General features: G+C 63.8%; 82 protein-coding genes and 1 pseudogene (2 of these 83 cut by a window edge). 39 read left to right on the top strand and 44 right to left on the bottom strand.

All coding sequences use genetic code 11. From position 1 onward, the window contains the following. Together OGV19_RS13230 and OGV19_RS13225 are read right to left on the bottom strand one after the other, a co-directional pair. Positions 1–200 carry the 5' portion of an AraC family transcriptional regulator gene (locus OGV19_RS13230; protein WP_264313793.1) on the bottom strand. It extends 532 nt beyond the left edge of the window, so only the first 200 of its 732 coding nucleotides appear in the window; its start codon is at positions 198–200; the stop codon falls past the left edge of the window. Positions 201–323: 123 nt separating this feature from the next. Then, positions 324–1,253, bottom strand: coding sequence for a LysR family transcriptional regulator (locus OGV19_RS13225; protein WP_264313792.1), 930 nt, complete (start codon positions 1,251–1,253; stop codon positions 324–326). Between the two features lie 94 nt (positions 1,254–1,347). Here OGV19_RS13225 and OGV19_RS13220 point away from each other — a divergent pair, with 94 nt between their 5' ends. After that, positions 1,348–2,529, top strand: a complete 1,182-nt coding sequence (locus OGV19_RS13220; RefSeq protein WP_264313791.1) for an MFS transporter — start codon at positions 1,348–1,350, stop codon at positions 2,527–2,529. 171 nt (positions 2,530–2,700) lie between these two features. Further along, entirely contained in the window at positions 2,701–3,465 is a 765-nt protein-coding gene (locus OGV19_RS13215) for a hypothetical protein (protein ID WP_264313790.1), read from the top strand. Positions 3,466–3,611: 146 nt separating this feature from the next. Here the strand turns inward: OGV19_RS13215 and OGV19_RS13210 are convergent, their stop codons facing one another. Next, positions 3,612–4,235, bottom strand: a complete 624-nt coding sequence (locus OGV19_RS13210; protein WP_264313789.1) for a glutathione S-transferase family protein — start codon at positions 4,233–4,235, stop codon at positions 3,612–3,614. 349 nt (positions 4,236–4,584) lie between these two features. On the opposite strand from OGV19_RS13210, the gene OGV19_RS13205 reads away from it, so the two are divergent. Beyond that, positions 4,585–5,319, top strand: coding sequence for a hypothetical protein (locus OGV19_RS13205; RefSeq protein WP_264313938.1), 735 nt, complete (start codon positions 4,585–4,587; stop codon positions 5,317–5,319). Positions 5,320–5,332: 13 nt separating this feature from the next. Here OGV19_RS13205 and OGV19_RS13200 read toward each other — a convergent pair whose 3' ends face one another. Further along, entirely contained in the window at positions 5,333–5,875 is a 543-nt protein-coding gene (locus OGV19_RS13200) for a WYL domain-containing transcriptional regulator (RefSeq protein ID WP_264313788.1), read from the bottom strand. A gap of 169 nt (positions 5,876–6,044) precedes the next feature. On the opposite strand from OGV19_RS13200, the gene OGV19_RS13195 reads away from it, so the two are divergent. Both OGV19_RS13195 and OGV19_RS13190 read left to right on the top strand, forming a co-directional pair. Continuing rightward, entirely contained in the window at positions 6,045–6,290 is a 246-nt protein-coding gene (locus tag OGV19_RS13195; RefSeq protein WP_264313787.1) for a type II toxin-antitoxin system Phd/YefM family antitoxin, read from the top strand. Further along, the gene (locus OGV19_RS13190) at positions 6,280–6,561 is read left to right on the top strand and encodes a type II toxin-antitoxin system RelE family toxin (protein WP_264313786.1); all 282 of its coding nucleotides are present in this window, start codon (positions 6,280–6,282) and stop codon (positions 6,559–6,561) included. Before OGV19_RS13195 ends, OGV19_RS13190 begins: the two co-directional genes overlap by 11 nt. A gap of 56 nt (positions 6,562–6,617) precedes the next feature. On the opposite strand, the gene OGV19_RS13185 is transcribed toward OGV19_RS13190, so the two are convergent. Continuing rightward, positions 6,618–7,538 carry a LysR family transcriptional regulator gene (locus OGV19_RS13185; RefSeq protein WP_264313785.1) on the bottom strand — a complete coding sequence of 307 codons (921 nt, stop codon included), beginning with the start codon at positions 7,536–7,538 and terminating at the stop codon, positions 6,618–6,620. A 180-nt stretch (positions 7,539–7,718) separates the two neighbouring features. Beyond that, positions 7,719–9,143, bottom strand: a complete 1,425-nt coding sequence (locus OGV19_RS13180; RefSeq protein WP_264313784.1) for an aminotransferase-like domain-containing protein — start codon at positions 9,141–9,143, stop codon at positions 7,719–7,721. Positions 9,144–9,469: 326 nt separating this feature from the next. Here OGV19_RS13180 and OGV19_RS13175 point away from each other — a divergent pair, with 326 nt between their 5' ends. Then, entirely contained in the window at positions 9,470–10,879 is a 1,410-nt protein-coding gene (locus OGV19_RS13175) for an amino acid permease (RefSeq protein ID WP_264313783.1), read from the top strand. Positions 10,880–10,882: 3 nt separating this feature from the next. Here the strand turns inward: OGV19_RS13175 and OGV19_RS13170 are convergent, their stop codons facing one another. Further along, positions 10,883–11,062: a hypothetical protein gene (locus OGV19_RS13170; RefSeq protein ID WP_264313782.1), complete on the bottom strand. Its 180-nt coding sequence runs from the start codon at positions 11,060–11,062 to the stop codon at positions 10,883–10,885. 107 nt (positions 11,063–11,169) lie between these two features. Between OGV19_RS13170 and tam the strand changes: the two genes are divergently transcribed. Continuing rightward, complete coding sequence (tam, locus tag OGV19_RS13165) at positions 11,170–11,946, top strand: trans-aconitate 2-methyltransferase (protein ID WP_264313781.1); 777 nt, start codon at positions 11,170–11,172, stop codon at positions 11,944–11,946. On the opposite strand, the gene OGV19_RS13160 is transcribed toward tam, so the two are convergent. Both OGV19_RS13160 and OGV19_RS13155 read right to left on the bottom strand, forming a co-directional pair. Further along, entirely contained in the window at positions 11,936–12,307 is a 372-nt protein-coding gene (locus OGV19_RS13160; RefSeq protein ID WP_264313780.1) for a DUF2784 domain-containing protein, read from the bottom strand. The two genes, tam and OGV19_RS13160, sit on opposite strands and share 11 nt — an antisense overlap. A gap of 29 nt (positions 12,308–12,336) precedes the next feature. Further along, entirely contained in the window at positions 12,337–13,206 is an 870-nt protein-coding gene (locus tag OGV19_RS13155; protein WP_264313779.1) for a LysR substrate-binding domain-containing protein, read from the bottom strand. A 245-nt stretch (positions 13,207–13,451) separates the two neighbouring features. Here OGV19_RS13155 and OGV19_RS13150 point away from each other — a divergent pair, with 245 nt between their 5' ends. The 5 genes from OGV19_RS13150 (at position 13,452) to OGV19_RS13130 (ending at position 19,673) form a co-directional block, all read left to right on the top strand. Continuing rightward, complete coding sequence (locus OGV19_RS13150; protein ID WP_264313778.1) at positions 13,452–14,768, top strand: MFS transporter; 1,317 nt, start codon at positions 13,452–13,454, stop codon at positions 14,766–14,768. A 14-nt stretch (positions 14,769–14,782) separates the two neighbouring features. Continuing rightward, the gene (locus OGV19_RS13145; RefSeq protein WP_264313777.1) at positions 14,783–16,174 is read left to right on the top strand and encodes an FAD-dependent oxidoreductase; all 1,392 of its coding nucleotides are present in this window, start codon (positions 14,783–14,785) and stop codon (positions 16,172–16,174) included. A 94-nt stretch (positions 16,175–16,268) separates the two neighbouring features. Continuing rightward, positions 16,269–16,979 carry a YebC/PmpR family DNA-binding transcriptional regulator gene (locus OGV19_RS13140; RefSeq protein WP_264313776.1) on the top strand — a complete coding sequence of 237 codons (711 nt, stop codon included), beginning with the start codon at positions 16,269–16,271 and terminating at the stop codon, positions 16,977–16,979. 138 nt (positions 16,980–17,117) lie between these two features. After that, positions 17,118–18,062, top strand: coding sequence for a LysR family transcriptional regulator (locus tag OGV19_RS13135; RefSeq protein WP_264313775.1), 945 nt, complete (start codon positions 17,118–17,120; stop codon positions 18,060–18,062). Between the two features lie 198 nt (positions 18,063–18,260). After that, positions 18,261–19,673: a DOPA decarboxylase gene (locus OGV19_RS13130; protein WP_264313774.1), complete on the top strand. Its 1,413-nt coding sequence runs from the start codon at positions 18,261–18,263 to the stop codon at positions 19,671–19,673. Between the two features lie 35 nt (positions 19,674–19,708). Here the strand turns inward: OGV19_RS13130 and OGV19_RS13125 are convergent, their stop codons facing one another. Then, a complete protein-coding gene (locus OGV19_RS13125) occupies positions 19,709–21,082 on the bottom strand; it encodes an MFS transporter (RefSeq protein ID WP_264313773.1) in 1,374 nt (457 codons plus the stop codon). Between the two features lie 470 nt (positions 21,083–21,552). Between OGV19_RS13125 and quiC the strand changes: the two genes are divergently transcribed. Next, positions 21,553–23,460 carry a 3-dehydroshikimate dehydratase QuiC gene (quiC, locus tag OGV19_RS13120; RefSeq protein WP_264313772.1) on the top strand — a complete coding sequence of 636 codons (1,908 nt, stop codon included), beginning with the start codon at positions 21,553–21,555 and terminating at the stop codon, positions 23,458–23,460. A gap of 145 nt (positions 23,461–23,605) precedes the next feature. Here the strand turns inward: quiC and OGV19_RS13115 are convergent, their stop codons facing one another. The 3 genes from OGV19_RS13115 to OGV19_RS13105 form a co-directional block, all read right to left on the bottom strand. Next, positions 23,606–24,541 (bottom strand): IS110 family transposase, encoded by a 936-nt coding sequence (locus OGV19_RS13115; RefSeq protein WP_264309880.1) that lies wholly within the window; start codon positions 24,539–24,541, stop codon positions 23,606–23,608. Positions 24,542–24,860: 319 nt separating this feature from the next. After that, positions 24,861–25,529 (bottom strand): class I SAM-dependent methyltransferase, encoded by a 669-nt coding sequence (locus OGV19_RS13110; RefSeq protein WP_264313771.1) that lies wholly within the window; start codon positions 25,527–25,529, stop codon positions 24,861–24,863. A 10-nt stretch (positions 25,530–25,539) separates the two neighbouring features. Continuing rightward, positions 25,540–26,364, bottom strand: a complete 825-nt coding sequence (locus OGV19_RS13105; RefSeq protein ID WP_264313770.1) for a helix-turn-helix domain-containing protein — start codon at positions 26,362–26,364, stop codon at positions 25,540–25,542. A gap of 109 nt (positions 26,365–26,473) precedes the next feature. On the opposite strand from OGV19_RS13105, the gene OGV19_RS13100 reads away from it, so the two are divergent. After that, complete coding sequence (locus OGV19_RS13100) at positions 26,474–26,806, top strand: DUF2834 domain-containing protein (protein ID WP_264313769.1); 333 nt, start codon at positions 26,474–26,476, stop codon at positions 26,804–26,806. Then, on the top strand, positions 26,806–27,300 hold the full coding sequence (locus OGV19_RS13095; RefSeq protein ID WP_264313768.1) for an MAPEG family protein: 495 nt from the start codon (positions 26,806–26,808) through the stop codon (positions 27,298–27,300). The genes OGV19_RS13100 and OGV19_RS13095 overlap by 1 nt, the downstream gene beginning before the upstream one ends. Here the strand turns inward: OGV19_RS13095 and OGV19_RS13090 are convergent. From OGV19_RS13090 to OGV19_RS13080, 3 genes are read right to left on the bottom strand one after another with little or no spacing between them, the layout of a single operon-like run. Then, the gene (locus OGV19_RS13090; RefSeq protein WP_264313767.1) at positions 27,220–28,548 is read right to left on the bottom strand and encodes a TolC family outer membrane protein; all 1,329 of its coding nucleotides are present in this window, start codon (positions 28,546–28,548) and stop codon (positions 27,220–27,222) included. The genes OGV19_RS13095 and OGV19_RS13090 overlap by 81 nt on opposite strands. A 1-nt stretch (position 28,549) precedes the next feature. Continuing rightward, positions 28,550–29,890, bottom strand: a complete 1,341-nt coding sequence (locus OGV19_RS13085) for an HlyD family type I secretion periplasmic adaptor subunit (protein ID WP_264313766.1) — start codon at positions 29,888–29,890, stop codon at positions 28,550–28,552. A gap of 6 nt (positions 29,891–29,896) precedes the next feature. Next, positions 29,897–31,633, bottom strand: coding sequence for a type I secretion system permease/ATPase (locus tag OGV19_RS13080; RefSeq protein WP_264313765.1), 1,737 nt, complete (start codon positions 31,631–31,633; stop codon positions 29,897–29,899). Between the two features lie 466 nt (positions 31,634–32,099). Here OGV19_RS13080 and OGV19_RS13075 point away from each other — a divergent pair, with 466 nt between their 5' ends. Beyond that, on the top strand, positions 32,100–44,264 hold the full coding sequence (locus tag OGV19_RS13075; protein ID WP_264313764.1) for a peroxidase family protein: 12,165 nt from the start codon (positions 32,100–32,102) through the stop codon (positions 44,262–44,264). Between the two features lie 81 nt (positions 44,265–44,345). Here OGV19_RS13075 and OGV19_RS13070 read toward each other — a convergent pair whose 3' ends face one another. From OGV19_RS13070 to OGV19_RS12995, 16 genes are all read right to left on the bottom strand, one after another. After that, complete coding sequence (locus tag OGV19_RS13070) at positions 44,346–44,642, bottom strand: chorismate mutase (RefSeq protein WP_264313763.1); 297 nt, start codon at positions 44,640–44,642, stop codon at positions 44,346–44,348. 58 nt (positions 44,643–44,700) lie between these two features. Next, positions 44,701–45,486: an ABC transporter ATP-binding protein gene (locus tag OGV19_RS13065; protein ID WP_264313762.1), complete on the bottom strand. Its 786-nt coding sequence runs from the start codon at positions 45,484–45,486 to the stop codon at positions 44,701–44,703. Positions 45,487–45,497: 11 nt separating this feature from the next. Continuing rightward, positions 45,498–46,253 (bottom strand): ABC transporter permease, encoded by a 756-nt coding sequence (locus tag OGV19_RS13060; RefSeq protein WP_264313761.1) that lies wholly within the window; start codon positions 46,251–46,253, stop codon positions 45,498–45,500. Positions 46,254–46,263: 10 nt separating this feature from the next. Further along, complete coding sequence (locus tag OGV19_RS13055; protein WP_264313760.1) at positions 46,264–47,016, bottom strand: ABC transporter permease; 753 nt, start codon at positions 47,014–47,016, stop codon at positions 46,264–46,266. 242 nt (positions 47,017–47,258) lie between these two features. Then, complete coding sequence (locus OGV19_RS13050) at positions 47,259–49,706, bottom strand: TonB-dependent receptor plug domain-containing protein (RefSeq protein WP_264313759.1); 2,448 nt, start codon at positions 49,704–49,706, stop codon at positions 47,259–47,261. A gap of 140 nt (positions 49,707–49,846) precedes the next feature. Then, the gene (locus tag OGV19_RS13045) at positions 49,847–52,090 is read right to left on the bottom strand and encodes a TonB-dependent receptor (protein ID WP_264313758.1); all 2,244 of its coding nucleotides are present in this window, start codon (positions 52,088–52,090) and stop codon (positions 49,847–49,849) included. 329 nt (positions 52,091–52,419) lie between these two features. Further along, positions 52,420–53,478: an ABC transporter substrate-binding protein gene (locus tag OGV19_RS13040; RefSeq protein WP_264313757.1), complete on the bottom strand. Its 1,059-nt coding sequence runs from the start codon at positions 53,476–53,478 to the stop codon at positions 52,420–52,422. Continuing rightward, positions 53,475–54,539: an ABC transporter substrate-binding protein gene (locus OGV19_RS13035; RefSeq protein WP_264313756.1), complete on the bottom strand. Its 1,065-nt coding sequence runs from the start codon at positions 54,537–54,539 to the stop codon at positions 53,475–53,477. Before OGV19_RS13035 ends, OGV19_RS13040 begins: the two co-directional genes overlap by 4 nt. A gap of 19 nt (positions 54,540–54,558) precedes the next feature. Further along, positions 54,559–55,710 carry an LLM class flavin-dependent oxidoreductase gene (locus OGV19_RS13030; protein WP_264313755.1) on the bottom strand — a complete coding sequence of 384 codons (1,152 nt, stop codon included), beginning with the start codon at positions 55,708–55,710 and terminating at the stop codon, positions 54,559–54,561. Between the two features lie 250 nt (positions 55,711–55,960). Continuing rightward, positions 55,961–57,202, bottom strand: coding sequence for a glycolate oxidase subunit GlcF (glcF, locus tag OGV19_RS13025; protein WP_264313754.1), 1,242 nt, complete (start codon positions 57,200–57,202; stop codon positions 55,961–55,963). A gap of 9 nt (positions 57,203–57,211) precedes the next feature. After that, complete coding sequence (gene glcE, locus OGV19_RS13020) at positions 57,212–58,264, bottom strand: glycolate oxidase subunit GlcE (RefSeq protein WP_264313753.1); 1,053 nt, start codon at positions 58,262–58,264, stop codon at positions 57,212–57,214. Beyond that, complete coding sequence (gene glcD, locus OGV19_RS13015) at positions 58,264–59,763, bottom strand: glycolate oxidase subunit GlcD (RefSeq protein WP_264313752.1); 1,500 nt, start codon at positions 59,761–59,763, stop codon at positions 58,264–58,266. The genes glcE and glcD overlap by 1 nt, the downstream gene beginning before the upstream one ends. A 150-nt stretch (positions 59,764–59,913) precedes the next feature. Beyond that, positions 59,914–60,231, bottom strand: coding sequence for a DUF2388 domain-containing protein (locus OGV19_RS13010; protein ID WP_264313751.1), 318 nt, complete (start codon positions 60,229–60,231; stop codon positions 59,914–59,916). A 117-nt stretch (positions 60,232–60,348) separates the two neighbouring features. Next, complete coding sequence (locus OGV19_RS13005; RefSeq protein ID WP_264313750.1) at positions 60,349–61,797, bottom strand: aldehyde dehydrogenase family protein; 1,449 nt, start codon at positions 61,795–61,797, stop codon at positions 60,349–60,351. After that, positions 61,794–62,762, bottom strand: a complete 969-nt coding sequence (locus tag OGV19_RS13000) for an NAD(P)-dependent oxidoreductase (protein ID WP_264313749.1) — start codon at positions 62,760–62,762, stop codon at positions 61,794–61,796. Before OGV19_RS13000 ends, OGV19_RS13005 begins: the two co-directional genes overlap by 4 nt. 10 nt (positions 62,763–62,772) lie before the next feature. Next, entirely contained in the window at positions 62,773–64,164 is a 1,392-nt protein-coding gene (locus tag OGV19_RS12995; RefSeq protein ID WP_264313748.1) for an NAD(P)/FAD-dependent oxidoreductase, read from the bottom strand. Positions 64,165–64,472: 308 nt separating this feature from the next. On the opposite strand from OGV19_RS12995, the gene OGV19_RS12990 reads away from it, so the two are divergent. The 4 genes from OGV19_RS12990 (at position 64,473) to OGV19_RS12975 (ending at position 80,513) form a co-directional block, all read left to right on the top strand. Next, positions 64,473–71,978, top strand: coding sequence for a Tc toxin subunit A-related protein (locus tag OGV19_RS12990; protein ID WP_319026073.1), 7,506 nt, complete (start codon positions 64,473–64,475; stop codon positions 71,976–71,978). Positions 71,979–72,075: 97 nt separating this feature from the next. Continuing rightward, the gene (locus OGV19_RS12985; RefSeq protein WP_264313747.1) at positions 72,076–76,416 is read left to right on the top strand and encodes a SpvB/TcaC N-terminal domain-containing protein; all 4,341 of its coding nucleotides are present in this window, start codon (positions 72,076–72,078) and stop codon (positions 76,414–76,416) included. Positions 76,417–76,497: 81 nt separating this feature from the next. Continuing rightward, on the top strand, positions 76,498–79,338 hold the full coding sequence (locus OGV19_RS12980; RefSeq protein ID WP_264313746.1) for an RHS repeat-associated core domain-containing protein: 2,841 nt from the start codon (positions 76,498–76,500) through the stop codon (positions 79,336–79,338). A gap of 116 nt (positions 79,339–79,454) precedes the next feature. Next, positions 79,455–80,513 (top strand): GlxA family transcriptional regulator, encoded by a 1,059-nt coding sequence (locus OGV19_RS12975; protein WP_264313745.1) that lies wholly within the window; start codon positions 79,455–79,457, stop codon positions 80,511–80,513. A 126-nt stretch (positions 80,514–80,639) separates the two neighbouring features. Here the strand turns inward: OGV19_RS12975 and OGV19_RS12970 are convergent, their stop codons facing one another. The 5 genes and pseudogenes from OGV19_RS12970 to OGV19_RS12950 form a co-directional block, all read right to left on the bottom strand. Next, positions 80,640–80,978, bottom strand: coding sequence for a RidA family protein (locus OGV19_RS12970; protein ID WP_264313744.1), 339 nt, complete (start codon positions 80,976–80,978; stop codon positions 80,640–80,642). Between the two features lie 11 nt (positions 80,979–80,989). Continuing rightward, a complete protein-coding gene (locus OGV19_RS12965; protein ID WP_264313743.1) occupies positions 80,990–81,340 on the bottom strand; it encodes a cupin domain-containing protein in 351 nt (116 codons plus the stop codon). Positions 81,341–81,387: 47 nt separating this feature from the next. After that, positions 81,388–81,684: pseudogene (locus tag OGV19_RS12960) on the bottom strand (MFS transporter); the annotation flags it as partial. A 259-nt stretch (positions 81,685–81,943) separates the two neighbouring features. Beyond that, entirely contained in the window at positions 81,944–82,714 is a 771-nt protein-coding gene (locus tag OGV19_RS12955; protein ID WP_264313742.1) for an NAD(P)-binding domain-containing protein, read from the bottom strand. Positions 82,715–82,726: 12 nt separating this feature from the next. Then, complete coding sequence (locus tag OGV19_RS12950) at positions 82,727–84,046, bottom strand: NAD(P)/FAD-dependent oxidoreductase (protein ID WP_264313741.1); 1,320 nt, start codon at positions 84,044–84,046, stop codon at positions 82,727–82,729. Positions 84,047–84,237: 191 nt separating this feature from the next. On the opposite strand from OGV19_RS12950, the gene OGV19_RS12945 reads away from it, so the two are divergent. After that, positions 84,238–84,867: a glutathione S-transferase family protein gene (locus tag OGV19_RS12945; protein ID WP_264313740.1), complete on the top strand. Its 630-nt coding sequence runs from the start codon at positions 84,238–84,240 to the stop codon at positions 84,865–84,867. A gap of 294 nt (positions 84,868–85,161) precedes the next feature. On the opposite strand, the gene OGV19_RS27805 is transcribed toward OGV19_RS12945, so the two are convergent. The 5 genes from OGV19_RS27805 to mrdA form a co-directional block, all read right to left on the bottom strand. Beyond that, complete coding sequence (locus OGV19_RS27805) at positions 85,162–85,710, bottom strand: hypothetical protein (protein WP_413470122.1); 549 nt, start codon at positions 85,708–85,710, stop codon at positions 85,162–85,164. A gap of 96 nt (positions 85,711–85,806) precedes the next feature. Beyond that, positions 85,807–86,907: a sigma54-dependent transcriptional activator SfnR gene (gene sfnR, locus OGV19_RS12935; protein WP_264313739.1), complete on the bottom strand. Its 1,101-nt coding sequence runs from the start codon at positions 86,905–86,907 to the stop codon at positions 85,807–85,809. A 9-nt stretch (positions 86,908–86,916) separates the two neighbouring features. Continuing rightward, positions 86,917–88,104, bottom strand: coding sequence for an acyl-CoA dehydrogenase family protein (locus tag OGV19_RS12930; protein ID WP_264313738.1), 1,188 nt, complete (start codon positions 88,102–88,104; stop codon positions 86,917–86,919). A gap of 9 nt (positions 88,105–88,113) precedes the next feature. Beyond that, positions 88,114–88,674, bottom strand: coding sequence for an FMN reductase (msuE, locus tag OGV19_RS12925; protein WP_264313737.1), 561 nt, complete (start codon positions 88,672–88,674; stop codon positions 88,114–88,116). Between the two features lie 352 nt (positions 88,675–89,026). Next, complete coding sequence (gene mrdA, locus OGV19_RS12920) at positions 89,027–90,919, bottom strand: penicillin-binding protein 2 (protein ID WP_264313736.1); 1,893 nt, start codon at positions 90,917–90,919, stop codon at positions 89,027–89,029. A gap of 312 nt (positions 90,920–91,231) precedes the next feature. On the opposite strand from mrdA, the gene OGV19_RS12915 reads away from it, so the two are divergent. From OGV19_RS12915 to OGV19_RS12905, 3 genes are read left to right on the top strand one after another with little or no spacing between them, the layout of a single operon-like run. Next, positions 91,232–91,900, top strand: a complete 669-nt coding sequence (locus tag OGV19_RS12915) for an ABC transporter ATP-binding protein (RefSeq protein WP_264313735.1) — start codon at positions 91,232–91,234, stop codon at positions 91,898–91,900. Then, complete coding sequence (locus OGV19_RS12910) at positions 91,897–94,359, top strand: ABC transporter permease (RefSeq protein WP_264313734.1); 2,463 nt, start codon at positions 91,897–91,899, stop codon at positions 94,357–94,359. The genes OGV19_RS12915 and OGV19_RS12910 overlap by 4 nt, the downstream gene beginning before the upstream one ends. Continuing rightward, positions 94,349–95,410 carry a lipocalin-like domain-containing protein gene (locus tag OGV19_RS12905; RefSeq protein ID WP_264313733.1) on the top strand — a complete coding sequence of 354 codons (1,062 nt, stop codon included), beginning with the start codon at positions 94,349–94,351 and terminating at the stop codon, positions 95,408–95,410. Before OGV19_RS12910 ends, OGV19_RS12905 begins: the two co-directional genes overlap by 11 nt. A gap of 183 nt (positions 95,411–95,593) precedes the next feature. Here OGV19_RS12905 and OGV19_RS12900 read toward each other — a convergent pair whose 3' ends face one another. Further along, entirely contained in the window at positions 95,594–96,340 is a 747-nt protein-coding gene (locus OGV19_RS12900; RefSeq protein ID WP_264313732.1) for an enoyl-CoA hydratase, read from the bottom strand. A 130-nt stretch (positions 96,341–96,470) separates the two neighbouring features. Here OGV19_RS12900 and OGV19_RS12895 point away from each other — a divergent pair, with 130 nt between their 5' ends. The 15 genes from OGV19_RS12895 (at position 96,471) to OGV19_RS12825 (ending at position 115,224) form a co-directional block, all read left to right on the top strand. Then, complete coding sequence (locus tag OGV19_RS12895; protein ID WP_027593676.1) at positions 96,471–97,115, top strand: TetR family transcriptional regulator C-terminal domain-containing protein; 645 nt, start codon at positions 96,471–96,473, stop codon at positions 97,113–97,115. A gap of 74 nt (positions 97,116–97,189) precedes the next feature. Continuing rightward, positions 97,190–97,906, top strand: a complete 717-nt coding sequence (locus OGV19_RS12890; RefSeq protein WP_264313731.1) for a response regulator — start codon at positions 97,190–97,192, stop codon at positions 97,904–97,906. Between the two features lie 35 nt (positions 97,907–97,941). Beyond that, positions 97,942–98,685, top strand: a complete 744-nt coding sequence (locus OGV19_RS12885) for a substrate-binding periplasmic protein (protein ID WP_264313936.1) — start codon at positions 97,942–97,944, stop codon at positions 98,683–98,685. After that, positions 98,682–100,934, top strand: coding sequence for an ATP-binding protein (locus OGV19_RS12880; RefSeq protein WP_264313730.1), 2,253 nt, complete (start codon positions 98,682–98,684; stop codon positions 100,932–100,934). The genes OGV19_RS12885 and OGV19_RS12880 overlap by 4 nt, the downstream gene beginning before the upstream one ends. A gap of 196 nt (positions 100,935–101,130) precedes the next feature. Then, positions 101,131–102,540 carry an amino acid permease gene (locus OGV19_RS12875; protein WP_264313729.1) on the top strand — a complete coding sequence of 470 codons (1,410 nt, stop codon included), beginning with the start codon at positions 101,131–101,133 and terminating at the stop codon, positions 102,538–102,540. A 166-nt stretch (positions 102,541–102,706) separates the two neighbouring features. After that, entirely contained in the window at positions 102,707–103,501 is a 795-nt protein-coding gene (locus tag OGV19_RS12870; protein WP_264313728.1) for an enoyl-CoA hydratase/isomerase family protein, read from the top strand. Between the two features lie 27 nt (positions 103,502–103,528). After that, positions 103,529–104,689, top strand: a complete 1,161-nt coding sequence (locus OGV19_RS12865; protein ID WP_264313727.1) for an acyl-CoA dehydrogenase family protein — start codon at positions 103,529–103,531, stop codon at positions 104,687–104,689. Positions 104,690–104,707: 18 nt separating this feature from the next. Beyond that, complete coding sequence (locus OGV19_RS12860; RefSeq protein WP_264313726.1) at positions 104,708–106,825, top strand: acetate--CoA ligase family protein; 2,118 nt, start codon at positions 104,708–104,710, stop codon at positions 106,823–106,825. Next, positions 106,818–108,425, top strand: a complete 1,608-nt coding sequence (locus OGV19_RS12855; RefSeq protein ID WP_264313725.1) for a 5-guanidino-2-oxopentanoate decarboxylase — start codon at positions 106,818–106,820, stop codon at positions 108,423–108,425. Before OGV19_RS12860 ends, OGV19_RS12855 begins: the two co-directional genes overlap by 8 nt. 34 nt (positions 108,426–108,459) lie before the next feature. Then, positions 108,460–109,689 (top strand): alanine racemase, encoded by a 1,230-nt coding sequence (gene alr, locus OGV19_RS12850; RefSeq protein WP_264313724.1) that lies wholly within the window; start codon positions 108,460–108,462, stop codon positions 109,687–109,689. Between the two features lie 23 nt (positions 109,690–109,712). Beyond that, complete coding sequence (locus tag OGV19_RS12845) at positions 109,713–110,900, top strand: pyridoxal phosphate-dependent aminotransferase (protein ID WP_264313723.1); 1,188 nt, start codon at positions 109,713–109,715, stop codon at positions 110,898–110,900. After that, a complete protein-coding gene (locus OGV19_RS12840) occupies positions 110,897–111,598 on the top strand; it encodes an NAD(P)H-dependent oxidoreductase (RefSeq protein ID WP_264313722.1) in 702 nt (233 codons plus the stop codon). The genes OGV19_RS12845 and OGV19_RS12840 overlap by 4 nt, the downstream gene beginning before the upstream one ends. Positions 111,599–111,789: 191 nt before the next feature. Then, positions 111,790–112,893 (top strand): polyamine ABC transporter substrate-binding protein, encoded by a 1,104-nt coding sequence (locus OGV19_RS12835; protein ID WP_264313721.1) that lies wholly within the window; start codon positions 111,790–111,792, stop codon positions 112,891–112,893. Positions 112,894–112,927: 34 nt separating this feature from the next. Further along, the gene (locus OGV19_RS12830) at positions 112,928–114,340 is read left to right on the top strand and encodes an aminotransferase (RefSeq protein ID WP_264313720.1); all 1,413 of its coding nucleotides are present in this window, start codon (positions 112,928–112,930) and stop codon (positions 114,338–114,340) included. Then, a complete protein-coding gene (locus tag OGV19_RS12825; protein ID WP_264313719.1) occupies positions 114,337–115,224 on the top strand; it encodes a helix-turn-helix domain-containing protein in 888 nt (295 codons plus the stop codon). Before OGV19_RS12830 ends, OGV19_RS12825 begins: the two co-directional genes overlap by 4 nt. A 41-nt stretch (positions 115,225–115,265) precedes the next feature. Here OGV19_RS12825 and OGV19_RS12820 read toward each other — a convergent pair whose 3' ends face one another. Next, positions 115,266–115,343 carry the final stretch of a PAS domain S-box protein gene (locus OGV19_RS12820; protein ID WP_264313718.1) on the bottom strand. It continues 1,002 nt past the right edge of the window, so 78 of the gene's 1,080 nt are visible here — the last part of the coding sequence; its start codon lies off the right edge, out of view; the stop codon is at positions 115,266–115,268.

Here is a 115,343-nt window from a genome sequence, read left to right as displayed (position 1 = left end):
ATGGCCACCTCGCCCTGCATGCGAACTTCGTGGCTGACCCCGGCGGGTATCCACAGCGCCTGCCCACGGGGGATCACCCAGTTACCGCCGTCGCTGCACACGCGCATTACACCGTTGGCGGCATAGATCAGCTGATCCTCGGCATGGCAGTGGCTGGCAACCACCTCGCCGTGCCGATAGTCCATTCCCAAAGCGTGCATGCCAATCTCCTCAGGGCGTTTGCGGCGAGCAGGGTAAAGATTGGATCCAATGCTATCGCAAGGCGTTGAGGTGTGGTTGCTAAGTCACCCAGAACACAGCCGAAAATAGCGAATGAATTGCGCTCAGGGTGTCAATCTTGGTGGTAGGTGGCTCGAAGGCCAGCCCTGGTGATGCTGGACCAGGAAGTCCACCAACACCCGAACCCGCGCCGGCATTGCCGGGCCGCCGACGAACACGGCATGAATCGGCTCCCGGTCGCCGGGATTGTAGGCTTCCAGCAGGGGCACCAGTTGCCCGTTGTTGAGGTCATCGCCAACCGTGAATGTACCAATGCGCGCGATGCCGGCGCCCAGCCTGGCCAATTGGGCCAGTGCCTCGCCACTGCTGCACTCCAGGTTGCCGGTGACTTTAAGGGAAAATTCCTGACCGTCTCGGCGAAACGGCCAGTCGGGCTCCGCGCGGCGGAAGTTGAAGCGCAAACAGTTGTGGCGGGCCAGGTCTTCTGGTTCTACGGGGGTACCGCAGCGTTGCAGATAATCGGGGGAAGCGACGATCACCTGGCCGGTATCGCCAATGTAACGGGCGCTCAGGGAACTGTCCGGCAAGTGGCCGAAGCGCAGCGCGACATCGGCCTGGCCGCCAGCAATGTCGACCAGTTCGTCGCCCAGCGTAAGGTCGACCAGCACTTGCGGGTACAGGGCGCTGAACTGCGCCAGCAAGGGCACCACCGTGAGCCGTGCATGCCCCAGTGCGGCACTCACCCGCAGCCGGCCCCTGGGTACACCCTGGTCGGTGATCGCCTCTTCGACCTCATCCATGTCGGCCAGGATCCGCCGCGCGCCGCGCAGGTAGGCTTCGCCCTCAGGGGTCAGCGAAATGGCCCGCGTGGTGCGCAGCAGCAGGCGGGTACCTAGACGCTGTTCGGTACGCGCGATGATCCGGCTGACGGCCGATGGCGTCAGCCCCAGCGCCCGCGCCGCCGCAGACAAGCTGCCCGCTTGCGCGACCTTGGCAAAAATCTCCATCTCTCCGGACCTGCCGTTGAAGTCCATTTGTGCCTCGTGCGCAAAGGTGATTGGCAAAGATGCGGTCTAGTGCATTCGTTTGGCGGATCGTAGCATTCTGGGCATAGATAAGGAGCCCTCCATGCGCATCAATCCACCTCTCGTCGCACTCGCCATCGGTGCCTTTGGCATCGGTGTCACCGAGTTCGCCCCCATGGGCATGTTGCCCAGCATTGCCACAGACCTTGGGGTATCGATACCCGCCGCCGGGCTGCTGGTCAGCGCCTACGCCCTCGGCGTGCTGATCGGCGCCCCGCTGATGACCCTGGCCACCGGCAGGGTGCCACGGCGTTACCTGCTGATCGGGCTGATGGCCATTTTTACCCTGGGTAACCTGATGTCGGCCCTGGCGGACGACTACGCGAGCCTGCTGGTTGCCCGCGTGGTGACCTCGCTCAACCATGGTGCGTTCTTTGGCATCGGCTCGATTGTTGCGGCCAGCGTGGTGCCGCCTGAAAAGCGGGCAGGGGCCGTGGCGGCCATGTTCATGGGGCTGACGCTGGCGACCATCGGCGGTGTGCCGCTGGCCACCTGGTTCGGCGAATTGCTGGGGTGGCGTACGGCATTCTGGGGGATTGCGGGCCTTGGGCTGATTGCGATGACAGCGTTGTGGTATGCACTGCCCAACGTGCCGCTGCCCAAAAGTGACGGGGCCTTGGCCGAGATCCGCGTGCTCTGCCGTGGGCCGGTGCTGGCGGCGTTGGCACTGACCATGGTGGGCTCCAGCGCGATGTTCACCGTCTTCACCTACATTGCGCCGATCCTGCACAGCGAAGCCCAGGCCTCCACCACGTTCATCACGGTCATGCTGGTGTTGTTCGGTATCGGCCTGACCTTGGGCAACATGTGGGGCGGCAAGGCTGCGGACCGCTCGGTCGACCGTACGTTGATCGTCTCGTTGGCGGTACTGATCGCCGTGCTGCTGGTGTTCCCGTTGCTGATGCCCTGGTCAGTGCCCACCGCATTGGCTGTGCTGGTGTGGGGCGCGGCCAGTTTTGCCCTGGTGCCGCCACTGCAGATGCGCGTGATGGAAGCGGCCAAGGAAGCGCCCAACCTTGCATCGGCGGTGAACATCGGGGCGTTCAACCTGGGCAACGCGATAGGCGCCGCGCTGGGGGGAGCGGTGATCAATGCGGGGTTGGGCTACCCGGCGATTTCCCTGGCGGGGGCGCTGATGGCGGGGTTGGGGCTAGTGATGGTGTTGCTGTTTGCCTGGCGCTCGCGGGGCGTGGTGGCGTCGAAGGCAGCCCAGGTGCCGGCTTGATCAATCAGTCATGTGTTGTTCCGTGAGAGAGGGGTTGTTACACGGCATAAGCGCCTGGGACGGCCATCGTCACTGTGCTGCGAGGCGCTCTTCAGCTAGCATGCGCTGTTGCCAAGCAAGCCGTGCCCAAGCGCTCAAGGCTTATCCCTCCCTCCAGATCCGAACTTCTGCATGACTGTCTTCTACCTCAAACTCTTCATGACCCCCATCCTCATGCTGGCCATTTCGCTTGCGGGTAAACGCTGGGGTGCGCAAATTGGCGGGCTGCTTTCCGGGCTGCCGGTCACCTCGGCGCTGGTCATGCTGTTTCTCAGCCTTGAGCAGGGCGAGGGCTTCGCGTCGTTGGCCGTACCTGGGGCATTGGCCGGGGTGGCTGCCGTGCAGGCGACCTGCTTGTTCTACTACTGGGTTACCCGACACATTGGTGCCTTTGCCGGCTGCATCGCGGCATTGGTCTTCTTCGTCGTGGCAGCGTTGGCAACCAGCCACCTGGGTTGGGTGGCATTGTCCGTGATTGCCACGCTGTTACTGGTCATCGCCATTGTCGTTGCCACCTCGAAACCTGCAGACGCGAGCGCTGCGCGTTATGTGCCGATGCCCCGTTGGGTCATCCCGATGCGCATGATGACGGCCACGTTGCTGCTGCTGGTGATCACGGCAAGCGCGACCTTGCTCGGCCCGGTGGTCAGTGGGATGCTGGCGCCGGTCCCGGTCATCGCCTGGCCTCTTGCGGTATTCGCCCACGTCCAGGGCGGGCGCCAGGAACTGGCTGCGATCGTACGTGGCAACGGTATTGGCGCCGTGGGCGTGGTGGGCTTTTACCTGGTCCTGCAAAGTACACTGTTGCAGTGGGGGGCGGTAACGTCGGTTGCCGTTGGCGTGTTGCTGGCAGTGATGGTGACCTTCGTGTTGGCGAAGTTGCTGGAGGCACGCTGAGCCTAAGTTGCACGCTCAGTCAGCAACCCAGTCAACTTTGTCATCCCGATGGATGTGCTTGTGCTTTAGGTCGTGGGGGCGCAATGCGCCCCCGGCCATAGTGCCTACTACCCAGCGGTGCAACCAGTGCCCTAGATGTGAAGGGCCTACGGCGTGCCGTTTCTGCCGTGAAGGCAAAACGCACGGCGCTGGCTTAGCCGTTCGTAGTAAGCCCTGACTGCCGGCAGGTGAGGGTGCTCGAAGGGTGTCTCGAACCAACGGTTGACCGAAAGGCCGATAGGAATGTCGGCCAACGAGAACCGGCTACCTGCGACATAGGCGCCGGTAGCGGCGAGCTGACGATCCAGAATCTGCATGTAGCGGCCCCAGTCCGCACAGCCGGTGGCCAGTGCTTGCGGGTCCTGGTGGGCGGGGGAGTGCCTGACCAGCGACATGAACGCGTAGCTCCACGACTTGTTGAGGTCCGATGCCTGCCAGTCGATCCACTGATCGATACGTGCTCGCGCTTGTGCCTCGGCCGGGTAGATGGCGCCCTGGTCATGGCGCGTGGCCAGGTAGCGGATGATGGTGTTGGATTCCCACAGGGTGAAGTCGCCATCCTGGATCACCGGGATCATGGCGTTGGGGTTCAGCGCCAGGAATTCGGGTGTGTCGGTAGCGTTGAAACCCGAGCCCCAGTCTTCCCGCTCGTAGGGGATATCGAATTCGGCACAGGCCCAGAGGACTTTTCGCACATTGATGGAAGACGCTCTGCCCAAGATCCGTAACATGGTTTTCGTCCTTGTCTGTGGAAGCCTGATCGTCGTTCACGGCATGCCCACGGTCAAGAACAACCGCGCAAACAGCCCCGTGGCAGACATCTTCGCCGGGCTCTGGCAGGGTACAGCGCTCAACACCCCGGCTGTCGATGTTGAGGGTGACTATGCTCACTTATCTGGGGCCGGCGTGGTCACCTACAACATGCCGGCTGGGGCTGAGTTTGCTGACGCTGCCCGGGGTGGCCATGCTGATGGCGTCGCTGCCGTCACTACTAGGGTGCTGAACGCTTGCCTGGGCGCCACTAAATGGGCACCCTTGGGCCGCTTGAATCGTCAGTATCACGACAGAAGGAAGTGTGTGTTGAGCTGGGACAAAGTCGGCAAAGTCCTCGTAGCCCTGCTGATTGGCCTGATGGTCATGGTGGTGGCTTATGTGGTGATCAAAGGCAGCCCTCGTCTGGAAGCCTCCCTGACCTATGCCTACCTGACCTACCCGAGCCAGTTCAGCGAGCGCATCAGCAAGGCCAGCGAGCAGCTCAAGTACGAGCAGTTGCAGGGGCGTATCAACGTCATCAGCGAAGGGCAGTTGAACCATGACCAGGTCGAGCGGTTGATCGAACTGGCCCAGGCGCCTTACGCCCAGCTGTTCGCCAAACCCTTCGAGGCGGGGCTGGTGGACCACCGTACCGGTCTGCTCATCGACCTGCGCAACACCGGTGATGCGCCTGTGCGCCTGGTGAAGATCCGCCTGCCGGCCAAGGGCCTGGTGCAGGTGCGCGATGCCGCGGGCAACGACACCATTGTCGAAGCCGCCACGCCCCTGGTCGAAATACCCGCCATCGAACCCGGTGGGGCCTGCAAGGTGTGGGTATATTTCGACGCTGATTACTCGCAAATCCGCCAGGGTGGTGTCAGCATTCGTCACGCCGACGGCGCGGCCGACGTGCAGGTGTACCGCGAGTTCAGCGGTTTCCCTGCACTGATGGCGCGCTACAGCCGTGAAGTGTTGGTGCTGTTGGGCGTGCTGGGGTTCAGTGTGCTGGCGTTGGCTTACGCTTGCCTGTCACGCCGACGCGTGCCGGTGTTGCCGTCCTGACGTACCCATCGAATCAGTGACATTCATCGTGTAGCGCCAGGCTTTGGCGCAATTGTTCCAGCAAGGCAGCGCGCAGCGACTCGGGGGCCTGGACGCGAATCGCCCCGGCCTGTGACAGCAACCAACCCATCAACGCCCGGCTGTCGTCGACGGTGGCTGCCAGCGTGGCGCCGCCGTCTTGCTGCGGGGTCAGTTGCATGTCCGTGGAAAGCGGTTGCTGTTCGAGGCGACGGGCGAGCGTGTCATCGACCCACGCACGCAGCGCGATCTGGCGTACCGCAGAGAGCGCATCCGGTTGCAGTTGCTGCGCTTCGGCGAGGCTTAGCCCGGGCTGCCAGTACCACCCATAGGGCATGCCTTTACTGTTGCAGTGCAGCGGGAACAACGCGGACAGCTCGACCAGGTCGCGCTCGACGGTGCGCTTGCTGGTGGTGTGGCCCACCAAACTCAGGGCAGCCTGCAACTGCATCGAACTCATGCCAGGGTGGCGGCCAGGCAGTAGCTTGAGCAGCTCCCATTGGCGGGCGATGGTGTGGCGGGTAGGGTGGCTGGGCAAAGGAGGCTCGTCCGTGAGTGCCAGGCGCTTAGCGTTCCTGGGTGGTGGCATTTAGCTATCGCTCAAAGCATACCTTGCCCGCGGATGGGATCCAAATTTTTAGGCGCTCATGGCTTGTTATTGGTAGGTACTTTGACCAAAATATTGGTCTTAATTGAGGTCGATCACCATGCAGAACATTTTCGCTGGCGTAGCGGTAAGCGTGTCGGAACTGAAAAAGAACCCAACGGCGGTAATGTCCGGAGCCGCAGGCATGCCCATCGCCGTGCTCAATCACAATCGGGTGATGGGGTACATGGTACCGGCCGAACTCTACGAAGCCATGATGGAGCGGCTCGAAGATATCGAGCTGAGCGAGCTGGCCAAGTCCCGACTAGGTGAAAAAGGCGTGCCGGTATCACTGGATGACCTATAAGCTTGAGTTCCTTCCTTCGGCGTTGAAGGAATGGGGCAAACTCGGCCATACAGTGCGTGAACAGGTCAAGAAAAAGCTCCGAGAACGCTTGCAAGCACCCAGGGTGCAGGCCGATGCCCTACGAGAGTTGCCCAATCACTTTAAAATCAAGCTCAAGGCTTCTGGGTATCGCCTCATCTACCGGGTCGAAGATGAGCGGATCGTTGTAGTTGTAGTTTCTATTGGCAAACGCGAGCGTAGCGAAGTCTATGACTCAGCTAAAAGGCGGTAGAAAAGCGTTAAATCAAAGCAGTGCTTCACAGTGTGCGGATCATTTTCAACCCAATCCTACTCCTGCCCGTTATCCAGGCACTGCTGCATTGCCTGGATAAACATCTCCTCCGCGCGACTCAGGCGCTGCTCCCGGTTCCACAGCAGGTGAATATCGACATCTGCGATCCCTTCCTGCGGCGGTAGCTTCCATAGCAGTCCCGCTGCTACATCCGGGGCTACCACATGTTCCGGCAGGCAACCGATGCCAAACCCCGCAATCACCAGTCGGCGCACCTCTTCAAGGCTGGGCGAAGAGGCCACGATCCGCCCAGAGAAACCTTGTTGGTCACGGAAAATGGTGAGCGGCGAGAGCATCCCGCCAATCTGGTCACTGGTGAAACTGACGAAGTTCTCACGCTGCAGGTCGCCTTCAAGCTGGCCGAACATCGCATGGTGCTTGCCGCAGAAAAACGCATAGCGCTGGCGCAGAAACAGCCGCTGCTCCAGTCGCGGTTGAGGCCGCCGGTTGAGGCTCAGGCCTGCCGTGGCGGTTTTCTCCTGCAAGGCGGCGACAATGTCGGAGCTGCGCATCACGTCGATTTCCAGCTCCACCCGCGGGTGCTGGCGGTGGAAGTCGGCGAGAAAGTCGTCAAAGCGCTCGCTGACGATGCGGCTGATCATCAGCAGGCGCACCTTGCCCACCAGTTCGTCCGCCGGTTGTTCCAGCAGCCCGCCGATCTGCGACATCTGCCCGTACACCTCGCCGGCCAGCAAGAACAACTGCTCACCCATTTCGGTCAACACGAAGCGCGGCCCGCGCCGGGCGATGAGTTGCCGGCCGAGCTGTTCTTCAAGACGTTTGAGCGCCTGGCTGACCGCCGGCTGGGTAAGGTGCAGCCGGGCGGCTGCGCGGCTGATGGACAGCTCCTGGCCGATGACCCGGAAGGTGCGCAGCAGGTTCCAGTCGAGGCGGTCGTTGAGCAGGCGGTCAGACATTGTCGGGCTCGATGATAAGCGTGGCTAATAGTTCGAATAATAAATAGAAAGCTGGCTAATCATAGCCCCGGGACGATAAATCGCAGCCATACACCGACCAAGCGCCCCCTGAGCGCCCGCGCGGCGCTCGATCTCAAAAACGCTGGAGATGTCAAGGCGACCCCCGCCACAGCACGGCCCCTACAGCCCACCCCGCCGCACATGCTTCACCAACACCTTCTCCAACAACTCCCACATCGCCGGGTCCGTACTGAACGCCACATTGAAGCGCATCCACCCGGTCGCCTTGGCATCCACCATGAACAACTGCCCAGGCCCGAGCATGATGCCTTGCTCCAATGCATCGTCCAGCAGCGCCGCGCTGTCTGGGATCGCCGGGTGGCGGGTCCAGATGTACATCCCTTCGTCCGATTCGGTGAACAGCTCAAAGCCCAGCCGGTGCAAGTGCCGGCCCACTTCCTGGTGCGCCTCGGCCAAACGCTGGCGCAGGCGTTTGAGGTGTTTGCGCCAGCGCCCATCGATGATCGCGGCGTACACCACACGCTCCATCACCTGCGAGGTGGTGAGGCCTGAGCGCATTTTCAGGTGCACCAGTTTCTGCATCAACTCCGGGTTGGCCATCATGTAGCCGACCCGCACGTTAGGCGAAATACTCTTCGAGTAGCTGCCGACATACACCACCTGTTGCAGGTGATCGAGGCTGGCCAGGCACGGTTGCGGCTCGGCGACCATGTCGGCGTACAGGTTGTTTTCCACCAGGCGGAAGCCATGCTGGCTGGCCAGTTGCAACAGGCGGTGCAACTGCGGCAGCGGGGTGCGCGAGCAGGTCGGGCTGTGCAGGTGTGGCTGGGTGAAGAACGCGGTGGGGCGGTGGTGCACCAGCAACTGCTCCAGCTGGTTCAGGTCGTATCCGGCAGGGGTGCGCGGCACGCCGACCAACGTCGCACCCTGGGTGCGCAGGATGCTCATCAGGTTGGGGTAGCCTGGGTCGTCCACCAGCACCACGTCGCCTGGGCGTACCAAGGTGCGCGCGGCCAGGTCCAGGGCCTGGCTGGCGCCGTGGGTAAGCATCAACTGCGCCGGGTTGGCGACGATCGACAGTTCTTGCTGCAGGTTCTGCGCGGTCAGCGTGCGCAGCTCGGCCAGGCCCATGGGGTCGCCGTAGCCAGAGAGTTCCAGCGGGCTCCCGGCAACCTGGCGCAGGCCACGGCGCAGGCCGTCTTCGTACATCCAGTCATTGGGCAACCAGCCGCAGCCGGGCTTGAACGGCAGTTGGCGGATCTCGAAGATCTGTTGCAGGTACCACTCGGAGTTGAACGTTGGTCGACTGGTGTCGGCCTCGGCGTTGTGTTTGTCCAGCAGCTCGCCGGCCGCGCGATTGATGAAAAACCCCGCGTTGCCCCGGCTTACCAGCAGCCCCTGGGCGACCAGGCGATCATACGCCTCGACCACGGTGAAGGTACTCACCGAGTAGGTCGCGGCAAAGGCGCGGATAGACGGGACCTTGGCCCCAGGCTTGAGCGTCTGGTTGTCGATCAGCTCGCGCAAGCCGTCGATGATCTGGTTGACCAGCGGGGTTGGGGAGTCTGGATGTAATTCGAACATTCGGGGGCCTTTCAGGGTGCGTAGCGCTAGCGCTCGCAGGGTGTATTGCAATGGCGACCTGTACAGTGCAGTGCGAGATTCATGCCACTGTGCATGGCTCTCTGCGTCGGACATTTTTACATTAGGTGTCGGATATCGCCACATAAAGCATGTTCAGTTCGCTCGAAGGGCAAACCTTGGGGCGCGTCAGCAGGCCGCCATGGATGGCCTGCGTGTGTTTGTTCACACCATCCTGCCCGCATTAGCACTGATGTACAGGTGAGGCCGCTAGCCATCGGGGTCTCACAGTTTTCCTTGGATAAAAAGAAGCACGGGGTACACAACTGATGGACGCAACATCCACAACCACCACCGCGAAAGGCGAGCACGAGAGCAAGCTCAGTGCCTCCCTCAAGTCGCGCCACCTGACGATGATGTCGATCGCCGGGGTTATCGGCGGCGCCTTGTTCGTCGGTTCCGGCAGCGTGATCCACAGCGCCGGCCCGGCCGCTGTCCTGGCCTACCTGGCAGGCGGCATCCTGGTGGTGCTGATCATGCGCATGCTCGGCGAAATGGCGACGTCCTCGCCTGACACCGGCTCGTTCTCCACCTACGCCGACCGCGCCATTGGCCGTTGGGCGGGCTTCACCATCGGCTGGCTGTACTGGTGGTACTGGGTCATCCTCATGGCGTGGGAAGCCTACGTGGCCGGCAAGATCCTGCACGGCTTCTTCCCTGACGTCAGCGTCAACGTGTTCGTGCTGGCTACGACCCTGCTGCTGATCACCGTCAACTTCTTCAACGTCAAGCACTACGGCGAGTTCGAGTTCTGGTTTGCCTTGATCAAGGTGATCGCCATCGTCTGCTTCCTGGTGGTGTGCACCGCGGCCGTGATGAACGTCTGGCAGTTCGGTGAGGTGCGCGGCATCAGCCATCTGACCGCAGAAGGCTTCATGCCCAACGGCATCACCACGGTGATTGGTGCCTTGCTCGGGGTGATGTTCGCCTTCCTCGGCGCCGAAATCGTGACCATCGCGGCATCCGAAGCCAAGGACCCGGCTGCACAGATCGTCAAGGCCACCAACTCGGTGGTGTGGCGTGTGTGCCTGTTCTACGTCGGTTCGATCTTCCTGATCGTCTGCCTGGTACCGTGGAACGACCCGCACCTGGGCGAATCGGGCTATGGCGCTTACCGCCGTACCCTGGAGCTGCTGGGCGTGCCGTATGCCGAGCTGCTGATGAACTTCGTGGTCCTGACCTCGGTAAGCAGCTGCCTGATCTCCGGTCACTACACCGCGTCGCGCATGCTGTTCTCGCTGTCCCAGCGTGGCGACGCGCCGTCGTTCTTCAAGATCACCCGCGCCGGCACCGGTGTACCGGTGTACGCGATCATGGGTTCGTGCGCCGTGGCGGTGGTGTGTGCGCTGATCAACTTCAGCGAAACCCTGCGCCCGAAAGACGTGCTGGACACCCTGATGAACACCACTGGCATGATCGCACTGCTGGTGTACCTGGTGATCGCCTTCTCGCAGCTGCGCATGCGCCGCAAGCTGATTGCCGAAGGCAAGGAAGTGCGTCTGCAGATGTGGCTGTTCCCTTGGCTGACCTACCTGGTGATCGCCTTCATCGTGGCGGCCCTGGTGACCATGGCCTTCATGCCTGACTACCAGATCCTGGTGATCTCCACCGGTATCGCGGCGGCGGTCGTGGTAGCCATGGGTGTGGTGCATCAGATCCGCAGCGCCAAGCGTCACTAAGCGTCAGTTGTGGTTCGAGACGGCCGGCTCCCTTGGGGACCCGGCCGTTTCGCGTTGATGGGCCGGGTTTTTGTCCGGCGGCATGTGGAAGCGCTGGTTCATCCAGGGTGAGCCGAGGAGGGCGGCGGCGCCGATCAGGGCGAGGATGGCGAGGGCGAGGAAGGTTTTCATGGGCATGTGCATATAGGGGCTGACTTCAAGGATAGACGCTCGGTTCCGGCCCGCGAATAGACCCTAAGTGCCAGTACTTGGCTTATGCTGGGCACATTGCCCGCCCAAAGGAGCCGCACATGGCCTGGTCCGCCACCCAGTATTCCCTGTTCGAAAACGAGCGCACCCGCGCCGTCCGCGATCTGCTGACCGCCGTGCCGCCACACCCGGTACGCCATGCTGTCGACCTGGGTTGCGGCCCTGGCAACTCGACCGAGGTGCTGCTGCAGCGTTACCCCGATGCCCAGGTAATAGCGCTGGACAGCGACCCGGACATGATCGAAAAAGCCCGCGAGCGCAAGCGGTTGTGCGTGCCCCGCGTGCGCTGCGTCATTGCCGATATTGCCGAGTGGGCCACCCCCGAAAAGCAAGACCTGATCCTGGCCAATGCCTCGTTGCAATGGGTGCCTAACCACGCGTCGCTGTATCCGCGCCTGGTCAGCCAGTTGAGCGAGGGCGGCAGCCTGGCGGTGCAGACCCCGGACAACCTCGACGAACCGGCGCACCGGCAGCTGCGCGAGATCGCCAGCCAAGGCCCTTGGGCCGCCAAGTTCGCCGACTTTCAGCTACCGCCCAGGCACAACGCGGCGTTCTATTACGACCTGCTCAGCCCGTTGTGCGCGCGGGTGGATGTGTGGCGTACCACGTACCATCACCCGTTGGCCGGTGGCGCCGAAGCGGTGGTGGAGTGGTTTAAAGGCTCGGCCTTGCGCCCCTACCTGGCCAGGCTGGACGCGCAAGAGCAGGAAGGCTTTGTGCAGATGTACCTGCAGGCGATGCAGCGCGACTACCCGCCTGCCACCGACGGCAAGGTGTTGTTGCCGTTCCCGCGGTTGTTCGTGATCGCTACGCGGTAGGGCGGCGCCAGCGCCAGAGCACGTAGCCGTAGATGCCGAGGTTGAGCAGCAGCACGATGGCGCCCAGCAGCCATTGTATCTGCGGCGTCAGCCCGGCCGGGTAGATCAGCGGCCAGACGTAGTGCTCGACGAAGCCGCCGTGGTAGCCGGCGTCGCCGGCGGCGAAGCGCATGCGGTTTTCCCAGTCGGTCAGCGGGCACTCCAGGTGCAGCCCTTCCACCGCCAGGCCCCAGGCCAGGGCGGGCAGGTGGACGAGCAGGGCGGTGCGCCACTTGAGTACCAGCAGGCCGCCGAACAGCACCAGCAGGATGAAGGCCAGGTGCAACAGCACCAGAGCGTCGGCGGCTAATCGCAAGAGCATGGGCGTGATCCTCAATCATTGGTACAGCTTTACAGCCCTTCTTCAACCATCTGCAAGAACGTCGCCACCACTCGCCGCGTACGTTGTTCGCTCAAGCACACCAGTGTCTCGGTCAAGTGCCGCTGGCAATCGACAATCGGCAACGCACACACCCGCGCATCCGCGCCAAACTCCGCCGCCGACACCACCCCCACGCCAATCCCCACCACCACCGCCTCGCGCGCCGCTTCCCGGCCCTCCACCTGGATCGCCGGCCGAATCCGCAGCCCGGCCCGTTGCATCTCCTCCTCCAGCGTCTGGCGCGTTACCGAACCGGGTTCGCGCAGCACCAGCGGGGTGTCATCCAGATCCGCCAGGCTGATCGAACCCCGACTTGCCCAAGGGTGGTGGTGGGAAACGAACGCGACCATCGGGTCGCGGCGCAGTGGCAGGCAATGCAGGCGCTCATCGTCGACGTCCCGCCCCAGCAGTGCCAGGTCCGCCTGGTAGCTGAACAGCCGGGCCAGCGATTCATCGGTGTTGCCGGTTTCGATCTTCACCTGGATACCCGGGTAGCGCTGGCAGAACCGGGCAATCTGCGGCAGCACGTGCACCGGTGCGTCCACCGCCAGCACCAGGCTGCCGGTGTGCAGGGCGCGGGAGTCCTGCAGCAGCTCGTGGGCTTCGGCTTCGCAGGCGAACAGGCGCTGGCTGATGCCCAGCAGGCGCTCGCCCAGGTCGGTCAGTTGCACCGAGCGTTTGTTGCGGTGGAACAGCAGCACGCCGAAGCGCTCCTCAAGTTTGCGCACCTGGTCGGAGATCGCCGGCTGGGTCAGAAACAGCTTCTGCGCCGCACGGGTGAAGCTGCCGTGCACCGCCACCGCGTGGAAGGCCTTGAGTTGAGCGTGTGACACCGACATGACGCCTCCAGTAACAAGCTGAGCTTATGTGTGAAATACGATAAATCGATTTTATTTATCAGTCACCAACTGTTTCCATACCCCTCAGCCCAACGCCGGTGCCACAAGTGCCGGCCGGGCCATGGTGCTCATACAGCGCCATCTGACCCGATGACGGGCCGCCGTCATCGCTGTGCGCAACACAAGAACAAGACAGGCGTTTCTTCACATTCTGCCGGCACACTTGAGCAAGAGGTCAGACTCACATGAACCAGTCCCTAGCCACGTTCAAACGTTGGCGTATGCAGATTTTCGCAATCACCTGGCTGGCCTACGCCGCCTTCTACTTCACCCGCAAGGCCTTCTCGGTGGCCAAGCTGGGGATCGCCGAAGACCCCGCTTTCATGCTCGACAAGGCTGCCATGGCCAACCTCGACGCGATCTACCTGGCCGCCTATGCCGTGGGCCAGTTCACCTGGGGCATGCTCGCCGACCGCTTCGGCCCCCGCGTGGTGGTGCTCGGCGGCTTGCTGATTTCGGCTGCGGCGGCGGTGGTGATGGGCAGCTACGCCACCTTCCCGATCTTTGCCACCTGCATGCTGATCCAGGGCCTGGCGCAGTCCACCGGTTGGGCAGGGTTGTGCAAGAACATCGGCAGTTTCTTCCCCGCAGCGCAGCGCGGGCGGGTACTGGGGTTGTGGAGCTCGTGCTATGCCTTTGGCGGCCTGGTGGCCTCGCCGTTTGCCGGTTGGTGGGCCTACACCCTGGTCGGTAGCTGGCACGCAGCGTTCTTCTCCAGTGCCGCGGTGGTCGCGCTGGTGGCCGTGCTGTTCTTTTTCCTGCAGCGCAACAAGCCTGAAGATGTTGGCTTGCCCGCCGTCGAGCCCGAGCCGCAAAGCATGGCGCCGGGCTCGAACCTGTGCAGTGTCTGGGCGCCCCTGCGCGAGATCCTGCGCAACCGCACGGTGTTGACCCTGGGCCTGGCCTACTTTCTGCTCAAACCTGCGCGCTACGCCATCCTGCTGTGGGGGCCGGTGATCGTCTTCGAGCAGATGCCGTCGGTGGGCAAGGTCGGTGCGGCGATCATCCCCACGGCCTTCGAGCTGGCCGGGTTGCTGGGGCCGATCATGATCGGCCTGGCCTCCGACAAACTGTTCGGCGCGCGGCGGATGCCGGCTTGCGTGATCAGCCTGGTGCTGTTGACGGTGACCCTGGCGGCGTTCATGGCGGCCATGCACACCGGAAGCGTGATGCTGGTGGTGGGCCTGCTGTTCGTCATGGGCCTGACCCTGTACGGGCCGGACTCGATGATCAGCGGCGCTGCGGCCATCGATTTCGGCACCGCCAAGGCCGGGGCTACCGCTGCGGGTTTCGTCAACGGCTGCGGCTCGGTCGGGGCTGTACTCGGCGGGCTGCTGCCCGGTTACTTCGATGGCGTCACGGTGTTCATCGTGTTCGCCGGCTGTGCGCTGTTCTCGGCGCTGGTGCTGCTGCCGCACTGGAACAGCCGCCCGGCCACAGCGGTACAAAGCCATGACGTGGCGCCCAACACCAGCATGGCCATCAAGCCACTGCGTACCTAAAGGAAAGCGAGCGAATGAGACCCTTCTGGCTGCAACAAGCCCTGGATGCTGCGCAGGAGGCGGCATGCCCGCCGCTGCAAGGCGATAGCCGTTGCGATGTGTGCATCGTCGGCGGCGGCTACACCGGCCTGTGGACCGCATTGATGCTCAAGGAGGCCGTGCCTGCGCTGGATGTCGTGCTGATCGAGGCCGACATCTGCGGTGCCGGTGCCAGTGGTCGCAATGGCGGTTGCGCGCTGTCCTGGTCGGCCAAGTACTTCACCCTCGAACGCCTTTTCGGCGCGGCCGAGGCCGTGCGCCTGGTACGTGAGTCAGAGCGCAGCATCGGTGCCATCGGGGCGTTTTGCGACGCCAATGGCATCGACTGCGACTACCGCCTGGACGGCACGCTGTACACCGCCACCAATCAGGCCCAGGTCGGTGCCACCGATGCGGTGATCGCCGCGCTGGAGCACAAGGGGATCAATTCGTTCCAGCGGCTGCCGCTGGAGCAGGTGCAGCGCCTGGCGGGGTCGGCGCGGCATCGGGAGGGCTGGTTCTCGCCGGCCGCCGCCACCGTGCAGCCAGGGCAGTTGGTGCGGGGCCTGCGGCGGGTGGCCTTGCAGCGTGGCGTGCGCATTCACGAAGGCACGGCCATGACCGGCCTGGCGCACGGTACCCCGGTACAGGTGCGCACGGCCCAGGGCACGTTGCACGCCGACCGTGTGGTACTGGGCCTCAATGCCTGGATGGCGCGGGCGTTCCCGCAGTTCGAGCGCAGTGTGGCGATTGTTTCAAGCGACATGGTAATTACCGAGCCGTGCCCCGAGCTGTTGCGTGAAATCGGCCTGGACACCGGCGTCAGCGTGCTCGACTCGCGCATTTTCGTGCATTACTACCACAACACCTCCGATGGCCGGCTGATGCTCGGCAAGGGTGGCAATACCTTTGCCTATGGTGGGCGCATGCTGCCGGTATTCGACCAGCCATCGCCGTACCGGCCGCTGCTGCGTGAAAGCCTGGCCGGGTTCTTTCCGGCCCTGGCGCAGGTGCCGTTGGCGGCCAGCTGGAACGGGCCGTCGGACCGCTCTGTAACCGGCCTGCCGTTCTTTGGCCGCCTGGACGGGCAGGGCAACGTGTTCTACGGCTTTGGTTATTCCGGCAGCGGCGTCGGGCCGTGCCACATGGGCGGGCAGATCCTCTCGTCGCTGGCGCTGGGGCTGGACAACCCCTGGACCCGCTCGCCGTTGGTCAAGGGGCCGCTGGGGCTGTTCCCACCGGAGCCGATCCGCTACCTGGGGTCGCTGATGGTGCGCAATGCCATTCGCCGCAAGGAGCACGCCGAAGACCGCGGCCTGCGGCCCCGCCACCTTGACGTGCGCCTGGCGCGTTTTGCGGCGGCGGCGGGGAAGGCCGACAAAGCGTGAGATTTCTTGTCGATCACATGCCCGAGGGCGTATAAACTGCACCCACTTTTGGCCGGTCGCTTCCTGAACTGGCCGTTGAAACAAGAGAGTCGACATGGGCGCACAGTGGAAAGCCAAACATAGAGAAACAGCGGCCAATGCCAAAGGCAAGGTCATGGGCAAGCTGTCCAAAGAGATCCAGATCGCTGCCAAATCGGGCGCCGACCCCGACATGAACCCGCGCCTGCGCCTGGCCATCGTGCAGGCCAAGAAAGCCTCGATGACCCGTGAGACTCTGGACCGGGCAATCCGCAAAGGTGCTGGCCTGGACGGTGATGCCGTGCAGTACCACGCGGTGAGCTACGAAGGTTTCGCACCGCACCAGGTGCCGCTGATCGTCGAGTGCCTGACGGACAACATCAACCGTACCGTCGCGCAGATCCGTGTGCTGTTCCGCAAGGGCCAGCTCGGTGCAAGCGGCTCGGTGGCCTGGGACTTCAACCATGTCGGCCTGATCGAAGCCACCCCGAGCGGCGATGCCGACCCGGAAATGGCCGCCATCGAAGCCGGCGCCCAGGACTTTGAAGACGGGGAAGAAGAGGGTTCGACCCTGTTCATCACCGACACCACCGACCTGGACGCGGTGCAGAAGGCCCTGCCGGAGCATGGCTTTACCGTGACCTCGGCAAAGATCGGCTACACCCCGAAGAACCCGGTGAGTGCTGCCAGCCTGAGCGCTGAGGCATTGGCCGAGGTCGAGGCGTTCCTCGAGGCGATCGACGAGAACGATGACGTGCAGAACGTCTATGTCGGCCTGACCGACTAAAAGCCGGGGCCGCTTTGCGGCCCATTCGCGGAGCAAGCCCGCTCCCACAGGACCCCGCTAACCTCAAACACTGCCGGGCCCTGTGGGAGCGGGCTTGCCCCGCGAATGGGCCGGTGAATTTGATAAAGGGGAGCCTGCATGAACCCAACTTTCGCCTCCCTGAGCCTCGCCCATCTACGCACCCTTGACTGCCTCCTGCAGCTTAAGAACCTCAGCCACGCCGCCGAACGCCTGGGCGTCAGCCAATCGGCCCTGAGCCGTCAATTGGCCCACCTGCGCGAAGCATTCGACGACCCGCTGCTGGTGCGCCAGGGCCGTGGCTATGTGCTCAGCGAGCACGCCGAAGCGTTGCTGGAGCCCCTGCGACAAATCCTGGAAGAGCTGCAAGCACTGCGCCAACCGGCCGTGTTCGACCCGGCCCGCTGCGAGCGGCGTTTCTGCCTGGCTGCCTCGGACTACGTCGCCGAGCATATGCTGCCGTTGCTGGTGGCGGCGCTGGAGCACGAAGCGCCCGGCGTCTCCCTCGAGTACCGCACCTGGCAGGCCGGCCAATACGCCTTGCTGGCCAGCGGCGAGATCGACCTGGCCACCACGTTGTTCGACGAGTCGCCCGCCAATCTGCATGGCCGCTTGCTCGGCGAGGATCGCGCCGTGTGCCTGATGCGCCGCGATCACCCGCTGAGTGCCCATGCCACGCTCAGCCAGGAGGACTACCTGGCCCACAAGCATGTGCGCATCTCCGGTGGTGGCGACAAGGACAGCTTCATCGACCGCCACTTGCGCGCTCAAGGCCTGCAGCGGCGGGTCAGCCTGGAAGTGCCGTTTTTCTCCGCCACCGTGCAGGTGATCGGCAACAGTCAGGCGGTGGCCACGGTGCCCGAACACATTGCCCGGCAACTGTGCCGCCTGCATGACCTGGCCTGGCGACCGCTGGGCTTTATCGATCACAGCCAGCGCTACTGGGTGGTTTGGCACCAGCGCCTGCAGGCCTCGGCCGAGCACCGCTGGTTGCGCAACCGGGTGTTTGACCTGTGGCGCCAGTCGCAGTTCGGCGTGCAAGGGGGGCATGCGCCAACGCCATAGGAGGTATGCGCGAAGCGGGGTTCTCTGCAGGGCCGGCGGCACCTAGACTGTCGGGCATGGATTGCCTGGGCCGGCCATTCGCGGGCAAGCCCGCTCCCACAGGTTAACGACAGCCCTGTGAGCTGTGATCACCCTGTGGGAGCGGGCTTGCCCGCGAATGGCCGGCTCAGGCAGCAAACTGCCCACAGGAGACCGCCCGTGACCCCCGAACAATTCCGCCAGTACGGCCACCAACTGATCGACCTGATCGCCGACTACCGCCAGACCGTGGGCGAACGCCCGGTCATGGCGCAGGTCGAGCCCGGCTACCTGAAAGCGGCCCTGCCGGAAAACGCCCCGCAGCAGGGCGAACCCTTCGAGGCGATTCTCGACGACGTCAATAACCTCGTCATGCCCGGCCTGTCTCACTGGCAGCACCCGGATTTCTACGGTTACTTCCCCTCCAACGGCACGCTGTCATCGGTGCTGGGTGATTTCCTAAGTACCGGCCTGGGCGTACTGGGCCTGTCCTGGCAGTCCAGCCCAGCGTTGAGCGAGCTGGAAGAAACCACCCTCGACTGGTTGCGCCAGTTGCTCGGCCTTTCAGGGCAATGGAGCGGGGTGATCCAGGACACCGCCTCCACCAGTACCCTGGTGGCACTGATCTGCGCCCGCGAGCGTGCCAGCGATTACGCGCTGGTGCGCGGTGGCCTGCAGGCTCAGGCCAAGCCGCTGATCGTCTATGTCAGCGCCCACGCCCACAGCTCGGTGGACAAGGCCGCGCTGTTGGCCGGGTTTGGCCGTGACAACATTCGCCTGATCCCTACCGACGCGCAGTTCGCGCTGCAGCCAGAAGCGCTGCGGGCGGCCATCGAGCAGGATCTGGCGGCCGGTAATCAGCCTTGTGCGGTGATCGCGACCACCGGCACCACCGCCACCACGGCGCTCGACCCGCTGCGCCCGATTGGTGAAATTACCCAGGCCCATGGCCTGTGGCTGCATGTCGATTCGGCCATGGCAGGCTCGGCAATGATCCTGCCTGAGTGCCGCTGGATGTGGGACGGCATCGAGATGGCCGATTCGGTGGTGGTCAATGCGCACAAGTGGCTGGGCGTGGCCTTCGACTGTTCGATCTACTACGTGCGCGACCCGCAGCACCTGATCCGGGTGATGAGTACCAACCCCAGCTACCTGCAGTCGGCGGTGGATGGCGAGGTCAAGAACCTGCGTGATTGGGGTATTCCGCTGGGCCGGCGGTTCCGTGCTTTGAAGCTGTGGTTCATGTTGCGCAGCGAAGGCGTCGAAGCGCTGCAGGCACGCTTGCGTCGCGACTTGGATAACGCCCAGTGGCTTGCCGGGCAGGTCGAGGCAGCGCCGGGTTGGGCGCTGTTGGCGCCGGTGCAGTTGCAGACGTTGTGTATTCAGCATCGGCCAGCGGGGCTGGAAGGGGAGGCGCTGGATGCGCATACCAGGGCCTGGGCCGAGCGGCTCAATGCTTCAGGGGAGGCTTATGTGACGCCGGCGACGCTGGAGGGACGGTGGATGGTGCGGGTGTCGATTGGCGCATTGCCGACCGAGCGCGAACATGTCGAAAGACTGTGGCAGCGACTGCAGGAAGTGATCAAGGGCTGAAATGGCTGGGGCCGCAAAGCGGCCCCAGCGTTCTATCAATGGCTTGCGGTCTGCAAGCTGCCTTTACGGCTGGCTTCGTACGCAGCCTTCTCCATCGGCTTGGCCTGCGGATTGCCCAGGTCTTCCATCGACAGGCGATGGGTTTCTGGTGCGATGTACGCCGCCAGGGCGCAGATGCAGGTGATGAAGAACGCCATGCCACCGACCACCAGCGGAATGTTGTCCGAGCCCGGTGGTGCCACCAGGGCGAACAGCGCCGGCAGCATGGCGGTCAGCATGGTGCCCATGTTCTGCGCGATGGCCATGGCCGACACACGGTAACGGGTCTGGAACAGCTCTGGGTAGAAGCTTGGGAACACCGCGTTATAGCCCTGGTAGACCATGCCCCACATGACGATCGAGGCCGCGAAGGCCAGCGGTACGTTCTGGATGCTGATCGCATACAGGTAGACGAAGGCCAGCAGGCCCGAACCCAGGCAGCCGGCGATCATGGTCGGGCGACGGCCGATCTTGTCGGACAGGTTGCCGACAAAGGGAATCACCAGCACCGCAACGATGTTGCCGACCACCGGAATCCACAGGTACACGCTCTTGTCGAAGCCGATGCCATACGCCGGCTGCACCGCGTAGGCTGCGCCGAAGATAGTGGCGACCACCGGAATCACGTTCATCAGGGCCATGAACATCACCAGCACCATGTGTTTCCAGCTGTGGCGGAAAGCCTCGCTGACTGGCGACTTGGCGACCTTGTCTTGTTTCTCTTCCTTCACGAATGCAGGCGTTTCGTGCACTTCCTTACGGATGATGAAGCCGGCGATCAACACCACCGCGCTCATCAGGAACGGAATGCGCCAGCCCCAGTCGTTGAAGGCTTCGCTCGGCATGAAGTAGGCCAGTGGCAGGAATACCGCCGCCGCCAGAACCTGGCCGGCCTGTACGCCTTGCAGGGTGAAGCTGGCGTAATAGCCACGTCGCCCGAACGGCGCGTGCTCCATGATCATCGAACTGGCGCCTGAGATCTCGCCGGCTACCGCGAAGCCCTGGACCAGGCGCAGCAGCACCAGCAAGACCGGGGCGAGGATGCCGATGTCGTGGTACGTGGGCAGCAGGCCCACAGCCATGGTCGACACGCCCATCAGGAACATGCACAGCAGCAGTACGTTCTTGCGACCGCGGGTGTCACCCCAGTGGCCAAGCACGATGGCGCCGACCGGGCGGGCCAGGTAGCCGACCCCGTAAGTGGCCAGCGAGGCGATGATCGCCATTTTGGGGTCGGTGTTGGGGAAGAAGATTTGCGGGAAAATCAGGGCCGCAGCCTGGGCATAGATGAAAAAGTCGTAGTACTCGAGTGCCGAGCCTATCCATCCACTGGCGGTCGCTTTCTTGGCTTGAGAGCTGGAGTGAGCCATCGGTGTCTCCGTTGTTCTTGTTGGTTCCCGCACGGCGCAAGGCGAGCGTGGGGGTTATCTCGGGAGTGGGGTCAAACGTGAAGAGCGGGTGTACGCCGCGCCAAGGCCGTGACAGACAGCCAGGAGACAGGTGCGGATCGCAAGGCGAGAGCAGTGTGCATAGGTCGGTACCCGGTTTTATTGAACTTATTATGTTGTGACGTTGGGCTTGTCAGCGCAGGTTGCTGCCCAACGACCGTCTCGGCAAGAAGGTGGCGGTCGGTGTGCCTGCGTCTGGTTTTAATGTTGACCACGGGGTGGCGGTGTAGCAATTCACGAAATCGGGTTTTGTTCGGTAATCGAACACAAAACTAACCATTCCGTACAAAGACGTTGATGAGGCGACTTTACCTGCGAATAATCCATCATGCCAGGCACCGTCACCGTCAGTTTCCTGCGCCGTCGTCCCCTAACAACAAGGAACTCCCGCCATGCAGCGTTCGATTGCCACCGTGTCCTTGAGCGGCACCCTGCCGGAAAAGCTCGAAGCCATCGCCGCCGCCGGTTTCGACGGCGTCGAGATCTTCGAGAACGATCTGCTCTATTACGCCGGCAGCCCGCGCCAGGTTCGCCAGATGTGCGCCGACCTGGGCATCGCCATCACCCTGTTCCAGCCGTTCCGTGATTTCGAAGGCTGCCGCCGCGAGCGTCTGCAGAAGAACGTCGATCGCGCCGAGCGCAAGTTCGACTTGATGCAGGAACTGGGTACCGACCTGGTGCTGGTGTGCAGCAACGTCCAGGCCGACGCCCTGGGCGACGAGCAGCTATTGGTGGACGACCTGCGCCTGTTGGCCGAGCATGCTGGCCAGCGCGGCCTGCGCATCGGCTACGAAGCCTTGGCCTGGGGCCGTCACGTCAATACCTATCAGCAGGTTTGGAACCTGGTGCGCCAGGCTGACCATCCGGCGCTGGGGGTGATTCTCGACAGTTTCCATACCTTGTCGCTCAAGGGTGACCCCAGCGCGATCCGCGACATACCCGGCGACAAGATCTTCTTCGTGCAGATGGCCGATGCGCCGATCCTGGCCATGGACGTGCTGGAGTGGAGCCGGCATTTCCGTTGCTTCCCGGGGCAGGGCGAAATGGACCTGGCGGGCTTTCTTGCCCCCATCCTCGCCACCGGCTACCGTGGCCCGCTGTCACTGGAAATTTTCAACGACGGCTTCCGCGCCGCGCCGCCTCGGCAGAACGCCGCCGACGGCTTGCGCTCGCTGCTGTACCTCGAAGAGCAGACTCGCCTGCGCCTGGAACAGGAGAACACGCAAATCGAACCTGGCGTGCTGTTCACCCCACCGGCGGCCAGTACCTATGACGGCGTGGAGTTTCTTGAATTTGCAGTCGATGAAGCCGTCGGCGCACGCCTGAGCAGTTGGCTGAAACGCCTGGGCTTCGCCGACGCCGGCAAACACCGCAGTAAGGATGTGCAACTGCTGCGCCAGGGCGACATCAACATCGTCCTCAATGCCGAACCCTACTCGTTTGGCCACAACTTCTTCGAGGCCCATGGCCCGTCGCTGTGCGCCACGGCGTTGCGGGTCAAGGACCAGCAGGCTGCCCTTAAACGCGCCACCGCCTTCCGTGGGCAGCCGTTCCGTGGCCTGGTCGGCCCCAACGAATGTGAAGTGCCTGCGGTGCGCGCGCCCGATGGCAGCCTGCTGTACCTGGTGGAGCAGGGTACTGCTGGCCAGACCCTGTACGACACCGACTTCAGCCTGGACAAAGCCGCCGCAGCCAGCGGTGGCCTGCGCCGTATCGACCACATGGCCCTGGCGCTGCCGGCCGAGTCGCTGGACAGCTGGGTGCTGTTCTACAAGAGCCTGTTCGATTTCGCCGCCGACGATGAAGTGGTGCTGCCCGACCCTTATGGCCTGGTCAAGAGCCGCGCCCTGCGCAGCCAGTGCGGCACCTTGCGCCTGCCACTGAACATTTCCGAGAACCGCAACACGGCCATTGCCCACGCATTGTCCAGCTACCGTGGATCGGGTGTGCATCACATCGCCTTCGATTGTGACGACATCTTCCGTGAGGTCGCGCGTGCCAAGTTGGCGGGTGTGCCGCTGCTGGAAATCCCGCTCAACTATTACGACGACCTGGCGGCGCGTTTTGACTTTGACGACGAGTTCCTGAGCGAACTGGCGTACTACAACGTGCTGTACGACCGTGACGCCCAGGGCGGCGAGTTGTTCCACGTCTATACCGAGCCGTTCGAGGAGCGTTTCTTCTTCGAGATCATCCAGCGCAAGGGCGGCTATGCCGGGTATGGCGCGGCGAACGTCGCGGTGCGTCTGGCTGCGATGGCCAAGGCCCGCAGCGGGGCAGCGCGCAAGCCGGTGCTGTAAGCGCCGCTACTTCATAACTTATCTTATTGTTCTAGCAAGGTCTGTGTGGGAGCAACTGTCTTCTTGTGGAAGCTGGCCTTGCCGGCGATGGGGCGCGTAGCGCCCCAGGCCCGGCTGTGCCGGGCATCGCCAGCAAGGCTTGCTCCTACGAATGAGCTATTTGCTCCTTCCAGGGCGTTCCGGTCTTGAGCATCGCATTTAGCCTCACTATCAATACTCGCATACACGCCACCACCGATACTTTCGCGCACTTCCCCTGGGCTCGCAGTGCTTTGTAGCGCTCGCAGAAGTCCTTGTTGTGCCGTATCACCACCCAGCAGGCCATATAGAGCGCCCGCCTGACTTGTGAGCGTCCCCCCCAGATTGAACGCTTGCCCGACTGCTTGCCGCTGTCCTGGTTGAACGGCGCAACACCGACCAAGGCGGCAATTTCCTTCTTATCCACCTGGCCCAGCTCTGGCAGCAAGGCCATCAGCTTTCCGGCAGTAATCAGACCAATTCCTTTGACTTGAGTGAGCTGTTTAACCCGATCATCAGGCAAAGCTGCTGCCTGCTGTGCGATCTCTTGTTCCAGCGCTCGAATTTCACCCTTCAGATAGGCGATGTGTTGTTCCAACCGCAAACAAACACTGGGAGCCCGCGCCTGCTTCAGGCGCCGCTTGTCATCGTCGCGCTGTTGGACGAAGCGATCCCGCTGCATAAGCAGTTCGCGCAGCAAAGCCCGCTCGGGTGTCATCACCTGGCAAGGCCGTGGGGGCATAACTTCAGCCAGGTGAGCCAAAACAGCTGCGTCAATGGGATCGGTCTTGGCGCGTTTACCCATCGACTTGGCAAAGTCCCGGGCACGACTGGGATTGATCCGGCAAACCGGAAAATCGGCATCCTGCAGCGCTTTGAGGACATTGCACTCGTAGCCACCGGTAGCTTCGAGCAAGACCATTGAAATTGCATACTCGCCAAGCTTTTCGACGAGCAGTTGGAATCCCTTCAAGTCATTGGAAACACTGAAGTTCACCCCCTCAGGACGGATGTGAACAGCAAGTGTGGCACTGGAAACATCGATGCCGACAGAGGAAGACATGGCCAAACCCTCTTAAACTCAAGGAGTGAGAGCGCTTTGGCTTGGCCCACGCTTGTGATTCGAGATTACGCCCCTCATCCAACTGTTCGGGCTCTCGCCAAAGTGGAACGGTGAATGGCAGCTTTTGCTCCCACACGTGCTCTGGGCACCTCGGGCTATCAGCTTGCCATTCACCGCTCTCACTTCAGATTCTATTCCCTCTCCAAGACACAAGCGGGCTTGCCCCGCGAACACCGGCAAAGCCGGTGCCATATACCGCGTCGCCTTCTTCGCGGGGCAAGCCCGCTCCCACAGGTATTAAAGCCACCGCAGTGTGAATTCATCGCCCTTCGGCCACCATCAACAACGCCTGCGGCACCGCACTTTGAGGATGCTGCGGCTCTTGCAGGCTGACCAGGCGCAGCCCGGCCATGTCCAATGCAGTGAGCCAACTGGCCAAGGTGCGGAAGTACCAGGGCATCGGCCGCCAGTCCCCGCCAAACCCTGCAAACGACTCTTCCCGCCAACCATCCTGATAATCGCCCGCTGCCACGCTCCAGGGGTGCAAGGTCTGGATCACCAGTGCACCACCGGGCGCCAGCAGCCCGTTCATTGCCGCCAACAGGGGAATGACGTCCTGCTGCAACAACGCGAAGTTGGCGCAGACCAGGTCGTAGTCACGGCCAACGCTGACGTCGCCCTCGGCCAGCTGTGCGTAACTGGCAAGGTGCACCTCGGCGGAGCCTGCCGCGCGGGCCGCCTCCACCAGGGTCTTGTCGCCATCCACGCCGACCGCCTCGATGCCACGATCGGCCAGCGCCCGCAGCAACCAGCCTTCACCACACCCAAGGTCGAGTACGCGCTCGGGTTGTCGGCTGAGAATGGCCAGCACGATGGCCTGGTCGGTCACTTGCCGACGGCTCTCGATGGCGCCGCTGCGCACCGCGTCGATCCAAGCCTGGGCGTTGTGCTGCCAGCTGTTCAGCAAGTGGCTTTCGGCGTCTTGCATAGGGTGTCCCTCAAGGCTCAGTGGGGGCCAATTGCGTGGCTTGGCTGCAAACCATCGTCATGGTTTGCCAGGTATGTGCATCGGCAGGTATCAGGTGCTCGATGCGCAGCGATGCCACTGTTATATCCTGCGGCATGCCGAACGTCGTGAACGTCGAGAGAAACTGTAACTCGCCCTGGCTGGAGCGCAGGCGAGTCAGTACCACAGGGGATGGTGATACGGCAGAGGTCCGCTCGGCAGGCGTTGGCAGTTGCGCCAAGATACGCGCCAGATCCGCGTTGCCGACGGCTTCGCGCGAGGCGCGCTGCCAGGCGATTGCGCGGACTTCCTCGGCGTTGACCAGGGCATCACCCAAACCCCCAGGGCAAAACAGCAACTGCAGCAGGTTGAGCGCTGTGCCACTGCCCGTATCGACCCCGGCTATGTGCAGCAGCCGGGTTGCACCGGTGTTGGCGGCGGTGATGCGCCAGGTATTGTCCAGGACGATCGCCGGGGCTGGGTTGTTGGCCTGCAGGATGTGCGCAATCGCATCGTGAACCACCGCCAGGTGAGGTGCGCTCAGCGCGGAGGCGGTGTAACGAGGCGCATAGCCTGCCGCGAGGAAAACTTCGTTGCATTCCTCCAAAGGTACGTCCAAAGCAGAAAGCAGGGCATGCAACGTGCCTGGGCTTGGTTTGGCGCGCCCGGTTTCCACGCAGCTCAGATGACGCTGGGATACGTTGGCGAGCAGGGCAAGCTCAAGCTGGCTCAAACCAGCCTGTTGACGGTGTCGGCGCAAGCGGTTGCCTGCCGGGTTACCGGCTGAGGCGGTCGTGTGGAAAGGGCGGTTACTCATGGGGCAACTCTGACTGACCGAGAGAGGGGCGTCGATGACCTGTGAGGTCATTGAGCGGGCTGCAACCATAGCACTACCTTGGCGCGGTATTGGTTAAGGAGGGTTGAAGATGAAAAGCACTTGGATCGCGCTGGCTACACTGATGTCGTTTTCACTGTACACCGGCTGGACGATGCTCCATGCAGAGCAATCATTGCTCGCGTTTGGCCTTGAACTCATGGCCCGGCCCGACACCGCGCAGGTTGTAATCGACTTGTATGTGATGGCTGGGCTTGCGTGCGCCTGGATGATCCGGGACGCCCGTTCGAACGGGCGATCATGGGTGCGGGTTGCCCCTTTTTTGCTGCTCACGGCTGTGTTTGTGTCGGTCGGGCCGCTTCTGTACATCGTGTTTGAAGGCTTTGGCTGGCGCTCGGCACACCATGCTCAGGAGGGGGCGTGATGCACGGTGCCCTGTCTGTCTATGCGGTCTGTGTGGTTGTGCTGTTTTTGAAGATGCTGGCGATTTCTTGTTACCAAGGCTATTACCGCCTTCGTTACAAGGCCTTCACCAATGGTGAAGACGCGGCGGTCTTTCGGCGCTTGGCCAATGTTGAAGAACTGCCACAGGTCAGCCGGGCCAGCAAGGCCTGGGCCAATGACCTGGAGAACATTCCAGCGTTTTTCGCCATGGCTGGCCTGGCGATTGCCCTGGGCGCGACTGAGGTGGCCATCATTTGGCTGAGTGTGGTGTTCACCGTTGCCAGAGTGGCGCATACCCTGTGCTATCTACGCGGTATGCAGCCTTGGCGGACGGTCAGCTTTGCGCTGGGTTTGCTTTGTTTACTGGGGTTGGCGGCAGTGGTCGCGAAGGCCTCAGTTACTGACCATCAACTCCGGCCCAAGGTAGTCGTTGACCAGCTCGATATCATCATCCCCCAGGCTGCCCACCGATGATGCCAGGCGCAGGCGCGACATCAGGTAGTTCAACTTGGCCTCGAACAGGTCATGGCGTGCGTCAAACAGCAGTTCTTCAGCGTTGAGTACGTCCGAGTTGGTGCTGGTACCCCCCTCCTTGAAGCCCTTGCGCGTCGAGGTCAGCGAGCGTTCATTGGACGAGACGGCCTTTTCCAGCGCTTGAATACGCATCGCGCCACTCTGCACGCCACGGTACTCACGGGTGGTATCGGAAATGACCTCCTGGCGGGTTGCGTCGAGCTCGTCCAGGGCTTTCGAACTGTTGGCGCTGGCCTGGCGGGTCAGCGCGCTGGTGCTGCCGCCGCTGTACAGCGGAATGTTCAGTTCCAGCCCGATCGAGCTGTACTGGTTGCGCTGATTCAGCTCTGAAATCGATTGGCTGCTGCCCGCGGTGTAGCCCGCAACAAAGTCCAGGGTGGGCCAATGCCCGGCCTTGGCCCGGTTCACCTCTTCCTCGGCGAGCTCGTAACTATGCCGGCGGGCGTGAATCAGTGGGCTGTCGGCCTGGGCCTTGACCAGCCAGTCCTGCAGGTTGCCCGGCAGCAGCGGCGGGGTGCTGAAGCCTGGCTGCAGAGTGGTCAGCGAGGCGGGGGTTTCGCCGATGTACTCCTCAAGCTTGCGACGGGTGTTGACCAGGTTGTCCTGGGCTTCGATCAGGTCAGCCTCGGCCAGGTCGCGGCGAGCGACCGATTCGTCGATGTCGGTCACCGTGCCGGCGCCCAGTTCCATGCGCCGTTTGGCCGAGGCAAGCTGTTCTTCGAAGGCGTTCAGCTTGGCCTTGGCGAGGGTGATGGTTTCGCTGGCCAGGAGCACATCGAAGTAGCTGTCGGCCAGGCGCACCGCCGCATCCTGGCTCTTGGCATCGAACACCGCGACGCTGTAGTCGGCACGTTGCTGGCCCTGGCGGTATTCGGCCATCTTCTGCTTGTTGAACAGCGGTTGGCGCAGGCGCACGCTGGCGCCTTTAGAGTTGTAGTCCAGATCCCTTTCGAGGCTGCTTTGCTCCTGGGTGCCATTGACCTTGTTGTAGTAGGCCGTGGCGTTGATTTGCGGCAGCAGGCCAGCCTGGCCGATGGCCCGGTTTTCCATACCGGCGGCTTTTTCATGTTCGGCGGCGCGGTAGACAGGGCCTTGATATTGCAACAGGTCCCAGGCTTGTTTGAGGTCCATGGCACTGGCCGGCAAGGACAACCCCAGCAGGCACAACATCAGGCAGTGTCGGTTCATTTCATTGCTCCTTGAAGGCACTGTCCACGCGTTCGAGCATTGGTTTGAGCAGGTAGCTGAGCAGGTTGCGCTCACCGGTCTTGATGGTGACGGTGGCGGGCATGCCGGGGCGTATGTGGTTGCTGCCAAGCAGGCTCATGCCGGCCGGCGAGACGTCCACCTGGGCCAGGTAGAACGGCTGCTTGCTCTCCTCATCGAGCAGGCGGTCGGCGGAGACGGTCTTGACCCGACCAGGGATGTTCGGTGTCTGGGCGTGGTTGAAGGCTGGGAAGGCGATATCCACGGCAAGCCCCGGGACCATCTTGTCGATGGCCTGTACCGGGATCATCGCATCGACCTGCAACGGCTCGTCGAGCGGGACGATTTCCATGAGCTTGGCACCCGGCTGGATGACCCCGCCAACCGTGGCGATGCCTAGGGCCTGGACCATGCCGTCGATGGGCGAGCGGATCACCGTGTGGGTCACTTCGTAGTCCAGCGCGCGCAAGCGGTCGGCCAGGGTGGTGTTTTCCTTGGCGGTATCGGTCAGTTGTGATTCGACCTCTTTCAGGTAGTCGTGCTGGCGCTGGAGAATGCGCAGCTTGATCTCGGTGGTCTGGCTGCGAACGCGGGCGATGTTGTTGAGGTTCTCGGCCTGGCCGGCGGAGAGGTCGGCGTTACTGCGCTCAAGTTCGAGCAGGCGGTTGCGTGGCACATAGCCCTCGGCCGCCAGCACGCGGGTGCCTTGCAGTTCCTGGCCGAGGAAGTTGATCTGTGAAGCGCGCGCGCCGTACACCTGCTGCAGGCCCTTGAGCTGCACGGCCGATGCCGCCAGGTTCTCTTCGAGGATGCTGATTTCGCCTGCCAGGCCGGCGCGACGGGTATCCAGCAGGCGTTGTTGCAGGTCCATGGCGGCCAGCAGGCGTGGGTCAGCGCCGAAGCGCTTGAGCAACGCCGGGTCGAAACTCACCGTGTCGCGGCTGTCGCGCTCGGCTTCGAGGCGGTTTTCAACGGTCTTGCTGACGATGTACTGGGCGCTGACCGCGCCCTGTTCGGCCACGGCGCGCAGGGCATCGAGGCGAACCACCTCCTGGCCCTTTTTCACCACATCGCCTTCGCGCACCATAATCGCCTCCACGGTGCCGCCACTCAGGTGCTGCACCGCCTTGCGATTGCTGGTGACCTTGACCGTGCCGGTCGCGACCACGCCGGCATCCAGCGGCGCGAGCCAGGCCCACAGCAGGAAGCCGCCAAAGCCGGCAAGCACCAGCCACAGGCCCCAGCGCACCGGTTTGCCGGCGTCCTGGTCGATCAGGTTGTTGGCCTCGGCGGGAATCAACTCGGTAGGTTGGCTCATGTGCATGATCGGTCACTCCCGTACTTTTACCGAGGCCAGTGGCGCCGCTGCGCCGGCAGGTATCACGCTCGCTTTACGCAGTGCTGCAAAGACTTCGTCGCGCGTGCCCAGCATCTGCACGCCGCCGTCACGCAGCATCAGGACTTTGTCGACGGCGCAGAGCACATTGGGCCGATGGGACACCAGCACGACCGTGGCACCGCGCGCCTTGAGTTCGGCCAGGGCATCGACCAGGGCCTTTTCACCGACATCGTCGAGGTTGGCGTTGGGCTCATCCAGTACCACCAGGTTGGGTTCGCCATAGAGTGCACGGGCCAGGGCAATGCGCTGCTTCTGGCCACCGGAAAGCGGGCTGCCATCGGTGCCTAGACGGGTGTCGTAACCCTGCGGGAAACGCAGGATCATTTCGTGCACGCCGGTGCTCTTGGCTGCGCGGATGACCGCATCGCTGTCCACCTCGGCAAAACGCGCGATGTTGTCGGCGATGGTCCCTTCGAACAGTTCGACGTCCTGCGGCAGGTAGCCGAGCCACGGGCCGAGTTCGCCCTTGTTCCAGGTGAAGATGTCGGCGCCGTCCAGGCGCACCTTACCGGCCTGGGTCGGCCAGACGCCAACCAGCAAGCGGGCGAGGGTGGACTTGCCCGAAGCTGAAGGGCCTATGACGCCGAGGCTTTCGCCCGGCGCCAGGCTGAAACTCACCCCGCGCAAAATGGTGGTGTTGGTACCGGGGGCGCCGGCAAACACGTTCTCCACGGCAAGCATGCCCACGGGCCGTTGCAGCGACATGCTCGGTGGCCGGCGCGGGTAGTCCTGCAGCAGCTCGTTGAGCCGCCCCCAGGCCGAACGGCAACCAAGCAGTTGCTTCCAGGAGGCAATGACCTGCTCAACCGGCCCCAGCGCACGGCCGGTGAGGATCGAGCAGGCGATCATCATGCCCGGGGTGATCTTGCCTTCGATGGCCAGCAGCGCACCGGTGCCGAGGATCAGCGATTGCAGGGTGATGCGCACGAAGCGCCCGGTGCTGCTGATCAGGGCGGCACGGTCGGAGGCCAGGGTCTGCATCTGCAGGATGCGCAGGTGGCTCTGGTACCAGCGCTTGCTGATCGACGGCAGCATGCCCATGGCCTCGATGACTTCGGCGTTGCGCAGGTTGTTGTTGGCGTAGCTGGCGGAGGAAAGCGCCGCGTGGTTGGCCTCGGCCAGCGGCTTGTGGGTGGTCTTTTCGGTGAGGTATGCCAGGCCCGCCAGGATCAGCGAGCCGATCATCGTGACCAGCCCGAGCAGGGGGTGGATCAAGTAGCAGACCAACAGGTAGATCGGTGTCCAGGGCGCATCGAAGAAGGCGAACAGGCCATTGCCGGTCAGAAACTGGCGAACCTGCGCAAGGTCTTGCAGGGCCTGGGCTGGGTTGCCTCCGGCGCGGTTCAGGTTGCGTTCGAACGCGGCGCTGAAAATGCGCCGGTTGAGGTCCATGTCCAGGCTGTTGCCTACCCGAATCAACACCCGGGTGCGAATCATTTCCAGGGCGGACATCAGCAGGAACAGCCCGACCACCAGCAGGGTCAGCATCGTCAGTGTGGTGATGTTGCGGCTGACCAGGGCGCGGTCGTAGACCTGGAGCATGTAGACGGCTGGCGTCAACATCATGACGTTTATGACGCCGCTGAAGCCTGCCAGTGAGTAGAAGCTGCGGCGCAGGCGAAAGAGCGCGTCGGCCAGCTCGGAACGGGTGCGCGGCTGCTTGTGCATCTGGGGCCTCCCTCTTCACAAAACCGGAGGCCGTTGCGGCGTCCCGGACAGCTGTAGATGTGGCTTCTGATTGGCTCGCAGGCGGGTCGCTCTATAGGCGGATAGCCCCAAAACGCTGCGTTGCTCCCACAAGCAGCAGCGTAGGATGCACTGAAATGTCTTGTAATATCATTTTGCTCTATAAATGCGTTGAACTTTTCATAAGTCACGTAAAAACAGCGAGTTGCAACGCATTATCATCGAGAGTCATTTTTTCGACGGTTCATTGACAAGGTTTGACTCTGCGACTTTAGTCTTGATTATTCGGGCCCTGTAGGGTCGCCCGGCAAGGCCGCACCTACAGGGATCGCGTTTAACCAGACGTCATCGAACCACGAACCACGAACTGCGCACGTCAGCATTGACTGGGCGCGGGAAGGACCCTGTTGCCCTGTTTCTCTCTCCCGATAGATCGAGGGCAATTGAAATGGCCAATTTCAGCAAGTCGGACCTGGAGTTCATCCTCAAGCAGATCTTTATCGCCGAAGCCCACGCCAAGGGCGCCAATCTCACCGATCTGCTGCCCAACAGCCAGGTGCCGTTCGGCTTGCGCACCGTGGACGGCAGCTTCAATAACCTGGTGACTGGGCAAAGCGAGTTCGGCGCCGCCGACAACGCGTTCCTGCGCTTGCTCGACCCCGCCTATCGTGCGGCCTACGTCGGAACCGGCACGGTGGTCGACGCGCAGCCTCGCATCATCAGTAACCTGATCGTCGACCAGACGCCGAACAACCCGGCCGCAGTCGAGGCCAATGGTGGCGCCGCGCCGGTGATGAGCCCCGGCCTTGACGGCGTGTTCGGCACCAGTGATGACAAACCGGTGTTCTTCATCCCCAACCAGTCGGCAGACGCGGGCCTGACCGCTGGCTTCAACGCCTGGATGACCTTCTTTGGCCAGTTCTTCGATCACGGCCTGGACCTGGTGACCAAAAGCGCGACCGACATCGTGTTCATTCCGCTGCAGCCGGATGATCCGTTGTACGTGCCCGACAGCCCGACCAACTTCATGGTGCTGTCGCGTGCCGTGCGCACGGCCGGCGCGGACGGCGTGGTCGGCACCGCAGACGATAGCCAGCCCAACACCACCTCGCCGTTCGTGGACCAGAGCCAGACCTACAGCTCACACCCCTCGCATCAGGTGTTCCTGCGCGAGTACATGCTCAACGCCGCAGGCGACCCGATCGCCACCGGGAACCTGATCACCAATCGTGACCTGGGCGCTGACGGCAAATTCGGCACGGCTGACGATGGCAATGGCGAGGGTGGCGGCATGGCCACCTGGGCCGTGGTCAAGGCCCAGGCCCGTGACGTGCTCGGTATCAACCTGACCGATGCCGACGTGCACAACGTGCCGCTGCTGGCGACCGATGCCTATGGCAACTTCCTGCGGGGGCCCAACGGCATGCCACAGGTGGTGATGCGCGTCAGCAACGGCGCTGACGGTATCGCCGGGACCGCCGATGACGTGACCCAGCTGGTCGAAGGCAATCGCGCCGCGCCCATCAGCCTGGCCAATGCCGTGAGCACCGGGCATGGCTTCCTTGACGACATCGCCCACAACGCGGCCCCTGTAGTGGTCGGCGGCGTGCTGCAGGCCGACGCCGACAGCGACGTGGGCAATGCCCAGCAGGTGGGGGCAGGTGGCAACAACCTGACCTATGACAACGAACTGCTCGACGCCCACTACATCGCCGGCGACGGCCGGGTGAACGAAAACATCGGCCTGACCGCCGTGCACCATGTGTTCCACTCCGAACACAACCGCCTGGTCCAGCAGTCCAAGGACACTATCCTTGCCGCGGGCGATCTGGCCTTCCTCAACGAATGGCTGGTGGATGACGTTGCCGCCCTACCGACCACACCCGCCGCTATCGCCGCGTTAGTGTGGGACGGCGAACGCCTGTTCCAGGCGGCCAAGGTCGGCACCGAGATGCAGTACCAGCACCTGGTGTTCGAAGAATTCGCGCGCACCATCCAGCCGCAGATCGACGAATTCCTGGCGCCCAACGGTTATGACACCTCGATCAACCCGGCCATTCTCGCCGAGTTCGCCCATGTGGTGTACCGCTTCGGTCACTCGATGCTGACCGAGACCGTCGACCGCTTCGACCCTGAGTTCAACCCGATCCTCTCCGACCCCAACAACCCCGACCAGCAGCTCGGCCTGATCGCCGCCTTCCTCAACCCGTTGGCGTTCGCCGGCAGTGGGGCGACCGCCGATGAGGCGGCCGGGGCGATTATCCGTGGCGTGACGCGTCAGGTTGGCAACGAGATCGACGAGTTCGTCACCGAAGCGCTGCGCAACAACCTGCTGGGCCTGCCGCTCGACCTGCCGGCACTGAACCTGGCACGCGGGCGCGACACCGGCATCCCGTCGCTGAACGAGGCCCGTCGTGAGTTCTATACCGCGACCGGCGACAGCCAGCTCAAGGCGTACATCAGTTGGGTCGACTTTGCCGACCACCTCAAGCACCCCGCATCGCTGGTCAACTTCATCGCTGCATACGGTACCCATGCTTCGATCACAGGGGCCACCACGCTGGCAGACAAGCGCGCGGCGGCCATGGCCCTGGTATTCGGTGGCGACGGCGCGCCCGCGGACCGCCTCGACTTCCTCAACGGTACCGGCGCCTGGGCCAACGTGACCCAGGCCGGTAAAGACGGGGTGTTGGGCACTGCCGACGACGTGACCGGGGTGACCATCACCGGCGTTGACACCATTGACTTCTGGGTCGGTGGCCTGGCCGAGCAGAAGATGCCGTTCGGCGGCATGCTCGGGTCGAGCTTCAACTTCATTTTCGAAACCCAGATGGAAGCGCTGCAGAACGGCGACCGCTTCTACTACCTGTCGCGCATGGCGGGCACGAACTTCGGCACGGAGCTTGAAAACAACTCCTTCGCCAAGCTGATCATGCTCAACTCCGATGTCACCCACCTGTCCAACACCGTGTTCCTGACGCCCACCTTCACCCTCGAAGTGAACCAGGCCAACCAGTTCACCGGGCTGGGTGCCGACGGCAAGGCCGACCCAACGGGCGGCATCCTGATCTACGGCCAGGAAATCGTGCCGCTGGTGATCCGCGACAACCCGGATACCGTGGGCGCCGACAGCAACTACCTGCACTACACCGGTGAAGACCATGTGGTCCTCGGTGGCACCGCAGGCAATGACATCATCATCTCAGGCGAAGGTGACGACACTGTCTACGGCGACGGCGGCAACGACCGCCTCGAAGGCGGGGCGGGTAACGATGCGGTGCTGGGCGGCGCGGGCGACGACATCATCACCGACTCGTTTGGCGACAACCGCCTGGAAGGCAACGCCGGTAACGATGTGATCGTAGCCGGCAGCATGGGGGTCGCCGGTAACCTGATTTTGGGTGGCGACGGCCAGGACTTCATTATCACCACCGAAGACATCAGCACCACCTTCGGCGGCCAGGGCGACGACTTCATCCTCGGCGCCAAGACCAACCTGCCACCGACCGGCAACGAGGGCGATGACTGGATCGAGAAGGGCACCCAGGACGGCGCCCCCGGCGACAACTTCGCGCCCCTGCTGGGTGACGAAGTGATCGGCAACGACATCTTCGTCGGTGGCGGTGGCTTCGACGAAATGATTGGCGAAGGCGGTGATGACATCTTTGTCGGCAGCGATGCCCAGGACAAGATGGACGGTATGTCCGGTTTCGACTGGGTGACCTACAAGAATGACCAGGTCGGCGTGACCGTCGACTTGAGCCTGGCTGCGCTGGCGCAGCCCCATGGCAACGCGCCGAACCAGAACGCCGGGGTGTTCAACCCGGTCGGCGCCTCGCCGGCCTCGATCCTCGATCGCTTTGCCGAAGTCGAAGGGTTGTCCGGTTCCAAATTCGGCGATGTGCTCAAAGGCGATGACGTCGATGCGGTCACCATTCTTAACCACGGCGGTGCCACCGGCAGTGCGCTGACCAACGTGGCATTGATCCGTGGGCTGGAGCAGTTCCTGGCTGACGCCGGCTTGCCCACTACGGGCTTTGCCACCGGCAACATCATCCTCGGCGGCAATGGTAGCGACCTGATCGAGGGCCGTGGTGGCGATGACCTGATCGACGGTGACAAGTGGATCAACGTGCGGATCGCCGTGTATGCCCCGGATGATGTCAACCATACCGGGCCGGAAATCGCCAGCTTCGACAGCATGGTCGACATGATCCCGTTCATGCTCGACCGCACCTACAACCCTGGCCAGCTCAAGGCCGTGCGGGAAATCCTGCCGGGCACCTCGACGGGCGGGGCTGCCTTCGATACCGCCGTGTTCTCCGGTCTTCAGGCCGACTACGTGGTCACCCAGAACACCCGGGGCACGGCCGATGTGGCGGACGATATATGGACGGTAACCGATACCGTCGGCGGTGACGGCACCGATACCCTGCTGCATATCGAGCGCCTGCAATTCTCCGACGGCCAGCGGGTGCTGGTGCCAGGGGTGAATGCCCAGCCTACCGGCAGCCCGACCGTCACCGACGGCAACGGCGGCGCGATAACGGTAGGCGACATGCTGACCGTGAGCATGGCCGGGGTGCTGGATGGCGACAACATTTCGCCGACCAACCCGCAAGGCCTGCTCAACAACACCTCGGTGTCCTACTACTGGCAGTTCGAGGCGGACCCGGGCAGCGGTGTGTTCGAGGACATCATCCTGCTGCCGGCCGGCGACCTGGCGTTCCAGAGCGCCGATGGCACGGCGTTCAAGGTCTCGCCGGACCTGGCCGGGTTGTCGCTGCGGGTCAAGGCGATCTACCAGGACGCCCATGGCACCACCGAGGTGCTGTTCTCCCAGCCCACTGCCGTGGTTGAGCCTGGCGCGCCCGTGGTACCTACGGCGCCAACGCCTGTGGTCGATGCCAGCGAAGGTGGTGCGGGCCTGCAAATGGTCCGCTCCGACCTTAACTTCATCCTGGCCCAGATCAAGATCGCCGAGGCCGATGCCGCCGGGCAAGACATTCTCTCGCTGGTCCCGAACATCCGCGCGCCCCTGGGCCTGCGTGCAGTGGACGGCTCGAACAACAACCTGATGAACCTCAACGGCACCAACAACACCCAATTCGGTGCCGCCGACAACGTCTTCCCACGCCTGACCGACCCGGTGTTCAACCCGGCCGAAGGCGCGCCGGCCGGCTTCTTCGGCCCCGGCTCGCCTGCCATACCGGGGTCGTCCTACCAGCAGACCAGCGGTGCGGTGTTCGACTCGCAACCGCGCACCATCAGCAACCTGATCGTCGATCAGACCTCGAATAACCCGGCGGCCTACGCCACGGCCTACGACCCCGGTGCGGACGGTGTGCTCAACTTCGGCACGCCGGGCAATGACGACGTGCTCAAAGATGGCGTGCGGATCGTCGCAAGCCCTGGCCTGGATGGCCAGTTCGGCACCACGGACGACCACGATGTCTACCTGTTCGAAAACACCACGGCGGATGCCGGGCTGTCTGCGCCGTTCAACGCCTGGATGACCTTCTTCGGGCAGTTCTTCGACCATGGCCTGGACCTGGTCACCAAAGGCGGCTCGGGCACTGTGTTCATCCCGCTGCAACCGGATGACCCCCTGTACGTGCCGGGCGGCAACGCCAACTTCATGGTGCTGACCCGTGCCACCAACCTGCCCGGGCCGGATGGCATCCTTGGCAACGCCGACGACATTCATGAGCACACCAATACCACCACGCCGTTCGTGGACCAGAACCAGACCTACAGCTCGCACCCCTCGCACCAGGTGTTCCTGCGCGGCTATCAGATGACCGACCAAGGCCCAGTCGCCACTGGCCGGCTGATCACCAACCGTGACCTTGGCGCCGATGGCAAGTTCGGCAGTGCGGACGACAGTGAAATCGGTGGCATGGCGACCTGGAAAGTGGTCAAGGCGCAGGCCAACGACCTGCTCGGCATTCACCTCACCGATGCCGACGTCGACAACGTTCCGCTGCTGGCGACCGACGCCTATGGCAACTTCATCAAGGGGCCAAATGGCTACCCGATGGTGGTGATGAAGGGCGCCGACGGCCTTGGCGGCACAGCGGATGACGTGCTGGTCGAAGGCAACCCGCTGGCCCCGATCGACCTGACCAATGCCGTGCGCACAGGCCATCAGTTCCTTGCCGACATCGCCCACAATGCCGTGCCGGTGTTCAGCGGTGGCGTGCTGGCGCCGGATGCCGATGCGCTGGTCGGTAACGCCGTGCCGGTTAACCCGCAGACAGGTGCCAACCTGGCCTACGACAACGAGCTGCTGGATGCGCACTACATTGCCGGCGACGGCCGGGTCAACGAAAACATCGGCCTGACCGCTGTGCATGCGATCTTCCACGCCGAGCACAATCGGCTGGTGGCGCAGACCAAGGACACCGTGCTCGATGCGGGCGACGTGGCCTTCCTCAACGAGTGGCTGCTCAACCCGGTCAACGCGCTGCCTGCCAGCCAGGCCGAGATCGATGCTTTGGTGTGGAATGGCGAGCGGCTGTTCCAGGCAGCCAAGTTCGGCACCGAGATGCAGTATCAGCACCTGGTGTTCGAGGAGTTCGCCCGCACCATTCAGCCCCGCGTTGACCTGTTCTTCGCCCCGACCCAGGTCTATGACGTCGACCTCGATGCCTCGATCGTCGCCGAGTTCGCGCACACCGTGTACCGCTTCGGCCACTCGATGCTGACCGAAACCGTCGACCGTTTCGACATCGACTTCAACGTGGTCAATGACCCGACTAGCACCAACCCCGATCAGCAGCTTGGCCTGATTGCCGCGTTCCTCAACCCGTTGGCGTACGCCGCCAGTGGTGTCACGCCCGAGGACGCGACCAGCGCCATCGTGCGCGGGGTCACGCGCCAGGCCGGTAACGAAATCGACGAGTTCGTCACCGAGGCGCTGCGCAACAACCTGCTTGGCCTGCCGCTCGACCTGCCGGCGATCAACATCGCCCGTGGCCGCGATGTGGGGATTCCTTCGCTCAACGCCGTGCGCCGCGATATCTTCGGGCAAACCGGTGATACCCAACTCAAGCCTTACAGCAGCTGGGTCGACCTGGTGCAGCACCTCAAGCATCCGGAGTCGTTGATCAACTTCATCGCCGCCTACGGCACCCACAGCACCATCACCGGGGCGACTACCCTGGTGGACAAGCGCGCGGCGGCCATGGCGCTGGTGTTCGGCGGTGACGGTTCGCCGCTCGACCGGCTGGACTTCCTCAACGGTACCGGGGCCTGGGCCAACGTGACGCTGCCCGGCAAAGACGGTGTGCTGGGCACCGCCGATGACCTCAAGGCTGTCACGGTGACCGGGGTCGATGCCATCGACCTGTGGATCGGCGGCCTTGCCGAAGCGAAAACCCCGTTCGGCGGCATGCTCGGCTCGACCTTCAACTTCGTGTTCGAGAACCAGCTGGAAAAACTCCAGGACGGCGACCGCTTCTACTACCTGGAACGCACCGCTGGCCTGTCGATGAATGCCGAGCTTGAAAGCAACTCGTTCGCCAAGCTGATCATGGCCAACACCTCGGCCACCCACTTGCCGGGCCTGGTGTTCTCTGACCCGGCGTTCTACCTCGAAGTGGACCGCAGCAAGCAGTACAACGATGGCCTGGGCAATGTCGACCCGCTGGGCGATAACGGCCAGCAGGTGGTGTTCCGCGACAACCCGCTGACCGCAGGGCCAGACACCAACTACATCCGCTACGCCGGTGAAGAGCACATCGTGCTGGGCGGCACCAACGGCGACGATATCCTCGTCTCTGGCGGTGGTGACGACACGGTGTGGGGTGATGCCGGCAACGATCGCATCGAAGGCGGCAATGGCAACGACCAACTGCGCGGTGGTGCCGGCGACGACATCATCAGCGACGTGGGCGGCGACGACAATATCCAGGGCGGCGACGGCAATGACGTGCTGCACGGCGGTAATGGCGTCAACCTGATCATTGGTGGCTTTGGCAACGACTTCATCGTCACCGGCGAGGATGCTTCCGAGGCCATTGGCGGCCAAGGCAATGACTTCATCCTGGGCAGCAAGGCCAACGAACAGGACATGGGCAACGAAGGCGACGACTGGATCGAGAAGGGCACCTCGGACGGTGCGCCTGGTGACAACTTCGACCCACTCGGCAACGACCCAGTGATCGGCCACGATGTGTTCATCGGCGGCAACGAAAACGACAAGTTCAACGGTGAAGGTGGCGACGACATCATGGTCGGCAGCCTCGGCTTCGGTGACCGCTATATCGGCGGCTCCGGCTACGACTGGGCAACCTTCAAAGGGCTTGCCCAGGGCGTGACCATCGACTACACCGACCGCTTCTTCGATGTGCCATCGGTGCCGGGATCGGGTGCTTCGGCACTGGTGCGCTTCGACATCATGGAAGGGCTCTCGGGCTCGGCACACGGCGACTTCCTGCGCGGTGACAACGAAGATGCCGCCTCGCTGCCCACCGCCGGTGCCAATGGCAGCGTGCTGACCAACATCAGCCTGATCAACGGCCTGGCCGACCTGTTGGCTGCCGGTGCGACCTTCTACGATGGCGGCAACATCATCCTTGGCGGCAGCGGCAGCGACCTGATCGAAGGCCGCGGCGGCGACGATATTCTCGACGGTGACAAGTGGCTCAACGTGCGCATCAGCGTACGCGCCAACAGCGATGGCACCGGCCCGGAAATCGCCACGTTCGACAGCATGGAGCCCATGGTGCCGCTGATGCTCAACGGTACCTACAACCCAGGCCAGCTGGTGATCGTGCGGGAGATCCTGAACGGCACTGACAGCTTCGATACCGCGCTGTTCTCGGGGGTTGCGACCGACTACAACGTGGTGGTCGATGGCAATGCGGTCATCGTCACCGACCTGGTGGCGGGGCGTGATGGTGTCGATCGGTTGACCGGCATCGAGCGTCTGCAGTTCTCTGACCGTGCCATTGCCTCCGGTGTCGGCACGGCCGTCAACGCTGACCCATCGGGCCACTTGGCGATCCTTGACGATGCCACGGGCGGGCGTGCGGACGCACCTGTAGCTGGGCAACTGCTGCGTGTCTCTGACCTAGCGGTGCACGATGCCGACAACGTCAGTGCAAGCAACCCCACCGGTGCGGTCAACGGGCCGGTCGCCTACTACTGGCAGGTCGAGCAACTGCCGGGCTCGGGTGTGTACGAGGACATCACCTTCGTCGCCGCAGGCGAGGTGTCGCGGGCAATTGGCAGCACCTACCGGGTCGCGGACGATGTGGCGGGGCTGAGCATTCGGGTGCGGGCGGTGTATCAGGATGCCAAGGGCACCCTGGAGATCGTCGATTCGGCACCGAACAGCGCGCCGAGCGCCGGGCCGGCCGTGACCGGGCTGCTGGTGCAGAACCAGACGCTGACCGCCAATACGGCGACCATCGTCGATGCCGACGGCCTGAGCAATCCGCAGTTCACCTTCCAGTGGCAGTCGAACCGGGGGCTTGGCTGGGTCAACATCGTTGGCGCCATTGGCAGCACCTTCGTCCTGACCCAGGCCCAGGTGGGGCAGAACATGCGGGTGGTGGTCAGCTACGTGGATGACTTCGGCGTGCATGAAAGCATCGCCTCCGACATCCTCGACCCGGTGGCCAACGCCAACGATGCACCGACCGGAGCGGTACTGATCAGCGACACTACACCGGAGCAGGGGCAAGTGCTGAGCGCACTCACCGCAAGTATTGCCGATGTGGATGGGTTGGGAGCGTTCAGCTTCCAGTGGCAGCAAGGCTCTGGCACGTCGTTTACCGACATCGTCGGTGCGACTGCGGCCACCTTTACCCCGGGCACTGCGCAGGGTGACCTGCAACTGCGCGTGGTCGTGCGCTACACCGATGGCTTCGGCACCCTGGAGACGGTCACCTCGGCCGCGACAGCGGTTGTGCCGCCACTGCAAGGGGTGGTGCTGCAAGGCACTCCGGGTGCAGACACCTTGACTGGCACCTCGCTTGATGACGTGCTGTCAGGGCTGGGAGGCAATGACACGCTCAATGGCCTGGCCGGAAACGATCAGCTGTTCGGCGGTGCTGGCGACGACATACTCAACGGTGGGCTGGGCGCAGATGCCATGAACGGCGGTACCGGCAACGACACCTTTGTGGTCGACAACACCGGTGACACCGTCACCGAGGCCGCAGGAGGGGGCACGGACCTGGTGCAGACCAGCCTGGCAAGTTACACGCTCGGCGCCAACCTGGAGAACCTGACCTTTACCGGCACCGGCAACTTCGTGGGTGTGGGTAATACCCTGGCTAACACCATCATCGGCGGTGCCGGTAACGACTTCCTCAACGGTGGGGGTGGCATCGACCAGCTGGTGGGCGGCGCCGGTAACGACAGCTATGTGGTCGATACCGCCGCAGACGTGCTGGTGGAGTTGGCAGGAGAGGGTACCGACCTTGTGCGCACGACGATGACCAGCTACACGCTGGGAACCAACCTGGAGAACCTGACCTACTTCGGCGCCGCCAGCTTCGCTGGTATCGGTAATGGCCTGGACAACGTCATCACCGGTGGTTCGGGCAATGACACCCTTACCGGCAACGAAGGCAACGACACACTCAACGGTGGGCTTGGTGCAGACATCATGATTGGCGGTGCCGGTGACGACACCTTCGTCGTCGACAACCCTGCGGACACCGTCAACGAGGCGTTGGGAGGTGGCACCGACCTGGTGCAGACCAGCCTGGCAAACTACACGCTCGGCGCCAACCTGGAGAACCTGACCTTTACCGGCACCGGCAACTTTGTGGGTGTGGGTAATACCCTGGCTAACACCATCATCGGCGGTGCCGGTAACGACTTCCTCAACGGTGGTGCAGGTATCGACCAGTTGGTGGGTGGCACCGGTAACGACAGCTATGTGATCGACAATGCCGGCGACGTAGTCGTGGAACTGGCAGGCGGTGGCACGGACGTCATACGCACGACGATCACCAGCTATACGCTGGGCAGCAACCTGGAGAACCTGACCTACTTCGGCGCCGCTAACTTTGTCGGTACCGGTAACGGCCTGAACAACGTCCTTATCGGCGGCTCGGGCAATGATGTCCTCAACGGTGGGGCAGGCGCCGATAGCATGATTGGCGGCGCCGGCAACGACACCTTTGTCGTCGACAACACCGGTGACACCGTCAGCGACGCAGTTGGAGGGGGCACGGACCTGGTGCAGACCAGCCTGGCAAGCTACACGCTCGGCGCCAACCTGGAGAACCTGACCTTTACCGGCACCGGCAACTTCGTGGGTGTGGGTAATATCCTGGCCAACACCATCATCGGCGGTGCCGGTAACGACTTCCTCAACGGTGGGGGTGGCATCGACCAGCTAGTGGGCGGCGCCGGTAACGACAGCTATGTGGTCGATACCGCCGCAGACGTGCTCGTGGAGCTGGCAGGAGAGGGTACCGACCTTGTGCGCACGACGATGACTAGCTACACGCTGGGAACCAACCTGGAGAACCTGACCTACTTCGGCGCCGCCAGCTTCGCTGGTATCGGTAATGGCCTGGACAACGTCATCACCGGTGGTTCGGGCAATGACACCCTTACCGGCAACGAAGGCAACGACACACTCAACGGTGGGCTTGGTGCAGACATCATGATTGGCGGTGCCGGTGACGACACCTTCGTCGTCGACAACACCGGTGACACCGTCAGCGACGCAGTTGGAGGGGGCACCGACCTGGTGCAGACCAGCCTGGCAAACTACACGCTCGGCGCCAACCTGGAGAACCTGACCTTTACCGGCACCGGCAACTTCGTGGGTGTGGGTAATATCCTGGCTAACACCATCATCGGCGGTGCCGGTAACGACTTCCTCAACGGTGGTGCAGGCATCGACCAGCTAGTGGGCGGCGCCGGTAACGACAGCTATGTGGTCGATACTGCTGCGGACGTGCTGGTGGAACTGGCAGGCGAAGGTACCGACCTTGTGCGCACGACGATGACCAGCTACACGCTGGGAAGCAACCTGGAGAACCTGACCTACTTCGGCGCCGCCAACTTCGTCGGCACGGGTAACGGCCTGGACAACGTCATCACCGGTCGTTCAGGTAACGACACCCTCGACGGCGGTGCGGGTAACGACCAACTGCTGGGTGGCGTTGGCAACGATACCTTGAACGGCGGCGACGACAACGACAGCCTGGATGGCGGTCTGGGCGATGACATCCTGAACGGTGGGGCAGGCAGCGACACGTTGTTCGGTGATGATGGCAACGACATCCTGTCGGGTGGTAGCGGCAATGACTTCATCAACGGTGCGGTTGGCGATGACACGGTCAACGGCGGCGCGGGTGATGACACGATGATCGCCAGCGATGGCAACGATACCTTCCAGTTCGCTGCCGGCTCCGGAGCCGACCTGATCATCAACTTCGATGCCAACCTGGCGGGAGGGCAGGACCTGCTGGATATCACTGCATTCAACATCACTGCGGCAACCTTTGCGGCTAACGTCACCATCGCCGATGTCGGCGCCGATACGCTGGTCAGCATCGGCGCTGCCGACTCGATTCGCCTGGTAGGGGTAGCCGACGCCACGACTGTGACGGCGGCAGACTTCGTCCTGGTGGGGTGAGTCGCGCAGGTGAGGGCAAGGGATGCCCTCAATCATCTAAACCAGAGTCGATGTACATCGGGGCCGCTAAGCGGCCCCGTTTCATTCATCGTTCAACGCGGCATGCAGTTTCAGCTCTTCATCGATGAACGCCGCAATCATCGCCCGGTACACCCGTTCCACCACCTCGGGCGATGCGCCTGTCTCGCTGGCAATTGCACGCACCTTGGCAATCACCTGCTCGACCCGCGCCGGTGCGCGCACATCGTCGGTGGTCTTCTTGAACGTCGCCGCCTGGGCGACCAGTTGGCCGCGTTGAGCAAGCAGGGCGACCAGGTTCTGGTCGATGTGATCGATGCGCGAGCGAACGTCCTCGATCGAGGTGCAACGTACGTCCATGTGGCAGTCTCCTTCAGGTGTGTCGCAGCACAGTACCACAGGCCATTTCACTTGCAGCTCAATGCCCCACCAGTTCGCCCAACAGCCGTTGCTTGTAGTCGTGCAGCAACGCGCTGTCGCGCTCGCGCGGGTGCGGCAGGTCGATGCGCAGGTCCTCGCGGATTCTGCCGGGGTGGGCATCCATCACGATCACCCGGTCACCCAGGTACAGCGCCTCCTCGATGTCATGGGTGACCATGATCACGGTGCAGCGCTCCTGCACCCAGATACGCTGCAGTTCCTGTTGCAGCCTCACTCGGGTCAGTGCATCCAAGGCGCCCAGCGGCTCGTCCAGCAGCAGCACCTTGGGTTTGTTCACCAGCGCCCGGGCAATGGCCGCGCGCTGGGCCATGCCGCCGGAGAGCTGGTGTGGGTAGGCCTGTTCGTATCCGCTTAGGCCGACCAGTTCGATATGCTCGGCCACCAGGCGGTCCTTCTGCGCGGCCGGCATGGCGTGGTTTTTAAGGGCCAGGGCAATGTTCTGCTGCAGGGTCATCCACGGGAACAGGCGGTGGTCCTGGAACACGATGCCGCGCTCCAGGCCCGGCCCGTGCACGGGTTGCTGGTCGAGCAGGATCTGCCCCTGGTAGTCCTGGTCGAGGCCGACGATCAGCCGCAGCAGCGTGGACTTGCCACAGCCACTGGCGCCGACAATGCTGACGAATTCACCAGGCCGGATGTTCAGCTCGATGTCCTTGAGCACTTGCATCGGCTTGCCCTTGAGGGCGTAGGTTTTGCTCAGGCCGCGAAGGGTCAGTGCGCCGTGGGGGGCGGTGGTCGGTAAAGCGTGGGCGATGGCGTTCATGGTCGGGCCTTTCAACGGGTCGGGCGCCAGCGCAGCAGGCGGCGGGAGAGGAGGGTGCAGAGCCAGGACATCAGGTAGCCGCACAGGCCGATGCACAGCACGCAGACCACGATGATCTCCATGCGTGCGCCGGCCTCGGCGGTCATCATCAGGCTGCCAAGGCCGGCGCCCGAGGACAGGAACAGTTCGCTACCCACCGAGGTCACCCAGGCGAACGCCAGCGCCTGCAGAACGCCGGCGGCGATGCCCGGCAAGGCCGCGGGCAGCAGGATCAAGCGCAACTGCTGTGAGCGGCTGAGCATCAGCACCCGGGCAGCCTCGCGGTGCTGGCCCTCGACTTGGCGCAGGCTCTCGAAGGTGTTGAGCACCATGGGGTACAAAGCCGCCAGGCTGACGATGAGCAGCTTGGCGCTTTCGCCGTTGCCAAGCCACAGGGCGATCAAGGGGATCCAGCCCAGCATCGGCACCTGGCGCAGGGCATGGAACAGCGGCGCGATCAGGCGGTTGGCCGGCACCGACAGGGCCATCAAGGCGCCCAGGCCGATGCCCGCGACAACGCCGATGGCAAGGCCCGTGCAGGTGCGCAGCAGGCTGGCCCCTAGGTTGACCAGCAGTTCGCCGCTGCCCAGCAGTTCGGTCAATGCCGAACCGACCTGGGCCAGTGGCACGAAGGCATAGGCACCGGCAGCACCTTGACGCGAGGCGTATTCCCAGGCGCCGAGCAGCACTAACGGCAACACCAGGCCACGCAGATTTTTCAGTGTCATCAGCAATTCCTCAGCGGCTCTGCCAGCCGGTAAAGCGTCGTTCGACGCGACGCAGGCCGTAGTCAAGGGTGAAGCCGATCAGCCCGGTGACCACCACGCCGACCATCACCACGTCGATACGCAGCATCTGCCGGCCCATTTCGATCATCTGGCCCAGCCCGCTATCTGCCGCCAGCAGTTCGCATGCCACCAGCACCACCCAGGCGCGAGTCAGGGCGATGCGGATACCAGTGACGATCGCCGGCACGGCCGCGGGAAGGGCGATACGGCCCACCAGCGTGGGCCAGCGCAGGCGGTACACCGCTGCAACTTCGAAGTGGCTGCGCGGGATGGCGCGCACCCCTTCACAGGTGGCCAGGGCCACGGGGAAGAACGCGGTCTTGGCAACGATGACAATCTTGAAGGTTTCATCGACGCCAAACAGCAGCACGAACATCGGGATCAAGGCGATGCTGGGCACCTGCCGAAGGGTGTGAAACAGCGGTGCGCAGTAGGCTTGCACGGTTTTCGACAAGGCCAATGCGGTGCCGAAGGCCAGGCCGCCCAGCGCGCCGCCGACAAAACCCAGGGCCAGGCGCGAAAGGCTAGCGGCCAGGTGCGCCTGCAGTTCGTCGGTGGCCAACAGCTCGCTGAAACTGCGCCAGACCTCCAGGGGTGGCACCAGCAAGTTGGCAGGGAACAGACCGCTGTTGGCCAGCACGGCCCAGAGTGCGAGCAGGGCCACAGGGGAGATCAACCAGGAGAGGGGCGAGAGCAAGCGCATGGCGGGCCTTGGGAAAGCAGACGATAGAAAGGGCTATCGCAAGAGCTGTGCCAGGCGGTGAAGGCCCGGAAGTACGGGGGCTGAGCACGAGGTGATGCTGGAGCAGCACAGGGCTGCTGCTCCAGCAGCAGGCCGTCAGCAACAGGTGTGCTGGCGTCTTCGCGGGGCAAGCCCGCTCCCACAGGTTGGTGCAAGGCCTGTGGGAGCGGGCTTGCCCGCGAAGAAGCCAGCGCGGTCGCTGATCAGAAATCGTAACTGACGCTGGTGTAGTAGAACGCTCCCTGCGCGCCCTCGGGGCTTGTGATGGAATACTTCGGCACCCCATACAGCTGCGCGCCCTCCAGCTTGTCCGGGTGGCTGTCGAACAGGTTGATCGCGCCCGCCGACAAGGTCAGCCCCAGGTCGAAGCGGTAGGACACATCCAGGTCGGTCACCCACTGCGCCCCGAAGGTCTGGTCCAGCGCCGGGTTGGCGGCGTTGCGGCTCTGCCATTCGCCATAGCGCCGCTGCGCCACGGTGACGCTCCAGCCGTCATACAGCCAGTTGGCGCTCAAGGTCAGCTTGTCCTTGGGGGTACCGTCCTCGATCAGGCCTTGGGTGTTGCGGCCGATGATCTGGTTGCCGGAGATACTGCCCACATCGTCCAGCCCGGTGATGCGTGTGTTGTTGCGCGCATAGCCGCCGTTGAAGTCCAGGCGCCCCCAGCCGCCCAGCTCAAGCTGGTAGTGGCCGACCAGCTCGAAACCATCGGTGCGGGTGTCGGCGATGTTGGTGTAGAACGCAGCGCTCTGGATATTGGCGTAGGGCGTGCCGGCGAAAATGGGCGTGACCACCGACGACGGCAGTTGGTCGGACAGGGTGATGCGGTTGTCGATGTCGATGCGGTAGGCATCCAGGGTAAGCGAGGCGTTTGGCAGCGGACGCCAGACCAGGCCCACGGAGACGTTGGTCGATTCCTCGGGCTTGAGCGACTTGCCACCCAGCAGCGCCGCCTCCGGGCTGTCGGCACGCAGGGTGCGCTGTTGCACCTCGACCCAGTTGCCGCTGCCCGGTGGCTGCTCGACCACCTGCACGCTGAACGATGACAACCCGCTCTGCACCAACGACGGCGCCCGGTAGCCGGTGCTGGCGCTGGCCCGTGCGGCAATTTCAGGGGTGAAGTCGTAGCGCAGCGACAGCTTGCCATTGGTGGTGTCGCCAAAGTCCGAATAGTGCTCGCTGCGCACCGCGACGCCCGCCTGGAATTTTTCGGTGAGCTGGGCTTCGACATCGAAGTAGGCACCGATCACCCGGCGGTCGAGTGACACCGCATCGACCTGGGTGATGCCCGAGTAATAACCGGGAATGCGCCGGCCAGACACGGGATCGATGGTGTTGAACAGCGGCCCGTTGGACCAGCCGGCTGCGTCACCTGCTGTGAGGTCGTAGTTCTCCTGGCGCCAGGCCAGCCCTGCCGACACGGTCAGGGGTTTGAACAGCCAGTCGTTAGCGTAGTCGCGGGTCCAGTCCAGCGTCAGGTTGGTCTGGTCCGCTTCGCGGCGGCCAGTGTAGATGGTCGATGGGCTGGCGTTGCCCCAGCTGGGGTTGATCGCGTCGCGGTCGGTGGAGTCGACGCGGTTGTTGCCGTAGTTCAGCGCGAGGTCGAAGTTGCCCAGGGTTTCGTTTTCAAAGCGCAGGCCGCCCGTGACGGCAAAGTCTTCCAGGCCATAGCGGGTGACCGGCAGGCGGCCGTCGGGGTAACGCGCCAGGGCCACGCTGCCGTAGTTGTTGCGCAGGGTGGTGGGCGGGTCGAAGAAGTTCTCGGCGTCGGAGTTCTTGTGCGCATAGGTGGCGAAGCCGTAGGCGCTCAAGCCCTCGCCAACGCCCATCTCGGCATTGGCGGTGAAGTTGTACTGGTCAGAGACGTTACCCGAGCCCCAGCGCCAGTTGCGGTAGCGGTTGTTTTGCTCACGCGGGGTGTCGATGCTGGTCGAGCCTGGGTAGAAGATGCGGTTGTCATCGCGGGTATCGCTGGCCGGGTCCTGGCTGCCGGCGTCGAAGGCCAGGGTGAGGAAGCCGTCGTTGGGCAAGGCAAAGCCTTTCCAGCCGCTGAGTTTGCGCTGCAGGCCGTCGCCTTTGTTGTAGCCGCCGAAGCGGTAGCCGGCGTTGCCGCCGTCGTCGCGCTCCTTGAGGACGATGTTGATCACCCCGGCGATGGCATCCGAACCGTACTGGGCGGCCGCGCCATCACGCAGGATCTCCACCCGCTCGATGGCCGACAGCGGGATCAGGCTGAGGTCCACCGCCGCCGCGCCGCGGGCGTTGACCAGGCCTTGGCGGGTGACGTTGGCGCTGGTGTGGCGGCGTTTGCCGTTGACCAGCACCAGCACCTGGTCGGAGGCCAGGCCGCGCAACGAGGCGCCTTGGGCGATGGAGCCGGCGAAGGCGCCTTGCGGCGATTGCGGGAAGCTGAACGACGGCGACAAGGCGGTGAGCGCGGCGGACAGGTCGCTGGCGCCAGTTTCTTGCAGTTTTTCGCCGCTCAGCACATCGACGGGCGCGGCGCTCTGCAGGGCAGTGACGTCGCTGCGGTGGGTGCCGACCACGACCACGGTGTCGAGGTTGGCGGCGGGTTCTGCGGCGAATGCGGGCACGGCAAGGCTGCCGATGGCCAGGGCGATGGCGCTGGCCAAGGGGGTGTAGTGGGGCATGGGGTATTCCTGCTGAATGATGTATTGGCAGTGCTGGCCCTATCGCTGGCAAGCCAGCTCCCACAGGCCCCCACGGTTCTCAGGCTCAGCGAAGTACCTGTGGGAGCCGGCTTGCCGGCGATAGGGTCCGAAAGGGCAACTCAGAAGCGGCTGGTGACACTCAGGCCCACCGTGCGGGGGTCGCCGTAGGTGATCACGTACTGCCCGGCGGTCCCGTTGGGCCGGCCATGCACTTGGTAGCGGCGGTCGGTCAGGTTATTGACGAAGCCGGTCACGCTCAGCTTGTCGTCGGGGCTGAACCAGGTGAGGCGGGCGTTGGCCAGGGTGTAGTGCGGCTGGCTCAGGGTTTCGTCAGCGCTGCTCTGGCGGTCGGCAAGGAAGTACTCCTTGTCGCGGAAACTCACGTCGCCACCGGCCACCAGCTTGCCGCCGACCTGCAGCGGGATGGTGTAGTCGGCCCCCAGCGACACCACGTTGCGCGGTGAGCGCACGAAGCTGTTGCCGCTGTAGTCGCCGGTCACAGCGCCGGTGGTGGGGTTGGTGTTCTTGAAATCGGTGTACTCGGTGTCGAGGAACGACACCGCCGCACGCAGGTGCAGGCGGTCGGTCGGCTGGCCTTCGATCTCCAGCTCCGCACCTTTGACCTTGCCTTTGGCGCCGTTGGTCAAGGCGGTGGTGAGGACGCCGTTGTTGACCGTCAGCAGGTTCACTTGGATGTCTTTGTAGTCGTAGTAGAAGACGTTGGCGTTGACCGTCAAGCGGCGGTCGAACCATTCGGATTTCAGGCCAAGCTCGTAGGCATCCAGCTCTTCCGGATCGACCGTGGTCAGCTGTGCAAGGCTGGTCGACAGCCCGGTGTTGAAACCGCCGGAGCGGAAGCCGTGGGCGTAGCGGAAGAACACCCGCAGGTTGTCGTTGATGCGGTACTCGGGGGTCAGGTCGTAGGTCCAGGCTTCCCAGGTCTTGTCTTCCTGGCGATTGCCGTTGCTGCCCACGCCACCGAGCGGGATCAGCGGGCCGTTGGCCGTGGCGCGGGTCAGTTGCACCAGGTCCAGGTCGATGTCCTTTTTCTCCTGGGTCCAGCGCAGGCCACCGGTGACGCTGAAGTCATCGGTGAAGTCGTAGGTCAGGTTGCCGAACAGCGCGTAGCTGTCGGTGCGGTGGTCGTAACCCAGGTCACGCAATGCGGTGGTGCCGACCTGATTGGAGCCGGTGCCGTTGGGGGTCGGGCCCGGCGTGATGATGCGCTGGGCTGAGCTGTCCAGGTCTTCATGGAAGTAGTGGGCGCCTGCCAGCCAGTGCAGCGGGCGGTCTTCCGGCGACGCCAGGCGCAGCTCCTGCGACCACTGGCGGTAGCTGTTGTCGGTGATTGCGGCGCCGTTGACTTCGTAGGGGGTGTAGTCGGCGTCGCTGGTCGAGCGGTTGCGGATGTAGTCGTAGGCGCTGATCGAGGTCAGGGTGTAGTCGCCCAGGTACCAGTTGAAGGTCAGCGATGCGCCGTCGTGGTCGAGGCGGTAATCTTCGTTGACGTTGAGCGAAATGTCGCGGCCATGGGGGCGTTCGTAACCGACGTTGTAGTAGCGGCCTACGGGCAGCGAGCCGTTGCTGCCGTCCCCCTTGAACTGGCGGCTGTGCAGTTTGAGCAGCGCGTCCAGGTCGGGGTTGAGCTGGGCGAGGAACTGCAGGCGGATCGCCTTCTTGTTCACGTCGCCATAGGTGTTGCCGTCGAAGTCGTTGTTCTGGAAACCATCACGCTCTTCGGAGTACAGCGACACCCGACCGGCCAGCTTTTCGTCCACCAGCGCGCCGCCGATGGCACCGGTGAGGATGCGTTCGTTCTTGCTGCCGAAGCCGACGGTGCCGTAGCCGTCGGTGTCGAAGGTCGGCTTTTTGGAGATCACGTTGACTGCGCCCGCCGTGGTGTTCTTGCCATACAGGGTGCCCTGCGGCCCGCGCAGGATCTCGATGCGTTCGAGGTCGAACAGAGGGCCGCCCCCGGCGATCGGTGCGTTGAGGTAGACATCGTCGGCGTAGATGCCCACCGGGAACACCGTCGCGGCCCCTGTGTCGCCGGTGCCCAGGCCACGGATGTACCAGCGCGGGCGACCATCGCCGTCGGGGTTTTTGGCGGAGGCGTTGGGTACGAAGGTGGTGATGTCGCCCATCGAGCGCACGCCGTCGGCGGTGATGCTGGTGCCCTTGATCGCCGACACGGCGACCGGTACTTCCTGCAGGGTCTGCTCGCGGTGCTGGGCCGTGACGGTGACGGTTTCCAGGGCTGGCTCGGTCTTGGTGTCTTCGCTGGCGGCGACGGCTTGGCCGCCAGTGCCGGCCAACAGCAGCGCGAGGCTGATCTGGCGGGCCAGTGGATGGAGTTGGTGCATGGTGGATCTCCCCGTATGTAAAGCGTTGTTGGGGAGAGCTAGAGCAGGGACTGTGCCATGTTTGTAAGATATTGAATTATATGAATTAAATTTGATTTTAAGGGGGCTGTTGCAGGTAGGGCAGCAGTGGGGTGCTTGGCGGGTGCTGCTGGGGCAGCAGGTGCGGGTCAGGCAGCAGTTTCGGGGTGGGATTGCCGGGGGCTGCTTTGTAACCCATTCGCGGGACAAGCCCGCTCCTACAGAGGTTGTGGGGGCAACAGTCCAAAGGTTGCTGCAATCCCTGTGGGAGCGGGCTTGTCCTGCGAAAGGGGCGCAAAGCGCCCCCAAATTCAAACAGCCAACCGCGAAGTCGAGCCGATCACACGCTCCAGCACGCTAAAGTCGATCCACTCCCGCACATCGAAGCGGCGCGGTATGAACCCCCACCTGAACAGGAACTCGGTGAAGTCCTGCAACGCCTCGATCGAGCGGCTGTCCAGGGTCGTGCGCAAGCGCCGGTGGGCATCGTCACCATACGCCGCTGCCACCCAGTACTCGCTGGTGTTCAGCTCGCGGGCCAGAAAACGCCGGGTCTCCTCAGGGTTGGCCCAGGCCCACTGCTCGGTGCGCAGCACGGTGTCGACCAGCGTGCGGCTGGCATCGAAATGCTCTTCCAGCAGGTGCCGGTCCACGGTCAAGGTGCGCGGCGTGCCGTTATTGCTGCGGATAAGCGGGTCGGGGTGGCTACCGGTGTCGACCACCACGCGCAGGCCGAATTCGTGGGCCAGGTGAACGGCATGGGCGCCTTTGAGGAAGATCGCATCGATGTCGCCACGCAACAGGCCGATCAGTTCGTTGTTGCGGCGGCTGAAACGGCTGGTGTCCAGGCTCACTTCGGCGCCATACAGGTGCTGCTTGGCATCGTCGCTGTAGGTGCCGCCGTAGGGGTAGTCGACCAGTTCGACATCGGCCACGTTCAAACCTTCGAGCTTCAACGCGTTTTCCAGCCCGCGCAGGGCCTGGGCGCGGGTGAAGTCGATCTGCACATTGGCCCACTTGGGCAGGCCAAAGCGGCGGTTCTTGAGGTCGCGGATACTGCGCACACCACTCTCTTCGGTGGTCAGGATCAACTGCACTTCATCGCTCCACGACAACCCCAGTACGCGGGTTTCGACGCCACTGGCGTAGGCCCAGATCGCCGGGATGTTGCCGCCGTGGCGCACGGAGTTTTGCAGGTGATGGTCGTAGTGGGCTTCACGTACCTCCCGTTCGCTGGACTCGCGCAACGACTGGATGTTGGTGCCGAACGGCGCAAAGGCCTCGGCCAGGCGCCCGGATTGCACGGCAATGCCGAGGCCGGTTGGCACGGGGCTGTGGGTGTACCAGAGCGTTTCCAATGGCTTGGTCATGGGGTAACGGGCTTCCTGTCCAGGGGAGTGGGGGCCAGCAAGTGGTCCAGGGGTTGGCGGTCGATCCAGTCACGTACAGCGAACCGGTTGGGGATGAAGCGCCAGCGTTTGAGAAACTCGACAAAATCCTGCAGCGCGTCGATGGCCTGGTCATCCAGGCGGGTGCTCAGGCGCAAATGCGCATCGGCGCCGTACGCGACCGTGACCCAGTATTCGCTGCTGTTGGTTTCCCGGGCCAGGTAGCGGCGGGTTTCGTCCGGGTGCTGATGAGCCCAGCGTTCGGCGCGCAGTACGGAGGACAGAAGGGTGCGCACCACCTGCGGGTGTTGCGTAAGCAGGTGGCTGTCCACCGCCAGGGTACGCGGCGTGCCGTTGTTGCTGCGGATCAGCGGGTCGGGGTGGCTGCCGGTGTCGATCACCGTGTGCAAGGCAAAGGCATGGGCCAGTTGCACGGCGCTGGCGCCTTTGAGGAAGATCGCATCGACCTCGCCACGCAGCAGCCCGGCCAGTTCCAGGTTACGCCCTTCGCTTTGCGTGCTGGACACCGGTGTACCCGCCACATTGCGTACCGGGCGGTCGCTGAAGGTACCGTCGTAACGGTAGTTGACCAGTTCCACGTCACCCACTTGCAGGCCTTCGAGTTTCAAGGCGTTTTCCAGCCCGCGCAGGGCCTGGGCGCGGGTGAAGTCGATTTGCGCCGAGGCCCAGTCGGGCAGGCCGAAGCGACGGCCCTTGAGGTCTTTGACCGTGTCGATGCCGCTGCCCGGACGGGTCAGGATCAACTGCGCCTCATCGGCCCAGGACAAACCGATCACGCGGGTTTCGCGGCCTTGGGCGCGCGCCCAGATCGCCGGGATGCTGCCGCCGTGGCGCACCGAGTTGAGCAGGCTGTGGTCGAAGTGCGATTCGCGCACCGCCTGCTGGTCGGCCTCGCGCAGCGACTGCACTTGGGTGCCTAGGCTGGCCAGGTCGTCCTGCAGCCAGCCTTGCTGCACGGCGATGCCCAGGCCGGTGGGCACCGGACAGCGGGTGTACCACAGGGTATCGAGGGGTTGGCTCATGTTCATGCTCCGGTCGGGTTCAGGCGCTGGCCTTCAAAGGGGGAGTGGCCGCAGCCTGCTGCACCAGCGGCAGCACTTCCTGGCCGATGCGCAGGGCTTCTTCCAGGTGCGGGTTGGCGGCCAGTATGAAGGTGCTGAAACCGGCATCACGGTATTCGGCCAGGCGCTCGGCGATGTGCTGGTGGCTACCCACCAGGCCTACGGTCGGGCCGGGTTTGGCCTTGGCGAAACCGGCCCAAAGGTTGCGCGCCAGAATCAGCTCGTCGAACCCCTGCAGGTGCTGGTGATAGGCCGCCTGGCGGGCGCCACCGACCGAGTCGGAGCCGGTCACGAAACCCTTGGCCGAGGCGCTGGCCTTGCCTTCCAGGCGCTCGAACTGCTGGCGCAGTTCACGCCAGGCCTGCTCCTCGGTCTCGCGGGCGAACAGGTCGACGCGCAGGCCAAAGCGCACCGTGCGCCCTTGTTTGTCGGCCAGCTCCCTGACCCGGTCGATATGGGGCTTGAGCTTGTCGATCGGCTCGGCCCAGTTGAGGTACACATCGGCGTGGCGCGCCGCCACTTCCAATGCGGCATCGGAAAACCCGGAGAAGTACACGCCCGGCTTGCGTTCGTGTTGCAGGCCGGGTGGCAGGCTGCCGTTTTCCAGGCGATAGATGTCGCCTTCGTAGGAGAACGTTTCCTGCTCCCACAGGCCCTGGATCACATCGAGGAATTCGCCGGTGCGCTTGTAGCGCAAGTCATGTTCGAGGAAGTCGCCGTTGGCCCGCTGGCTGGCCGGGTTACCGCCGGTGATGATGTTCCAATCCAGCCTGCCGCCGCTCAGGTTCTGCAGAATGGCGGCCTGCTGCGCGGCATAGGCGGGCAGGGTCCAGGTAGCCTGGAAGGCTATCAGGAAGCGTATGCGACGGGTTTCGCGGGCCAGCGCCGCGGCAGCGATCCACGGCTCGGGGCCGGTGGGCAGCAAGGCGCCCTCGAAGCCTGCCAGTTCGGCGGCCTTGGCCACCTGTGCGATGTAGTCGATGTAGGTGAAACCGTCGCTTTCGCCGTTGGGCAGGCGACCGGGGGCGATATTGCCAGGGCGGTGGTGAGGGTTGCCGCGGTTGTGGCGGTCGGTGGACAGCTGCGGGCCATCGGTGCCCAGGGGCAGGCGCCAGAAGAATTCGGTGGTCATGGGGGCTCCTGATGGGGAGGTTGTGCGAGTGCGGAGCGTGGTGCAACGGCTGTGCCATGCGCAGGGAGCGGCTTGCAGGGTGGGGGTTTGCGCTGCGGGAGATGGGCGGGGTGCTGCTGGAGCAGCAGCGGGGCAGCAGTGGATGCTGGGGGAGCAGCAGGGGGCGCCAGGTGCAGGGCTTGGGGTTTTGCAGCGTCTGTGAGATCGAGCGCCGCCCGCGCGGCGCTCGATCTCACAGACGCCCGAAAACTCAAGGCGTACCTGTACGGCCCTCCAGGTTCAAAGCAGCATCGACAATTTCGATCCAGTGCCGCACCGGCGTGCGCCCCGCCCCGTCGAGGTGGGTCTGGCAGCCGATGTTGGCGGTGGCAATGATCTGCGGCTTACCGCTTTCCAGGGCATTCAAGCGGTTGTCGCGCAACGTGCGCGACAGCTCAGGCTGGGTCAGCGAATAGGTACCCGCCGAGCCGCAGCACAGATGCCCGTCCGGCACCGCCGTGAGGGTGAAGCCCAGCCGGGTCAGCAGGCTTTCAACCGCCCCGCCCAGCTTGAGTGCGTGTTGCAGCGTGCAGGGGCAATGAAAGGCCAGGCGCTGTTCGGCGCACACGCCAAGCTGCTCGACCGGCTCTTCGCGCAGCACTTGCACCAGGTCGCGGGACAAGGCGCTGACCCGTGCGGCCTTGGCGGCGTAACGCGTGTCCTTCTCCAGCAGGTGAGCATATTCATGCACGAACGCGCCGCAGCCACTGGCGGTCTGCACGATGGCTTCAGCCCCCGCCTCGATGGCTGGCCACCAGGCGTCGATATTGCGCCGGGCACGCTCCAGGCCCTGGGCCTGGGCATTGAGGTGGTAATCCAGCGCGCCACAGCAACCGGCCTCGCGGATCGGTTCGACGCTGATCCCCAGCCGGTCCAGCAGGCGCGTGGCGGCGGCGTTGGTATTGGGCGACAGCGCAGGCTGCACGCAGCCTTCGAGCAACAGCACCCGGCGTGCATGGCGCGGCGCCGGTCGCTCGCCGGGCGCGGTCACGTGGGCCGGCAGCTTGCTTTTGAGGGCCAGCGGCAACACCGGGTGCAAGGCCTGGCCGGAGCGGCACAGGGCCTTGAACAACCCGGGGTGCGGCAGCACCGCCCGCAGGCCCTGGCGCAGCAGGCGCTGGCCAAGCGGGCGCGGCACCTGCTGTTCGACCACGGCGCGGCCGATGTCCAGCAGGTCGTGGTACTTCACGCCCGAAGGGCAGGTGGTTTCACAGTTGCGGCAGGTCAGGCAGCGGTCCAGGTGCAGTTGGGTACTGGCAGTGACCGGTGCGCCTTCGAGCACCTGCTTGATCAGGTAGATACGCCCGCGTGGCCCGTCCAGTTCGTCGCCGAGCAACTGGTAGGTGGGGCAGGTGGCCGTACAGAAACCACAGTGCACGCAGCTGCGCAGAATGCTTTCGGCCTCTTCGGCGCGGGCCAGACGTTTGGCGGCTTCGCTCAGGTTGGTTTGCATGGCATGGCCTCACAGGTCCGGGTACAGGCGGCCAGGGTTGAAAATACCCTGGGGGTCGAGCTGCTGCTTGAGTGCCCGGTGATAGCGCAGCAGGGCCGCAGGCAACGGTGCGCTGCTGTGCTCACCGGGCGCGTAGCCGGTGGCATGGCCGCCGACCTTGGCAACCGCCGCGCGAATCGATTGCGCCGACTCGGTCGACTTCAGCCAGCGCTGCGCGCCGCCCCAGTCGACAAGCTGGTGCCCGGGCAGGTCCAGCTCGCCGCTGGCGATGGGCACGGACAGCCGCCACAACGCTGCCGGATCATCGAAAAAGGCCAGGCGCTGCTCGCGCAGGTCGCTCCAGAAGCGGCTGTCGAGCACGTCGCCCCCCAGGCGTTGGCGTGCCGACTGCACCGAGCCTTCACCGCCTTCCAGGCGCAGGTAAAGCGCGTCACCGTCATGGCAAGCGGCGCTGATCGGCAGTGGTTGCTGGCCCCACTCGGCGAGCTGCGCCAGTGCCTGCTGGCGGCCCATCGGCAAGCGCAGGCTCAGGCATCGGCGTGGGCGCGGCAGTACTTTGAGCGACACCTCGGTGAGCAGCCCCAGGCAACCGAAGCTACCGGCCATCAGGCGCGAAACGTCGTACCCGGCGACGTTCTTCATGACCTCGCCACCAAAGCGCAGCAGCTTGCCGTGGCCGGTAATGACGCGTGTGCCGAGTACGTAATCGCGTACCGACCCGGCCCAGGGCCGCCGTGGCCCGGACAGCCCTGCGGCGACCACGCCGCCAAGGGTGGCCTCGGCGCCCAGGTGCGGGGGCTCGCAAGGCAGCATCTGGCCAGCTTGGTGCAGCGCTGCCTCGATTTCCAGCAGTGGCGTGCCGGCGCGTGCCGTCAGCACCAGTTCGGTCGGGTCGTAGCTGACGATACCGCGGTGGCTGCGGGTATCGATAATTTCCCCGGCCACCGGGCAGCCAAGCATGGCCTTGCTGTTGCCGCCCTGGATGCGCAGCGGTGTGCCCAGGTTCAGCGCCTGGTTGACCTGCTCCAGCAGGGCCTGGCTCATGTCGCGGTCCATGCTCATCAAAAGCGCTCCAGCTCGGGGAAGGGTAGCTGCCCGTGGTGCACATGCATCGCGCCGAACTCGGCGCAGCGCTGCAGGGTGGGGATGTTCTTGCCGGGGTTGAGCAACCCTTGGGGGTCAAACGCCGCTTTTACCGCGTGGAACAGGGTGATTTCGTCACTGTTGAACTGCGCGCACATCTGGTTGATCTTTTCCCGTCCGACGCCGTGCTCGCCGGTGATGCTGCCGCCCACTGCCACGCACAGTTCGAGGATCTTGGCGCCGATGGCTTCGGCGCGCTCCAGTTCACCAGGCAGGTTGGCATCGAACAGGATCAGCGGGTGCATGTTGCCGTCGCCGGCATGAAACACGTTGGCCACCCGCAAGCCGTACTGCGCAGAAAGTTCGCCAATGCCCTTGAGCACCCGGGGCAGTTCACGGCGCGGGATGGTGCCGTCCATGCAGTAGTAGTCCGGTGAAATACGCCCCACGGCCGGAAATGCATTCTTGCGCCCGGCCCAGAAACGCGCGCGTTCGGCCTCGTCGCAGGCCAGCCGAACCGCGCGCGCGCCTGCCTGGTTCAGCACCGCCGCGACCCGCTCGCAGTCGTCGTGCACATCGGCCTCGACGCCATCCAGTTCGCACAGCAGAATCGCCGCCGCGTCCACCGGGTAGCCGGCGTGGATGAAATCCTCGGCAGCGCGGATCGCCAGGTTGTCCATCATCTCAAGCCCACCGGGGATGATTCCGGCGGCGATGATTTCGGCCACGGCGCTGCCGGCGTCCTCGACACTGTCGAAACTGGCCAGCAGCACCCGCGCCACCTGGGGTTTGGGCAACAGTTTGACGGTCACTTCGGTGACGATGCCGAGCATGCCCTCGGAGCCGGTGAACAGGGCCAGCAGGTCGAAGCCTGGGCTGTCGAGGGCGTCGCTGCCCAGCGTCAGGCGTTCACCCTCGACCGTGAGGATGTCCACCTTGAGCAGGTTGTGCACGGTCAAGCCGTACTTGAGGCAATGCACGCCCCCGGCATTTTCGGCCACATTGCCGCCGATGGAGCAGGCGATTTGCGACGAAGGATCGGGCGCGTAGTACAGGCCATGGGGGGCGGCAGCCTGGGAAATGGCCAGGTTGCGCACCCCGGGCTGGACCCGTGCGAAGCGCCCCTGGGGGTTGATTTCAAGAATGCGGTTGAAGCGCGCCATCACCAGCAGGATGCCTTTGGCCAATGGCAGGGCGCCGCCGGACAGCCCGGTGCCGGCACCCCGGGCGACCACCGGTACACCGCGCTGGTGGCAGAGTTGCAGCAGGGTCTGCACCTGCTCCAGGCGCTCGGGCAGCACCACCAGCAGCGGCACTGTGCGGTAGGCCGAAAGGCCGTCGCACTCGTAGGGCTTGAGGTCTTCGGCGCGGTGCAGAATCGCCAGGTCCGGCAGCGCTTCACGCAGGGCCTGCAGCAGGGCGGGCAGGTCCACGGCAGGCAGCGCTCCATCGACCCGCTCGTCGTAGAGGATGTTCATGGGGCTCACTCAGGCGGCATTTATTATTGTTGCTGGAAGCCTACCACCCCTTCAGCCCGCTGCGAGCCCTGTGGAAATCGTTGCCGCACAAACCCGCACCTGCGCACGCTTGGAAAAGGGGGCAGGGGCGGGTGTGTTCAGGGCGGGGTATCAATGGTGGGCCACAGGGTCGTCCTGGGAGAGAATGGCCCGGGCCAGTTCTTCATCACTGGCCTGCAGGCCAGGGTTATCCTTGCGGGCCTGTTCCAGCGCCGACTCCACATAGGCGCCACGAATCGCACCACCACTGGCGACGAAGGCAGAAAGCTCGTCACGGGCAGGGATGATCCGTTTGTCGTCCTTGAAGGTCGAATACAGCGAAGCGGAAACACCGGCCGAGGTGGCCACGTCGCCCGCATCGACGCGGGCCAGGGCAGCACCGGCAGGCAGCAGGAGCAGCAGCGCGGGGGCGAGGAGTAGGTGGCGCATAGCGTGTTCTCCAGTAGCGTGAAGCCCAAGGAAATAAACCACTCACTGTTTAAGAGAGCCGGGGCGTGCGAGTAGTTCAATTTTGGGGGGCGGGCCGCATTGCGGCCCTGTACCCGATCAGGCCAACTGGTACGTCGTCTTTACCCGGGTAAAGAACTGCCGTGCATGGGTGCCTTGCTCCCGCGAGCCCAGGCTCGACGCGCCATTGCCACCAAACGGCACGTGGTAGTCCACCCCCGCCGTGGGCAGGTTGACCATCACCATTCCCGCCGAACTGTTGCGCCTGAAGTGCTCGGCATGGCGCAGCGACGTGGTGACGATCCCGGCTGACAACCCAAACGCGGTGTCCTCGGCCGCCGCAAACGCCTCGTCGTAATCACGCACTTTGAGCACGCACAACACAGGCCCGAAGATTTCCTCGCGGTAGATGCGCATCTGCGGCGTTACCTCGGTGAACAGCGCCGGTGTGAACAGGTACGCCCCGGCCGGGTTGTCGATACGTTCGCCACCGCACACCCGTGTCGCCCCCTGCTCAAGGCCTGAGGCCACGTACGACAGGTTCTGCTCCAGCTGCCGGCTATCGACCACGGGGCCGATGTCGGTGGTTGGCTGCAACGCATCGCCCACCTTCAGCGCCCGGGTCCGTTCCGCCAGGCGTGCCACGAAGGCGTCATGAATGCCCTCGGTGACGATCACCCTCGAACTTGCGGTACAGCGCTGGCCGGTGCTGTAGAACGAGCCGTTCAATGCCACCTCCACGGCCTGCTCCAGGTCCGCATCGTCCAGCACGATCAGCGGGTTCTTGCCGCCCATTTCCAGCTGCACTTTTTTCATGCCGTCGGCGGCCAGCCTGGCGATCTGCCGGCCGGTGTGCTCGGAGCCAGTGAAGCTGATGCCATCGACCAGCGGCGAGCGGATAAGGGTGTCACCCACGCTGCGGCCCGGCCCGATCAGCAGGTTGAACACCCCGGCAGGCAGGCCGGCCCGCGAGATGATTTCGGCCAGCGCCCAGGCCGAGGAGGGCACCAGTTCGGCCGGCTTGAACACTACGCAGTTGCCAAAACACAGTGCCGGGGCGATCTTCCAGGCCGGGATGGCAAGCGGGAAGTTCCACGGTGCGATGATGGCGACCACACCCAGTGGCTGGGTGAACACATCGATGCTCACGTCCTGGCGCACCGACGCGTATTTCTCGCCTTCGGCGCGCAGGGCTTCCTGGGCGTAGAACTTGAACGAACGGCCGGCACGCTCGACTTCGCCCAATGCCTCACGCACCACCTTGCCTTCCTCACGGGCCAGCAGCGTAGCCAGTTCTTCGCGGCGGGCGAGAATTTCGCTACCGATGAAGTCCAGCGCATCGGCGCGTTGCTGCGGGTTGCTGCGCGCCCAACCGGGGGCGGCGCGGCGTGCAGCCAGCAGAGCCTGTTCGGTCAGTGCCTGATCGGCGCGAGCGAAGCGCTCGACCACCTCGCTTGGGTTGGACGGGTTGCGGTTTTCCAGCACATCGCTATTGCCCTGGGCGGCGAAGGCGCCATCGACATAGCTGCTCTTGGTGACCAGGGTCATGCGGTTCGAATCCTTTTTACGTTGGCTTGGCGGGCGACGAAGTCGCTGATGTTGTCCACGGCGCTGTCCATCAACTGCTGCATGGCGTCTTCACTGCTCCAGGCGATGTGTGGGTTGAGCAGAAAGTCGTCGCGTTCGATCAGTTGGAACAGCGGGTTGCTTGGGTGCAGCGGCTCATGCTCGACCACATCCAGCGCCACGCCGCCCAAGCGGCCGTCTTGTAGCGCCTGGATCAGTGCGGCTTCGTTGACCACGCCGCCACGGCCGGTATTGATCACCACGGCATCGGGTTTCATCACGGCTAACTGTGCGGCATCGATCAGGTTGTAGGTGTCCGGCGTCAGCGGGCAGTTGATCGACAGCACGTCGCAGCTGCGCAGCAGTTCGGCCAGGGGGCGGCAGTCCGGGCCCTGGCGTTTGCCACCGCGATCTTCGAACAGCACCTGCATGCCGAACGCCCGCGCCAGGTGGGCCAGGCGCAAGGCGATCGGGCCACTGCCGATGATCGCCAGTTGCTTGTCGCGCACGTCACGGATGCGGTGGTTGAAGTAGATGTTTTGGTGGGGCTTCTCGCCGGCATGCACCTGGCGCATCAGCCGGGTGAAGGCGGCCGGGCGGCGGAACAGTTCGAGGATCATCGCCAGGCTGTGTTCGGCCACGGTGTTGGCGGCATAGCCCGGCACGCTGGTGACTTCAATGCCATGGGCGTCGCAATAATCGACGTCGACGATATCGCGGCCCGTCAGGGCCAGCGAGATCATCTTCAGCTTCGGCAACTGGCGCAGGTGCTCCTCGCGCAGCGGGACGCTGCAGGTAAAGGCAATGGTTGCGTCTTTCAGGTGTTCGAGCATCTGCTCGGGGTAGGTGTAGGCAAACTGCTGCCAGGTGTGCTCGCAGTCGGGGCGCTTGAGGCGGGTGGAGGGCGCCAGGCCCTCGTCGTCGAGCAGTACGATATGTTCGCTCACGGTGCGGTCCTTATTTTTTCTGGGCGGGCACGTAGCCGGCCGGGGCCATGGCCACCAGGCGGCGGGTCAGGAAACCGGCATCCTGGTCGTGGTCTTCGAGGGATTCCTTGCGCACCAGTGCGTCGCGCACCATGTGCGCGCCAAAGAAACGGAACGGCTCTGGCGGCAGCATCTTCATCGTCTGGTTGACCAGGCCACAGTTGGCCCATTCGTCATTGGCGTGTTCGACCAGCGACTTGATGATGCGGCTGGCAAATACGGTAGTGGCCACGCCATTGCCGGAAAATCCGATGCCATAGCTGATGTTCTGGTGGTGGTCGAGGTAGCCGAAGTTCGGCAAACCCTTCATGGCCCGGTCGATGGGGCCGGTCCAGCTGCTGACCACCGGCACGTCCTGCAGTTGCGGGTACAGGCGGCGCAGTTCGGTCGTGACCTTGTCGGCAGCCGGCGAGGGCTTTTCATAGAGGTTGCCGATGCGGCCGGCATAAGCGAACTGGCCCAGCGGCTTGCCGAATACCACACGCCCGTCCGGGGTGTTGCGCCAGTAGTTGAGTACGGTGCGCGAGTCGGTCATGCATTCGCCACCCTTGAAGCCGATGGCATCGAGCTTGGCCTTGACCGGCGCTGTTGCCACCATGTCGCTGGACATGATCGCGATCATCCGGCGCAGCTCAGGGAACTGGGCGCCCCAGGCATTGAGTGCCAATACCACCTGCTTGGCCTTCACGTGGCCCTTGGCGGTGTGCACCACCGGGTTGGTGCCACGCTGCAGGTGGGTGAACGGCGATTTCTCGAAAATCTGCACACCCAGTTTCAGCGCCACCCGGCGCAGGCCACGCGCGAGCATGGCGGGCTGCACGGTGGCGGCGTTAGGGTCGTAGATGCCGCCCAGCACCAGTGGCGAGCCGACCCGCCCGCGGATGGTCTGGCGGTCCAGCTCCTGGAACGGGTTGACGTCGAGTTTTTGCAGGCCGTCGGTCAGCACTCGCCAGGAGTTCATCTGGCGCTGGTTGGTGGCGGTCCACAGCCAGCCATCCTTGCGGTACTGGGCGTCGATGCCGTGTTCCTGGCAGAAGCTGCCGATTTCATCGATGGCCGACTCGGCCGCCTCGCAGATGCGCCGGGCTTCGACGTCGCCGCAGATGGTCCGCACCGACAGGTACTTGCCCCACCAGTTGGTGGCAACACCGCCGTTGCGCCCGCTGGCACCCGAGCCACAACGGTCGCGCTCGACGATGACGATGGTTTTTTCCGGGTGGGCCTGCTTCAGGCGGATGGCCGACCACAGGCCAAGAAAGCCACCGCCGACGATACACACGTCGGCTTGAATCGATTCCTGCAGGGCAGGGGCGAGGTCGCTGTCCAGGTCCAGCGCCTGGGCATACCAGAATCCACGGTACATGAGGGGTGCCTCTGAGCATGTTTGTCTTGTGCTCACATGATGCTCAGCGCAGCGAGGGGGTGATATTACAGCCATGACAATTGATAGGACGTCGGCGCTTGCGTAGCGAAAGGTCCTACACGAAGTTCGTATAAAGCTGGCGTTGTATTTCCTCTGGATTTGTTTCCTGGCTAGTAGATCTGAGAGGTTATTTAAAGGGGGCCTTCAATTACTGTCGCCGCCATTGAATTTGGTCAAAAAGTTCAATGAGCGCCCACCTGAAGAGTGGGGTTAATTAATTGAAAGCTGCCGTGCGGCAAGGTTGACAAATGATGCAAAACTATCCTGAAACATTTCAGTCCCTCATTGACAAGTTGGGCGCTGATTCACTGGCCTGTGTGGGCGAGCTTTCTGTCGAGGAATTGCATGAGCAATTGGGCGATGAGGTTGATATTAACGATGCCCGCCAAGTGCACGATGAAGTAAGAAGGGCATGTGACCGTGCCAGGCTCGATGAGAAAAATGCCATTATCCGTCACTCGCCCCTTGTACCGGAGAGCCTTCAACCCGTTGACGATGAGCCGGTTGAAGCAACAGCTAGAAATATCACGCTCGATGAAAATTGGCAGAAGGAGCGCGCACGGCGACATTGCGCCCCTGGGGATGTGGCCTCGATGTTTTCGCCGGCGGCCTACCTGACAGAGTTGTATCGACAGGCGAAGGTGCTGTACCCCGAGCAAAACCCCTGGCACATCGACAAGCGCCGCCCAGACTTGAAGCAACTGCTGCTCGGTCAGGAGAACCTGGACACCCCGATAAGCGCCCTGAGCCTTTCCAACGAAATTCTGCTGAGCCGGGCGCGTACCGCCATGGCGATGCCGAACACCCCAGCGCTGAGCGATGATCAGCTGCTTAAGGCACTTTCAACCGATGCTGGGACCAGTGGTACACCCTACCATCATCATCACGATCGGCTTCGCCAGGTGTTTGTCCAGCGCGATGCAGACTTATCGCAGTTGCTGGCGGCGCCTGGGTTTGCCAGGCATCTGGACGACGCTTCGCTGGCCTGCCTTCGTTATGACCTCCCGCCCACGTTGCGACGCTTGCTGACAGACGAAATCAACGAGACAAACGCCGAGCAGAAGTTTGCCGAGTATTTCCCTGGCATGACACCTGAGTCGATGATGGCGCCCGCACGGCTGCGCAGTTGGTTCGGGCTGCCGGACGCTGAACTGCAAGGTTTCATGGAGGCGCTGGATAACGCGCAATACAAGGGGCGAGCGCTGACTACCCGGGTCGGCAACGAAGTCGTGCAACTGACGCTGAGTGCCCCATCCCCCTATATCAACTATGTTCGTCTTTTTCCGTTGAGCGACAATGCTTGGCAACTGTCTTTCAACTTGAAAGTTAGCCGTGTTGCTCGATTCAATGTCACCGGCGCTTTCTCACTGGCCATGAGGGCGAGTGATTTTGGTATTGCCGAACTGCTGGCCAACACCGAGTACCGTCAGCGTTTTGAATGGCAGGACGTACCCACCGCATTTACTGTCAGTACGCACTGGACCAAGTCACCTGCTGGTGGAAGTGGAGGCCACACCCACGCGTTCAGGGTTACCTGCAAGCGTTTCTCGGTCGCGGCCTATCTGCTCTCGCTGAACAAGATCGTTCGCCTGCACAAGGCCACCGGTCTTGCGCCACGGGCCCTGCAGGACATCATCGATAGCGTCGATCCAAGCCGGATCACCAACCAGACGCTGGCGGTCATTTTTCGAACGGCCCATTCGGTAAAACGTTACGGTATCGACCATCAGGAAGCGCTGCTCATGGCCAGGGGGTTGATCTCGCAGGCCTCCGGCGCCGGTGAGAAAAGCCAGTTTGATCGCCTGTTCAATGACCCATCGTTGGTCGAGGGCGGTTTGAGCATCAACAATGTGCGGCTGCGGCTGCACCCCGATCGCGCCAGCGAGCATGCCGACATCAAGGCAACCCTCAAGCGGGCGTGCCGCACCGATGATGAAGGGTTGTATGAGCTGGGCCGGCTCATGAGCGGCCTTTCGCTTGCCGATATCGGCATCAATGTCAGTCTGTCGCATTTGTCTGCGATGTACACCTTGAGTCTGTGGGCTCGGCATCACGGCCTGACGCCGTGCGAGCTGCGCCAGCTGTTGCAGATTCTAGGCGCCCCCCACCCCATGCACTCATTGGATAACAGTGTCTGGCAGCAGCTGTTGACGGATGTGCGCAGCACCACCGACTGGCTGCGCGAACGTGGTTGGACCGTGCATGATCTGCAATTGATGACCCGCAGCGTCGGGGCAATCCCGGTCAGTACCGAAATCGGCAACCTGCTCAATGAACTGAAGACCACCGTGAGCGCCGCACAGTTACCCAACCCAGTGGCAAAACAGGCTCTGCTGGGCGTGCTATCACCCTTGATCGCCTCCACGTTCAACCTCAGTAGCGATGCCCTGGCGCAGGCACTGCTGAACTGGGCGGATCGGGCAAAGCCCGGCGGGCTCACATTGCAACAGGCATGTGAACGCCTGCGCATGGCAAGCCCGTCGGCCCCTCATCAGCGTGCATTGGTCGACTTCGCTTACGCCCTGGCTCAAATGGCGTTGATTGCCCATGCATGCGCAGTGACAGGGGATACCCTGCAACTGCTGGTGGAAAAACCACAGCTCTTGTCACCCACGGCCGGGGCAAGCGGCAGCGTTGGTTTGGCGCGTGATGTCCAGGCCATCATGGCGCTGGGTAACTTCAGTGATTGGCTAAGGAAACTACCGGACCAACCAGGTGCGGGCGGCGCGTTGTTGGGGGCTCTGAAAGAGGGCAAGGGTGTTTCGCTGGTGCAGCTGTCGATGACGACGGGTATCGCCCACGCTGCATTGGCTCAGGCGGCTGCGCATGCCCATGGCCGCAATGACCTGAAAGAGATGACAAGCGTGCACAACTGGCACGAGATCGAGGTGCTGGTGCAGTGGACAACACTGGCCGAAATCTATGGTGTGATGCCCGCCACGCTGGCAGCGTTGCTGACCCCGGAAGACGATTGGGCCGCTTGGCGGCAGGTGGCAGACGCTTTTCAGGCGGGCTTGAAGCCTGCGCAGGTAAAAGCGGCTCATGCCGCCACGGAGCAGCCGCTTAGCTCGGCGCTCATCGGCGTACTGGGCGCCCGGCAGAACCTCACCGTCGAAGCGTTGAACAAGCACCTGTTGGTCGACGCCCTGAATTCCGAAAAGGTAATGAGCAGCCGTATCGCTGAAGCAATGGCGGCCCTGCAGCAGTTCATTCACCGTACCCTGTCGACACCCGAAGACCCAGGCGCCGTGCGCCACGTGGCCCTGAGCCGCCAGTTCTTCCTGGACTGGACCCGTTGGAACGCCAGCTACGCCAACTGGGCCGCAGGGCAGATGCTGATGTATTACCCCGAGAACTACATCGACCCGACGGTGCGCCTGGGGCAAACCCAGGCGATGGACGACATGCTGCAAACCCTGGGGCAGGCGCAGATCAATGACGATACGGTGGGCGATGCTTTCCAGGGCTACCTCTGTGCGTTCGAAGAAGTGGCTAACCTTGAAACGATCAGTTGTTATCACGACAGCCGCGAAGCCGATACGGGTAAAACGTGGTTCGTCGGGCGTAGCCCCACTCAGCCTTACCAGTACTGGTGGCGCACGGTGGACGAAGCCAAGCGTGCCCCGGAGGGCGTGCTGCCCGCCAACGCCTGGAGCGCCTGGACCAAAATCGAGCTGTCTCCGCAGGTGCAAGGGCGCCTGATACGGCCTGTGATGTTCCGCGGGCGTCTGCATCTGGGTTGGGCCGAGCGCCAAGAGCAGGTCCTCACCCGTGATGACAAGGGGCAGCCGAAACTGCGTGAGTGGAGTTGGTCGTTCAAGCTTGCCTGGCTGCGCTACGACGGCAAATGGAGTGTGCCCATCGACTACCCGCTGGACATCAAACCTGCCGCTGAAGATCATTTGGAAACCCTTTCGCTGTTTCTCGCCGCCTGGCCGGAGCGCGATGGGTTGCTCGTGGGTATTTATGACCGCAGGGCGGCCAGCGTTTCCGACGCGTCTGCTTTCGCCGGGTTGCACGTCTTCGAGAACTTCAGCAGCCGCAAGCTGGCAACGGTTGCACCGTATCTGGGCCGGGTTCAGCACTGGCTTGATACCGCTGTCGATACCGGCACGTGTGCGGTATTCGAAGGGCTGGGTGTGCCAAGTGCTGAAAACCGCATGCCGGTTGCAGCCGGGTCTCGTACACCCGAGCGTTTTACACGCTTTGACGCGCAGCTCAATGAAGTCAAGGTTGTCAACGTTTCAGGGGAAGAAGGGAACATCTACAGCTTGTCGTTGCGCTGTCAGTTGGCGGTAAATGCCAAGCGGCCGGCCATCGCCAACAAATGGATGGCGGCACTGATACAGCGTTACCCGGCACTAGGGGCAGAGGCAAACGCCATACCCGCATTGCTGCGCAGTGGCCACGGTGCATTTGTGGTGCGTAAGGAAAATGGCCAGGATTGGGGATATCTGTGCATCAGCTCAGAGCGGATGCAGGGTCATGGGTTAAACCACGTGCTGCAAGTGGGTGATCACACACCAAGCCCGGCCATGGTGGAATTCCCGCAGGTATCAACTGTCGCGGGTAAAGCCTTTGTCGCACGTTACAGGATAGGAGTAGCAGATTATCCGCTTAACAAGATGAACCTCGTCTTGAACAAGGCAATCGGTCTTCCTCAAGTACTCAGGGTCACTGAAGCGCTCGCCTACCCAGGAGGTCTCGCACAAGAGCTCATCGTCCCTAAGGAGTACCTGAACCCGTTGGGCAGGATACCCGCCGCACAGGTTGCCTGTCGCATATACCAAGCCAATGGATTGCGTAGGTCATCCGTACAGGCAAACCGAGAGTACGATCTTGCGCCAGGCCCGCTCCAGGTTCAATTCAACACTACTGCCCCGGTGGGCGACATCAATGATTGGGGTGGCGCCAGCGAGGCCCTGCACCGAATCGAGTTCCAGTTTGGTAACGGCAACACTCGCAGCTACACCGTCAAGGTCTACAAAGATGCCGACGCACTCAAAACCGCCATTATTGGCATGACTGACCAAGGCGCTCAGTACCTGGCGCACAGAGGGCAGATGACCCGCCTGAACACGCTGTTTGCCCGGGAACTGACGGTAAAGGCTGTTTCGGGTATTGGCAGTATCCTTGACTACGACACCCAGCAGATGCCTGAGCCGCAACTGGGCGTCGTGGTGCGTCTGACCCTTCCGCTGTACAAGGCTGCTTACCATGGCGCACAACGTTGGGCCAAGGTCTGGCTTGCCACTTCGGCGTCCGCGCGCACCTTGCTTTGGGAGGGCCAGCTTAATACCAACGCCAAAGTACTCGCCGACGTCATGTTTGAGGCGGGGCAGGTGTATGGCAATCAACAGACCTATCACCTCGAAACTCAATACAGTGCGATCCACAACCGAGCCCAGGACGGCCATAGCCTCATGATCGACCGCCATACGCTGGCAATTGTGCGTAATGCGGATACTGCTCCTGTCGGGGATAGAAAGCTGTCCAGGGACAATGTCGACAGCGTGCAGGCATTTGGTCGAAACGCCACTGATCGCATGGACTTCACGGGCGCCAATGCCCTGTATTTCTGGGAGTTGTTCTACTTCACCCCGATGTTGGTCATGCAGCGTTTTCTTCAGGAAGAACGCTTTGACCTTGCCGAACAGTGGCTGAAGTATGTCTTTAACCCGGCAGGTTACGCCAAGGGCGGTGTGGGCTCGCAGCGGATGTGGAATGTGCGCCCGCTGGAAGAGGACAGCAGTTGGAACGACGACCCGTTGAAGTCGCTCGACCCGGATGCCGTGGCCCAGAATGACCCGATGCATTACAAGCTCAATGTGTTCATGCGCCTGCTGGACATTTGTATTGGGCGCGGTGATGTCGCTTATCGCAAGCTTGAGCGCGATACCCTCAGCGAAGCGAGCGTCTGGTACCAGCGCGCCCTGAGCCTGCTGGGCGACGCCCCTTGGACACCTCCGGCCACTGGTTGGATCGAGCCCATGCTGGGGCAGGCCGCTGCGCCTGGGAAAAGCCAGTTCCTGCCGGAGGTCAACCGGGTGATGCTCGGTTACTGGGAAGGGTTGCGCCTGCGCCAGTACAACTTGCGGCACAACCTGACCCTTGATGGCCAGCCATTGAGTTTGCCGCTGTATGCTGCACCGGCTGACCCCAAGGCGCTGCTGGCTGCTGCTGTCGCGGCTGAGGCCGGCGGCGAGCGTGGCTTGCCTGAGATCACTGATGTGCCGGCACTGCGTTTTTCGGTCTTGCTTGACGGTGCCCGCAGCATGGCCGGCCAGCTCATCCAGTTTGGCAGCACGTTGCAAGGCATTCTCGAGCGCCAGGATGCCGAGGCGTTGGCGGGCTTGCTGGCCAGCCAGGGTGCGGAGCTTGCCGATAGCAACGTGGCATTGTTCAGGCAGACTCTCAACGAACTGGCAGCCGACCGCGTGACGTTGCACAGCTCGTTGACGGCGGCCACGGCCAGTCGTGATTATTACCTCAAACTCTACGAAAACAACCTTTCTGACCGCGAGAGCCTTTCCCTGAAACTAAGAACCGTTTCTGAAACGGCAGCGGCGGCGGAATCAGGTGTCATGGCAGGGGCTTCGGTCGTAGCCGCATTCCCTAAGATCTTTGGCCTGGCCAATGGTGGCGGCAAACCGGAAGACATACTCAAAGCCGTTGCCTATGGCTTTGGTGCGCAATCGAAAGTGGCAGGGCTTGCTGCTTCACGCCTTGGCCAGGAGGCGCACTTTGCCCGTCGCCGTGCTGATTGGAAGTTCCAGTACGAATCGGCCGAGAAACAGATGGCGACGGTACAGGCTCAACTCGATGCCCTGGCCGTACGCGAAACGTCCGCGCAGATGCACATTGCGCATTTGCAGACCCAATCCGCTCATGCCCAGGCGCAGTTGGCCCTGCACCAGGGCAAGTTCACCGGTAAGGCCATGTACAGCTGGCTGCGTGCGCGGCTGGCGAGCATCTTCTACACCTACTACGACCTCACCGTTTCGCGCTGCCTTATGGCCCAAAAGGCCCTGCAATGGGAAAAGGGCGACACCGAAACCTACCTGCGTACCGGGACCTGGAACAGCGCCTGGGCGGGTTTGCTGTGCGGCGAGGGGCTGATGCTGTCACTGGCGCAGATGGAAACGGCCTGGGTGAAGTGGCAGAAACGCGAAATGGAGGTGACCCGCACGGTGTCACTGGCCAAGCTCTTTGACGGCAAACTCAGTACGCAAGGCAAGGCTGTAGCGCTGGGTGATGCGGTGAAGGCGCTGCTGGCCGGTAGAACGGTTGAGGTCGACGCGAAGCTGGAGCGATGCAGTCTTGCGCTGGCCGCTGGCGGCGTGCTGTCGATCCAGTTCGGCCTGAAGGCTTTGAACCTGGCCGCAGGGTTCGAAACCGCGGCGTCGCGGCGCATACGCAGCATTGCGGTCTCGCTGCCGGCGTTGCTTGGCCCCTACCAGGATGTGCATGCGCGCTTGCTGACCAGCGCCCGCGGCCTGCCTGCAGGCTGTGAGCAGACCAGTATCTCCCATGCCCTGCAGGACAACGGCCAGTTCAGCCAGCTCAATGGTTACCCGCCGCTGCGCCCAGGTAACCAGTTGCTGCCGTTCGAAGGGCTGAATATCGCCAAGGCGGATGACCGCAACGACCAGACGCAGATGACCTTGAACTTTGCCCATGCCCAGGGCGAACAGAAAGCCCTGCTGGAGCGGTTGAGCGACATCATTCTGCACGTGCAGTTCACCGTCCGCTAAGGGCCGGGGGAGGGCACCCTGGTGCCCTCCCGCTGAGGCTGACTTCCTATTTCCTGACCCTGGCGCCGAGGTGCCAGGGTCGTCAAGGAGCAACACCATGAATGATATGTCTGTCACCCCTTCGGGTGCCGGCGGCGAACCTGTGTTCAGCCCACCCTCATTGCCCAAGGGCGGTGGTACCGTTTCGGCGGGCGGCGGCATGCTGTCAGTCGGCAGCGCCGACGGCGCCGCAGGCTGGTCACTGCCATTGCCTTTGCCGGTCGGCCGCGCCCTGTCGCCGTCGTTGAGCCTGGATTACCGGTCTTCTGCGGGCAATGGCGCATTCGGTGCAGGCTGGCAATGCACCCCGCCCTTCATCTGCCGGATGGACCGCTTTGGCATCCCTCGATACATCCACAGTGACCGTTGGCAGGGGCCTGACGGCGAGGAAATCCTGCTCGACCGGGGGGCGCCGCGCAGTGTCGCCAGCTTGCCGTTCTCCGCTACCCCTGCCGCCCACACAGTAACCACCTGGGTGCAGCGCAGTGGCGGCCGCGACCAGCGTCTGGAACATTGGCGTGCGCAAGCCAGCCCCGAGTCGCCGGGCTTCTGGCTGCAGTACCACGCCGACGGCAGCATCACCCTGTTCGGCTGGTCGGCCTCGGCGCGCTTGGCCGAGCCCGGTGTGCCGGCGCATGTCGCGTGCTGGTACGCCGAAGAGACTGTCAGCGCCACCGGTGAACATGTGGTCTACACGTACCGCAACGAAGACCACGCCGGTTGCGATGCGCAGGAACGGGCCATGCACCCGCAGGTTGCCAACACGTACCTGGTAGCTGTCCACGCCATGAATGCGACCCCGAGCACAGCACTGCTGATACCGCAGCAGGCATTTCGCCCGGACGACTTCATGACCGTGATGCAGCTGGACTACGGCGAGCGAGGCGTAAATGTGAACACCCCGCCCGCGTTCCAGGTGCAGACGCCCTGGCCGGTCCGTCAGGATTGTTTTTCGTACTGGCGCTGGGGCTTCGATAAACGCACGCGACGGCTCTGCCACGAGATACTGCTCTGGCACCGCACGCAAATGATGGCCGGCAAGGCTGACCCTCGCCCCGAGCTGGTCTCGCGCTTGCACCTGGCGTATGACGCGTCGGGCGTCGCATCGGTGCTGGTGGCCGCGCAACAGGTTGCCTACGAAACGGATGGCACGCCGTTGTTGCTGCCGCCCATGGAATTCGAGCCGATTCGCCCCGGGTGTGAGCACCCAGGCTGGGAGGCATTGGCCGGCCTCGCGGGCTTCAGCGCGCCGCACTGGCAGATGGCCGATCTACACGGCGAGGGTCTGTCGGGCCTGTTGTACCAGGATGCGGGTGCCTGGTGGTATAGGGCGCCGGAACGCGACAGCGATGCGGGTGGCGATGCTGTCACGTGGGGAGCTGCACAGGTTTTGCCCAGCGCGCCACGTCCAGGTACGGGGATGTTGGCCGACCTCGACGGTGACGGTCAGCCGCAGTGGCTGGTCAACCAGCCAGGTATTCGCGGCAGCTTCACCCTGACGCCGGAGGGGCAATGGCGTGACTTCATCGCCGCCGACGCCATGCCCAGCGAGCTGGCCCATGGCGCTGCGCAACTGGTCGACTTCAGTGGAGGCGGGCAACAGGACCTGGTCATGATCGGGCCACGCAGCGTGCGCTTGTCTGTCAGGGTGCGGGGTGCGGGGTGGCAGCCCGCCACTGACGTCGTGTCAGGCCCCACGTTGCCATTGGCTGGCAGCGAGCACCGGCTGGTGGCATTTGCCGACCTCGCGGGTACCGGCCTGCAGCAGCTGATCGAGGTCACGGGCGAGGGCGTCACCTACTGGCCAATGCTGGGCCACGGTCGCTTTGCCAACCCTGTGCGCATGAGCGGGTTTGCCATCGAACACTTCAATGCCTCGCGGGTTCTGCTGGGCGATACCGACGGCAGCGGCACGACCGATCTCCTGTATGTGGACGCCGACCGCATCCGCGTGTTCGTCAGCCATAACGGCAATCGTTTTGTCGAAGGCCAATCTGTGCCCGCCCCGAAGGGGGTCGTGCTCGATGCCAGCTGCAAGCTGCAACTGGTTGATTTGCGCGGGCAGGGCAGTGCAGAACTGGTGCTGACGGTGCCACACATCGCCCCACGCAGTTGGGCCTATCGCTTCAATGACCGGCGCCCCTGGTTGCTGGCCGAAGTGTGCAGCAACACGGGCAGCCGAACCCTGTTCGATTACCGCAGCTCGGCGCAGGGCTGGCTGGATGAAAAACGTGCCCTGCAGGCGCAGGGCAAGGCGGCAATCAGCCGTTTGCCGTTCCCGGTCCACACCTTGGCCCAGGTGACCACGGTGGACGATATCAGCGGCCTGCGCACGGTCAGTGGCATGCGCTACCGGCACCCAGTCTGGGACCCGGTCGAGCGCGAATTTCGCGGCTTCATGCAGTTGATCCAGACCGACACCCTGAGCGATGCGCAAGGCACGGCCGCCGAACGTTCGCCACCGGCGCAGGTGCGCCAGTGGTTTCTTAGCGGCGTCGAGCGCCTGGACAGCACCCCGCCCCTAGGGTTTGTCGGGCAGCGCAGCGCCGAAGCGGACTTTGCCCTGCAACCCGTGCGCTTCACCCGCCTTGAAGGTGGTCGCGATGTGCCTTACGTGCCGCAAGGTGCGGCCCGCCGTTGGCTGCTGCGTGCCTTGAAGGGGGTAGAGGTGCGCAGTGAAACCTACGGCCTCGACGGCAGTGAGCGCGCCGAGGTGCCGTACAGCATCGCCCGACAACGATGGCAGGTGCGGGTCTACGAGACCGCGCAAGCCGACCGGCCGGCCGCTTTGGTAACGGCTCTGGAGACCCTGGCGTTCAACACCGAGCGCATTGCCCAGGACCCGGTCATCACCCAGACGCTGGTGCTGGGCCAGGACCCGCATGGCCATGTGCTGCAGCAGGTGCAGGTGCATTACCCGCGTCGGGTTGCAGTGTCCCCTTCGCCTTATCCGGACACGCTGCCAGCAGGGCTGCTGGCCGATACTCGCGACCCTCAGCAGGACAGGGTGTGGCTGGAGCACACGCGCCATCGGGTACGTCATCTGGAAGGCGGTCACAATCACCTGTCCGGGCTGATCGAATCGACCCGCACCGATGTGCTGGCCCTGCCAGCGTCCGCGCTACCGCAGGGCGGCTTCAGCGTGGAACACCTGCTGGCGCCGGGCAGCCCGTTAGAGGGCCTGGGCGATGCCACGCTAACGGGTTACCAGCGCAAGCAATGGTGTGATGCCCAAGGGGCATTGACCACCGTTCCGATCCGCCAGGCGCTGGTGGCCTACCGCGAGACGGCCATGCTCGAACACGCCACTCTGGCTGAGCTGCAGGCAACGCTCTTGCCGCACGAGCTGGCACAGTGGCAGGCCAACGGTGGCCACCACCTGGTCGCGTTAGCCGAGGACGGCAAACAGGTGTACATCAGCCGCCACCACCTGGCCCGGTACCAGGGTGCGCAGCGGTTCTACCGCCTGGCCACGCTACGTGCCAGCGAGCTGCTCGGCGAGTTGCGCGTTGACTGGAGCCCGCACGCCGTGCAGGTGCAGAAGGTCACCGATGCCGCTGGCCTGGAGGCTAGCTTCGAACACGACTGGCGTTTTCTCACGCCCGTCGCCATGACCGATGCCAACGACAACCTGCAACAAGTGAGCCTCGACGCTTGGGGGCGGGTGACGCAAACCCGCTTCCACGGTACGGAGCAAGGGCAGCTGGCCGGCTATCGCAGCGGCAAAGCATTCACCCTCCCGGAAACAGTGGAAGGCATTCTTGCGCTCAAGGGGGGCGAGGTGCCTGTGGCCACGGCGCATCGCGTGGTGACGGACAGCTGGATGCCACTGGCCCGTGACAGGCAAGGGCGCCCCTTGGCTACCCGCATGGGCGAACTGGCGCTGCGTCGCCTGCTCAAGGCCAACAACCTGCCGCGTGTGGACGACCGCGCGAGCCGCCAGCCGCCGCACATCATCAGCCTGCAGACCGACCGCTACGACGGCGACCCCGCACAGCAGTTGCGCGTAAACGTGGCGCACAGCGATGGCGCCGGCCGCCTGTTGCAGACCGCAGCCCTGAGTGCGCCCGGCGAGGCATTGGTGCGTACCGCCGCAGGCAGCCTCGAACGCGACCGCAATGGCACTGCGCTGATGCAGCCGGCGGTGCGGCGCTGGGCGGTCAATGGCAAGACCGAGTACGACAACAAAGGCCAGCCCGTACGCACCTGGTTGCCGTACTACCTCGACGACTGGCGCCCTGTACGCGATGACAGCGGTCGCGCCGCGCTGTTTGCCGATACTCAGCTGTACGACGCCATGGGGCGGGTTTATCGCGTCGTCACCGCCGCGGGCTGGGAACGGGGCACCGAGTACTACCCCTGGTTCACGGTCGCGCACGACGAGAACGACACGGCCTGAGTGCAACCTCGATGGCGTGCGCGACCTGGCGCACGCCATGCCACTTAACCCAATGCAGAATTCAAAAACAGGAGGCACGCGATGCCTGCTCTTACGGACAACGCTGTCCATCGCAATACCCCAACCGTTACGGTGATGGACAACCGCGGCCTGGTGGCCCGGACTATTCATTACCACCGCCACCCGGACACGCCAGCCCTGACGCAGCCACGGATTACCCGGCAGCAGCATGACGCCAAGGGTTATATGGCCCACAGCAGCGACCCGCGCCTGCACGCCAGCGGCCGTGGCAACTTTGCCTGGCTGACCGACCTCGCCGGCACCCCGGTGTGCACGCAAAGCGCCGATGCAGGGGTGTCGATCAACCTGCAGGACGCGGCTGGGCGCCCGTTGCTGGCCGTGTCGCGGATCGCGCTGGATGAACACGGCGAGCACGTGCGCAGTGAAGCGGTCACCCGCACCTGGCATTACGAAAACACCCACCTGCCTGGCCGCCTGCTGGGCATCAGCGAGCAGGTCAACGGCCACGCGCTTTGCCGGCTGGAGCGGCTGGTCTATGCCGGCAACAGCGCCGCAGAAAAAGCCTACAACCTGGCGGGCCGGGCTAGCCTGCACTACCACAGCGCCGGTTTGCTGCACACCCATGGCCTTGGCCTGACTGGCGATGCCCTTGCGACCACGCAACGTTTGCTGGCCGAGGCGGACAACCCGCAAGTAGGGGTTGATTGGCAAGGCGAGCAGCCTGCCGATTGGAATGCGCGGCTGCAACCGGAGGCCGAGGCCAGCACCACGCTGACCACCGTGGACGCGACCGGAGCACCACTGAGCACGCGTGACGCCGCAGGCCACCTGCGCCGCCAGGCCTACGATGTGGCGGGCTTGCTCACCGGCAGCTGGCTCACGCTCAAGGGCGGGCCCGAGCAGGTCATCCTCAAAGCCCTGAGCTATTCGGCTGCCGGGCAGAAGCTGCGCGAGGAGCACGGCAATGGCCTGGTCACCCTGTACCGTTACGAGCCGCGCACCCAGCGGCTGGCAGCGGTGCGTACCGAACGCCCGGCAGGGCATGCGCAGGGGGCCAAGGTGCTGCAAGACCTGCGCTATGCCTACGACCCGGTGGGTAATGTGCTCAGTGTGCGCAACGACGCCGAAGAAACCCGTTTCTGGCGCAATCAGAAAGTCGAGCCGCTTAGCACCTACGTCTACGACAGCCTGTACCAACTGGCCAGCGCCACTGGGCGCGAGATGGCAAACGCCGGCCAGCAGGGCGCCAAGCTGCCGGCTATGGCAACGCTGGATAACGTCACCTACAGCCGCTACAGCCGCACTTATACCTACGACACGGCGGGCAACCTGACCCGTATCCGCCACAGTGCGCCTGCCACAAACCACAATTACACCACCGCTATCACCGTCAGCGACCGCAGCAATCGGGCGGTGGACAGCGCGCTCACACGGGACCCGGCGGCCGTCGAGGCGCTGTTCAACGCCAGTGGCCAGCAAAAGACCTTGTTGCCAGGCCAGCCGCTAACCTGGACGCCGCGCGGTGAGCTACAAGGGGTCACCCAGATCGTGCGCGAAGGGGCGGCAGACGACGGCGAAAGCTACCGCTACGACATCGGCAACCAACGCGTGCTCAAGGTCAGCACCAGCAAGGCCGCCAACCACATGCGTACGCAGCGGGTGCAGTACCTGCCAGGCCTGGAGCTGCGCAGTACCACCCAGGGCGGCACGCTGATCGAACAGCTGCAGGTGGTGCTGGTGGGCGAAGCCGGGCACGCCCAGGTGCGGGCCTTGCACTGGGCCACAGGCAAGCCGCCAGCGCTTGCCGATGCTCAATTACGTTACAGCTATGCCGACCAACTGGGCAGCGGTTGCCTGGAAGTCGACGGCAGTGGTGCGGTGCTCAGTCGAGAGGAGTACTACCCGTACGGTGGTACTGCGGTATGGGCGGCACGCAATGAAGTGCAGGGTCGCTACAAGTTCGTTCGGTATTCGGGCAAGGAGCGCGATGCGACGGGGCTGTATTACTACGGGTATAGGTATTACCAACCGTGGCTGGGCCGCTGGTTGAGTGCGGACCCTGCAGGCACCGTGGATGGCTTGAACCTGTTCGCAATGGTGCGAAACAACCCGATGACACTGGTTGACGAGCACGGGTTAAGGGGGGGCAAGAAAAAAGGCGGGGCGGGAGGCTCCGGCGTGCAAGCTGCACCGACTGCGAGCGAGAGCGATGGCGCGGGCAACGAACCTGCTGCTTCAGCCACAGCCTCAACTTCAACAGGATCGGGCAGTGACGTTGGTCACCCGGGTGCTACATCCTCTCGCTCAGAGCAGCCCGGCGCAGATGGACTGGATGACGATGGCTGGTCCCAAGCGGCTAGCAGCAAGAAGAAGCAGGGAAGCAAGGCGGAAAAAGGCAAGGATAAGGGCGCCGCGTCCGTCAGGGAGTTCGGCAGGTTCGACAGCCCCATTTATAACAGGCTGAAACCGCGGTTACCCACAAATAGGCAGGCGAGTGGGGACAGTATTGTGGCTATTGGCCAACGGCCAAATCCCACGACTGGGAAACAAGAAGTTGTTTTCTTGGAAGAGGGCAACATAAACGAGGGCCTGAAGCACATTACTTCCAGACATGGCGCAAGCATAAGGAAGTGGTTGGGCCTCACGTCACGGGATGAGATCATCGATGCGGTCATGACAGCCTTGGTCCATGGCAGCATCGTTGGCATACAGGGTGCCGGGGCGGGCAGAGCCGGTCGGCCGATCTATGAGTTTCCTTCCAAGAGCGGGGCGAAACTTCTCGCTGTACAACTCAAAGACGACAACAGCGTATTGGGCGCCAACGACAAGGGGGATGACAAGGCACAGAAGGCTGTCGTCAGTACTAGGGAGAAGCAGGCCTTGGCGCAGAGTCGCAAATAATACTTAAGGGCTGGGCTGTGTCCGAAATTTTCTAGTTTTGGTGCTGAATGTGATAGGACGGACACCTGAAGACGCCTAAAATGTCATTCACTTCGGATGTCATGTGAGCAGCGTCCATGGTCGCCCAACAACACCAACAACCGCAGCCCTCCGAAACCGTCTCGCAGATCAAGCCCGAACTGCGGGTCGGTTTCATCCTTCTCAACCAGTTCACCCTGGTCCCGGTCGCTGGCCTGGTCGACTCGTTGCGCTTTGCCGCCGACAAGTCGTTCCGCAGTCAGCAGGTGTATTGCCAGTGGGACTGGATGACCCTCGACGACCAGCCGATCACCGCCAGTTGTGGCATGCCCATTTCGCCGACCAAGCCACTCAACCTGTTTGCCCAGTACGACTACATCGTGCTGGCGGGCGGGCTGCTGGGTGAAACGCGCAACCCACCCGACTGGCTGCTCGACGCGTTGCGTGAGGTGTATGCCGCCAACATCCCGATCATCGCCCTGTGTTCGGGCTCGTTCGTGCTGGGCAAGGCTGGCCTGCTCGATGGCCGGCGTTGCGCGCTGCATTTCACTTTGCGCGATGAGTTCAAGGAGCGCTTCCCGCTGTCCACTGCCGTTATCGACAAGAGCTATGTGGATGACCGCGGCATCATCACCTGCCCGGGTGGCACGGCGATCGACCTGGCGGCCAACCTGATCCGCAGGCATTGCGGTGCGGTGCGGGCGCAAAAAGGCCTGGAATACCTGCTGGTGGATGAGCGGGCCGATGAGCAAGACGACCAGGCTGCCAGCGAATGCGTCTACCAGAACGACCGTGTGCAGCGGGCCATCGCCTTCATGCGCGCCAACCTGGACGCATCGATGACGCTCAAGGCCGTGGCCGAGGCGGTGGGTACCCACCCGCGGCAGTTGCACCGGGAATTCGTCGCCAACACCCAGGAACCACCGGCCAACTACTGGCGCAAGTTGCGCCTGGACCATGCCCGGCGCTTGCTGGTGAATACCAGCCAGAACATCACCACCATTGCTTTGGCGTGTGGGTTTTCCGATGCGTCGCACTTCATCTTGTGGTTCCGCAAACAGTACGGCGAGACGCCTTACAGCTTCCGCAAGCGCAGGCATGAGGTGGAGCGGTTCGACTGGCATGGAGACAAAGTGGGGTTGGACCCGGAGCTGTAATCAAACCTTGCTGGCCCATTCGCGGGGCAAGCCCACTCCCACAGATAGGCTAGAGAAGTTGAAACTGTGCATACCTGTGGGAGCGGGCTTGCCCCGCGAATGGGCCGCAACGCGGCCCCTGCGCGCTCAAAGCTGGCCAAAAGCCTGAATCTCGACCCGATACTCAGGCGCCGCCAGCGCAGCCCCCACACACGCCCGCACCGGTGGCTGCTCACCCACCCAGGCGTCATACACCTCATTCATCGCCGCAAACTCCCCCATGTCGGCCAGCCAGATCTGTACGCGGGTCAGGTTGCCCTTGCCAGCGCCGACCTGCGCCAGCCACTGCTCCAGCTGTGCCAGTACGCAACGCGTCTGGCTGGCGATATCGCCCGGCGCGAGGGCGACGATTCCCGAAGTTTCCAGGCGGCCATCCACCAGCACCATCTGACTGGCACGTTTGCCGGGGTTGATACGTTCGATCATCAACGCGCTCCTTAGAACAACACGTAGGTCTTGCGCAGGGTCTCGCGGATGTCCCACACGCCTTCGCAGTTCTCCGGGAACAGCACCGCGTCGCCCGCCCGCAGCTCGACCGGCTCGCCGCCGTCGGGGGTGAAGGTGCAGCTGCCACTGACGATGTGGCTGAACTCGCGGTTTTTCAGGTAGCGGCGGAACACCCCGGGGCTGCTTTCCCAGACGCCAATGCTGGCGCCGACCGCTTCATCGGTCTGGTCCTGTGCCGTGGCGGCCTGGGCGACCGGTTCGCCGATTGGCAGGCGGGCAGGGGCTGGCGTGCCCAGGGGGGTGGCAGCGGCATTGCGGACAACGGTTAGCACTTGGCTCATGGTTGGGCTCCTTCAGGCTTTACGAACGACGGTTTTGTAGGACGGTGACTGTGCAGGGAGATAGGCACCAGGTAGGTGCCCACGGCCGCGCCGATACGCGACAGCGAGGTCGCCAGGCCCACGGTGGATGCGCGGATTTCGGTGGGGAACAATTCGTTGGGGTAGACATATTCCAGCACCTGGGCGCCGCCTATCAGCACCGCATAGGCACCAAACAGCACCAGCACGGTGGTGGGCGAGGCGTCGGGGAACACGCCCAGCAGCACCAGCGACATACCCGACCAGAGGAAGCTGTGGATCAGCATTTTGCGCCGCCCCAAGCGGTTGATCAGGAACGCATTGAGTGGCGCATCTTCGACGGAGCGTTTGGGTACAGACATTGGATTTACCTCTTGTTGTTATCCGACGCACGAGCGTGGCGGCACTATGGCACCGGGCCGCAGGGGCTCCCTATAACGGTTCGGACGGGTCGTGGGATGGCATTGCGAGGTGTGAGTGGCGTATGGGGGCTTGTGGGAGCGGGCTTGCCCCGCGAACACCGGCCAAGCCGGTGCCATGCAGCGCGTGGCTCTATTCGCGGGGCAAGCCCGCGCCCACAAACGCCTACCGAGACCGGGTCAACAGTGCATCCAGCACCACCTCACAGGCCGCCCCCCAACTGGCCCCCACCGGCTGATGCATCAACACGGCCAGCCCATCGGCGGTAAAGGTGCCCGGCGTGGCAATCGCCTGCCCCAAGGCCTTGAGCGTGTGCTCGGGCTGTTGCTGCGCACTGGTCACACAATCCTGCAGGTTGCCCAGCACCAAGGCGCGTGCTTCGGTTGCCGGCAGGCCTTTGTCGGTCAGCCACTGCTGCAAATCGTGCAACAGGAAGTAGAACCAGCCACTCATGCACGCGGCCACCGTGGCCAGCTCGAACGCGGGCTCATCCTGCAGGACCACCAGATTGCCCAGGGCCTCCAGGCATTGTTCTGTCGGTGCATCTGGCGGGCAAACCACTACCGTGGACTGGTTGTGTTGCGCCGCGTAAGACAGCATCACGCGCACGCAGTGGGCCGCCGGAAAGGCCCTGTGCAATTGCGCAAGGTTCACCCCCGCCGCCAATGACAGTAAACGTTGCCCTGGGCGTAAACGCACCTCGTTGGCCAGTTCTGTTAGCGATTGTGGGCGCACGCCCAGCATCACCAGCTCGGCCTGATCGACCACTGCCTGATTGCTCGGTAGTACTTGGCAACCCAGCGAGTGGGCCAGCGCTTCGGCGCGCTGGGCGTTGCGTGGCGAGAGCAGGATCGCGCCGTCATAACCACTGCGGCGCAGGCCCACTACCACTTTTTCGGTCAGCTCGCCGACCCCGAGAATGCCCAGGCTGTGCATGTTGCCTCCTTTTCAGCTTTCTAGGCCGGCGCGGCGCTGGCCCCAGTGCAGGTTCAGGTTCACGCCCATACTCAGCAGCGGCTCCGGTGGGTTGCGGTTAGGCCCCGCGGAGCCCAGCAGGAAGTCGATCAGCTCGTCGCGCTCGCCGCTCAGCCAATCGGCCAGCAGGGTACCGGTGGCGGTACCCCGGGTAATCCCCAGGCCGTTGCAGCACAAGGCGGCGTGGACATTGGGGGCCAGCGTGCCGAAGTGCGACAGGTGGTTGCGCGACAGGCACATCGAGCCGCCCCAAGTGAACTCGAACGGCGTGCCCGAGAGCATCGGAAAGCGCCGTTCGAACGATTCCCGGTGCTGCCGACCGGCCCGCTGCAAATGGCGCTGATGGGCGCGGCCGTCAGCGTTGAAGCTAAAGCTGTTGCGCACCAGCAGGCGTTGGTCCGGCGTGCGCCGCAAGGTGCTGCCAAACGGGTCGGCGGGGATCAGGCCCCAGGTCGCCTTGCCGCCCAGGCGTGCCTGCTCGTCCTCGCTCAGCGGGCGGGTCATGCTGGCGTAGGTGAAAATCGGCAGCAGTCGGCCCGGCAAAAAGCCAAAGTACGAGGCGAAGGCGTTGTTGGTCAGCAGCAACTGGTCGGCAACGATCTCGCCGTGGGCATGCTTGAGGGTGATGCGCGTGCCCTGCTCGATGCGGGTGATGGTGGTGTGCTCGTACAGTGTCACGTTGCTGGGCAGGCTTTCTGCCAGGCCTTTGGCCAGGGCGGCCGGCTGCAGCAACTGGGTGCCTGGGGTGTACAACGCCTTGCGGTAGAACGAGGTGCCGAAGTGCTCGGGCAGGTCGCGGGCATCGATCAGTTGGTAGGGCTGGCCGAGTTTTTCCAGGCCGCTGCGGTAAGCCTCCAGCACAGCCAGGCCCTTGTCTTCGACGGCGGCCTGGTATTTGCCGTCCGGGCGGATCTGGCAGTCGATGCCGTGCTGGTCGATCAACTTGCGCAGTATCGACTGCGCGTGCAGGTTGAGTTTGAGGTTCATCCGCGCAGTGGCCAGGTCACCGATGTAGTCAGGTGCGCCGATGTCGTGGGGCAGGTCGATGGCAAAGCCCGAGTTGCGCCCCGAGGCGCCGAAGCCGACTTCCTGGGCCTCCACCAGGATGATCTCGTCGTCAGGGTGATGCAGCGCCAGTTGCCGCGCGGCGGCAAGGCCGGTGAAGCCGGCGCCAAGCACCACCCAGCGCGCTTCGCTCCGCCCCCGGTGCGCGGCGCGTGGCTGGCGCATGGGGCTGAGGTGGAACCAGCCGCAACCGTTGTCGTCCGCGGGGGTAGAGGTGTTTCTGTACATGGGTTTTATCCGTGTTGTTTTCTTCACTGTCGCATGGCGCGCGCGGGGGGCATATAACGGAAGTGACGGGTCGTGGGAGGTTTTGAATTGACCTTGCCGAGCGGCTCGTGATTTGCTCGGGTTGTCGGTGAGTGGCCCGTGCAACGGCCCCTGCACCCCCTCGATCATTCAAAGGAAGCTGAAGGTCTGCCATGTCCGAATACACGCTGCACTGCTTCGCAGAATCCGGTAATGCCTACAAAGCCGCCCTCATGCTCGAACTCACCGGCCAGGCCTGGCAGCCGGTGTTCGTCGACTTTTTCAACGGCCAGACCCGTGAGCAATCTTGGCGCGATGAAGTGAACGAGCAGGGCGAGGTGCCCGTGCTGGAGCACGCCGGCAAGACCCTCACCCAGTCAGCCCTGATCCTTGAATACTTGGCCGAGCAGACCGGCCAGTTCGGCCCACGGGATGAGGACGAAAAGCGTGAGATCTGGCGCTGGATGTTGTTCGACAACCACAAGTTCACCAGCTATTACGCGGCGCTGCGGTTCATCTATTGCCTGAAACAGATGGGCGAATCAGACGTGACCAAGTTTTTGCGTGATCGCGCGACGGCCGCTTATCGCGTCGTTGATGCGCATTTGGCGAAGACACCGTTCATGGTCGGTGGGCGGTTGACCATCGCCGACCTGTCGTTGGCGGGGTATGTGTTCATGCCTGAGGATACGGGTATCGCGCTGGACGAATTTGTCCATATTGAGGCCTGGAAAGCGCGTATCAAGGGCACGCCAGGATGGAAGCACCCGTATGACTTGATGCCTCGGACAGCTTCTGTGTAAGTGATTCCACCCATTCGCGGGCTTGCCCGCGAATACGCCATTCGGATGACTGGTCGGTGACAAGCCGGACAGCCTGACTACGCTCAGAACGTAAGAAATATTCTGCAACAACTGGCCAGATGACCCTGAAGGATCTCGTTCACTTGCTGCAGAGGGAAGGCCGCACTGGTTTGCAGGTCGCCCCATGGGGGGGCCGGAACTCATGGGGTACCAGGTGTAACCCCGTGCTACTCCAAGCGGAGGCTCATCATGCTCAAGAAATGCTTGTTGGCTTTGGCGATCGGCGCGGTTCTGTCAGCGTCGGCAGTGTTGGTGCCTGACTCCATTGGCGGTGCTTCCAGCGCGTATGCGAAGGATGGTGGCGGTGGAGGAGGTGGCGGTCATGGTGGCGGCGGTGGCGGCGGCGGTCATGGTGGCGGTGGTGGCGGCGGCGGTCATGGTGGCGGTGGTGGAGGTCATGGCGGCGGTGGCGGTGGCGGTCACGGTGGCAGCGGAGGTGGCGGCGGTCATGGTGGTGGAAGCGGCGGTGGCGGAGGTGGTGGCCATGGCGGCAGTGGCAGCGGACACAGTGGCGACGGCGGTGGGCATGCCAGCTCGGGTCGTGGTGACAATGGTCGTAACGGGGCCGATGATGGTGCCAACCATGAGGCCAACCATGAGGCCAACCATGAGGCCAACCATGAGGCCAACCATGAAGCCAACCATGAGGCGAATCACAATGTGGGTGAGGCCCACGGTGTAGGGCATGGCGCGGATGATGGTGCCGATCATGATGTCGGAGACGATCATGGCGGTGACCGCACTTAGTATTTGAGTTGGCCTTGCTGGCCTCTTCGCGGGCAAGCCTGCTCCCACAGGTACACCACTGATTTCAAGTGCAGTGATACACCTGTGGGAGCGGGCTTGCCCGCGAAGAGGCCGGTACTGACACTGCACACTTCAGATCGACAACCGCACCACCCGGTTATCCAGGGCCTGTTGCTCCTGCCCCCGTCTTTTGTTCACCACCAACTCGCCAATCGCAATCAGCCGCGTCCGGGTGATGTTGCGCGACAACCCCAGCAGCTGCGCGGTATGCACCTGGTTGTAATGGCAAAAACGGTAGGCCGAGCGCAGCAAGGCGTTTTCGACCTTCTCATACAGGTCCCCCGACTGCTCCTCGTACAAGCGGCTGAACGCCCGCTGCAGCAAGTCCTCCACAGGGTTGTTGCCAGGCTCCTCGTCTTGGCGCTCGATACGCAGGTTGGACAGGCGCAGGTCGTGCGCCTGAATCAACCCGTCACCGCAGGTCAGCAAACTGTGGTGAATGACGTTCTCCAGCTCGCGGATGTTGCCCGGCCACGCATACTCGACCAGCTTTGTCTGGGCATTCGAGCTCAACTCCACCGGCCCGTAACTCAACCGGTCGCTGTAGCTGCGAATGAAATGCCGCGCCAGGGGCAGGATGTCGCCTGGCCGATCACGCAGCGGGTGCAACTGCAAGGTCACCACGTTCAGCCGGTAATACAGGTCCTCGCGAAAATGCCCGGCATTGATGGCCTTCTCCAATTGCACGTTGGTCGCCGCCAGCACCCGCACATTGATCGGGATGCTCTTGCGCGAACCTAGCCGTACCACTTCGCGCTCCTGCAGCACGCGCAGCAGCTTGACCTGGATCGGCAAGGGCAGGTCGCCGATCTCATCGAGGAACAGCGTGCCGCCGTTAGCCTCCTCGAACCAGCCGGCCTTGGCCGCCAGTGCGCCGGTAAACGCGCCTTTTTCGTGGCCGAACAGCTCGGCCTCGACCAATGACTCGGAAAACGCGCCGCAGTTGACCGCAACGAACGGGCCGTTACGTCGGCCGCTGAGGTTGTGGATGTGGCGCGCGACCAGCTCCTTGCCCGTGCCGGTTTCGCCGATGATCAGCACGCTGGCCTCACTGGGCGCGACCTGTTGCAGGTGGGCGAGCAGCGCCTGTGATCGGGGGTCTTCGAAGACCTGTGCAGTCGCCCTGATCGAGGTGGCCAGTGTCGGCGACGGGGGGAGGGTCAGCAGTTGCATGGGCAATCCTCAGGAATAGAAGGATGGGGCAGGGCGTTTGTCGTTGAGGGCCCATTCGCCGAGTTCATGGATGCGGTAATCCACCGGGTCGTGCAGGGTCTGTGTCCTCAGGTTGCGCCAGTGGCGGTCGAAGCGCAGCGAGGCGTGGGTGGCACGAGCACCGGTGACCTCGAACAGGCGGTTGCAGATATCCAGGCCATGGCGGCTAGCGGCAACCTTGGCGGTGCCGATGGCCAGGGCCAGGTCGCCGCGTTCTTCGGCGCTGAGGGCATGTTCCTTGGCCCAGGCAGCATCGAGCTGGCGGGCGGCGCGTTCAATCAGCAAACGCACGCTTTCCAGGCCAACCCAGAACTCGCCGTAATGGCGCAGCACGTAAGGGTCCTCGGCGGTGCTGGTGGCGCTTGAGCGGAACCACGGCCGGCTTTCCTTGAGGGTGTACTGGCGGGCTTCTTCAAACGCCCCTTCGGCAATACCGAGGAACAGGTTGGCGAAGTGCAGTTGGGCAATCAACGGGCGCAAGGCCGCGAACGGCGTGCTCAGCGGGCCTGGATCGAGCAGCAGTTCATTGTGCTCGACCCGCACCCGTTCGAACGTGGCGCTGCCGCTGTCGGTCTGGCGCTGGCCGATGTTGTTCCAGTCGCTGTGCAGGCTGATGCCGGTACGGCCACTGGGGATGGCGGCAATCAGCAGCTTGCCGCCAGCGCGTTCGTCCACGGCCGAGGCGATCAGCATTTCCGAGTCGCTGGCGCCGGAGCAAAAGCTCTTTTTGCCAGAAAACTCGCACCAGCCATCGAAGTGCTTGACCACCGTGCGTGTGTCCAACGGATTGAGGGCATTGCCCCAGAACCACTGCTTGCGAGCGGTCTGCTCGAACCAGGGCTGCCATTGATCCGGGCGCGAAAACAGCCGTACGGTGGCCAGCATCAGGTGATGGAAGCCGAAGACGTGGGCAATGGAGCTGTCGACCCGGGCGAACTCGCGTACCACTTCGAACGTGTCGTACCAGCTGGCGCCTTGGCCACCGAAGGCTTGCGGGATGGCCAGTGACAACAGGCCACTGTCACGCAGTGCATCGCGCTCGGTTTTGGGCGTGCCGCCGCGTTCGTCTCGTTCGACGGCGGTCTGGGCGAACTGCCAGGCGAGCGCGCGGGCGATGGCCAGGGCAGGGCGCGGGGCAGTGTTTACAGGTGCATTCATGGCCGCTCCTCAGGCGCTTTTGCGCAGTGCGTGGTGGGCACCGAACAGCGGCACGGCACGCTCGGCGGCCAGGCGAATTCGCGCGGCCAGCGCCTCGCTGGAGACGCGGTAGTCGGCCAGTTCCGCCTGGCTGGCAAACACGCCGATAGGCAGCGTCAGGGCCTGGAGGAAACTGAACAGCGGGCGCAACTGGTGATCGAGCACCAGCGCGTGGCGCTCACTGCCACCGGTGGCGGCCAGCAGCACTGGGGTGTCGATCAGGGCGTCCTGGCCGATCAGGTCGAACAGGTGCTTGAAATGCCCGGTGAAGCTGCCGCGGTACACCGGCGTGGTCACCACCAGCAGGTCGGCCTTTTCGACCAGGCGCAGTTGCTGCTCCACCGCCTCCGGCAGCTCGCTGCGCCACAGGGCGCTGCCCAGGGGGCGGGCAATTTCACCCAGGTCGATGAGGTGAGGCTTGATGTTCAGGTGTTCGGCCAATTCCGCGAGGATCGCCTCGGTCAGGGCCAGGGTGCGCGAGGGGCGGGAAGTGCCGCCAGACAGGGCTACGACGTTCAGTGGGGTGCTCATGGGCAAGTCTCCGGTTCTGGTGAGCAGGGGACTTTGCTGGAGCAATCGTCGTGCCGTTTTTGAATCTTGTTAGAGATCAACGTGTTGCGATTATTCGGCGCGCGGGTAGGTGTTGCCGTGTGGGCGCTGGTTGTTGATCGAGTGTTGCGCTGCAGACAGTTGGCCAGGTGTTGGCGGCTGTACAGTTGGGAGAGTTATAGAGGATTTCGGGATAACAAAAAAAGAATAAGAATTTATATTCTTATGCTGTTTTGTGATCTAACGAGGGGTGGCACTGGCCTACAGGAGCGGCTTCGCCGTGGGGCCGGACCGGTCTGAAAAGGGGCGCAAAGCGCCCCAAGCAACCCGAACCCTAACTGTGCGGCACCACCTTGGTCGCTGTATTGCCCGCATACTCCGGCTTCAGGTGCCCCTGCTCATCCAGCAGGTACGCATCCATCACCTCACGCACCACCGGCCCCGCCACGCGCCCGCCCGCTTCGCCGTTCTCGATCATCACCGCCACCACCACGCTGGGGTGATCGGCCGGTGCGAAGCCGACGAACAGGGCATTGTCGCGATGCCGTTCCAGGGTCTTGTTACGGTTGTAACGCTCGCCTTGCTTGATTGCCACCACCTGCGCCGTGCCGCTCTTGCCGGCGATACGGTACTGGGCGCCGGCCGCCGAGGCGCGGGCGATGCCGCGGGGGTCGTGCATGACCATCTGCATGCCCTGGCTGACCTGGTCCCAGGCGTGTTTGTCGTGTAGCACGATGTCGGGCATGGGGTTGGGGTCGACCGGCGTTTCGCCGCCAACGGTCATGGCCAGGTGCGGGCGGTGCCACACACCTTTGCTCGCCAGCAGGCTGGTGGCCTGGGCCAACTGCAGTGGGGTCACTTGCATGTAGCCCTGGCCGATCCCCAGGATCAAGGTCTCGCCCGGGAACCACGCCTGGCGCCGGGTGGCGCGCTTCCATTGCGCGGATGGCATCAGCCCGGACGCTTCTTCGAACATGTCCAGCGATACCTTCTGGCCCAGGCCGAACTCGGCCATGTAATCGTGCAGGCGCTCGATCCCCAGCTTGTGCGCCAGGTCGTAGAAGTAGGTGTCGTTGGACCGCATGATGGCGGTGTACATGTCCACCCAACCGTCGCCGCTGCGGTTCCAGTTGCGGTACTTGTGCGCATAGTTGGGCAGCTCGTAGTAACCCGGGTCGAACACCCGGCTGCCGGGCGTGATGACGCCACTGTCGAGGCCGGCGATGGCCACTTCCGGCTTGACCGTCGAGCCCGGCGCATACAGGCCGCGCAGTACGCGGTTGAACAGCGGCCGGTCGATGGAATCGCGCAGGGCGGCGTACTGTTTGAAGCTGATGCCTTTGACGAACAGGTTGGGGTCGAAGCTCGGGTTGCTGACCATCGCCAGCACATCGCCGTTGGCCGGGTCCAGCACCACCACCGAGCCGCGGCGGTCGCCCAGGGCCTTTTCGGCCGCCAGTTGCAGGTGGGCATCCAGGCTCAGGGTGATGTCCTTGCCGGGGATCGGCGCCTTGTGGTTGAGCACACGCATGACCCGGCCCTGGGCGTTGGTCTCGACTTCTTCGTAGCCCACCTGGCCGTGCAGTTGGCTTTCGTAGAAGTGCTCGATGCCGGTCTTGCCGATCGACTGCGTGCCCCGGTACTCGGTGCTGTCGAGGGCCTTGGCTTCTTTCTCGTTGATGCGCCCAACGTAACCCACCGAATGGGCGAAATGCTCGGCGAGCGGGTATTCGCGAATGAACTGCGGCTCTACCTCAAGGCCAGGCAGGCGGAACTGATTGACCGCGATCAGGGCGATCTGCTCTTCGTTCAGGCCGACCATCAGGGTGACCGGCTCGAAGGGCTTGCGGCCACGGCGCAGGTCTTTATCGAACTGTTTGCGGTCATCCTCGCCGAGGCTCAGAACCTGCGCCAGGGCGTCCAGCACCTTGGCCGAATCGCCAGCCCGTTCGCGGGTCATGGTCAGGTCGAAACTGGGTTTGTTGTCAGCCAGCACCACGCCGTTGCGGTCGTAGATCAGCCCGCGCTCCGGGGCGATGGGCAGTACGTGCACGCGGTTGTTTTCCGACACGGCAGTCTGCTGGTCGTGTTGCAGGACCTGCAGCACATAGAGGCGGCCCACCAGGACGGCGACCAGGCTGAAGACCAGGGTGGCGCAGGCCAGGAGCCGGCGGTTGACCAGGTGCTTTTCCTTTTCGTGGTCCTTGAGGGGGATGGGTTGCGGCATCGGTGGCTCTATGGGGGTGACGGTGTGGCCGGGCGGCGGCTTCGGGGCCGGCGATGCTACGCAACCCCTCCTTTTCCCTCAAGGCAGGCGGGTTTCGCTAAGGGCGGGTTATCAGCTGTTGGCCCCGGTATCAGGGTGTTCACGGGCAATATGAAGATTTGTTCATGCCGGCGCTCGGGTGGCTGCTCAATCTTCAGGCGGTACAACGTGCTCACAGCCTCGGTCAGTTCGCCGAATGGCGTTCTGGTAACCCTTGCGCAGCCGTGACCTGCTATGCCTATGGGATGCAAACCGTAAAGGGACGGTCCACCGATGCTGGTCGTCGAGCAACTGCACAAGTCATTCATCACCCCTCAAGGCCCGCTGCCGGTGTTGCAGGGCATCGACCTGCACCTGGCGCGCGGAAGCAGCCTGGCGCTGATGGGGGAGTCCGGCAGTGGCAAGAGCACCTTGCTGCACCTGATTGCCGGCCTGGACCGTGCCGACAGTGGGCGCATCCTGATTGACGACGAACCCCTCGATGGCCGTTCGGAGGCGTCACTGGCGCGGTGGCGCAGGGAAGGCATCGGCTTGGTGTTTCAGCAATACAACCTGATCAGTAGCCTGGACGTGGGGGCCAACCTTGCGTTTCAGGCAAGGCTCGCCAACCGGCATGATCCCCATTGGCTGGCGTACCTGGCACAGCGCCTGGGGTTGGCCGAACTGTTGACGCGCTACCCGGAGCAGTTGTCCGGCGGCCAGCAACAGCGGGTCGCCATCGGCCGTGCCCTGGCCGCTCGCCCAGCCTGGGTGCTGGCAGACGAGCCTACCGGCAGCCTTGACGAGGCCAGCAGCGATGCAGTGCTGGGCCTGTTTCTGCAGTTGGTCGCCGAGGCCGGCAGCGGCGTTCTGATGGTGACCCACAGCCAGCGTCTGGCGGCGCGGCTCGCGCGCAGCTGCTACCTGCAGGCGGGCCGTGTGCGGGGCGAGCAGGGGCTATGAGCCCACTACTGCTAACCCTGCAGGCGCTGCTGAGTCATTGGCGGCGTCATCGCGTGCAGTGCTTCAGCATTTTCACCGGCTTGTGGCTGGCCACTGCGTTGTGGACCGGCGTGCAGGCGCTCAACAGCCAGGCGCGCAGCGACTATGCCCGCGCCAGTGCGGTGCTGGCGGGGCCGATGCAGGCGCAACTGGTACCGCGTGGCGGTGAGCGGTTCGATCAGGCGCTGTACCTGCAGCTGCGCCAGTCGGGCTGGCCGGTTGCTCCGGTACTGGAGGGGCGGTTGCGGTTTGCTGGCGAGCAGCCGGTGAGTGTGCGGCTGATAGGCATCGAGCCGTTGAGCCTGCCATCGACCACCGCCGTGGCTGGCGTGCGGGCGGCTGACTTCGACTTGCAGGCCTTTATAGGTATGCCGGGGCAAGCCTGGGTAGGGCCGGATACCTTGCGTCAGCTGGGCAAGGCCGTTACCGACAGGGCCGTGAGCAGTGAGGGGCAGGTACTGCCGCCTTTTGTGCTCAAGCCGGAGCTGGCGCCTGGTGTGATCGTGGTCGACATCGGCCATGCCCAAACCTTGCTGCAAGCCCCCCGGCGACTGTCGCGGCTGTTGCTGACGGGGCCTGCCGAACCCTTGCCTGCGGCCATTGCCGCGCAGCTCGAACTGCAGCCACCCAGTGATGACGGTGGCTTGCAGCGCCTGACCGAAAGCTTTCACCTGAACCTCACCGCCCTTGGCCTATTGGCCTTCGTGGTCGGGCTGTTTATCGCCCATGCCGCCATTGGCCTGGCACTGGAGCAACGCCGGGGCCTGATCAGAAGCCTGCGTGCCTGTGGCGTCAGCTTGAACAGCCTGTTACTAGGGCTGGGTTTGGAACTGGGCCTGTTCGCGGTGCTGGGCGGCCTGGCCGGGGTGGCTAGCGGCTATGGGCTGGCGGTGTTGCTGCTGCCGGACTTCGCTGCCAGCTTGCGCGGCCTGTATGGCGCTCAGGTCGCCACCGTGTTGCACCTGCCGGCGTGGTGGTGGTTGACGGGGGTCCTGGTGAGTGTGCTGGGGGCGCTGCTGGCCGGTGTGGGCAGTGTCATGCAGGCCGCCCGCCTGCCGCTGTTGGCACTGGCGCAACCGCAGGCGTGGCGGTGGGCACAAAGCCGCGGGTTGAAACGCCAGCGCTGGGTGGCAGTGTTCTTGCTGCTGGGGATGCTGGGCTGTTGGCAATTGGGCCAGGGCCTGGTCAGTGCATTTATCACGGTGGCGGCACTGCTGCTGGCATGCGCACTGTTGCTGCCGGCCTTGCTCGACAGCGTGTTGGCCTGGGCTGCACGTGGGTGCCGTCGGCCCCTCTCGCAGTGGTTCATCGCCGACAGCCGCCAGCAACTGCCCGCATTGAGCCTGGCGCTTATGGCCTTGCTGCTGGCACTGGCCGCCAGTGTTGGCGTGGGCAGCATGACCGAGGGTTTTCGCAAGACCTTTGTCGGCTGGCTTGATGCACGCTTGTCCGCTGACCTCTTCGTGACGCCTCGGGACACCGCGCAAGGCCTGCAGATCAGTGAGTGGCTCAAGCAGCAACCTGCGGCCACGGTGGTGCTGCCTGGCTGGCGTGTGGAAACGCACCTGCAGGGGTGGCCGGTGCAGGTGCAGGGGGTGATCGACCACCCTGCCTACCGCGAGCGCTGGCCTTTGCTGGACCAACACGCGCAGGCCTGGCAGCAGTTGGCACAGGGCAAGGCGGTGATGCTCAGCGAACAATTGGCCCGGCGCCTGAAGGTGACGGTGAGCGACACATTGCCACTGGCGGCAGGCGCCGCGCAGCCCATGACGGTGGTCGGGGTGTATGCCGACTACGGCAACCCCAAAGGCCATGTGCTGGTCAATGCCGACTGGCTGCGCAGACACTGGCCGCAGGCGGCGCTGACCGGCCTGAGCCTGGATGTCGACTCCACGCACCTGGCGCCGCTGAAGGCTGCGTTGCAGCAGCGCTTCGCCCTGGATGACAGCCGCGTGGTCGAGCAGTCGCGCTTGAAGCGCTGGTCGACCGAGGTGTTCAACCGCACCTTTGCGGCCACCGCCGCCCTCAACAGCCTCACGCTCGGTGTCGCCGGCGTGGCCATGTTCATCAACCTGCTGACCCTGAGCCAAAGCCGGCTGGGCCAGTTGGCGCCGCTCTGGGCCCTGGGTGTGCGCCGCTCGCAACTGGTCTGGCTGACGCTGGGTCAGACGCTCATGTTGAGCAGCCTCACCGTGCTGTTGGCGATCCCTGTCGGTGTCTTGCTGGCCTGGTGCCTGGTGGCGGTGGTGAACGTGCAGGCGTTTGGCTGGCGTTTGCCGCTGTATGTGTTTCCGGCGCAATTGCTGCAGTTGGCCATGCTGGGCCTGCTCACCAGCCTGCTGGCCAGCGCCTGGCCGTTGTGGCAGTTGGCGCAGCGCCATCCCAGCGATCTGTTGAGGCAGTTTGCCGATGAACGCTAAAGCCTGTGTGTTGTGGTGCGCGCTGCTGAGCGGTTGCGATCAGCCTGCGCCAGCACCGGATAGTTTTGCCGGGCTGGGCCAGCAGGCGAGCGGGTTCAACCCGGTGACGCGTGACCATGCCTTGGTGTTCCCTCGCGATCACGGTGCCCACGATGGCTTTCGCATTGAATGGTGGTATGTCACGGCCAACCTCAAGGACCGCCAGGGGCGCGACTGGGGCGCGCAATGGACGCTGTTCCGTTCGGCCCTGCACCCTGGGGCAGAGACCGCCGACTGGAACAGCCCGAACCTGTGGATGGGGCACGCGGCCTTGACCGGGCCAGGCGGGCATCGTTCTGGCGAGACCCTGGCGCGTGGGGGTGTCGGGCAGGCCGGGGTGGAGGCTGAGCCGTTCCGGGCCTGGATCAATGGCTGGTCTTTGCAGGGCGCGGAGGGCATCGCTCAGTTGCAGATGAAAGCGGTCGGTGAAGGCTTTGCTTATGACCTGAGGCTGCGCAGTGACAAGCCGCTGGTGCTGCACGGCAGCCAGGGTTACAGCGAAAAGTCGGGCAAGGGGCAAGCCTCGTATTACTACAGCCAACCCGCTTATCGCGTCACGGGTGAGGTGCAGCACGAGGGCCAATGCATCGCGGTCACGGGCCAGGCCTGGCTTGACCGGGAGTGGAGCAGCCAACCGTTGGCGGCCGGGCAGACGGGGTGGGACTGGTTTTCACTGCACCTGGACAGTGGCGCGAAGCTGATGTTGTTCCAGGTGCGCGAGGCCCAGGGTTTGCCGTATCGGGCGGGGACGTGGGTCAGTGCGCAGGGCGAGGTGGTGGCGCTGCAAGGCGATCAGATTGAGCTTCAGGCGTTGGCCTGGACCCGGCAGGAAAACGGCAAGGACGTGCCGACGCGCTGGCAGGTGCGGGTGCCGCGGTATGGGGTCGATGTGCAGGCCGATGCTGTGGAGCCGCGTGCCTGGATGCGCACCCGGTTTCCTTACTGGGAGGGGCCGGTGCGGTTGCAGGGGAGTGCGGGGGGCCGGGGGTATCTGGAGATGACCGGGTATTGATCTGCAGTCGCGCAGAGAACACGGATCATTGTGGGGGCAACAGTCTTGCTCGTTGTGCAAAAATGAACGCATGACCTGTGGGAGCGGGCTGCCCCGCGAACACCGGCGAAGCCGGTGCCATCCACCACGCTGCCTGTTTCGCGGGGCAAGCCCGCTCCCACAGAATCTGGGCGGGCTTGCTTGTCAGTCCTTGATCAACCCCCGCAACGCCGCCTTGGCCTCAGGCGTACGCAGGCATTCGATGAACAACTGGCTCTCCCGCTCCACAGTGGCCTCAAGCTCCGCGCGCCCCCCATCCTTGAGCAGGCGCTTGCTGATACGCAGCGCCCCTTGCGGGTAGCTTTGCAGCCGCCGCGCCAGTTGCCGGGCAGCCGCCAGGCACTGTTCGCCATCGTCATGCAGCTCATTGGCCAAGCCCCAGGCCACCGCCTGCTCACCATCGAGTAACGCGTTAGCCATCAGCAAACGGGCGGCGCGGGCATGCCCGAGCATGCGCGGCAGCAGCAGGCTGGAGCCGAACTCCGGGCACACGCCCAGCGGTGCAAAGGGTATGCGCAGCTTGACCGAGCGGCTGACCAGCACCTGGTCGCAATGCAGCAGCAACGTGGCACCGATGCCGATCGCCGCGCCATTGACGGCGGCGATCAGCGGCTTTTCCAGGCCCATGACAATGCGCATCAGGCGGAACACCGGGCTGTCCCTGTCGCTGGGCGGGTTGTCGAGGAAGTCACGAAGGTCGTTGCCGGCGCTGAAGCAGTGCGGGCCGCCGGTGATGAGGATCGCGTCGACTTGCGGGTCATCACCTGCCGCCTGCAGCAGGTCGCCAAACTGGCGGTACATTGCGATGTTCAGGGCATTGAGCTTGTCGGGGCGGTTGAAGGTCAGGGTCAGCAGGCCCTGGTCCAGCTCGCGTGTGATCAGGTCGTTCATGGCAGCCGCTTTTGTTGTTGTGGTTGGCCCCGGCAACCGGGTAAGTGCCGGGCATTGGCCACTAGGGTTTATCATGGCGCTCGGCTTGCTGTACAGTCGTTCAGCCCCGTCAACTGCCCGAGAATCGCCGATGAGCCAGGAAGCCCGCTACCACCGCATGCTGCCGGAATTGCGCAAAGCCAACCTGGTCGAGGCGACCTTGGTGTGCCTCAAGCGCCATGGTTTTCAGGGGGCTTCGATCCGCAAGATTTCCGCCGAGGCCGGGGTCTCGGTGGGGCTGATCAGCCACCACTATGCTGGCAAGGACGAACTGGTGGCCGAGGCCTACATGGCGGTCACCGGGCGGGTCATGGGCTTGTTGCGCGAAGCCATGGCCCAGGCCGCGCCCACCGCCCGTGAGCGGCTGTCGGCGTTCTTCCGCGCCTCGTTCTGCGCCGAACTGCTCGACCCGCAACTGCTCGACGCCTGGCTGGCGTTCTGGGGCGCCGTGAAAACCGCCGATGCGATCAACCAGGTGCATGACCATTCGTATGGCGAATACCGCAACGAGTTGAGCCGGCTGCTTGCCACACTGGCCGTGGAAGAGGGCTGGCAAGGCTTTGACGCCGACCTGGCGGCGATCAGCCTGAGCGCCTTGCTCGATGGCCTGTGGCTTGAATCGGGCCTTAACCCAGGCACCTTCACACCGGCCCAGGGCGTGCAGATTTGCGAGGCCTGGGTCGATGGCCTGCAGGCCGGTGGTCGGCAACGTTTCAGCCTGCCCAAGGGCTGTTGATCGCCCGTTCAGTAACGAGTACGCTGCTGTCGCGAGTGTGTAGAACAAACCAATAAAAAAAGAGACTTCACGCAATGACGCCTCGGGTATTGATCGTCGATGACGATCCGCTTATTCGTGACTTGCTGCAGGCCTATCTGTCTCAGGAAGGCTATGACGTGCACTGCGCCGACACCGCCGAAAAGGCCGAAGCCCTGCTCGGCAGCCAGGACGTCGACCTGGTGCTGCTGGACATTCGCCTGCCCGGCAAGGACGGCCTGACCCTGACCCGCGAGCTGCGGGTGCGCTCGGAAGTCGGCATCATCCTCATCACCGGCCGCAATGACGACATCGACCGCATTGTCGGCCTTGAGTGCGGCGCCGACGACTACATCATGAAGCCGCTCAACCCCCGAGAGCTGGTGTCCCGTGCCAAGAACCTGATTCGCCGCGTGCGCCATGCCCGCGAGGTGCACCCGGCGCCAGCCTGCGCGCAGTCGCTCAAGCAATTTGCCGACTGGGCGCTGGACATTGATCGTCGGCGCCTGATCGACCCCCGTGGCGGGCAAACCCTGCTGACCCACGGCGAGTTCCAGCTGCTCAGTGTGTTCTTGCGCAACAGCGGGCATACCCTGAGCCGCGACCAGCTGATGGACCAGATCCGCAACCGTGAGTGGGTGCCCAACGACCGTTCCATCGACGTGCTGGTCGGCCGCCTGCGCCGCAAGCTGCATGACGACCCGGCCGAGCCGCAACTGATCATCACCATTCATGGCACCGGCTACCTGTTCACCGCCAGCGTGGCGGCGTGAACACCCTCGGTCGCCTGCTGGCCGTGGCGTTGCTGATGCCGGGCTTGCAGGCGGCAGCGGGCGAGCCAGTGCGCTACTGCGACTACCCGGTGTACCCGCCGATTTCCTGGAGTGATGGCCACCAGGTGCGCGGGCTGGCGCCGACGGTGGTGCGTGAGCTGTTCGCGCGCATGGGGCGAGAGGTGCAGACCGTGGTCCTGGGCAATTGGAAGCGTTGCCTGATGGACGCTGCCGCCGGGCGGGTGGACGTGGTGCTGGCCTACGACAGCGACCAACGCGACCAAGGCATGCGCTTTTCTTCGGTGCCGGTGATACGCGAAGAAGTGGCGGTGTTTTTCAATCGCCGCCGGCCGGTGCAGTTCCAGCAGTTGGAAGACTTGGCCCGGTACCGTGGTGGGCTGCTTTACGGTGAAAGCTATGGCGCCGAATTCGACCGTTTCGTCGCCCGCCACCAGAACATCGAGCGGGTGTCGTCCAGCCAGCAGAACTTCGGCAAGCTGATCCGTGGGCGCATCGACTTCGTGATCCAGGAGCGGCGCACCGGGGAGCTGTTCATCGAGCATCTGCCCGGCGCCGAAGACATCCGCGCCTTGCCGGCCGCGCTGAGCGTGGACTACCTGCGCGTGGCGGTGTCGCGCCGGTCACCGCTAAGCCAGCACATGGGCGAGATCGACCAACAGTTGCGGCGCATGAGCGAGGCGGGCGAGATCGAGCGCTGGCTGGAGCAGAGCGAAGTGACCTACCGCGACATGATCAACCTGCCGGCGGATGCTCGATGATCCGCCTGCGCACCGACGGCCTGTTGCGCCGCCTGCTGTTGTTCATCCTGCTGTTCAGCCTGTGCTTCACGGTGCTGGCCAGTTCCGTGCAGCTGTACTTCGAATACCGCCGCGAGATGCGCGACATCGAGGCGCGCATGGCGTTGATCCGCGCCGGTTACCTGGCCAGCCTGGAGCGCAACCTGTGGGACCTCGACGAGGCGCAACTGGACGTACAGCTGCGTGGTTTGGTGGACTTTTCCGACGTGGCGCGGGTACGCCTGCTCAGCGATGACTTCACACTGTTACGCGGCGATGCCGAGCCCAAGGGGCCACTGCGCATCGAGCGTTTCCCGCTGGATTACCAGCCACCGTCGGGGCCGGCTCGGCACCTTGGCGAGCTTGAGGTGAGCATCGACCTGGGGGCGGTGCACCGGCGGCTCTATGCCACGGGCTTGGCCAGCCTGCTGTGGATGGGGGTGTTTCTGTGTGGCTTGGCGGTCGCGTTGTCCGGGTTGTTCTACCGCCTGGTCACGCGCCATTTGCAAGTCATGGCCGAGTTTGCCGGGCGCATCGGTGCCGGGCACTGGCAGGAACCGCTACGGCTGGACCGCCGCCGCTCGGCGCATGCCGATGAGATCGACACCGTGGCCCATGCACTGGACGACATGCGCCGGGCCATCCTCAGCGACATCGAGCGCCGCGAGCTTGACCGCGTGGCCTTGCAGGACAAGCGCGACGAGCTGCAGGCGATGGTCGAGCGGCGCACCGCGAGCCTGGCCCGAGCCAAGGACGAGGCCGAAGCCGCCAACCTGGCCAAGTCACGCTTCCTGGCGACCATGAGCCATGAGCTGCGCACGCCGCTCAATGGCATCCTCGGCATGGCCGAACTGCTGCGTGGCGCCAGGCTCGATGCGCTCGACCGGCAACGCCTGGAGGCGTTGTACAAGGCGGGCGAAGGGCTGTTGGCCATTCTTAACGAGGTGCTCTACTTTGCCCGTCTCGAAGAGGGCGAGAGCCATGCCGAATTGCTCGGTTTTTCGCTGCGCCAGCTGTGCGCGCAGGTGCTGGCATTGCTCGAACCGATGGCCCTGGAACGCGGCGATACCTTGCACGTGGAGGTCGATGAGCAACTGGCGGCGCATCAGCATGGCGCCGAGCAGTACCTGCGCCAGGTGCTGAGCAACCTGCTGGCCAACGCCATCAAGTTCACCGAGCACGGCCAGGTCACGCTCAGGGTGCAGGTGTTGGCCAGTGATCAGCACGGGCAGCGCCTGCGGGTGTCGGTGAGTGACAATGGCATCGGCATCGAACCGGCCATGCAGGCGAAGATTTTCGACCGTTTCGTCCAGGCCAGCGAAGCCGTGGCCCGACGCTACGGCGGCACTGGCCTGGGCCTGGCGATCTGCAAGCACCTGGTGGAAAAGCTTGGCGGCTGCATCGGCCTGGACAGCGTGCCAGGGCAGGGCAGTTGCTTCTGGTTCGAACTCGACATGGCCCGTGGGCAGCCCACCGTTGCCCATGAGCAGGCCCGCTCGGCGTCGGCCAGCCTGGATATCCTGGTGGTCGAGGACGTGGCATTGAACCGTGAGGTGGCGGGCGGGTTGCTGTTGCGCGATGGCCATAAAGTGCAGTTTGCCGAGGATGCCGGGCAAGCCCTGCAAGCCTGTGCCCAGCGCCGCTTCGACCTGATCCTGCTGGATGTGCACTTGCCCGGCATGAACGGGGTGGAGTTGTGCCGGCGGATCCGCGCCACCCCTGGGCCAAACCGTGGCAGCCGGATCCTGGCGCTGACTGCCGGGGTGCAACCGGCACAAGTCCCCGATTACCTGGCCGCTGGCATGCACGGCGTGCTGGCCAAGCCGCTGAGGTTGGAGCAGCTGCGCCAGGCCTTGGCCGAGGTAACGCCTGCCGAGGTGGCCGCACCGGGCTCATGCATGGACTGGTCACTGCTGCAGACCCACCGCAGCTTGCTGGGCGAGCAGAAGCTGCAGCAGCTGCTGGCGGTACTGCGCCAGTCGATCGAGCAGCACGCCACAGCGCTGGCCGATGCCTTGCAGGCACGCGATTGCACAGAGGTGTCGCACCTGGCGCACCGTTTGGCGGGCAGTTGCGACTCCCTCGGCTTTGCTGGCTTGGCTTGTGTGTTGCGCCGCCTTGAGGACGCCGCCCAGCGTCACGATGAACAGGCATTGCTGGCGCTCGGCGAGCCGTTAACGGCACAGCTGGAACAGGCCCGTACCACCCTGAAACAGTTGATCCAGGGCTGACGTACAAAATACTTACGACTTTTTACATCTTTGATCGGTTCGTACAACGGCACCTTACATCCGTTTCCAATAATCGATGGCAACCGTGTTGCACGCGGTCCATGAGGCTTATTGGAGATAACAATAATGACATGCCGTAGCGCTCAGCCCGTCCTAGCCCCCTCGTTTTGCACCCTCTGCTACAGCGGGGTGAACCATGACTGACACCCACGAAGGCAAAATCCAGCTGACCCGCGCGCTGAAAAGCCGGCACATCTTCATGCTGTCGCTGGGCGGCGTGATCGGCACCGGCCTGTTCATGGGCTCGGGCGTGACCATCAACCAAGGCGGGCCGGTGGGGGCGATCCTGGCCTACCTGGTGGCGGGGTTGTTGATGTACCTGGTGATGGTCTGCCTGGGCGAGCTGTCGGTGCAGATGCCGGTTTCCGGTTCATTCCAGGCCCACGCCACCAAATTCATCGGCCCGGCCACGGGCTTCATGATCGGCTGGGTGTACTGGATGAGCTGGGCCACCACCGTGGGCCTGGAGTTCACTGCCGCAGGCATGCTGATGACTCGCTGGTTCCCCGAGGTGCCGATCTGGTACTGGTCGGCGTTGTTCGTGGTCGTGCTGTTCGGCCTCAATGCCCTGGCCACGCGGGCCTTTGGCGAGGCCGAGTACTGGTTCTCGGGGATCAAGGTGGCGACCATCCTCGGCTTTATCGTGGTCGGCGTGCTGGTGATCTTCGGTGCCATCCCGCTGAACAACGGCGCGCCGGCGCCGATGCTCAACAACCTGGTGGGCGAGTCGCTGTTCCCCCACGGCCTGTCGGCGGTGTTCGCGGTGATGATGACCGTGGTGTATGCCTTCCAGGGGTGCGAAATCATGGGCGTTGCGGCCGGCGAGACCGAACACCCGGAGAAGAGCATCCCCCGCGCCGTGCGCAACGTGGTGTTCCGTGTACTGATCTTCTATGTGCTGGCGATTGCCGTGCTGTCGGCCATCGTGCCGTTTGAGCAGGCCGGGTTGATGGAAAGCCCGTTCGTGCAAGTGTTCGACATGGTCGGCATTCCCTATGCGGCCGACCTGATGAACTTCGTCATCCTCACTGCGATCCTGTCGGTGGGCAACTCGGGGCTGTACGCCTCCACACGGATCCTCTGGGCCATGTCCAAGAGCGGCATGGCACCCAAGAGTCTGTCGCCCTTGAGCAAGCGCGGTGTGCCGCTGCGTGCCCTGAGCATCACCCTGTGCTTTGCCCTGGTATCGCTGATGACCAGCTTCGTGGCCGCCGACACCTTGTTCATGGTGCTGATGGCGGTGAGTGGCATGTCTGGCACCGTGACCTGGATCGTCATCGCCCTGGCGCAGTACCGGTTCCGCAAGGCGTACCTGCGTGATGGCGGGCAACTGCAGGACCTCAAGTACAAGGCGCCGTTGTACCCGCTGGTGCCGCTGCTGTGCATCACCTTGTGCTGTTCGCTGTTCGTGTTCCTGGCCATCGACGAGACCCAGCGGCCGTCGTTGTACTGGGGCTTTGGCTTCATTGCCCTGTGCTATGCAGCGTATTACGTGGTGAATCGCCGGCGGCAGGGGGCCTTTGCGCCGAGTGCGCCTGGGGTTTGATTGCAGCGTGGGGCAATCGATAGCTGGGGCCGCAAAGCGGCCCCAACATTCTCACCGCAAAATCGAGTTGTGCGAAGTTGTAACAACGCATCCCGCCTTGTTGAACACTCGTTTAGTATCTCCCTCGTCACGTCCTCAAACCCCAACAACAACAGCGAGGCCTCCCATGACCACCCCGTCATCGTCAGTGTTGAGCAAGGTCGAAGCCGGCGTTGCCTGGATCACCCTCAATCGCCCCGAGCAGCGCAACGCGCTGGACATTCCCACCCTCAAGCAACTGCACGCCTTGCTGGACACCTGCAACAGCGACCCCGCCGTCCGCGTGGTGGTGCTGACCGGTAGCGGGCGCAGTTTCTGTGCCGGTGCCGACCTAGCCGAGTGGGCCGACGCCGAAGCCCGTGGGGCGCTGGAAAGCTACGGCTGGACCGAGACCGCCCACGCCCTGATGCTGCGCCTGCACAGCCTCGACAAACCGACCCTCGCCGCCATTAACGGCACCGCCGTCGGCGGCGGCATGGACCTGAGCCTGTGCTGTGACCTACGCATCGCCGCTGCTTCGGCACGCTTCAAATCCGGATACACCAGCATGGCCTACAGCCCCGACGCCGGCGCCAGCTGGCACCTGCCACGGCTGATTGGCAGCGAGCAAGCCAAACGCCTGTTGTTCCTCGACGAACTGTGGGGCGCTGAGCGTGCGTTGGCGGCAGGGCTGGTGAGCGAGGTTTGTGCCGACGAGCAGTTGCCTGCGGTGGCCGCCGAACTGGCCAGCCGCCTCGCCAATGGCCCGACCTTCGCCTACGCGCAGACCAAGCGGCTGATCCGCGAAGGCGCCCAGCGCACCCTGGCCGCGCAACTGGAGGCCGAGCGCCAGGCCGGCCTGCTGTGCGGGCGCAGCCAGGACGGCGCGGAGGCACTCCGGGCCTCGATGCAAAGGCGCCCAGCGAACTTCGTCGGCCAATAACCCGTTACCTCTTCAGGACCTTCGCAGATGAATTTCCAACTGACCCAAGAACAAGAAATGTTGGTGGATGCGGTACGCAGCTTCGTGGCCAAGGAACTGCTGCCCCATGAAGAGGCGGTAGACCGCGCCGATGCCGTGTCGCCAGAGCTGGCCGCGCACATCCGTGGCAAGGCTATCGCCGCCGGGTTCTATGCCTTCAACATGCCTGAAGAAGTCGGCGGTGGTGGCCTCGACTACCTGTCCCAGGCGCTGATCGAGCGCGAATTGTCCAAGGTGTCCTGGGCGCTGCACGTGTTCGTCGCGCGCCCGTCGAAGATCCTCATGGCCTGCAAGGACCAGCAGATCACCGACTACCTGCTGCCGTGCGTGCAGGGCGAAAAGACCGATTGCTTTGCCCTCACCGAACCTGGCGCGGGCTCTGACGCCAACGCCATCAAGACCCGCGCCGTGCGCCAGGGCGATGACTTCGTGATCAACGGCAGCAAGCACTTCATCAGCCACGCCGGGCACGCCGACTTCGCCATCGTCTTCGCGGTGACCGACACCTACGAACACAACGGGCGCAAGCGCAATGCGGTTACCGCGTTGCTGGTCGACCGTGACACCCCCGGCATGACCATCCGCCGTGGGCCCAAGTGCGTGAGCAACCGCGGCTATCACACCTACGAGTTGTTCTTCGATGACTGCCGGGTACCGGCCAGCAACGTGCTGGGCGAAGTCGGCAAGGGCTGGGAAGTGGCCAACGCCTGGCTCACCGCTGGCCGGGTGATGGTTGCCGCCAACTGCGTCGGCCAGGCCCAGCGAGCACTGGACGCCTCCCTGCAATGGGCCGCCGACCGCAAGCAATTTGGCCAGCCTATCGGCAGCTATCAGGGTGTGTCGTTCAAGCTGGCGGACATGGCCACGCAGATCCGCGCCGCCGAACTGCTTACCCTGCACACCGCCTGGAAGATGGACCAGGGCAGCATGACCGATGGCGAGGCGGGCATGGCCAAGCTGTTTGCCAGCGAAGTACTGGGCAAGGTCGCTGACGAAGCCGTGCAGATTTTTGGCGGCATGGGCCTGATGGACGAGGGGCCGGTCGAGCGCATCTGGCGCAATGCCCGCATCGAGCGGATCTGGGAAGGCACATCGGAAATCCAGCGGCACATTATTTCCCGCGAACTGCTGCGCCCGTTGCTGCGCTGATCGACCTGGAGAACCCGCATGTCGCATTCGATTCGTGACAACCTCAAACGCCTGCTGGCGCCACGGCACCTGGCCTTCGTTGGCGGGCGCAGCATGGCCCGTGCCCTTAAACGCTGTGCCGAAGGCGGCTTCGCCGGCCCGCTATGGCTGATCAACCCGCAGCACGCGAGCCTGGAAGGCATCCCCTGCGTGGCGCGGGTGGCAGACTTGCCCTGTGCGCCGGACGCGGTGTTCATCGCCACCCACCGCGAACTGACCCTGCAGTGTGTCGAGGAACTGGCCGCGTTCGGCGCCGGTGGCGCCATCTGCTATGCCTCGGGCTTTGCCGAGAGCGGCGAGCAAGGCCGTTTGTTGCAGCAGCGCTTGCTGGAGGCGGCCGGCAGCATGGCCTTGCTTGGCCCCAACTGCTATGGCCTGCTCGACTACTTGCACGGCGCGGCCCTGTGGCCGGTGGCCCACGGTGGCAAGCAGGTGGAGCAGGGCGTGGCGATCCTCACCCAGAGCGGCAACTTCGCCTACAACCTGTCCATGAGTGACCGCTCGCTGCCGGTGGCCTACATGGCATCGGTCGGCAACCAGGCGCAGCTGGGCGTCGCCGAGCTAATGGACGTGCTGCTCGACGATCCACGAGTGACCGCCATTGGCTTGCATCTGGAGGGCCTGAAAAACGTGCCTGGCTTTGCCCGCGCCGCGTACAAGGCACTGCAGCAGGGCACCCCAATTGTTGCCCTGAAGACGGGTGTGTCGCAGATCGGCGCTGAACTGGCGCTCAGCCACACCAGTTCGCTGTCGGGTTCCGATGCGTTGTACGACAGCCTGTTCCAGCGCCTGGGTGTGATCCGCGTGAGTGGCCCGGTGAGCTTCGTCGAAACGCTCAAGGCTGCCGCCTGTGGCCGCTTGCCCGCCAATGGCCGGCTGCTCGCGCTGGCCTGTTCGGGCGGTGACGCCGGCTTGATCGCCGACTACGCCGAGTGCAACCAGCTGAGCCTGCCCAGCCTGGAGCAGGGGCAGGTTGCCGCGCTGGCCCAGGTGCTCCCAGCCTACGCCAACCTGGTCAACCCGCTGGATTTCACCACGGCGATCTGGGGCGATGAAGCGGCCCTGCAACGTATGCTCGACAGTACGCTGTGCGGCGAGGCGGATGCGGCCATGCTGGTGCTCGACTACCCTGCGCAGTTCACTGGCGAACGTAAGGAATGCGACCTGTTGCTGGCGCTGTACTGCGATGCCCTGGAGCGCCACGGCAAGATCGGTTTCGTTACCTCGGCGTTCCCCGAACTGTTGCCGGCATCGGCCCGCGAGCGCCTGCATGCCCGAGGCATTGCCGCGCTGCAAGGGGTCGAGGATGGCCTGGCGGCATGGGGGCGGATCGTGGCCTATCAGCGCAATCGCCAGCGCTTGCTGGAGCGCGGCGAGGCGGCGCAGGTGCCGCTGTGCCCACGGCCACTCGAAGGCGATAGCCGGTTGCTGGATGAATGGCAGTCCAAACAGGCTCTGAGTGCGTTTGGCCTGCCGGTGCCGGCCGGGGTGTTGAGTACCCCGCAACGTGCGCTGGAGGATGCTGCGCGAGTGGGCTACCCGCTGGTGCTCAAAGCGGTCAGCGCGCAGTTGCCGCACAAGACCGAAGCCGGAGCGGTGGCGCTGAACCTGCGTGATGCCACGGCGCTGCAGGCCGCCCTGGTGCAGATGCGTCAGCGCATCGCCGGCTATGCGCCGGGCGTGCCGTTTGACCAGGTAATGCTCGAACCCATGGCGCCGCCGCCCTTGGCCGAACTGATCGTCGGCATCAAGCGTGAAAACGACTTCGGCCTCGCCCTGGTGATCGGTGCTGGCGGTGTGCTGGTGGAGCTGCTCAAAGACAGCGTCAGCCTGTTGCTGCCCACCACCGACAGCGCCATTCGCGCAGCACTGCTTGGCCTGCGCAGCGCGAGCCTGCTGCGCGGTTTTCGGGGGCGCCCGGCTGCCGACCTGGATGCCCTGGTGGCGGCGATTCGCGCCGTGGCCGACTACGCCTGCGAAAATGCCGGGCACTTGCTGGAACTGGATGTGAACCCATTGATGGTCGGTGCCCACGGCACCACCGCGGTCGATGCGCTGATCCGCCTCGGCCAGCCGCAAGGAGATCAGCATGAATGAGCAACCGATGACCGCCGGCCAGGCGCTGGTACGGCTGCTGGCCAACTATGGGGTGGATACCGTGTTTGGTATCCCGGGGGTGCATACCCTGGAGCTGTACCGCGGCCTGCCCGGTAGCGGCATCCGCCATGTGCTGACCCGGCATGAGCAGGGCGCAGGTTTCATGGCCGATGGTTACGCCCGGGTCAGCGGCAGGCCGGGCGTGTGCTTCGTCATCACCGGCCCAGGCGTGACCAATGCCGCCACTGCCATTGGCCAGGCCTATGCCGACTCGATCCCGTTGCTGGTGATTTCCAGCGTCAACCACACTGCCAGCCTGGGCAAAGGTTGGGGCTGCCTGCACGAAACCCAGGACCAGCGCGCCATGACCGCACCGATCACGGCATTCTCCGCCGTGGCCCTGGGCGCCGAAGACCTGCCCGAGCTGATTGCCCGTGCCTGGGCGGTGTTCGACAGTGAACGCCCGCGCCCGGTGCACATCTCGATCCCGCTGGATGTGCTGGCAGCGCCGGTTGCCCGCGACTGGAGCAACGAGGTGGTACGCCGCCCCGGGCGCGGCCAGCCCGACCGTGACACGCTGGGCCAAGCCGCGCTGAAACTGGCCGCAGCCAAACGGCCAATGATCATCGCTGGCGGTGGCGCACTGCAGGCCGCCGCACAACTCCAACAGTTGAGCACCCGCCTGGCAGCGCCGCTGTTCACCAGCGTCGCCGGCAAGGGCCTGCTGCCCCCCGAGGCGCCATTGAATGCGGGTTCGAGCCTGTGCGTGGCGCCGGGCTGGCAGATGATCAGCGAAGCCGATGTGGTGTTGGCCGTGGGGACCGAAATGGCCGACACCGACTTCTGGCGCGAGCGCCTGCCAATCAACGGGGCGTTGCTGCGCGTGGACATCGACCCACGCAAGTTCAACGACTTCTACCCATGCGCCGTAGCCTTGCACGGCGATGCTCGACAGACCCTCGCCGGTTTGCTGGAGCACCTGCCCGAAGTCGAGCGCGACCCTGGCCAGGCCATCGACGCGGTGGCCGCCCTGCGCCAGGCCATTCGCACCGGGCACGCGCCGTTGCAGGCCATCCACCAGGCCATCCTCGACCGCATCGACGCAGTGCTGCCGGACGACGCTGTCATCAGCAGCGACATGACCCAGCTGGCCTACACCGGCAACTACGCCTTTGCCAGCCGGGCACCACGCAGCTGGTTACACCCCACCGGTTACGGCACCCTCGGCTATGGCTTGCCGGCGGGTATCGGTGGCATGTTCGCCACTGACCATCGCCCTGGCCTGGTGCTGGTGGGCGATGGCGGCTTCCTCTACACCGCCCAGGAGCTGGCCACCGCAGTCGAAGAACTGGACCGACCGCTGGTGGTGTTGCTGTGGAACAATGATGCGCTTGGCCAGATCCGCGACGATATGCTCGGCCTGGACATCGAGCCGGTCGGCGTACTGCCGCGCAACCCCGACTTCATTGGCCTGGCCCGTGCGTTTGGCTGCGCGGTGCGTCAGCCGCGTGACCTGGATGCCTTGCAGGCTGACCTGGCCAGCGGCTTCGCCACGCCAGGCGTGACCTTTATCGAACTCAAACATACCTGCGTCTGCTGACAGCGGCGCATCATCCATAACAAGAGAAACCACCATGCAATTTCGCCGCACGCTCCTCGCTGCCTCCCTGGCCCTGCTGATCACCGGCCAAGCCCCGCTGTATGCCGCACCGCCGCTGTCGATGGACAACGGCAGCAACACGATGACCGTGCAAAACAGCAATGCCTGGGTCGAGGTGAGCGCAAGCGCCTTGCAACACAACATCCGTACCCTGCAAGCGGAACTGGGCGGCAAGTCCAAGTTGTGCGCCGTGCTCAAAGCCGATGCCTACGGCCACGGTATCGGCCTGGTGATGCCGTCGGTAATCGCCCTCGGCGTGCCCTGCGTGGCGGTGGCCAGCAACGAAGAAGCCCGCGTGGTGCGTGCCAGCGGCTTCACCGGGCAACTGGTGCGGGTACGCCTGGCCAGCCTGAGCGAGCTGGAAGATGCCCTGCAATACGACATGGAAGAACTGGTCGGCAGCGCCGAATTCGCCCGCCAGGCCGACGCCATCGCCGAGCGCCATGGCAAGACCCTGCGCATTCACCTCGCGCTCAACGCCAGCGGCATGAGCCGTAACGGTGTGGAGATGACCAGCTGGAGCGGGCGCGGTGAAGCGCTGCAGATCACCGACCAGAAGCACCTCAAGCTGGTGGCGTTGATGACCCACTTCGCCGTGGAAGACAAGGACGATGTACGCAAGGGCCTGGCAGCGTTCAATGAGCAGGCCGACTGGCTGATCAAGCATGCCAAGCTCGACCGCCGCCAACTGACCCTGCACGCGGCCAACTCGTTCGCCACCCTGGAAGTGCCGGAAGCGCGCCTGGACATGGTCCGCACCGGCGGTGCGCTGTTCGGCGACACCGTGCCTGAGCGCACCGAATACAAGCGCGCCATGCAGTTCAAGTCGCGGGTGGCCGCGGTGCACAGCTACCCGGCCGGTAACACCGTCGGCTATGACCGCACCTACACCCTGGCGCGGGACTCGCGCCTGGCCAATATCACCGTTGGCTACTCTGACGGCTACCGCCGGGTGTTCACCAACAAGGGCCATGTGCTGATCAACGGCCACCGCGTGCCGGTGGTGGGCAAGGTGTCGATGAACACCTTGATGGTCGATGTCACCGACTTCCCTGACGTCAAGAACGGCAACGAGGTGGTGCTGTTCGGCAAGCAGGCCGGTGGCGAGATCACCCAAGGCGAGATGGAGGAAATCAACGGTGCATTGCTGGCCGACCTCTACACCGTGTGGGGCAGCTCGAACCCAAAAATTCTCGTCGACTGACCCAGTATTGAAGGGAGATTGCCATGCGTTACGCCAAGCTGACCCAACGCATCGCCGGCGACGGCGCCGCCGCCTGGGACATCCACTACCGCGCCCTGGCGATGCAGGCCGAGGGCAAGGACATTGTGCTGTTGTCGGTGGGCGACCCGGACTTCGACACCCCGGCACCCATCGTCGAGGCTGCCATCGACAGCCTGCGTGCCGGCCACACCCACTATGCCGATATACGCGGCAAGCTGGCGTTGCGCCAGGCCATTGCCGATCGCCACCGGCAACGCAGCGGCCAGGCCGTCAGTGTCGAGCAGGTCACGGTGCTGGCCGGTGCCCAATGCGCCTTGTTCTGCGTGGCCCAGTGCGTGCTCGACCCAGGTGACGAGGTGATTGTCGCCGAGCCGATGTACGTCACTTACGAGGCAGTGTTCGGTGCCTGCGGCGCCAAGGTAGTACCGGTGCCGGTCAAGCCGGAGAACGGTTTTCGGGTGTGCCCGCAGGATGTGGCCGCGCGCATCACCCCGCGTACCCGCGCCCTGGCCCTGAACAGCCCGCACAACCCCTCGGGGGCGAGCCTGCCACGGTCGACCTGGGAGGCGCTGGCCGAGCTGTGCATCGGCCACGACCTGTGGCTGATCTCGGACGAGGTGTACAGCGAACTGCTGTACGAGGGCGAGCATGTCAGCCCAGGCAGCCTGCCGGGCATGGCCGAGCGCACCGCGACCCTTAACAGCCTGTCGAAATCCCACGCCATGACCGGCTGGCGCGTGGGCTGGGTAGTGGGCTCGCCTGAGCTCGCCACGCACCTGGAAAACCTGGCGCTGTGCATGCTGTATGGCTCGCCGGACTTCATCCAGGACGCCGCCGTGGTGGCCTTGAATCAGCCCTTGCCTGCCCTTGAGGCGATGCGCGACGCCTATCGCCAGCGCCGCGACCTGGTGTGCGACCAGCTGGCCGGGTGCCCGGGGGTCAAGGCGCTCAAGCCCGACGGCGGCATGTTCGTGATGGTCGATATCCGCGAAACCGGCCTCAGCGCACAGGCGTTCGCCGACCGCCTGCTGGACCGCGAAGGCGTGTCGGTACTGGCGGGTGAAGCGTTTGGCCCGAGCGCCGCCGGGCATATTCGCCTGGGGTTGGTGGTAGGCCCCGAGGCCTTGGCCGAGGCCTGCCAGCGCATTGCCCGTTGTGCGGGTGAATTGATGCGAGGAGAACTGTCGTGAATGTGCTGATCGTCCATGCTCACCCCGAGCCGCAATCCTTCACTGCCGCCCTGCGTGACCAGGCAGTGGCCACCTTTCGCGCCCAGGGCCACGAGGTCAAGGTCAGCGACCTGTATGCCATGGGCTGGAACCCGGTGGCCAGTGCGGATGACTTCGCCACGCGGGAGAACCCCGAGTACCTGGTGTATGCGCTGGAGCAGCGCCTGGGGGTCAAGAGCGGCGCCATCGCCGCCGATATCCAGCAAGAGCTGGACAAGCTGTTATGGGCCGACTTGCTGGTGCTGAACTTCCCGGTTTTCTGGTTCTCGGCGCCGGCCATGCTCAAGGGCTGGATCGACCGCGTGCTGGTGTCGGGCGTCTGCTACGGCGGCAAGCGCTTCTACGACCAAGGCGGGTTGGCCGGCAAGCAGGCGCTGGTGACGGTGACCCTCGGCGGGCGGGAGCACATGTTTGGCGAGGGGGCTATTCACGGGCCGCTTGAGGACATGCTGCGGCCGATTCTGCGGGGGACGCTGGCGTACGTCGGTTTCGACGTGCTGCCACCGTTCGTGGCCTGGCATGTGCCCTACATTAGCGACGAAGCGCGCCAGGGCTTTCTGCAGCAGTACCAGCAGCGCCTGGAGCAGTTGGCGGACGATCAGCCGCTGGTGTTTCCGCGGTTGGCGCAGTTCGATGAGGCGTTGTATCCGTTAGGTTGATGGGCCTGTTGAAAAAACGGGGGCCGCTTTGCGGCCCAAGCAATGGCCAGATGATCCCGAACCTGCAGGATGACACTGGCCCACCTGCCCAAAAACGACCACCCACACATTCGGGGTATGTTGCCCTCAGGCAAATCCCCCGATAGTGAACCCATCGGCTCGATCCGGAGCAGTCACACGATGGAGTTGCTATGCGCAAGGCACTGAAGGTGATTGGCGGTCTGCTGCTGGCGTCGGCCGCCACGCAGGCACTGGCGGTAGAGGGGGACAGCGGTAACACGTTGCGGCTGTACAACTGGACCGACTACATCGGCGAAACCACCTTGGCCGACTTCGAGAAGGCCACCGGCATCAAGGTCATCTACGACACCTTCGATGGCTACGAAACCGTCCAGACCAAATTGCTCACCGGCCGCTCCGGCTACGACCTGGTCATGCTCAACGCCTCTCTGGTGCCACCTTTGATCCAGGCCGGCGTGTTCCAGGCGCTGGACAAGCAGCAGCTGCCCAGTTGGCACAACCTGGATGAGCAGGTGGTGAGCAACCTGCAAGGCTACGACCCAGGGCTGAAATACTCGGCGCCCTACACCTGGGGCAGTTCCGGGGTCACCTACAACGTCGACAAGATCACCGCACGCATGCCCGATGCGCCGATTGGTTCACTGGCCATGCTGTTCGACCCCAAGATCGTCTCACGCTTCGCCGACTGCGGCGTCACCCTGATGGACGCGCCGACCGAAGTGATCCCGCTGGCCCTGCAGTACCTGGGCAAGGACCCCCGCAGCGCAGCGCCCGCCGACCTCAAGGCTGCCGAGCAGCTGCTGATGGGCATTCGCCCGTACATTCGCAAGTTCGATTCGGTCAACTACCTCACCAGCCTGCCCAACGGCGATGTCTGCCTGGCCCTGACCTGGTCAGGTGACTACGCCACCGCCCAGGCCCGTGCGATAGAGGCGAAAAAAGCCATCAAGCTGGCGTTCTTCATCCCCCAGGAAGGCTCGTTGATCTGGTTCGACAACCTCTACATCCCCAAGGACGCACCGCACGCCGCCAATGCTCACCGGTTCATCGAATTCCTGCTGCAGCCGCAGACCATGGCCAAGGTCACCGACTACATCCACTACGCCAACAGCAATGCGGCTGCCACGGCGCTGGTGCACGCCGACATTCGCCAGGACCCGGCGATCTACCCCGATGCCCAGACCCGCGAACGCCTGTTTGCCCAGAAGACCCAGAGCCCTAAAGACATGCGCGCCATCACCCGGGTCTGGAGCACGGTCAAGACCGGTTTCTGAACACTGCCAACCGATTCCCGCCAAGGAGCTGCCCATGGCCACACCCAGCAAAGCATTCGCCATCGCCCACGACCCACTGGTGGAAGCCGACAAGGCCCACTACATGCATGGCTACCATGTGTTCGACGAGCACCGCGAGCAGGGCGCGCTGAACATCGTCGAAGGCGAGGGTGCCTACATCCGCGACACCCACGGCAACCGCTTTCTCGATGCCGTCGGCGGCATGTGGTGCACCAATATCGGCCTGGGCCGTGAAGAGATGGCCCTGGCCATCGCCGACCAGGTGCGCAAACTGGCCTACTCCAACCCGTTTTCCGACATGGCCAATGACGTCGCCATCGAGCTGTGCCAGAAGCTTGCGCAACTGGCGCCGGGTGACCTGAACCACGTGTTTCTCACCACCGGTGGTTCTACCGCCGTCGATACCGCCTACCGGCTGATCCAGTACTACCAGAACTGCCGGGGCAAGCCGGACAAGAAGCACGTGATTGCGCGCTACAACGCCTACCACGGCTCCACCACCCTGACCATGGCGATTGGCAACAAGGCCGCCGACCGGGTGCCGGAGTTCGACTACGCCCATGAGTTGATCCACCATGTTTCCAACCCCAACCCGTACCGTGCCCCGGACGACATGGACGAGGCCGAGTTCCTCGACTTCCTGGTGGCCGAATTCGAGGACAAGATCCTTTCCCTGGGTGCCGACAACGTGGCGGCGTTCTTCGCCGAACCGATCATGGGCTCGGGCGGGGTGATCATTCCGCCCAAGGGCTACTTCGAGCGCATGTGGCAGGTGTGCCAGACCTACGACATCCTGTTCGTTGCTGATGAGGTGGTGACCTCGTTCGGGCGCCTGGGCACCTTCTTCGCCAGCGAAGAGCTATTCGGCGTGACGCCGGACATCATCACCACCGCCAAAGGCCTGACCTCGGCCTACCTGCCATTGGGTGCCTGCATCTTCTCCGAGCGGATCTGGCAGGTGATCGCCGAGCCGGGCAAGGGCCGCTGCTTCACCCATGGCTTCACCTACAGTGGGCACCCGGTGTGCTGCACGGCGGCATTGAAGAACATCGAGATCATCGAGCGCGAGCAGCTGCTGGCGCACGTCAAGGACGTGGGCAGCTACCTGGAGCAACGGCTGCAAACCCTGCGCGAGCTGCCTTTGGTGGGGGATGTGCGCTGCCTGAAACTGATGGCCTGTGTCGAGTTCGTCGCCGACAAAGCCAGCAAGGCGTTGTTCCCAGACGCGGTCAACATCGGTGAACGCATCCACAGCAAAGCTCAGGCCAGAGGGCTGCTGGTGCGGCCGATCATGCACCTGAACGTGATGTCGCCGCCGTTGATCGTCACGCATGCGCAAGTCGACGAAATCGTCGAAACCCTGCGCCAGTGCATTATCGAAACGGCGCGCGAACTGACCGCGCAAGGGCTGTACCAAGGGCGATGAGCCTGGCGCAAAGGGCTGTGCGTGGGCGTGCCTGGCAGGCTAGACTGCCGGGCATGACCCAGGCCACTTCCGACACTCCGCTCACCCTAACGCTGGGGGCGCTGCAGCAATGGCATGCGGCGTTGCAGCGTGCGCTTGCCCACAGTGAGTCAGCCGATGCCCTGAGCTACGTGGCCGCTGCTATCGGGGCGCTGGTCGAGGTCGAGTCGATGATGATCAGCCTCGAATGCCAGGGACGGGCACCACAACTGCTGTACCAGCAAGGCATTCCGGAAACGCATCGTAAAGCGGTGCTCGAACGCTATTTCGCGGTCGGTTACTTGCTCGATCCTTTTTGCCTGGCCGTGCAGAGTGGCTTGGCGCAGGGGTTCTACCACTTGCAGGAAATCGCCCCGGACAATTTCTTCGACAGCGACTACTACAAGGCCTACTACCTGGGTACTGGCTGCAGTGAGGACAGCTACTACATTGCCGACCTCAGCGAGGGCCGCAAGCTTTCGTTCAGCCTGTTTCAGGGGTGCAGTGGCACGCGCTTGAGCAGTGGGCAGATCGACCTGTTGCGGGCGGTCGAGCCGATGGTCCGTGAACTGCTGGGGCGCTATGCCCGCTACAACCTTGAGCCTGCCACGGCCTCGGCCGAACGCGGCAGCGTACAGGCCGCGTTCGAGAGTTTTGGCTGCCAGGTGCTCACTGACCGCGAGCGTGAAGTGGCGCACATGATCTTGCGTGGGCACTCGGTGAAATCCACGGCGGTGGAGCTGGGGATCTCACCGGAGACCGTGCGCATGCACCGCAAGAATCTGTACCTGAAGCTTGAGATCAATTCACAGTCGGAGTTGTTTGCGCGGTTTATCGACTGGTTGCGGCAGGGGGCCGTCGAGTAAACCCCGGCAAGGCCGCTCCTACAAAGGGACGCGTGTCATTTTCAAGATGCAGCCAGCTTCGCCTCTAGGGCGCAAATGTGTGCCTGCAACCGTTCATGCTCCAAGCGCTCTGCAGTGAT

Source organism: Pseudomonas putida (genome assembly GCF_025905425.1).
Taxonomy (GTDB): Bacteria; Pseudomonadota; Gammaproteobacteria; order Pseudomonadales; family Pseudomonadaceae; genus Aquipseudomonas; species Aquipseudomonas putida_AF.
This window is presented reverse-complemented; position numbering and strand designations above follow the sequence as displayed.

Excerpts from the sequence above, each read along its gene's own strand:
- OGV19_RS13225 (WP_264313792.1), bottom strand. The coding sequence starts at position 1,253 with ATGGACTTCAACGGCAGGTCCGGAGAGATGGAGATTTTTGCCAAGGTC.
- OGV19_RS13220 (WP_264313791.1), top strand. The coding sequence starts at position 1,348 with ATGCGCATCAATCCACCTCTCGTCGCACTCGCCATCGGTGCCTTTGGC.
- OGV19_RS13215 (WP_264313790.1), top strand. The coding sequence starts at position 2,701 with ATGACTGTCTTCTACCTCAAACTCTTCATGACCCCCATCCTCATGCTG.
- OGV19_RS13210 (WP_264313789.1), bottom strand. The coding sequence starts at position 4,235 with ATGTTACGGATCTTGGGCAGAGCGTCTTCCATCAATGTGCGAAAAGTC.
- OGV19_RS13195 (WP_264313787.1), top strand. The coding sequence starts at position 6,045 with ATGCAGAACATTTTCGCTGGCGTAGCGGTAAGCGTGTCGGAACTGAAA.
- OGV19_RS13190 (WP_264313786.1), top strand. The coding sequence starts at position 6,280 with ATGACCTATAAGCTTGAGTTCCTTCCTTCGGCGTTGAAGGAATGGGGC.
- OGV19_RS13185 (WP_264313785.1), bottom strand. The coding sequence starts at position 7,538 with ATGTCTGACCGCCTGCTCAACGACCGCCTCGACTGGAACCTGCTGCGC.
- OGV19_RS13180 (WP_264313784.1), bottom strand. The coding sequence starts at position 9,143 with ATGTTCGAATTACATCCAGACTCCCCAACCCCGCTGGTCAACCAGATC.
- OGV19_RS13175 (WP_264313783.1), top strand. The coding sequence starts at position 9,470 with ATGGACGCAACATCCACAACCACCACCGCGAAAGGCGAGCACGAGAGC.
- OGV19_RS13170 (WP_264313782.1), bottom strand. The coding sequence starts at position 11,062 with ATGCACATGCCCATGAAAACCTTCCTCGCCCTCGCCATCCTCGCCCTG.
- tam (WP_264313781.1), top strand. The coding sequence starts at position 11,170 with ATGGCCTGGTCCGCCACCCAGTATTCCCTGTTCGAAAACGAGCGCACC.
- OGV19_RS13160 (WP_264313780.1), bottom strand. The coding sequence starts at position 12,307 with ATGCTCTTGCGATTAGCCGCCGACGCTCTGGTGCTGTTGCACCTGGCC.
- OGV19_RS13155 (WP_264313779.1), bottom strand. The coding sequence starts at position 13,206 with ATGTCGGTGTCACACGCTCAACTCAAGGCCTTCCACGCGGTGGCGGTG.
- OGV19_RS13150 (WP_264313778.1), top strand. The coding sequence starts at position 13,452 with ATGAACCAGTCCCTAGCCACGTTCAAACGTTGGCGTATGCAGATTTTC.
- OGV19_RS13145 (WP_264313777.1), top strand. The coding sequence starts at position 14,783 with ATGAGACCCTTCTGGCTGCAACAAGCCCTGGATGCTGCGCAGGAGGCG.
- OGV19_RS13140 (WP_264313776.1), top strand. The coding sequence starts at position 16,269 with ATGGGCGCACAGTGGAAAGCCAAACATAGAGAAACAGCGGCCAATGCC.
- OGV19_RS13135 (WP_264313775.1), top strand. The coding sequence starts at position 17,118 with ATGAACCCAACTTTCGCCTCCCTGAGCCTCGCCCATCTACGCACCCTT.
- OGV19_RS13125 (WP_264313773.1), bottom strand. The coding sequence starts at position 21,082 with ATGGCTCACTCCAGCTCTCAAGCCAAGAAAGCGACCGCCAGTGGATGG.
- quiC (WP_264313772.1), top strand. The coding sequence starts at position 21,553 with ATGCAGCGTTCGATTGCCACCGTGTCCTTGAGCGGCACCCTGCCGGAA.
- OGV19_RS13115 (WP_264309880.1), bottom strand. The coding sequence starts at position 24,541 with ATGTCTTCCTCTGTCGGCATCGATGTTTCCAGTGCCACACTTGCTGTT.
- OGV19_RS13110 (WP_264313771.1), bottom strand. The coding sequence starts at position 25,529 with ATGCAAGACGCCGAAAGCCACTTGCTGAACAGCTGGCAGCACAACGCC.
- OGV19_RS13105 (WP_264313770.1), bottom strand. The coding sequence starts at position 26,364 with ATGAGTAACCGCCCTTTCCACACGACCGCCTCAGCCGGTAACCCGGCA.
- OGV19_RS13100 (WP_264313769.1), top strand. The coding sequence starts at position 26,474 with ATGAAAAGCACTTGGATCGCGCTGGCTACACTGATGTCGTTTTCACTG.
- OGV19_RS13095 (WP_264313768.1), top strand. The coding sequence starts at position 26,806 with ATGCACGGTGCCCTGTCTGTCTATGCGGTCTGTGTGGTTGTGCTGTTT.
- OGV19_RS13090 (WP_264313767.1), bottom strand. The coding sequence starts at position 28,548 with ATGAACCGACACTGCCTGATGTTGTGCCTGCTGGGGTTGTCCTTGCCG.
- OGV19_RS13085 (WP_264313766.1), bottom strand. The coding sequence starts at position 29,890 with ATGCACATGAGCCAACCTACCGAGTTGATTCCCGCCGAGGCCAACAAC.
- OGV19_RS13080 (WP_264313765.1), bottom strand. The coding sequence starts at position 31,633 with ATGCACAAGCAGCCGCGCACCCGTTCCGAGCTGGCCGACGCGCTCTTT.
- OGV19_RS13075 (WP_264313764.1), top strand. The coding sequence starts at position 32,100 with ATGGCCAATTTCAGCAAGTCGGACCTGGAGTTCATCCTCAAGCAGATC.
- OGV19_RS13070 (WP_264313763.1), bottom strand. The coding sequence starts at position 44,642 with ATGGACGTACGTTGCACCTCGATCGAGGACGTTCGCTCGCGCATCGAT.
- OGV19_RS13065 (WP_264313762.1), bottom strand. The coding sequence starts at position 45,486 with ATGAACGCCATCGCCCACGCTTTACCGACCACCGCCCCCCACGGCGCA.
- OGV19_RS13060 (WP_264313761.1), bottom strand. The coding sequence starts at position 46,253 with ATGACACTGAAAAATCTGCGTGGCCTGGTGTTGCCGTTAGTGCTGCTC.
- OGV19_RS13055 (WP_264313760.1), bottom strand. The coding sequence starts at position 47,016 with ATGCGCTTGCTCTCGCCCCTCTCCTGGTTGATCTCCCCTGTGGCCCTG.
- OGV19_RS13050 (WP_264313759.1), bottom strand. The coding sequence starts at position 49,706 with ATGCCCCACTACACCCCCTTGGCCAGCGCCATCGCCCTGGCCATCGGC.
- OGV19_RS13045 (WP_264313758.1), bottom strand. The coding sequence starts at position 52,090 with ATGCACCAACTCCATCCACTGGCCCGCCAGATCAGCCTCGCGCTGCTG.
- OGV19_RS13040 (WP_264313757.1), bottom strand. The coding sequence starts at position 53,478 with ATGACCAAGCCATTGGAAACGCTCTGGTACACCCACAGCCCCGTGCCA.
- OGV19_RS13035 (WP_264313756.1), bottom strand. The coding sequence starts at position 54,539 with ATGAGCCAACCCCTCGATACCCTGTGGTACACCCGCTGTCCGGTGCCC.
- OGV19_RS13030 (WP_264313755.1), bottom strand. The coding sequence starts at position 55,710 with ATGACCACCGAATTCTTCTGGCGCCTGCCCCTGGGCACCGATGGCCCG.
- glcF (WP_264313754.1), bottom strand. The coding sequence starts at position 57,202 with ATGCAAACCAACCTGAGCGAAGCCGCCAAACGTCTGGCCCGCGCCGAA.
- glcE (WP_264313753.1), bottom strand. The coding sequence starts at position 58,264 with ATGAGCATGGACCGCGACATGAGCCAGGCCCTGCTGGAGCAGGTCAAC.
- glcD (WP_264313752.1), bottom strand. The coding sequence starts at position 59,763 with ATGAACATCCTCTACGACGAGCGGGTCGATGGAGCGCTGCCTGCCGTG.
- OGV19_RS13010 (WP_264313751.1), bottom strand. The coding sequence starts at position 60,231 with ATGCGCCACCTACTCCTCGCCCCCGCGCTGCTGCTCCTGCTGCCTGCC.
- OGV19_RS13005 (WP_264313750.1), bottom strand. The coding sequence starts at position 61,797 with ATGACCCTGGTCACCAAGAGCAGCTATGTCGATGGCGCCTTCGCCGCC.
- OGV19_RS12995 (WP_264313748.1), bottom strand. The coding sequence starts at position 64,164 with ATGTACCGTGGATTCTGGTATGCCCAGGCGCTGGACCTGGACAGCGAC.
- OGV19_RS12990 (WP_319026073.1), top strand. The coding sequence starts at position 64,473 with ATGATGCAAAACTATCCTGAAACATTTCAGTCCCTCATTGACAAGTTG.
- OGV19_RS12985 (WP_264313747.1), top strand. The coding sequence starts at position 72,076 with ATGAATGATATGTCTGTCACCCCTTCGGGTGCCGGCGGCGAACCTGTG.
- OGV19_RS12980 (WP_264313746.1), top strand. The coding sequence starts at position 76,498 with ATGCCTGCTCTTACGGACAACGCTGTCCATCGCAATACCCCAACCGTT.
- OGV19_RS12975 (WP_264313745.1), top strand. The coding sequence starts at position 79,455 with ATGGTCGCCCAACAACACCAACAACCGCAGCCCTCCGAAACCGTCTCG.
- OGV19_RS12970 (WP_264313744.1), bottom strand. The coding sequence starts at position 80,978 with ATGATCGAACGTATCAACCCCGGCAAACGTGCCAGTCAGATGGTGCTG.
- OGV19_RS12965 (WP_264313743.1), bottom strand. The coding sequence starts at position 81,340 with ATGAGCCAAGTGCTAACCGTTGTCCGCAATGCCGCTGCCACCCCCCTG.
- OGV19_RS12955 (WP_264313742.1), bottom strand. The coding sequence starts at position 82,714 with ATGCACAGCCTGGGCATTCTCGGGGTCGGCGAGCTGACCGAAAAAGTG.
- OGV19_RS12950 (WP_264313741.1), bottom strand. The coding sequence starts at position 84,046 with ATGTACAGAAACACCTCTACCCCCGCGGACGACAACGGTTGCGGCTGG.
- OGV19_RS12945 (WP_264313740.1), top strand. The coding sequence starts at position 84,238 with ATGTCCGAATACACGCTGCACTGCTTCGCAGAATCCGGTAATGCCTAC.
- sfnR (WP_264313739.1), bottom strand. The coding sequence starts at position 86,907 with ATGCAACTGCTGACCCTCCCCCCGTCGCCGACACTGGCCACCTCGATC.
- OGV19_RS12930 (WP_264313738.1), bottom strand. The coding sequence starts at position 88,104 with ATGAATGCACCTGTAAACACTGCCCCGCGCCCTGCCCTGGCCATCGCC.
- msuE (WP_264313737.1), bottom strand. The coding sequence starts at position 88,674 with ATGAGCACCCCACTGAACGTCGTAGCCCTGTCTGGCGGCACTTCCCGC.
- mrdA (WP_264313736.1), bottom strand. The coding sequence starts at position 90,919 with ATGCCGCAACCCATCCCCCTCAAGGACCACGAAAAGGAAAAGCACCTG.
- OGV19_RS12915 (WP_264313735.1), top strand. The coding sequence starts at position 91,232 with ATGCTGGTCGTCGAGCAACTGCACAAGTCATTCATCACCCCTCAAGGC.
- OGV19_RS12910 (WP_264313734.1), top strand. The coding sequence starts at position 91,897 with ATGAGCCCACTACTGCTAACCCTGCAGGCGCTGCTGAGTCATTGGCGG.
- OGV19_RS12905 (WP_264313733.1), top strand. The coding sequence starts at position 94,349 with ATGAACGCTAAAGCCTGTGTGTTGTGGTGCGCGCTGCTGAGCGGTTGC.
- OGV19_RS12900 (WP_264313732.1), bottom strand. The coding sequence starts at position 96,340 with ATGAACGACCTGATCACACGCGAGCTGGACCAGGGCCTGCTGACCCTG.
- OGV19_RS12895 (WP_027593676.1), top strand. The coding sequence starts at position 96,471 with ATGAGCCAGGAAGCCCGCTACCACCGCATGCTGCCGGAATTGCGCAAA.
- OGV19_RS12890 (WP_264313731.1), top strand. The coding sequence starts at position 97,190 with ATGACGCCTCGGGTATTGATCGTCGATGACGATCCGCTTATTCGTGAC.
- OGV19_RS12885 (WP_264313936.1), top strand. The coding sequence starts at position 97,942 with ATGCCGGGCTTGCAGGCGGCAGCGGGCGAGCCAGTGCGCTACTGCGAC.
- OGV19_RS12880 (WP_264313730.1), top strand. The coding sequence starts at position 98,682 with ATGATCCGCCTGCGCACCGACGGCCTGTTGCGCCGCCTGCTGTTGTTC.
- OGV19_RS12875 (WP_264313729.1), top strand. The coding sequence starts at position 101,131 with ATGACTGACACCCACGAAGGCAAAATCCAGCTGACCCGCGCGCTGAAA.
- OGV19_RS12870 (WP_264313728.1), top strand. The coding sequence starts at position 102,707 with ATGACCACCCCGTCATCGTCAGTGTTGAGCAAGGTCGAAGCCGGCGTT.
- OGV19_RS12865 (WP_264313727.1), top strand. The coding sequence starts at position 103,529 with ATGAATTTCCAACTGACCCAAGAACAAGAAATGTTGGTGGATGCGGTA.
- OGV19_RS12860 (WP_264313726.1), top strand. The coding sequence starts at position 104,708 with ATGTCGCATTCGATTCGTGACAACCTCAAACGCCTGCTGGCGCCACGG.
- OGV19_RS12855 (WP_264313725.1), top strand. The coding sequence starts at position 106,818 with ATGAATGAGCAACCGATGACCGCCGGCCAGGCGCTGGTACGGCTGCTG.
- alr (WP_264313724.1), top strand. The coding sequence starts at position 108,460 with ATGCAATTTCGCCGCACGCTCCTCGCTGCCTCCCTGGCCCTGCTGATC.
- OGV19_RS12845 (WP_264313723.1), top strand. The coding sequence starts at position 109,713 with ATGCGTTACGCCAAGCTGACCCAACGCATCGCCGGCGACGGCGCCGCC.
- OGV19_RS12835 (WP_264313721.1), top strand. The coding sequence starts at position 111,790 with ATGCGCAAGGCACTGAAGGTGATTGGCGGTCTGCTGCTGGCGTCGGCC.
- OGV19_RS12830 (WP_264313720.1), top strand. The coding sequence starts at position 112,928 with ATGGCCACACCCAGCAAAGCATTCGCCATCGCCCACGACCCACTGGTG.
- OGV19_RS12825 (WP_264313719.1), top strand. The coding sequence starts at position 114,337 with ATGAGCCTGGCGCAAAGGGCTGTGCGTGGGCGTGCCTGGCAGGCTAGA.